General features: G+C 63.5%; 84 protein-coding genes and 1 pseudogene. 43 read left to right on the top strand and 42 right to left on the bottom strand.

Annotated elements, in window-relative coordinates; translation table 11 throughout:
- Position 1: 1 nt before the first annotated feature.
- Complete coding sequence (locus tag ACNFH5_RS29280; protein WP_416752238.1) at positions 2-1,306, top strand: ATP-binding protein; 1,305 nt, start codon at positions 2-4, stop codon at positions 1,304-1,306.
- 177 nt (positions 1,307-1,483) lie between these two features.
- The gene (locus ACNFH5_RS29275) at positions 1,484-1,858 is read left to right on the top strand and encodes a hypothetical protein (protein ID WP_416752236.1); all 375 of its coding nucleotides are present in this window, start codon (positions 1,484-1,486) and stop codon (positions 1,856-1,858) included.
- A 176-nt stretch (positions 1,859-2,034) separates the two neighbouring features.
- Here ACNFH5_RS29275 and ACNFH5_RS29270 read toward each other — a convergent pair whose 3' ends face one another.
- On the bottom strand, positions 2,035-2,694 hold the full coding sequence (locus ACNFH5_RS29270) for a hypothetical protein (RefSeq protein ID WP_416752235.1): 660 nt from the start codon (positions 2,692-2,694) through the stop codon (positions 2,035-2,037).
- A gap of 971 nt (positions 2,695-3,665) precedes the next feature.
- On the opposite strand from ACNFH5_RS29270, the gene ACNFH5_RS29265 reads away from it, so the two are divergent.
- Positions 3,666-4,247: an MliC family protein gene (locus tag ACNFH5_RS29265; RefSeq protein WP_416752233.1), complete on the top strand. Its 582-nt coding sequence runs from the start codon at positions 3,666-3,668 to the stop codon at positions 4,245-4,247.
- 351 nt (positions 4,248-4,598) lie between these two features.
- On the opposite strand, the gene ACNFH5_RS29260 is transcribed toward ACNFH5_RS29265, so the two are convergent.
- The 3 genes from ACNFH5_RS29260 to ACNFH5_RS29250 all read right to left on the bottom strand — a co-directional run bounded on the left by ACNFH5_RS29260 (position 4,599) and on the right by ACNFH5_RS29250 (position 9,624).
- Positions 4,599-6,158 (bottom strand): diguanylate cyclase, encoded by a 1,560-nt coding sequence (locus ACNFH5_RS29260; RefSeq protein WP_416752231.1) that lies wholly within the window; start codon positions 6,156-6,158, stop codon positions 4,599-4,601.
- Between the two features lie 33 nt (positions 6,159-6,191).
- Positions 6,192-6,599: a hypothetical protein gene (locus ACNFH5_RS29255; protein WP_416752229.1), complete on the bottom strand. Its 408-nt coding sequence runs from the start codon at positions 6,597-6,599 to the stop codon at positions 6,192-6,194.
- Positions 6,600-6,753: 154 nt separating this feature from the next.
- Positions 6,754-9,624 (bottom strand): autotransporter outer membrane beta-barrel domain-containing protein, encoded by a 2,871-nt coding sequence (locus ACNFH5_RS29250; protein ID WP_416752227.1) that lies wholly within the window; start codon positions 9,622-9,624, stop codon positions 6,754-6,756.
- A gap of 148 nt (positions 9,625-9,772) precedes the next feature.
- Here ACNFH5_RS29250 and ACNFH5_RS29245 point away from each other — a divergent pair, with 148 nt between their 5' ends.
- A complete protein-coding gene (locus ACNFH5_RS29245) occupies positions 9,773-11,506 on the top strand; it encodes a response regulator (protein ID WP_416752225.1) in 1,734 nt (577 codons plus the stop codon).
- A 197-nt stretch (positions 11,507-11,703) separates the two neighbouring features.
- Here the strand turns inward: ACNFH5_RS29245 and ACNFH5_RS29240 are convergent, their stop codons facing one another.
- Positions 11,704-15,507, bottom strand: a complete 3,804-nt coding sequence (locus ACNFH5_RS29240) for an autotransporter outer membrane beta-barrel domain-containing protein (RefSeq protein ID WP_416752224.1) — start codon at positions 15,505-15,507, stop codon at positions 11,704-11,706.
- A 449-nt stretch (positions 15,508-15,956) separates the two neighbouring features.
- On the opposite strand from ACNFH5_RS29240, the gene ACNFH5_RS29235 reads away from it, so the two are divergent.
- From ACNFH5_RS29235 to ACNFH5_RS29220, 4 genes are all read left to right on the top strand, one after another.
- Complete coding sequence (locus tag ACNFH5_RS29235; protein ID WP_416752222.1) at positions 15,957-16,151, top strand: hypothetical protein; 195 nt, start codon at positions 15,957-15,959, stop codon at positions 16,149-16,151.
- Complete coding sequence (locus tag ACNFH5_RS29230; RefSeq protein ID WP_416752220.1) at positions 16,148-16,474, top strand: low molecular weight protein tyrosine phosphatase family protein; 327 nt, start codon at positions 16,148-16,150, stop codon at positions 16,472-16,474. The genes ACNFH5_RS29235 and ACNFH5_RS29230 overlap by 4 nt, the downstream gene beginning before the upstream one ends.
- Before the next feature lie 301 nt (positions 16,475-16,775).
- A complete protein-coding gene (locus ACNFH5_RS29225) occupies positions 16,776-17,339 on the top strand; it encodes a hypothetical protein (protein ID WP_416752218.1) in 564 nt (187 codons plus the stop codon).
- A complete protein-coding gene (locus ACNFH5_RS29220; RefSeq protein ID WP_416752217.1) occupies positions 17,339-18,295 on the top strand; it encodes an acyl-CoA desaturase in 957 nt (318 codons plus the stop codon). Before ACNFH5_RS29225 ends, ACNFH5_RS29220 begins: the two co-directional genes overlap by 1 nt.
- A gap of 122 nt (positions 18,296-18,417) precedes the next feature.
- On the opposite strand, the gene alaE is transcribed toward ACNFH5_RS29220, so the two are convergent.
- From alaE to ACNFH5_RS29190, 6 genes are all read right to left on the bottom strand, one after another.
- A complete protein-coding gene (gene alaE, locus ACNFH5_RS29215; RefSeq protein WP_416752215.1) occupies positions 18,418-18,879 on the bottom strand; it encodes an L-alanine exporter AlaE in 462 nt (153 codons plus the stop codon).
- Between the two features lie 367 nt (positions 18,880-19,246).
- Entirely contained in the window at positions 19,247-20,020 is a 774-nt protein-coding gene (locus ACNFH5_RS29210) for an alpha/beta fold hydrolase (RefSeq protein WP_416752244.1), read from the bottom strand.
- A 117-nt stretch (positions 20,021-20,137) separates the two neighbouring features.
- Complete coding sequence (locus tag ACNFH5_RS29205) at positions 20,138-20,983, bottom strand: oxidoreductase (protein WP_416752213.1); 846 nt, start codon at positions 20,981-20,983, stop codon at positions 20,138-20,140.
- Between the two features lie 59 nt (positions 20,984-21,042).
- Positions 21,043-21,543, bottom strand: a complete 501-nt coding sequence (locus tag ACNFH5_RS29200; protein WP_416752211.1) for a cytochrome P460 family protein — start codon at positions 21,541-21,543, stop codon at positions 21,043-21,045.
- Between the two features lie 14 nt (positions 21,544-21,557).
- Positions 21,558-22,565: an alpha/beta fold hydrolase gene (locus ACNFH5_RS29195; RefSeq protein WP_416752209.1), complete on the bottom strand. Its 1,008-nt coding sequence runs from the start codon at positions 22,563-22,565 to the stop codon at positions 21,558-21,560.
- 58 nt (positions 22,566-22,623) lie between these two features.
- Positions 22,624-23,868: an epoxide hydrolase family protein gene (locus ACNFH5_RS29190; RefSeq protein WP_416752242.1), complete on the bottom strand. Its 1,245-nt coding sequence runs from the start codon at positions 23,866-23,868 to the stop codon at positions 22,624-22,626.
- Positions 23,869-24,194: 326 nt separating this feature from the next.
- On the opposite strand from ACNFH5_RS29190, the gene ACNFH5_RS29185 reads away from it, so the two are divergent.
- Genes ACNFH5_RS29185 through ACNFH5_RS29175 form a run of 3 tightly spaced genes read left to right on the top strand, consistent with a single transcriptional unit; the run spans position 24,195 to position 28,095 of the window.
- Complete coding sequence (locus tag ACNFH5_RS29185; protein ID WP_416752207.1) at positions 24,195-27,005, top strand: PAS domain-containing protein; 2,811 nt, start codon at positions 24,195-24,197, stop codon at positions 27,003-27,005.
- Complete coding sequence (locus tag ACNFH5_RS29180) at positions 27,005-27,376, top strand: response regulator transcription factor (RefSeq protein ID WP_416752205.1); 372 nt, start codon at positions 27,005-27,007, stop codon at positions 27,374-27,376. The genes ACNFH5_RS29185 and ACNFH5_RS29180 overlap by 1 nt, the downstream gene beginning before the upstream one ends.
- Before the next feature lie 32 nt (positions 27,377-27,408).
- Positions 27,409-28,095 carry a response regulator transcription factor gene (locus ACNFH5_RS29175; protein ID WP_416752203.1) on the top strand — a complete coding sequence of 229 codons (687 nt, stop codon included), beginning with the start codon at positions 27,409-27,411 and terminating at the stop codon, positions 28,093-28,095.
- 7 nt (positions 28,096-28,102) lie between these two features.
- Here the strand turns inward: ACNFH5_RS29175 and ACNFH5_RS29170 are convergent, their stop codons facing one another.
- The 5 genes from ACNFH5_RS29170 to ACNFH5_RS29150 all read right to left on the bottom strand — a co-directional run bounded on the left by ACNFH5_RS29170 (position 28,103) and on the right by ACNFH5_RS29150 (position 34,034).
- Complete coding sequence (locus tag ACNFH5_RS29170) at positions 28,103-30,976, bottom strand: ATP-binding protein (protein ID WP_416752202.1); 2,874 nt, start codon at positions 30,974-30,976, stop codon at positions 28,103-28,105.
- Between the two features lie 140 nt (positions 30,977-31,116).
- The gene (locus ACNFH5_RS29165) at positions 31,117-31,533 is read right to left on the bottom strand and encodes an organic hydroperoxide resistance protein (RefSeq protein ID WP_416752200.1); all 417 of its coding nucleotides are present in this window, start codon (positions 31,531-31,533) and stop codon (positions 31,117-31,119) included.
- 23 nt (positions 31,534-31,556) lie between these two features.
- A complete protein-coding gene (locus tag ACNFH5_RS29160) occupies positions 31,557-31,946 on the bottom strand; it encodes a hypothetical protein (protein ID WP_416752198.1) in 390 nt (129 codons plus the stop codon).
- Positions 31,947-32,119: 173 nt separating this feature from the next.
- Positions 32,120-32,869, bottom strand: coding sequence for a creatininase family protein (locus ACNFH5_RS29155; RefSeq protein WP_416752196.1), 750 nt, complete (start codon positions 32,867-32,869; stop codon positions 32,120-32,122).
- A 277-nt stretch (positions 32,870-33,146) separates the two neighbouring features.
- Positions 33,147-34,034 carry a DMT family transporter gene (locus ACNFH5_RS29150; protein WP_416752194.1) on the bottom strand — a complete coding sequence of 296 codons (888 nt, stop codon included), beginning with the start codon at positions 34,032-34,034 and terminating at the stop codon, positions 33,147-33,149.
- A 190-nt stretch (positions 34,035-34,224) separates the two neighbouring features.
- Here ACNFH5_RS29150 and ACNFH5_RS29145 point away from each other — a divergent pair, with 190 nt between their 5' ends.
- The 5 genes from ACNFH5_RS29145 (at position 34,225) to ACNFH5_RS29125 (ending at position 39,315) form a co-directional block, all read left to right on the top strand.
- On the top strand, positions 34,225-35,136 hold the full coding sequence (locus ACNFH5_RS29145; protein ID WP_416752192.1) for a LysR family transcriptional regulator: 912 nt from the start codon (positions 34,225-34,227) through the stop codon (positions 35,134-35,136).
- Positions 35,133-36,035 carry a LysR family transcriptional regulator gene (locus ACNFH5_RS29140; protein WP_416752190.1) on the top strand — a complete coding sequence of 301 codons (903 nt, stop codon included), beginning with the start codon at positions 35,133-35,135 and terminating at the stop codon, positions 36,033-36,035. Before ACNFH5_RS29145 ends, ACNFH5_RS29140 begins: the two co-directional genes overlap by 4 nt.
- Before the next feature lie 317 nt (positions 36,036-36,352).
- On the top strand, positions 36,353-36,976 hold the full coding sequence (locus tag ACNFH5_RS29135) for a glutathione S-transferase family protein (protein ID WP_416752188.1): 624 nt from the start codon (positions 36,353-36,355) through the stop codon (positions 36,974-36,976).
- Positions 36,977-37,029: 53 nt separating this feature from the next.
- Positions 37,030-39,066, top strand: a complete 2,037-nt coding sequence (locus tag ACNFH5_RS29130) for a pyridoxamine 5'-phosphate oxidase family protein (RefSeq protein WP_416752186.1) — start codon at positions 37,030-37,032, stop codon at positions 39,064-39,066.
- A gap of 15 nt (positions 39,067-39,081) precedes the next feature.
- On the top strand, positions 39,082-39,315 hold the full coding sequence (locus tag ACNFH5_RS29125) for a hypothetical protein (RefSeq protein ID WP_416752184.1): 234 nt from the start codon (positions 39,082-39,084) through the stop codon (positions 39,313-39,315).
- A gap of 92 nt (positions 39,316-39,407) precedes the next feature.
- Here ACNFH5_RS29125 and ACNFH5_RS29120 read toward each other — a convergent pair whose 3' ends face one another.
- Positions 39,408-40,991, bottom strand: coding sequence for an amidohydrolase (locus ACNFH5_RS29120; protein WP_416752182.1), 1,584 nt, complete (start codon positions 40,989-40,991; stop codon positions 39,408-39,410).
- Between the two features lie 158 nt (positions 40,992-41,149).
- Between ACNFH5_RS29120 and ACNFH5_RS29115 the strand changes: the two genes are divergently transcribed.
- Positions 41,150-42,088, top strand: coding sequence for a LysR substrate-binding domain-containing protein (locus ACNFH5_RS29115; protein ID WP_416752180.1), 939 nt, complete (start codon positions 41,150-41,152; stop codon positions 42,086-42,088).
- Positions 42,089-42,091: 3 nt separating this feature from the next.
- Here the strand turns inward: ACNFH5_RS29115 and ACNFH5_RS29110 are convergent, their stop codons facing one another.
- From ACNFH5_RS29110 to ACNFH5_RS29075, 8 genes are all read right to left on the bottom strand, one after another.
- A complete protein-coding gene (locus ACNFH5_RS29110) occupies positions 42,092-43,153 on the bottom strand; it encodes an ornithine cyclodeaminase (protein WP_416752178.1) in 1,062 nt (353 codons plus the stop codon).
- A 295-nt stretch (positions 43,154-43,448) separates the two neighbouring features.
- A complete protein-coding gene (locus ACNFH5_RS29105) occupies positions 43,449-43,931 on the bottom strand; it encodes an Lrp/AsnC family transcriptional regulator (protein ID WP_416752176.1) in 483 nt (160 codons plus the stop codon).
- Positions 43,932-44,087: 156 nt separating this feature from the next.
- Positions 44,088-45,431 carry an APC family permease gene (locus tag ACNFH5_RS29100; RefSeq protein ID WP_416752174.1) on the bottom strand — a complete coding sequence of 448 codons (1,344 nt, stop codon included), beginning with the start codon at positions 45,429-45,431 and terminating at the stop codon, positions 44,088-44,090.
- A 106-nt stretch (positions 45,432-45,537) separates the two neighbouring features.
- The gene (locus ACNFH5_RS29095) at positions 45,538-46,290 is read right to left on the bottom strand and encodes an N-formylglutamate amidohydrolase (RefSeq protein ID WP_416752172.1); all 753 of its coding nucleotides are present in this window, start codon (positions 46,288-46,290) and stop codon (positions 45,538-45,540) included.
- Positions 46,265-47,605, bottom strand: coding sequence for a glutamine synthetase (locus ACNFH5_RS29090; RefSeq protein WP_416752170.1), 1,341 nt, complete (start codon positions 47,603-47,605; stop codon positions 46,265-46,267). Before ACNFH5_RS29090 ends, ACNFH5_RS29095 begins: the two co-directional genes overlap by 26 nt.
- Before the next feature lie 15 nt (positions 47,606-47,620).
- The gene (locus ACNFH5_RS29085; protein ID WP_416752168.1) at positions 47,621-48,262 is read right to left on the bottom strand and encodes an isochorismatase family cysteine hydrolase; all 642 of its coding nucleotides are present in this window, start codon (positions 48,260-48,262) and stop codon (positions 47,621-47,623) included.
- A gap of 2 nt (positions 48,263-48,264) precedes the next feature.
- Complete coding sequence (locus ACNFH5_RS29080; RefSeq protein ID WP_416752166.1) at positions 48,265-49,122, bottom strand: MurR/RpiR family transcriptional regulator; 858 nt, start codon at positions 49,120-49,122, stop codon at positions 48,265-48,267.
- 394 nt (positions 49,123-49,516) lie between these two features.
- Entirely contained in the window at positions 49,517-51,064 is a 1,548-nt protein-coding gene (locus ACNFH5_RS29075; RefSeq protein WP_416752164.1) for an MFS transporter, read from the bottom strand.
- Between the two features lie 141 nt (positions 51,065-51,205).
- Between ACNFH5_RS29075 and ACNFH5_RS29070 the strand changes: the two genes are divergently transcribed.
- Positions 51,206-52,117 carry a LysR family transcriptional regulator gene (locus ACNFH5_RS29070; RefSeq protein ID WP_416752162.1) on the top strand — a complete coding sequence of 304 codons (912 nt, stop codon included), beginning with the start codon at positions 51,206-51,208 and terminating at the stop codon, positions 52,115-52,117.
- Between the two features lie 77 nt (positions 52,118-52,194).
- Here the strand turns inward: ACNFH5_RS29070 and fabF are convergent, their stop codons facing one another.
- Entirely contained in the window at positions 52,195-53,469 is a 1,275-nt protein-coding gene (gene fabF / locus ACNFH5_RS29065) for a beta-ketoacyl-ACP synthase II (RefSeq protein ID WP_416752160.1), read from the bottom strand.
- 107 nt (positions 53,470-53,576) lie between these two features.
- Between fabF and ACNFH5_RS29060 the strand changes: the two genes are divergently transcribed.
- Positions 53,577-54,071: a winged helix-turn-helix transcriptional regulator gene (locus ACNFH5_RS29060; protein WP_416752158.1), complete on the top strand. Its 495-nt coding sequence runs from the start codon at positions 53,577-53,579 to the stop codon at positions 54,069-54,071.
- 102 nt (positions 54,072-54,173) lie between these two features.
- Here ACNFH5_RS29060 and ACNFH5_RS29055 read toward each other — a convergent pair whose 3' ends face one another.
- Complete coding sequence (locus tag ACNFH5_RS29055) at positions 54,174-54,527, bottom strand: VOC family protein (protein ID WP_416752156.1); 354 nt, start codon at positions 54,525-54,527, stop codon at positions 54,174-54,176.
- 142 nt (positions 54,528-54,669) lie between these two features.
- On the opposite strand from ACNFH5_RS29055, the gene ACNFH5_RS29050 reads away from it, so the two are divergent.
- The 3 genes from ACNFH5_RS29050 to ACNFH5_RS29040 all read left to right on the top strand — a co-directional run bounded on the left by ACNFH5_RS29050 (position 54,670) and on the right by ACNFH5_RS29040 (position 56,457).
- On the top strand, positions 54,670-55,446 hold the full coding sequence (locus tag ACNFH5_RS29050; protein ID WP_416752154.1) for an AraC family transcriptional regulator: 777 nt from the start codon (positions 54,670-54,672) through the stop codon (positions 55,444-55,446).
- A gap of 80 nt (positions 55,447-55,526) precedes the next feature.
- Positions 55,527-56,126 (top strand): NAD(P)H-binding protein, encoded by a 600-nt coding sequence (locus tag ACNFH5_RS29045; RefSeq protein WP_416752152.1) that lies wholly within the window; start codon positions 55,527-55,529, stop codon positions 56,124-56,126.
- A gap of 4 nt (positions 56,127-56,130) precedes the next feature.
- On the top strand, positions 56,131-56,457 hold the full coding sequence (locus ACNFH5_RS29040; protein WP_416752240.1) for a hypothetical protein: 327 nt from the start codon (positions 56,131-56,133) through the stop codon (positions 56,455-56,457).
- A gap of 9 nt (positions 56,458-56,466) precedes the next feature.
- Here ACNFH5_RS29040 and ptrR read toward each other — a convergent pair whose 3' ends face one another.
- On the bottom strand, positions 56,467-57,351 hold the full coding sequence (gene ptrR / locus ACNFH5_RS29035) for a putrescine utilization regulator PtrR (protein ID WP_416752151.1): 885 nt from the start codon (positions 57,349-57,351) through the stop codon (positions 56,467-56,469).
- Between the two features lie 109 nt (positions 57,352-57,460).
- On the opposite strand from ptrR, the gene ACNFH5_RS29030 reads away from it, so the two are divergent.
- On the top strand, positions 57,461-58,849 hold the full coding sequence (locus ACNFH5_RS29030; protein WP_416752149.1) for an aldehyde dehydrogenase family protein: 1,389 nt from the start codon (positions 57,461-57,463) through the stop codon (positions 58,847-58,849).
- A gap of 58 nt (positions 58,850-58,907) precedes the next feature.
- On the opposite strand, the gene hemN is transcribed toward ACNFH5_RS29030, so the two are convergent.
- Both hemN and ACNFH5_RS29020 read right to left on the bottom strand, forming a co-directional pair.
- Positions 58,908-60,305: an oxygen-independent coproporphyrinogen III oxidase gene (gene hemN / locus ACNFH5_RS29025; RefSeq protein ID WP_416752147.1), complete on the bottom strand. Its 1,398-nt coding sequence runs from the start codon at positions 60,303-60,305 to the stop codon at positions 58,908-58,910.
- 134 nt (positions 60,306-60,439) lie between these two features.
- Positions 60,440-60,703, bottom strand: a complete 264-nt coding sequence (locus tag ACNFH5_RS29020; protein ID WP_416752145.1) for a hypothetical protein — start codon at positions 60,701-60,703, stop codon at positions 60,440-60,442.
- Between the two features lie 227 nt (positions 60,704-60,930).
- On the opposite strand from ACNFH5_RS29020, the gene ACNFH5_RS29015 reads away from it, so the two are divergent.
- Positions 60,931-62,112, top strand: a complete 1,182-nt coding sequence (locus ACNFH5_RS29015) for a GGDEF domain-containing protein (RefSeq protein ID WP_416752143.1) — start codon at positions 60,931-60,933, stop codon at positions 62,110-62,112.
- Between the two features lie 51 nt (positions 62,113-62,163).
- On the opposite strand, the gene aguA is transcribed toward ACNFH5_RS29015, so the two are convergent.
- Both aguA and ACNFH5_RS29005 read right to left on the bottom strand, forming a co-directional pair.
- Entirely contained in the window at positions 62,164-63,279 is a 1,116-nt protein-coding gene (aguA, locus tag ACNFH5_RS29010; RefSeq protein ID WP_416752141.1) for an agmatine deiminase, read from the bottom strand.
- Positions 63,280-63,538: 259 nt separating this feature from the next.
- Positions 63,539-64,426, bottom strand: coding sequence for a LysR substrate-binding domain-containing protein (locus tag ACNFH5_RS29005; protein ID WP_416752139.1), 888 nt, complete (start codon positions 64,424-64,426; stop codon positions 63,539-63,541).
- 411 nt (positions 64,427-64,837) lie between these two features.
- Here ACNFH5_RS29005 and ACNFH5_RS29000 point away from each other — a divergent pair, with 411 nt between their 5' ends.
- The 3 genes from ACNFH5_RS29000 (at position 64,838) to ACNFH5_RS28990 (ending at position 68,820) form a co-directional block, all read left to right on the top strand.
- Entirely contained in the window at positions 64,838-66,139 is a 1,302-nt protein-coding gene (locus tag ACNFH5_RS29000) for an OmpP1/FadL family transporter (RefSeq protein WP_416752137.1), read from the top strand.
- A 72-nt stretch (positions 66,140-66,211) separates the two neighbouring features.
- Positions 66,212-66,883 carry a DUF3313 domain-containing protein gene (locus ACNFH5_RS28995; protein ID WP_416752135.1) on the top strand — a complete coding sequence of 224 codons (672 nt, stop codon included), beginning with the start codon at positions 66,212-66,214 and terminating at the stop codon, positions 66,881-66,883.
- Between the two features lie 467 nt (positions 66,884-67,350).
- The gene (locus tag ACNFH5_RS28990) at positions 67,351-68,820 is read left to right on the top strand and encodes a diguanylate cyclase domain-containing protein (protein ID WP_416752133.1); all 1,470 of its coding nucleotides are present in this window, start codon (positions 67,351-67,353) and stop codon (positions 68,818-68,820) included.
- Positions 68,821-68,825: 5 nt separating this feature from the next.
- Here the strand turns inward: ACNFH5_RS28990 and ACNFH5_RS28985 are convergent, their stop codons facing one another.
- A complete protein-coding gene (locus tag ACNFH5_RS28985) occupies positions 68,826-69,440 on the bottom strand; it encodes a methylthioribulose 1-phosphate dehydratase (protein WP_416752131.1) in 615 nt (204 codons plus the stop codon).
- A gap of 286 nt (positions 69,441-69,726) precedes the next feature.
- Between ACNFH5_RS28985 and ACNFH5_RS28980 the strand changes: the two genes are divergently transcribed.
- From ACNFH5_RS28980 to ACNFH5_RS28920, 13 genes are all read left to right on the top strand, one after another.
- The gene (locus ACNFH5_RS28980; RefSeq protein WP_416752129.1) at positions 69,727-70,647 is read left to right on the top strand and encodes an ABC transporter substrate-binding protein; all 921 of its coding nucleotides are present in this window, start codon (positions 69,727-69,729) and stop codon (positions 70,645-70,647) included.
- Positions 70,644-71,789, top strand: coding sequence for a phosphotransferase enzyme family protein (locus ACNFH5_RS28975; RefSeq protein WP_416752127.1), 1,146 nt, complete (start codon positions 70,644-70,646; stop codon positions 71,787-71,789). Before ACNFH5_RS28980 ends, ACNFH5_RS28975 begins: the two co-directional genes overlap by 4 nt.
- 1 nt (position 71,790) lies before the next feature.
- The gene (locus ACNFH5_RS28970) at positions 71,791-72,666 is read left to right on the top strand and encodes a sulfurtransferase (RefSeq protein ID WP_416752125.1); all 876 of its coding nucleotides are present in this window, start codon (positions 71,791-71,793) and stop codon (positions 72,664-72,666) included.
- 112 nt (positions 72,667-72,778) lie between these two features.
- The gene (locus tag ACNFH5_RS28965) at positions 72,779-74,950 is read left to right on the top strand and encodes a TonB-dependent siderophore receptor (protein ID WP_416752123.1); all 2,172 of its coding nucleotides are present in this window, start codon (positions 72,779-72,781) and stop codon (positions 74,948-74,950) included.
- A 12-nt stretch (positions 74,951-74,962) separates the two neighbouring features.
- Positions 74,963-75,556 (top strand): nicotinamide riboside transporter PnuC, encoded by a 594-nt coding sequence (pnuC, locus tag ACNFH5_RS28960; RefSeq protein ID WP_416752121.1) that lies wholly within the window; start codon positions 74,963-74,965, stop codon positions 75,554-75,556.
- Between the two features lie 8 nt (positions 75,557-75,564).
- Positions 75,565-76,302, top strand: coding sequence for a UTRA domain-containing protein (locus ACNFH5_RS28955; protein WP_416752119.1), 738 nt, complete (start codon positions 75,565-75,567; stop codon positions 76,300-76,302).
- A gap of 114 nt (positions 76,303-76,416) precedes the next feature.
- Entirely contained in the window at positions 76,417-76,578 is a 162-nt protein-coding gene (locus ACNFH5_RS28950; RefSeq protein ID WP_017519129.1) for a hypothetical protein, read from the top strand.
- A gap of 3 nt (positions 76,579-76,581) precedes the next feature.
- Positions 76,582-77,211 (top strand): helix-turn-helix domain-containing protein, encoded by a 630-nt coding sequence (locus tag ACNFH5_RS28945; RefSeq protein ID WP_416752116.1) that lies wholly within the window; start codon positions 76,582-76,584, stop codon positions 77,209-77,211.
- A gap of 113 nt (positions 77,212-77,324) precedes the next feature.
- Complete coding sequence (locus ACNFH5_RS28940; RefSeq protein WP_416752114.1) at positions 77,325-79,697, top strand: type VI secretion system Vgr family protein; 2,373 nt, start codon at positions 77,325-77,327, stop codon at positions 79,695-79,697.
- A 22-nt stretch (positions 79,698-79,719) separates the two neighbouring features.
- Entirely contained in the window at positions 79,720-82,194 is a 2,475-nt protein-coding gene (locus ACNFH5_RS28935; RefSeq protein ID WP_416752112.1) for a M23 family metallopeptidase, read from the top strand.
- Positions 82,191-82,904: a hypothetical protein gene (locus ACNFH5_RS28930; protein ID WP_416752110.1), complete on the top strand. Its 714-nt coding sequence runs from the start codon at positions 82,191-82,193 to the stop codon at positions 82,902-82,904. The genes ACNFH5_RS28935 and ACNFH5_RS28930 overlap by 4 nt, the downstream gene beginning before the upstream one ends.
- Before the next feature lie 96 nt (positions 82,905-83,000).
- A complete protein-coding gene (locus ACNFH5_RS28925; protein ID WP_416752108.1) occupies positions 83,001-83,552 on the top strand; it encodes an FG-GAP repeat protein in 552 nt (183 codons plus the stop codon).
- A gap of 722 nt (positions 83,553-84,274) precedes the next feature.
- A complete protein-coding gene (locus ACNFH5_RS28920) occupies positions 84,275-84,718 on the top strand; it encodes an XAC2610-related protein (protein WP_416752106.1) in 444 nt (147 codons plus the stop codon).
- Between the two features lie 148 nt (positions 84,719-84,866).
- On the opposite strand, the gene ACNFH5_RS28915 is transcribed toward ACNFH5_RS28920, so the two are convergent.
- Entirely contained in the window at positions 84,867-85,382 is a 516-nt protein-coding gene (locus tag ACNFH5_RS28915) for a hypothetical protein (RefSeq protein WP_416752104.1), read from the bottom strand.
- 438 nt (positions 85,383-85,820) lie between these two features.
- On the opposite strand from ACNFH5_RS28915, the gene ACNFH5_RS28910 reads away from it, so the two are divergent.
- Complete coding sequence (locus tag ACNFH5_RS28910; RefSeq protein WP_054908546.1) at positions 85,821-86,279, top strand: DUF3574 domain-containing protein; 459 nt, start codon at positions 85,821-85,823, stop codon at positions 86,277-86,279.
- A complete protein-coding gene (gene speE / locus ACNFH5_RS28905; RefSeq protein WP_416752101.1) occupies positions 86,279-87,145 on the top strand; it encodes a polyamine aminopropyltransferase in 867 nt (288 codons plus the stop codon). Before ACNFH5_RS28910 ends, speE begins: the two co-directional genes overlap by 1 nt.
- On the opposite strand, the gene ACNFH5_RS28900 is transcribed toward speE, so the two are convergent.
- From ACNFH5_RS28900 to ACNFH5_RS28870, 7 genes are all read right to left on the bottom strand, one after another.
- Positions 87,130-87,582, bottom strand: coding sequence for a DUF3574 domain-containing protein (locus ACNFH5_RS28900; protein WP_416752099.1), 453 nt, complete (start codon positions 87,580-87,582; stop codon positions 87,130-87,132). The two genes, speE and ACNFH5_RS28900, sit on opposite strands and share 16 nt — an antisense overlap.
- A complete protein-coding gene (locus ACNFH5_RS28895; RefSeq protein ID WP_416752097.1) occupies positions 87,582-88,958 on the bottom strand; it encodes an APC family permease in 1,377 nt (458 codons plus the stop codon). The genes ACNFH5_RS28900 and ACNFH5_RS28895 overlap by 1 nt, the downstream gene beginning before the upstream one ends.
- 63 nt (positions 88,959-89,021) lie before the next feature.
- Positions 89,022-91,403 carry a TonB-dependent receptor plug domain-containing protein gene (locus ACNFH5_RS28890; RefSeq protein WP_416752095.1) on the bottom strand — a complete coding sequence of 794 codons (2,382 nt, stop codon included), beginning with the start codon at positions 91,401-91,403 and terminating at the stop codon, positions 89,022-89,024.
- A gap of 370 nt (positions 91,404-91,773) precedes the next feature.
- Positions 91,774-92,457: a molybdopterin-dependent oxidoreductase gene (locus ACNFH5_RS28885; RefSeq protein ID WP_416752092.1), complete on the bottom strand. Its 684-nt coding sequence runs from the start codon at positions 92,455-92,457 to the stop codon at positions 91,774-91,776.
- Positions 92,458-92,476: 19 nt separating this feature from the next.
- Positions 92,477-93,532: a substrate-binding domain-containing protein gene (locus tag ACNFH5_RS28880; protein WP_416752090.1), complete on the bottom strand. Its 1,056-nt coding sequence runs from the start codon at positions 93,530-93,532 to the stop codon at positions 92,477-92,479.
- A gap of 27 nt (positions 93,533-93,559) precedes the next feature.
- The gene (locus ACNFH5_RS28875) at positions 93,560-94,582 is read right to left on the bottom strand and encodes an ABC transporter permease (RefSeq protein ID WP_416752088.1); all 1,023 of its coding nucleotides are present in this window, start codon (positions 94,580-94,582) and stop codon (positions 93,560-93,562) included.
- Entirely contained in the window at positions 94,575-96,128 is a 1,554-nt protein-coding gene (locus ACNFH5_RS28870; RefSeq protein ID WP_416752086.1) for a sugar ABC transporter ATP-binding protein, read from the bottom strand. The genes ACNFH5_RS28875 and ACNFH5_RS28870 overlap by 8 nt, the downstream gene beginning before the upstream one ends.
- A 254-nt stretch (positions 96,129-96,382) precedes the next feature.
- Here ACNFH5_RS28870 and yghU point away from each other — a divergent pair, with 254 nt between their 5' ends.
- Positions 96,383-97,219, top strand: a complete 837-nt coding sequence (gene yghU, locus ACNFH5_RS28865) for a glutathione-dependent disulfide-bond oxidoreductase (protein ID WP_416752084.1) — start codon at positions 96,383-96,385, stop codon at positions 97,217-97,219.
- 665 nt (positions 97,220-97,884) lie between these two features.
- Here yghU and ACNFH5_RS28860 read toward each other — a convergent pair.
- A pseudogene (locus ACNFH5_RS28860) lies at positions 97,885-98,092 on the bottom strand (hydrolase); the annotation flags it as partial.

The raw sequence follows: 98,092 nt of genomic DNA, 5'->3' as shown, positions 1-98,092 counted from the left end.
CCTGCTTGCGCTCTACAACTATCACGACAGCAGCCACGAGATCGACGAGATCTACGACGCCCATCTGGCGCAGAACGCGCGCCTCCTGCAAGGCGTCATGAGCATGCCGCTGGACGACAAGGATCGCCATGCGTTGTACCTGGCATTCAATGAAGCACTGAGTCAGGCGGGCAAGCATCGCATCGGTCACCCCTACGAAAGCAAACTCGCCTTCCAGGTGTGGCGCATCAACGGTGAAGTCTTGGTACATACGGCCAGTGCCCCGAGCTTCACTCGCCCGCTGACCAAGCCCGGCTTTTCAAACATCATGGTGGGCGAGCAGCAATGGCGCAGCTTCGTGCTTCCCGTGCCAGAGCGCCAGTTGGTGATCTGGGTTGGTGAACGCAACGATGTGCGCAACGACCTGATCGGTCGCATCGTCCGCCACACCTTATTTCCCTTCTTGATCGGCAGTCTCGCGTTGGCGCTGCTGGTATGGCTGGCCATCGGCTGGGGGCTGCAACCGCTGCAGAACATGGCACGCGTCATCCGAGCGCGGCATGCAGAGTCACTGGAGCCACTGCAACTCGTGCCTCTACCTCGGGAGCTGGAACCTATGCAGGCGGCGCTCAACCGGCTGCTGGGGCAGATTGATGAGCTGCTGCGCCGTGAACATCGATTTATCGCCGACGCCGCCCATGAGATGCGTACGCCCCTGGCAATCCTTCGGCTGCATGCGCAGAACGCGCTTGAGGCCAGGAGCGATGTTGAGCGAGATAAAGCCTTGGAGTTTCTGGTTGGTGGTGTGGATCGTCTCAGTCGAGTGGTAAACCAGCTACTGACCATGGCGAGAATCGAGCCGCGACTCGGGCAACGCAACTGGGTGGCAGTGGATGTCGCTGCAGTGGCGACAGAGACATTGGCGGAGATGACACCCTGGATTTTGGATCAAGGCCAGGAACCGTCTCTGGAAATCACCAAGGGCGACTATCAGCTTCAAAGTGATGCAGGGGCTTTGGGCATTGCTCTGCAGAACCTGGTCGCGAACGCAGTAAATCACTCTCCAGTTGGCGGTCGAGTCAACGTCACGCTGCACCGTGAAGGCAACGTGATCGTACTCAACGTGGAGGATCAGGGGCCTGGCATTGAGGAGGAAGAACTAGGGCGTGTCTTCGAACGCTTCTACAGCAAAGGTTCTGAGAACGGCGCCGGACTGGGCCTGTCCATTGTGGCGATGATCATGGAGCGGCTTGGAGGCAGCGTACAGTTGAGCAATCTACCCTCCGGCGGACTTCGCGCAACGCTGAGGGTCATTCCTGCTTCCTGAGCACTGATGTCCGCTACGGATCGGTAGCGGCCTCTCGCCAGGGGCAGCAACCGGCCAGAAGCAGACGCTCAAAACTTCGAGAGAAGCGGGCAGGGTTCACCACCCTCTCATTAAGTAGCTAACGTAATCGGTAAACATCGGAATCCGTTTTCGCTGAAATAACACCAGGAGAGAAAAATGATCGCACATCGTTATCTTTTTGCGCTTTCCGTATTGTTACTCATACCCAACGGACAGGCATTCGCACAATCGAACGCAGAATCCCGGGTGGGAAAGCTTGAGGAAACCGTTCGCATCCTAGAGCGTCGCGTAGCCACACTTGAGGATCAACTGCATCAGCGAAATGCTGCTGCCGCTACCCAATCAGACAAAGCTAAATGGAGAAGACTTCAACAAGGGCTGTCGGAGGCGGACGTGGAAAGGTTGCTCGGTAGCCCGACAAGGGTAGACGCGAATTCCGTATTCACGGTTTGGTACTATGACGACCCGGACGGTGGAGAGGTGCATTTCAACTCCGAGAGCCGCAAAGTCGATGGCTGGGAAGAACCGTGACTTGAATTGCAAAGGTCTAACCTTCATTCAACGGGACGTCTATTGGACAGTCACGCCACCTGCAAATGATTGCAACACAAAGCTACCCTTAGAGGTAGTACCGATAGCAGAACACCATATACCATGCAAACCTTTCCCATGCTGGCTATTACCTAGCGACCACAAGAAAATAAGCATCATGGCTTGCCAATGATTTTCTCAGCGGACTTTAGTTGTTTATCAAGAAGCTCCTGGTAACAACCAAAGAATGAGTTAATCATTTCATCAGAATTAGCTCTCACATAGCCTCGATCATTTGTGATTATGGTATTTTTTACCGTCAAATCTATTGGCACGACAACATCCATTCCATCTTTTTTTAGGTTGTATCCGATAGAGATGGATTTTTCAGAAACCATCGAATTAACAAATTCCATAATTTGCAAATTTTCGAACAGCGGGAAAACTGAGATTTTAAATTTGTTTTCGCCAGTGGCGCTATTTCCTTTGAATCTGGCCGTTGAATAATTCTTAGTCTTTGCAAAAATAAAATACGGCTCTTCTGTTTTTATTTTCGAATCAAGCTTGGCGGTCCCTGCCTTTAAAACCAAGGCGAGGCTGTCTCTAATGAAGTAAACCCCAATGAAACCACTAACAATGTAGGCTCTTCCGTGATGATATGCCTGATCATTGTATGTTGCGATATATTCCAGCATGCACCCGTCAAGTTCTCCCTGGGTGCTATTTGGCTTGAAGCTAACTTCATATGTTCCCTCATCATAACTAGCTTGCGAATAAGCGCAGGTGCTCGCTATCATTGAAAATATATATATTGAAATTGCTATCAGCATCTTCATTGTCATAATCTCTTTGTTTTTTGAGGATTAATTTTCCATGTATCCCACATGTTCTTCGAAAGACCTAAATCTAGATCCATCAAAGATAATTAGTCCCGATGTCGTATATAGAAATACATATGACTTATCTCCGGAATATCCTCCAAAACTATTTTTCGCATTTATCGTGCATGGAGTAACCCAGCCAAATTCTGGTGAGCTGTCCCTATACTGCCGCGCCCATCCTTTTCGAGTCGGCGTGCACTCCATCCTTAACGACTCAGGGTCCTTGAGCACTCGAATTAGATACTTTCGAATCATAGAGTCGGTTTCTTGCGCCGAGGGTTCCTCAGGGAATTTAGCGCTATTCATGTCGGAACTATTTACAGGCATGGTGCAGCCAGAAATTAGCCACGTAATCGTGAAAAAAATGCCGTAAATCTTCATCGAAATTATCATCCTATCAATGCAGTAGCGTGAAACTTTCATCGCCCGACCGGTTATTTTGAGAATGGTTGCCATGCCAATAAATGACCCTTGTATTTCACAAGGTTTGTATTTAACAAGTTTATCTTGTTATGATCGAAAAAGAATTCATCCATCGAGGCTGGCGATATCTAAATGAGCATGGATCGTCGAAAAAACTTGATGTCGCATTATACAAAACAGCATATATCTACCGGCTTTTCATTAGGCGACAGTTTCTTTCCATTTCATGGCAATCTATAGCCGTTGATCCGATTTTTTCAAAGCGTTTCTTGAGCGAACTTTTCGTAATAGTTATAAGAGATCGGCGCGGCATAGCCTTACAGGCTGAGGCATGACTCTCAACGTGCTTTAGTAATGTCTGCTATGGGTCGGTTACAGCCTCTCGCCAGGGCAGCAACCGGCCAATAGCAGCCATCGCCCGTCGTCAACAACTAGACAACTCTCCACTCCATAAAGCGCGGAGCTAGACTAACCCAGTGTTCTGAATCGCTAATGGTGCCCTCATGAAGCATTGGTTCCCCCTGCTGCTCACCCTGCCCCTGTCGAACCTTCAGGCGGCCGGTCCCTCCTTCGATTGCAGCCAGGTGGAGAATGGCAGCATTGAGCAGCAGATCTGCCAGAGCGAGTCGCTCTCGGCGATGGATCGCCAAATGGCCGAAGTCTACAAAGCCGCGCAGCAGAAAGCCGGTAATGAACATCCCCCGGTACTAAAAGCCGAACAGAGGGGTTGGATCAAGGGCCGCAAAGACTGCTGGAAAAGCGAGGATCAGCCCAGTTGCATCGCCGACAGCTACCGCTTGCGCATCGCCGAATTGCAGGCGCGCTACCGGCTGATCGAGCCCACCGGCCCGATGTTCTACCAGTGTGACGGCAACCCGGCGAAGCAAGTGGTCGCCAGCTTCTTCCCCACCGAGCCCCCCACCGCCATGGTCGAGTTCGGCGACCGTAGTTCGCTGATGTACCTGCAACAGACCGCCAGCGGCGCGCGCTACCAGGGGCAAAACGAGAGTTTCTGGGAGCATCATGGCGAGGCCACCGTGATCTGGGGCTATCAAGCCCCGGAAATGCACTGCACGGCGCGCTGAAGGCCAACGGGAGCTAGCCTAAACACAGACTTCTATCGCTCATACCGCTGACTAGCAGCCTGTTGCTAACGCACACTACGCAGGCCGCTATCAATACCGGGACGGAGCTATGTCGACTACAGGATGAAGCCCGAAATAACCTTCGGAGCCAGTTGGAACCTCATTCGGTTGACCTTGCCAACTGGAACGCCTCCTACTACCAATACCTCCTTCCGGCCAGAAGCACACCTTCGCTTCGGCGCTCATTCCAGATATCAGAAATGAAATGGCCGCCCAAAGGACGGCTCGATCGTGGAAAAATCTTAGCGGAGATTCAACCGGCAACCTAACAGGTCAGTTCTCGACAGAGGACTAAGCCATGACCTTGTTTCGCCCTGACTCCTTCGCTTTATACAGACGCTCATCAGCTCGCTTAAGCACGTCTTCCGCCGTCTCGGAGCTCCCTGATCTGGAAGCAACACCAATCGATATTGTCAGCCTACCAACCCTCGGGATATCGCTGTTCTCGACCGTTTCCCTGATTCGCTCCCCAAGGCCACGAGCGGTGTCCAAAGAGACTTCTGGCATCACTAAGGTGAACTCCTCGCCGCCAGCGCGACATGCCAGGTCGCCTGTACGAGAATTGCTTTTGAGAATGTCCGCCACATGCTTGAGCGCCACATCTCCGGCATCGTGACCAAAGCTGTCGTTGACCCTTTTGAAGTGATCAATGTCCAGCGCCAGGACGGCGTAACCCAAATTGGTCTCCTCAAGCATTTTAAGGACACTTGCCATTGCCCTGCGGTTCGCTAGCCCCGTCAGTGGGTCGCTCTGAGCCTCGTGACTAAGTTTGCCCAGTTTCTGCTGGAGTAGCCTTACCCCGGTAAGCATCGCCTGCCGGATGTTCGAGGCATCCTTGTACCAGGCCTGGACGCCTAATAGGCGTAACTCGGTATCCTCTGCGGCTAACTGGTCAGCAGCCTTGGATAACTGGTGCAACGGATGAGCGATCAGTGCTGTTCCTGCCAGAATCAGAGCAATGCCCACCAAACCGGCAGGTATCAGGCCCAGTATCATCTCTATCATCAGGGGCTTCAGGGCAACCAGTGCACGCTCCCTCGGCTGCTGGGCGACGACCGCCCAATGGGCGCCCTGGACTGGTGCGTAGCCAGCAAGCATGGGGATATTCCGGTAATTTGGAACCTCCATCTTGCCGCTTTCTCCGCGCAGGGCGACGTCGACTGTTTTGCTCCAACCGAGTACCTCGCCAATGCGGGCCTGATTGGGGTGATAGAGCAGTCGTCGATTGCTGTCGGCCACGAAGGCAAAAGTCCCTTCGTGATGAAAATGGCTGCTGATGACAGTGTGAAGTGCGCTTTGCTTACGCAGGTAGACTGAACCACCAATAGCGCCCAGGTACTCCCCATCAGGTGACGTAATAGGGTGAGAAACGAACACCACCAGATTTCCCGCGACCGACAGGTATGCTGAGCTGACTGTCGGCTTCCTTTGCGCCAATGCTTGCTGGACACCTTCTGAGCGCAGCATTTTCCCGTCGATCTGCAGCGAATCGGGAAAAGCGTGGAGCACCACACCATTGGCATCCACTATGGCTATCGAGTTGAAATCATCATCCTGTGCTTGCAGGCGTAGAGCCTCCGCGCGCAACGCATCTGGGTCATTCCAATGATGAGAGAGGACAGCAGCGCTGTACTTCAGACGACGCTGAGCGGAGCGCAAAAACTCGCCGATGCTCGACGCAACTTTCGCAGCATAGGCGGCATTTGCCTCCAAGGCTGAATGCACCAGAGCATCCCGCTGCACACGATACGACACTACGAGGCTGTTGCAGAGCGTGGCAAAAACAGAGATTAGGACGAAAAACAGTATCAGGCCGCGTAGATCAATCGGTAGAGGCCAGCGACGCTTCATGTCAGCTCCATGTGCTCCGTTGAATACGGTCGTCTATTGCACTTGGAAGTAAATGGAGTAGGCCACCTCTGTTCCACGCCGCGCCGTTGCTCGAGGTTGATAGACCTGCACGGTGTAGCGGCCAGTTTCAGATAGAGCCCCACTCCAGTCGCCCCCTACATAGCCACTCCCCAAGGCCGCGGAAGATCCGGGAGTCTGGCCGGGAGCGAAAATATTGAAATTTGCATTGCGACCTCCCGTGATACGTATCGTCATCTTCTGGCCAGCTCTCACTACGAGGGTGTGCAAGACACTACCGTAGCCTTTGAAGCTGCCTTGCAAGGTTGAACTAGACGAACCCTTTTCGAAGTTCACAGGAACAGTGATGCTCTCGTCCTTGCCATAACAGGCATTTGCCAGTGTGGCTACAAGTGTCAACGAAATCAAAAGTGTAGATTTCATGATGAAGTACTCCAGTTCCGCGATGAGAGCTAATTAACTCCGCCAACGCATGGGGTCCTAGCATGCTCAGTAATCTTGTACTCGGCGAGATAGGGTCATTGATTCATACCTTACGGAATGTCGCGTACTGCGTGCGTCCAAGCGGCGTCAACGATTACCAGAGGTAGCGATAGCCAAGAGTCAGTGCGACGGGTTGTTCGATCTCATGACCATTGGCGTAGTGAACCTCGACCATCAGTTTCTGGTGAGCACTCACCAGCAGCGAGCCCCCAGCACCCAGCTCCGTACGAGACCCCGGCAGTTGATTATCCAGTGAGTGACCGTTCACCTTGACCGCTCCGTCACCAGCCAGCTCGTCGATCCACGAGGCGCTGAGGTAGCCGCTTATTTGCATACCGGAGTCCAGCTGCCAGTTACGCCCTGCGCGACCGCCGGTCCGAGCCTGGACGGAGTCCGTTGCGTCGCCATCCACGTTCAAATTGTTGCTGCTGATGTACTTCGGGCCTTGCAGGTGCACACCAGCCAGTTGCACCTGCGGCTCGACAAACCAGCCCTGCCCCAGTTGAATTGTTCGCCCCAACTCAATGCTGGCACCGTAAGCGTCGGCGTCGTAGTGGCCGCGGACCTGACTGCCCAGATTAGAGGGCGTCTTCACCTTGCCCCGCAGGTGGTCGTATTTCAGCACTGAGTCGAGATACCAGCCGTCCTCTCGGACATAGGTGGCATACAGGGCGACGCTTCGGCTGTCGATAGCGCCAGAGCTGTGCTCACCAAAGTTCTGATTGGAGCGACCCATACCGATTACTCCGCCGAGATAGAGAGTGGCGTCGCTTTGCTCCAGTGAGCGGTCAGCGCCGATCTGCGCACCACTCAGGTTCTGTTCAAAGGCGCGGCTGTCGCCGCTATCGACGTTCATCCGGCCGCCCATGGCGCGAGTCCAGAGACCGCCCTGGTCATGACCTTCGCGCAGCTCGCCGAGCCTACGTGTGAGAGTACCCAGCTCGCTCTGCCAGAGATTCGCCGCGGCGGTTTGCATGCCTAGGGCTGCATTCGCGCCCTTGGACAACCGCTGCGCCTGTCCCAATTTACCCAATGCTGGATTCTGTGCAGTCATGGGGATGGTTGTTACCTGCGAAGAAACCAACTGCGGCTGCGCCGCCGGAGTCAGCGCCGCCATGGGCAAGCGGGTGTTTGGGCCCACCTGCTGCTGTGGCTGCTGGGACGGCGTCAGCGCGGTCGTTGGAACAGTACCGCCCTGAGCTGATGGCGTACGCTGCGCCGGTCGAGAAGGAGCCAAGACCTGGATGGGCGCTAGGCGAGCGGTTTCAACGAGATACCAATCATTTCCTTGGTGCTCCAGACCATACCGGAAGGCACCGGCATCCACATGTCCCCCAACCAGCCTGAACTGTCCTGAGCCACCTCCACTTGCGACTAATTTAAGCGGGTCTCCTTGGGCGTCGCGGCCGCTGTCTGCCACTAGGATTTCATGATCGCCTTCCGCCTGGCCTTGCACTACCAGCAGATCGCCTTGGGAGCTGGCAAGGTCGGTCTTCATCAGGAAGCGGCCGTGGCCGATGAGATCCCCATTCACCGTTAAAACCTGATACCCCTTACCGGCAAATAACAGACCGGCATCCCGTAGCTCCAGATTGCTGACCGAGGAATTGCCTTCGAAGCTCCAATTACTGGTGTTCAGCTGCATATCCAGGCGACCGCGACTGCTGTCGTGCAAAAGGGTGTTGCCCTTAAGTGAACTTCCACTGGCTAACAGCTGTAGTTGGCCGTCGTCGATGACCTCGGCGAGCGTCGGAGAGTCAACCCGGCTGTTGCGAAGCGACGCTTGGAGGATGCTGTCAGACTGTATGCTGAAGGCTTCGCCCACAGTGGTTATTAGATGGCTTCCTTGGGCGATGACGTTGCCCAGGCTGCCCTGCTCGCTTTCAACTACCGCGAGGGGGCCGCTCAACTGCGAGTTGCTCAGTGTCAGCTGGCCCGGCCCTTGTCCGGCGATGAAGCGTGCAGTGCTGCCATCAGCATTACTCAGCTGGCTGTCTTGAGCGCTAACCTGACTGCCACCCTCGATACTCAGCGCCGGGGCCATGGTCCCGATACTCAGTCCCTGCACATTCTGCAGGCTGATGCTGCTTGCACCACTGACTAGCACCGCCGCTGATCGCGGCCCCTCGCTGAAAAGGGTCCCATCGTTCATTTGGATGCTTGAACCGGTACGAGCGCCGAGTGCCTCGGCGTTGTATCCGTGTGTATGCACCGTACTGCCCTGGCTCAGAATCGCCTGGCTACCCCATCGCGCCGCGACTCCTGCAGCTGCGTCGGCCTCGGTGAGTATCTGAGTATTGGCCAAAGCTATCGGGCCACTGTTATTGAGACTGACGCCGTCACTTTCTGCCTGGTGGGTGTAAATCCGCGAATCACTGACGACGCCGGGCACACCGTTATCGTCGCTCTGGATGCCGGCACTGCTCATGTCGAAAGTTTCGATACTCGATCGCTCTACTTGCAGGAGCGACTGACTGCTCAGTCTGATTCCTGGACTGGTAATCCCATGGGTCACCAAGCTGGTATCGCTCAGATGTAACTCACCGCCATCAACCAGTGCGGTGGGACTTCCATTGCCCAGAGTGGTCAGCACGCTGCCCTTTGCCAGCCTTACCACTCCCCGATCATGCACTGACAGTGCCGGAGCTCCGTTCGATTGGGTAGAACCATCGATTGCCTGTGCGTCCAGATGTGCGCTATCAGAGACGAGCAGTGCCGCTCCGGAACCAGCGTTGCTGACAAACACGCTTTGCAGGGTTAGATCCGTGTGCAGAATGCTGAGTGCGGGATCACTACTGTTGACCTTGATGCGTGACTGCGTCAGCACTTGGGGCTGCGTATTAGCCGCGGTAAAGATTTGAGAAGTGTTGAAATCCGCTGCCAGACCTGGGGTACTGATGAGCATGGCGACGATGATGGCGAGCGGTGTTTTGGGGAGGCTTGTGTGGCATGTGAGCGATTCCATGGCGAGTCACCTTGAGGGGAAGGGTTGACGCCATTCTTTGCGCACCGCCTCAATGTGAGGATGCGAAAACCAGTCACGATTTGTAGGAAAACGACTACACGCGAGCCATCAGCTTGTCCTAGAGTGAAGATCGACGAAGGGGGAAAAGATGGCGCGAATCCTGATTGCGGACGAACACCCGATGACCCGTTATGCCGTTCGCACGCTATTACAGGAAGAGCGGCATACGGTAGTCGGCGAAGCTCGCAACGGCCTCGAAGCGCTGAGTCTAACGACGCGCCTTTCGCCGGACCTGCTGATTATCGACATTGATCTGTCGCAAATTACCGGGCTGGACGTCATCTCGCGCCTGCGCGCTCGCGGACTTACGTTGCCAATCTTGGGTTACAGCACTCAAGATTCGGAACACTACGTCGGACGCTTCCTGCAGGTAGGAGCGTCGGGCTTTGTCAGCAAGCATCAGGAAGTCGAGCAACTCAAGGAAGCCCTAGCGGTAGTCTTGCGGGGCCACAGCTATTTCCCAGCCGAAACGCTCGGCAGCGTGCATCTCGGCAGCCTGCAAGAGAACGACGCCGAGCGCGTGGCCTCGTTGTCCAACCGTGAGTTAAGCGTGCTCAGTCTGCTTGCCAGCGGCTACAGCAACCAGGAGATAGCCCGTGAACTGACCATCAGCGAGAAATCGGTCAGTACGTACCGGGCCCGCATGCGCAGTAAGCTCAACCTTACCAGCATGCTCGATCTAATCGACTTTGCCCGGCGCAACCGTCTTGCCGCCCCTGCCGGCTTGGCAGCAAGCGAGCGAGATAGTGAAGGCGAAGCGCCCATGTGGCGCTCGATGGTCGAAAGCCTGCCGGCCGCCTTTTATGTTCGCGACACTGAGGCGCGTCTGGTTTACGCCAACCCTGCGCATTTGAAGCTTTACCATGCGGCGCTGGACGACGTTCTTGGTACCCGTACTACCGAAGTGGACTGGTATCCGCCAGATGACGCAAGCAACATGCTGCGTTTTTTGCAGCGGGCCATTGCCCAGGAACAGCCTTTCAGCAAAGACATAGAAATCACCATCCATGGAGAACGTCGTGTTCTGCACCACTGGGGCACGCCCTACAGGGATCACGATGGCAATCTAGTCGGAATGATCTGCTGCAGCACCGATATCACCGAGCGCTATGACCAACTCAATGAGCTGCGAACCCGCGCCGAGGCCAATGAGCTGGCACACCAGCAACTGACCGACTTGTTTACCAGCGCGACCACTCATCTCAACGAACGCCTAGAGGCACTCGCCGGTACCCTAGCGCAGCCCGATGCCACTGCACTCAGGGAGGCCCACACGATCCTGGAGGAGTTGCTAGTGCACGGCGCCTCGCTCAAGCGCGCGCTGATTGCCCAAGAAGAGGTTCCTCTGCTGCCCACGTACCTGGACGAGCTTGCCGCTGAGGTTCTCAATGTGTTGCACGTCCAGGCCGACCAGAAACAGTTGCCCCTGAAGCTGGAGGCCAGCGCCCGCTCGCGGAAAGCTCTGCTGGTCGATGCACGATCATTACGCGAAGCCTTGCGGCACCTGGGCTTGTACGTGATAGACCTGACCGACGACGGTAGCGTCCGGCTGCATATCGTCGCCAGCCCGAAACAGCAGCAGATGGGTGTACGCATAACGCTCGAAGGTCTGCCAGCCGACGAGCGCCGTGAAATGCGCGCCTACTCCCTCTCGGAACTGACCCGCGGCTACCCCGTGCGCAAACAGGCACGCAACAGCCTCAGCCTGAACATCGCCCAGCACCTGATCAACAGCATCGGCGGCGAGTTGCAGGTATCACACTTGCCTGGACAAGGGTGTTGCGCCACCGTGCACTTGTTGCTTTCAACGCCATCAGAGTAACGGCCAGTTGAGTCTGGCATTTGAGCGAACTGCCAACGATGTAGCAATCTTGGGGCGCTACGATCCTATTACCCGATGTCCGCTATGGGTCGGTAACTGCCTCTCGCCAGGGCAACAATCGGCCGGAAGCCGAGATTGGATAGTCAGGGTTAAGAGGGTAGTCGCCAAACCAGTGGATTGACGGCTACCGCCCCTCTCTAGAACAGATACTTGAATCCGACCATCGCGTCGTAACCGTGGCTGTCGCCATCGAAGGCTTCTCGATAGCCGGCGGAGACGGTGAAGGTCACCTTCTCGCTGGCTTGGTGGTCAACCCCCAGATTCACTTCACCCCAGGTGCCATCGATGTCTGCCTCGAAGGGTACATAGCCAGACTGCGACGAGAACTCGGTCTTGGGCTGGCCCTTGAATTCATGCCAGACGCTGGGACGAACCCAACCTTGGGTACGACGGCGGGTCTTGTCGCTGCCTTCTGTCTCCCAATCCTTGGCAAAGCGCACTCCTAGTCGACCGATCAGCGACTCGACATCGCGAAAGCGCACATCGGCAGCGATGTCATCACTGTCGTCGAGGTCAACGTAGCTGTAGATCACCTGGGCTTGAGGCTCGATCCACAGATCCTTGTCTGCCTCGAACGGATAACCGCCTTCCAGCGAACCGGTGTAGCCCCATCCCCTGGTCTTCAGCTTGCCGAGTTCATTGGGGCGCGCTTCGATGTCATACCGGCTGACTTGCAGCACGCCATCCAGATACCAGCCCTCCGGGCCGAAGTGCGTCCAGTACCCTCCCAGGCTATAGGCTCGCAACGTGTCATCACCGGCATTACGACCGGTGTAGTGGCTGACGCCGGCCTCCATGCTGCCAACGGCCAGGGAGAACCCAGCCTGGTCGTGGCTGCCATCGGCTCGCTCTTTTCGGTAGAGGTCGGCTCCGACCTGGAAGGCCGTCAGGTCGTAGTTGTATTCGGGGGTATCGCCAACGGCGTCCTTTCGCTCACCGTCCTGCTCGCCGCTGCGGTATATGACTCGCCCCCAACCCAGGGATGGGCCCCAGTTCGCTTCATTTTCTTTCGGCGGTTCCTGCCAAGCGGTTGGGCGTTCCTCACCTACTCGTTCGTGCAGGGTATCGATGATCGTGCGGTTGTAGACCAGGGCCAGTGCCGGCAACGCTCCGTACAACGACACCTCGGGGCGGAAGTTCGGTGTACGCGGCTCCGGCGGCGTCGGCGGAATCGGAGGCACCGGAGGCACCGGCGGAGTGGGAGGGTCAGGAGGCGTCGGCTCGATATCCGAGCGCAGATACCAGGTCTGCGTGCCCGTGCCATCCACTGCGCCACGGTAGAGCTGGTACTCGTACGGGCCAGCCACCACACGCCTGGCGAGGCTGAAGGCGTTGGCATCGCTCGCAGCAATAGCGGTATCCAGCAGGTTTACCACGGCGATGCCGTTGCCCTCTGTGAGCGCACCTCTACCGCCGACGTTGTTCACCAGTAACCCGGTAGAGCCACCGCTGCCCGTAGCCGTGGAGTCCACGACCAGCATGTCGGATCGGCTGTTCGCGCCACCTTCGTTGAGTTCGCTGTTGAGCAGCAGACGGCCGCCATTGGAGACAAACACGCCACCGCCATCGTTGCCGGGCACCTGCGCGTTGCTGATGAGCAACACGTTGCCGACCGCCTCACCGCCACCGGTGAGATCGATCAGCCCACTGTTGGTAAAGGTGCCGACACCGAGCAGTTGGGCCTGCACCGCCCCGCCTTGCACCGGGGTGTTGGCGGTTTGTCCAAGCGGCAAGTAGGTGCCCGTCGTGTCGAAGGTTTGAATGCCACTGCCCGGCTGTGCGGCGAGCGTGAGCGTACCGCTGTTGTCGATGCTGTTGCCGCTGGCGGTACCCAGATTGCTGACGGCCACACCCCAGGTGTCACGAACGCCATCGCCGTTGCTGTCGACGAAGTTGCGCAATGTCCAGTCGCCCTGGTTGGCGATGCTGACCTGAGAAGTGCCTGCATTGATCGACCCGACAATCGCCCCAGCGTTGAGAATGCTCACGATGGCATCAGGGCCGCTGGCGTCGCCGAGGACGGCGCGGTCACTCAATGCGCCGATGGTACCGGTGTTGCTCAGCGTCTGCGTTTCGCCAGCCAGAGAAACGCCCGTACTCTCCCCCCAGCCACCCAGGATCTTCGCGGTGTTGCTGACACTCACGGTGCCGCCGACCGTCAGCGCGTCGATACCCGAGGCGATGCTGCCATGGGTCGTGATATCGCCACTGTTCTGCACGGTGATCCTGGCTGCACCGGAAGCCTGCGCCAGGATCCCCTGGCTGTTGGTATCGCCCTGGGTGGTAATCGCCCCACGGTTGATGATCGTCTGGTCGCCCGTCACCGTCAGGGCTCGAATCCCCCGTTGCCTATCGCCCCTGGCGATCAGTTCGCCGCTGTTGTCGATCGTTACCTGACCTGCACCCGTACCTGACTTGTAAGTGGTATTGCCGAGAATGGCCGCACCGGAGCCATTCACATCGATGCGCGGGCCCGTGTAAGTGATGCTGGCATCCTGCCCGCCGGTCTCGGCTCGCAGCCCGTAGGCATCGATCCCCGTCCCTTCCCCACCCGTGCCTTCGGAATGCGTGGTGATGGTTCCGCTGGAGTTGATCGTCGCTTTTCCCAGCAGCGCCGTTACGTAAATGCCGTGGGCTTGGGTGCTGAGGGTTTGCAGTTTGTTGCCGGTGTAGTTCACCGTCGCATCGCCACCGCTAGAGTCAAGGCGAATGGCGCCCGCTCCCGGCCCGCTCGTGACGATGTCACCGCTGTAGTCCACCGTTCCGTTCTGCGCAGCAGTGATGGTGATGCCGTTGGCCCGAGTCGAATTCGGCCCGTTGTTAACCGTGATATTGCCGCTGCCGGTCAAGCTGAAATTGCCGGTTCCGCGCTTGATGACGTAGATCCCACGCGAGCCAACCAGATCGGTTGAATTGCCGACCACCAGGTCGCCGTCGTTCTGGATGCTGATATCGCCGGTCGCCCCGACGTTATCGTTGACGTAGATGGCGTGACCGTTGTCGCCGGTCGTCGTGATGTCGCCGCTGTTGACGATATGGATGCTGCCGGTAGTTGAGAGAGAGCGGATACCGAAGCCGTTCCTTCCGTCAGTCGTGATACTGCCGGTATTGCTGAGGTTGGTAGTGCCTGTACCACCCTCGGTGAAGATGCCAAAAGCGTTGAGTCCCATTCCGCGAATGGTGGCGGCGGTGCTCAGCGACGTGTTGCCGTTGATGGCTCGAGTGTGCAGACCTGCATGGTTGCCCGTCCCTGCCTGGGGGTCGTTCTCATCGTCTATGTTGGGATCGCCACCGGAGAGCGGGTCGTTATTGTCGACAGTCAGGTTGACCCCGGCACCAACGGTTGCGTTTATGTTGCCGCTGCCCGCAGCCTTCAGCCAGACGTTGTTGCCGCCATAGGTGAGGATGGATCCCGAACCCGTATGCTGAAAACGGATATCTCCGCCCCCTGAGGCATTGATATCAACGCCATCGTGTTCAGTACCTGGCACCCGGTTTTCGATGTTCACTACAGCGCCATCGCTCACCACCAGGGATGATGTCCCCTGATTGGTATTAGTGATGGCGACAGCGTCGAGGCCGCTACCGGCCAAGCTGATGCTATTGGTTCCGCTCTGGAAATTGATCAGCGCCTGCCCTAGCCCGAGATTACCGCCCAGGATCTGAGCCTGGATCGCACTGGCAGACGTCGCGGGGGCACTTTGAATACGGGTGCCGTTGAGCAGAATGGTGGATGCGGCATTGGTCGATCGGCTTAGCAACGAATTGCCCGCAGTTGTAATCAGCTCAGTACCCGGCAGCGTCGAAATTTCCGCTGCAGTTCCACTGGCTGGAGTACATGTCTGGGTGGTCGTATAAGTACCGCTCTGTGGGCCGCAAACCGCTTGAGCTGTTTCGGGAAGCAGAGCTAAGAGGACGACATTTGTAATGGCTGCGCTCAAGGCAGTTTTAATAAGCGCAGAGTCAGGTCGGTGTGACGTTGGCGGGAGCATAGGGAACCTCCGTGTTGCGTTAACCTCCGTGGCAGCCGCAGATGATTGGCAAAGGCGCGCGCCGTACTTCCTGTCTCGTCGCACAAGCCATCCGGCTGGCACTTGTACGCAAACGGTAGTTCATGGTTTCAGAAACGCTACAAATGATTGTGTACTGTCGAAGGGCCAGATACAGAAATTGCAGCTTCCGGGTACCCGCGGTAGGTCACGTCATGAACAGCATGCGGCGAAGAGCGGACTGGGGCAGCAGATAAACAAACGATTACCTGATCGCTATGCGCACCGCGTGTAGCAACGGCTACTCTCGCACCCCTGGCCTGCACCTGCATTCTCACCTACCATACGTCCACCTCGTATTGCCGCGGCTGCTGAACCCGGTATTCACGAGGAACATGACCATGGAAAGAACCCGCGCCTGGAGACGCTGCCAGGCCCATAAGCATTCGCCCGAAAAAGCGATACGTCTGATGCGGTTCCGCCCGGAGAAGAACTGGAAACTGATGTACACCCGAGCTGATAAGCTGTTCAGAGCCCGCCAGCTTGGTATGAGTTATCCGATTCGTAGCGTCCGCCAACTGCTGGATCAAGAGTGACCAACCTCCTTTTCATCTGCAGCCGAAATCAATGGCGTAGTCCTACCGCAGAGGCTATTTGGCGCCGCCGGCCTGGCTTTGACGCTCGTTCAGCCGGAACCAGTCCCAATGCTCGAAAACCAATCGGCCCAGCGGATATCCGTTGGGCCGATGTTATTTTCGTTATGGAGCGCAAGCACTTGCATCGTCTGCAGGCGGAGTACCCCCGCTTGCTGGAGCACAAACGGCTTCACGTACTAGACATTCCTGATGACTACCGCTTCATGGACCCTGAGTTGGTGGACATGCTCAATGACTTGGTAGCGTCCTGCCTTACGGCGTAAAGGAGGCAAGTACCGCATCGCCATATTCAGAACCCGGAATGAGTCAGTACACTCAACTCGCTGGATAATCCGCTTTCGCTTCTGAGCAATGTAGAACGCCAGCAGCAAGTCTCCGCTAAGGGCCGGAAGCTAGCTCCGAGCATCCAAAATCTCAAGGCTCATTCAAATCGTCCATACTCCGGCTGCCTCGTTGCACAAAGTGGCGCAGCCAGGGGATGCCAGCTTCACATCCAAGCTCGCCCGCGCCGTCAGACCTGTGTGGCATGCAAGGACATCGCGAACCTGAAAGGAGTCAGGCGACATGGACGTCGATCCGGATGTTTCACTCAAAGACGCCGTTGCGCAGTTCTACAGTCAGCATGGATTCCCGGGCGACGGGGGAATCGACGCCAAACGCTGGTCACCCGTGGGGTGCCGCGACTTGAAGGTCTACCTGCCGAATTTCGAGTGGCGCCGCCGGGCCCTACCCTTCCATGACATCCACCATGTCCTCACCGGCTACCCGTTTCGCCCAACGGGCGAGTTCGAAATGGCTGCGTGGGAGTTTGCTGCCGGCCGGTACCCCAACCCGTTCAGCACGCTGTTTTGTCTTCCGCTCGTCAGCTTGGGCACCTGCACCATTCCCAGGCGCAGCTTCTCGGCCTTTGTGCGCGGCAAGTACAGCCAAACGCTGTACCGCGGCTACTCCTATGCGGAACTGCTTGAACGGAGAGTGGCGGAGGTCCGCGCCGAGATACTGCCGCCCGGCCCTGTCATTGCGACTCCCAGACATTACTTCGAGTACCTGGCCCTTGTTGTCTGTTCGGCAAGCGTGATCGCGCTGCCGCTGATCGCCCTCATCCTTGCCCTGGCGGAGACCTTCTGATGTCCAGCCACGCAGGAGCCGCCTCCGGCGCATACAAAGTCAATTCGCTGGTGCTGGACAATGGGGCCAGCCCGTTGACCGGAACCATTGTCTGGGACAGGTGGCGCTCGCTCTGGAACAATTTCATCTTCACCAGCGCGCTGTTCCTGGCCCCCGTCTACTTCAGTTGGGGCGCGTTCCTGGTCTTCCTCACGCTCAGTGCGGCCACCCTGTGCGCCGGCCATTCCGTGGGCTTTCATCGGCGCCTGATTCACCGCAGCTTCAAGTGCTCGAAATCCACCGAACGGGTACTGGTGTGGATGGGGACGATCGTCGGTATCGGCGGCCCACTATGGACCATCCGCACGCATGACACTCGCGACTGGTCGCAGCGCCAGCCCGCGTGCCACGACTTCCTTGCCCACCGCCAGGGCTTGCTCAAGGACGCCTGGTACAACCTGCACTGCAAGCTCGTGCTCGACCACCCGCCGGGCTTCAATCCGGGTCCGGATATCGCCAATGACCGCTTCTACCGGTTCCTCGAAAGAACCTGGATGCTCCAGCAGCTTCCCATCGCGATCGTCCTGTACCTGATCGGCGGCATGCCCTGGCTCGTATGGGGCGTGTCGGTCCGCGTGGCGGCCTGCACAACCATGCACTGGTTCATCTCCTACTTCGCGCATACCCGAGGTCCTCAGACCTGGCAGGTAGATGGCGCCGGGGTGCAGGCCCATGACGTGCCAATTGCCGCCATTCCGACCTTTGGCGAAAGCTGGCACAACAATCACCACGCGTTTCCTGCCTCGGCCCGCCACGGGCTTTACCCCGGCCAGATCGACCTGGGCTGGCACTTCATCCAGGTCCTACAGCGTCTGGGCCTCGCCTGGGATGTCAATGTGCCGAGCAACCTGCCGCCCCGAGAAGGGATCACCGCCATGAAAGCGGGCGCTGAATGCGTCCTGTGCCGCGAGGATTGAGCGGCGCTTGCGCCAGGGGGCTGGGTAAGTTCGTCCGGCTACCACCGACCAGCGCAACGGCAGGCCAATGTCACGCTAGAAGGGTATGCCTCGGCGATAACGGCCGAGCGGATAACAGCCGCTCAACTGTTCAGTGACATGGGTTTATCACCACCGGCAGGCAGCCCGAAGAGCTTGCGTATCCAGTTGAGAAAGGCGCCATACGGTCTGCCCAGAACGAGCATCATCGCCGCAGCGCCGAGCGTACCGCGCACCAGGCCTTCTCCGGATGCCCCGCTGCTGGCAATGATCGCCGCGTAGATGGGCACCTGGAAACTCAGGAGAGCAATACTGTCCCATAGCAATCTGGACATCCGACGTTGAGTGGCCCGCTTCATCACCCAATCCCGCCATAGACCGTATGGCCTGGCGACTGGAACCATCAGCACAGCGCCCAGAAGTCGCGCATGGAGCACCTGGTCCCAGGCCATGCCAGCAAGAAAGCGCTCGTTGATTATCCCGGTCGTGGTGAAGAACAGGATCAGCGCGGTCGTGTCGGCAAGGAATGCAGTCCGACGCGTATTGGGGGGCGAGCGTTGAGGCAAATCACATCTCCTGTGCAGGCTCCACCAGGAAGCCAGAACCTGTCGGGCCAATAGCGCCTTGGGCAACCGTGCGTCGTCGCTGTGAGCCATGGCCGGCTGAACGACCCTGATGGGCGACATGGAAGTGAGAGTCCGCCAGAGGCCGAAAGCTCCCGCTTTTGCATCGGGATGCGCGATTGATGGCCTGGGAAGGCCGCCCGGCAAGGCAGCGGCCTGGCGAGTCCAGGTGGCGCCACGCATGACTCTGGCCATGCCCAGCGCACAGCAGATGACGCCACTGGCACGGCAGGGACATTGCGCTCGCTATCGCTGGCGGTGCAGGCCCGTTGGATCGTCAGCCCCCGGCGCACAACCCACTCTTCGCCGATCAATACCCCGTGGCGGCCTGCTCGATGGAACGTGCGACCGCCTCGGGGTGCGAGACCATGACGACATGGGAAGCGCCACCGACCACCTCGACTCCCTTCGCGTGGGCGCGCTGCGCCATGAAAGCCATGGCCTGCGGCGGTATGTTGCGGTCCTGATCGCCATAGACGAACCACGAGGGAATGGCCGTCCAGGCTGCCGCGCCAGCCTTCTCGTTCAGCGCAGCCTCGGTGACCGGCCGCTGCGCAGCCGCCATCAGCGCGGCTTCGCCGGCGGGGACATCAGCGGCGAACTGGTCATGGAACTTGTCCTGCAGGATGTACAGGTCCTTGCCGCCATCGGCCAGCGCTACCGGCGCGGCCAGGGTCGGGCCGAGGGTGCTGCCGGGGAACTTGCCGGCCAGCTCCGCGGCGCTCTCGCCCTTCTGCGGGGCGAAGGCGGCGACATAGACCAATGCCTTGACGTTGGGCCGATCGCTGGCTGCGGCACTGATCACGTTGCCGCCGTAGGAATGGCCCACGAGCACCACCGGCCCCTTGACACTGCCGACGATGTTGCCGATGTAGGCGCCGTCGCTGGCCACGCCGCGCAGTGGGTTGGCGGCGGCGATCACCTTGTAGCCGTCCTTTTCCAGGATACGGGTCACGCCGTTCCAGCTGGACGCATCGGCGAAGGCGCCGTGCACCAGCACCACCGTCGGTTTCACCGGAGCCGCGAAAGCGCTGCCGGCCAGCAGGCCGCTGGCGAGCGCCAGGGCGGTGAGGGTTTTGTTCATCATGGTTCTCCTGAGTCGGGGGGTGGAGCTGGTATTGCTCTTGTAGGAGCGAGCTTGCTCGCGAACACATACCACCGGGCGTTCCGGCGCGAAGCGGGTTCGCGAGCAAGCTCGCTCCTACAGGGCTGTCGGGGTGCGGGGAAAATCGCTGGACTCGCTCAACTCGCGCCACAGGCGCAGCTCTGCCAGGCGCGCCTTGTCGGCGTTCTCGATGGCCAGCAGCGCATCGCTGCCCAGGGCCAGGCGCAACGGCGGACGATCCATCCAGGCCACCGCAAGGATCGCCTGCGCGGCACGCTGCGGATCGCCCGGCTGGCTGCCGTCGTAGGCCCGCTGCCGGCGCGCCACGGCACCCACCACGGCGTCGTACTCGAAACGCCCTTCGGAGAGCCTCGTCGAGGCGCCGGCGAAGTCGGTGCGCAACCCGCCGGGCTCGATGATGGTCACCCGCACACCGACTTGCGCCATTTCCCGCGCGAGCACTTCGGAGAAGCCTTCCACGCCCCACTTCGCCGCCGAATAGGGTGCGCGCCCCGGCGCGCCGATGCGCCCGCCTACCGACGACAGCTGGATGATGTGCCCGCTACGCTGACGGCGCAGGAGCGGAATCGCCGCCTTGGTGACGATGATGGTGCCGAACAGATTGGTCTCGATCTGCCGGCGGAACTCCTCCAGCGGCGTGTCTTCCACCGAATTGACGTTGCCGTATCCGGCGTTGTTGACCAGCACGTCGAGCCCGCCGAACTCCTCCACCATCTGCGCCACGGCGTCCTGCGCCGCTGCCGGGTCGGTGACGTCCAGGGGCGCCAGGCGCAATGTCTGCGGGTAGAGCCGGGCGAGGTCCGCCAGAGCGTCCGGGTCGCGTGCGGTGGCGAGCAGGCGGTGCCCGGCCTGCAGCACCACTTCGGCGAGCGCACGGCCCAGCCCGCGGGAGCAACCGGTGATCAGCCATCGTTGGTTCATGGGAACCTCCACTTCTCTCAAGGTGTAGCGCTCAAGGTGTAGCGCTCAAAGTGCAGCTCTCAGGGTGCGTAGCGGGTGAAGACCAGGTCGTGATCCTTCACCCGCGCCTGGTGGCAGGCCAGGCAGGTCTGGTGTTGTGCTTCATCGGCGGGCTTGCCGTCGATGAAGCGGGCGAAACCCCAGCCGCCGGTGGCCGCGTACTTCTTCGAGTCCTTGACCATGAACTGCACGGTGGTAGCGGCGCCGGGAATCGACGCCGGTTCGAACTCCGGCGACTGCACGTGCTTCCAGGCGAGCTTGGCCAGCACGCTGCCATCGGGGAACGGCAAGGTGCCCGCCCGATAGGCCTTCATGGCGATGTCATTGCCCAGCACCGCGCGCAGTTCATTCAGCGGCGCCGCCTCCTGGGCGGGCGCCACCAGTTGCCAGTTGCGGTACCCCTCAGGCATGCGCACACCGTAGATCGGCGAGGCATCCCCTTCGGCCCTGGCGCCCGCCGTCACCAGCAAGGCGAAGCCGGCCAGGGCAATGCGATGGAACGCTTTTCCTGCGAGGGTCATGGCGGCTCTCCGGCTCACAGATGATCGGCGTCGATCACGGCCTTGACGAAGGCGTCCGGCGCCTCCTGCGGCAGGTTGTGGCCGATGCCGCCGCTGATCAGGCGGTACTCGTACTTGCCGCTGAAGCGCTTGGCGTAGGCATCTGCCGGCGGGTGCGGCGCGCCGTTGGCGTCGCCTTCGAGGGTGATGGTCGGCACCTTGATGGTCGGGAATGCGGCCAGCTTCTTCTCCAGCTCCGCGTAGCGCGCCTCGCCTTCGGCCAGGTTCAGGCGCCAGCGGTAGTTGTGAATGGCGATCGGCCCCTGGTCGGGGTTGTCCAGGGCCTGCGCGCTGCGTTCGAAGGTGGCGTCGTCGAACTTCCACTGCGGCGAAGCCAGTTGCCAGATCAGCTTGGCGAACTCATGGCGGTACTTGTCGTAGCCGGCCTTGCCGCGCTCGGTGGCGAAGTAGAACTGGTACCACCACTGCAGCTCGGCGGCCGGCGGCAGCGGCGCCTTGCCCGCTTCCTGGCTGCCGATCAGGTAGCCGCTGACCGACACCAGCGCCTTCACCCGTTCCGGCCAGAGCGCCGCGACGATGTCCGCCGAGCGCGCGCCCCAGTCGTAGCCGGCAAGCACCGCGCTCTTGATCTTCAGCGCGTCCATGAAGTCGATGACATCCACCGCCAGCGCGGCCGGCTCGCCATTGCGCTTCGTGGAAGCGGAGAGGAAGCGCGTCTCGCCGTAGCCGCGGGCGTAGGGAATCAGCACGTGGTAGCCCTTGGCGGCCAACTGCGGCGCCACTTCGCTGTAGCTGTGGATGTCGTACGGCCAGCCGTGCAGCAGGATCACCGCCGGGCCATCTGCCGGGCCGGCTTCGGCGTAAGCGACGTTGAGCAGGCCGGCGTTGACATGCTTGAGCGGGCCGAAGGACGGGTCAGACGCCGGCGCCGTGGCGGCTTGCGCCAGCGAGCAGGCGGTAAATTGCGCAACAACGATGGCCAGCGCCGAGGCGCTGAGGAGCGAGTGCTTGAACAGAGTCATCACGGTTCTCCATGGCAGGCCCCTGGCCTGCCCGGTGGGTGCCGGCAGCCGGCGGGGTTCAGGGGGTGTTCAATTGGGTTCGCAGCGGGCGAAACGCTTCGCGCAGTTCCTCGCTGAACAATTGCGGCTGTTCCCAGGCGGCGAAGTGGCCGCCCTTGTCCACCGCATGGAAGTAGTCCAGCGACGGATAGGCACGTTGCGCCCAGCTCTTCGGCGCGCGGTAGATCTCGCCGGGGAACACCGTGATGGCCACTGGTACCTTGATCTGCGCGGTCTTCTGCGCGGCGGCGCTGAAGTTGTTGTTGTTGTTTTCCCAGTAGAAGCGCGAGGAGGAAGCGCCAGTATTGGTCAGCCAGTAGAGCGAGATATCGTCGAGCATCTCGTCGCGGCTCAGCACGCGCTCGGGCTCGCCGCCGCTGTCGGTCCAGGCGGCGAACTTCTCGTACATCCAGGCGGCCATGCCGGCGGGCGAATCAGCCAGCGAGTAGCCGATGGTCTGCGGGCGGGTCACCATCATCGCGCCGTAGGCGGCGTTGCGACCGAAGAAAGTGCTCAGCGCGTCGAACGCGCGGCGCTCCTCGACGCCCAGCCCGGCGGGCGCCGGAGCGCCGCTGTTGATCGGTCCGACCAGCTCCGGCGGCACCGTCGCCGGCATGTTCAGATGGATGCCCAGCAGGCCGGCCGGGGCCAGTCGGCCAAGGGCATCGGAAATCACCGAGCCATGGTCGCCGCCCTGGGACACATAGTGGCTGTAGCCCAGCCGCTTCATCAGCACGTCCCACGCACGGGCCACCCGGTCCGGACCCCAGCCGGTGGCGGTCGGCTTGCCGGAGAAACCGTGGCCGGGAATGGCCGGGATCACCACGTCGAAGGCGTCTTCCGCGCGCCCACCGTAGGCCACCGGATCGGTCAGCGGGCCGATGGTCTTGAGGAACTCCAGCGGCGAGCCGGGCCAGCCGTGGGTGAGGATCAGCGGCATGGCGTGCGGCTCTTTCGAACGCACGTGGATGAACTGGATATCCACGCCATCGATGCGGGTGACGAACTGCGGCAGCGCATTGAGTCTTGCCTCGGCACGGCGCCAGTCGTAGTCCTTGCCCCAGTAGTCCACCAGCGCGCGGACCTTCTCCAACTGGATGCCCTGGGAGGCATCGTTCACCGTCTCGCGGTCCGGCCAGCGCGTCGCGGCGATGCGCCGACGCAGATCGTCCAGTTGCTCCTGCGGCATCTGGATGCGGAACGGCCGCACGCTCTCATCGGCCGGCGCAGTATTGCTGGCAGTGGCAGCGAACGTTTGCTGCATCAGATGGTGCTGGCCATCACCGAGCAGGAACAGGCCCACGGCGGTAGCCATGAGCGAACGGCTGAAGCGGCGACGAAGGTGAGGCGCTAACGGGACAGCTGGCATGGTCGATCTCCCTGATTCACTGGCCGACGGATCGGCGACCTGCAGCGATCTCAACAAAGCGCGGGAGGTGCCGCGATTGCACCATGGTGTCGGTCGATACCTTGGTATCAGCCGTGCTCGCTCACATACCTGCAGTGCCGCAGCCGACACCTAGGTATCATTGGCAGCCCCGCCAACCAGGCGCATGCTCGCCCCACGGCTAGCGCCGGGAGAAGACCGGTATGCACAACGATGTCGTCGACAAGCTGCCCGACATGGCCTGGACCGCCAGCGCCCAAGGTCGCCTGGAAAGTGTCAACCAGGCCTGGCGTATCTATGCCGGGCGCGGCCTCGACGCCCTGGGCGAGCATGCCTGGCAGGCGCTGGTGCATCCCGACGACCTGTCGGCGTTGCAGCAAGGCTGGAGCGTCATTCGCGAGTCGGGCATTCCCCATGACCTGCAAGCGCGCCTGCGCCGGCATGACGGCACATACCGGCGCTTCCTGCTGCGCGCCCGCCCGCTCACCGACAACGTCGGCGAACCCGCCGGCTGGTGCGGGCAGAACATCGATATCGAGGACCTGCTGGCGCCGCCGCCCACGAGCGTGACGCGCGAGACGCAGGATCTGATCGACAGCATTCCCGCGCTGATCTCGCTGATGACGCCGGCGGGCGAACTGGAATGCGTCAACCGGCACAACAGCGACTACCTGGGCGCCAGCTTCGAGGAGCTGCGTCACTGGACCAGTTCCGACACCATCCACCCCGACGACCTGCCCTGCGCGCTGGCCGCCTGGAAGCACTCGGTGGCCAGCGGCGATCCCTACAACTTCCAGCAAAGGGTGCGCGGCGCAGACGGCATCTATCGCTGGTTCCACGTGCGCGCCCTGCCCCATCGCGACAACGCAGGACGCATCCAGCGCTGGTTCGTGCTGAAGGTGGACATCGACGAGCAGCGGCGAGACCAGGTATTGATCGCTCAGGCGCAGAAGTCGCTGGCCAGTGCACTGGAAGAAGTCAGCGTTTCCGAAGACCGCCTGCGCACGCTGATCGACGCCGTACCGGGCTTCGTCTGGCGCACCGATCCCGATGGCAGCGTGGAATTCCTCAACCAGCGCTGGTTCGACTACACCGGCATGACGCCCGAAAACGCCGCCGGCACCGGCTGGATGACCGCCCTGCATCCCGACGACGCACCGGCGCTGGGCGTCTACTGGCAAGGCCTGCTGGAAGCGGGCAGCGCCGGCGAGTTCGAGGCGCGGCTGCGACGCTTCGACGGCAGCTACCGCTGGTTCCTCATCCGCGCGGTGCCGCAGCTCGACGCAGCCGGCCGCGTGCTCAAGTGGTACGGCGGCAACACCGATATCCACGTGCGCAAGCGCGCCGAGCTGCTGCTGGCCGGCGAGAAGCGCCTGCTCGGCCTGATGGCCGGCGGCTGCGCCCTGTCGCAGGTGCTGGAAACCTTGTGCGAGCTGGTGGAAGCCAACCTCGAGGACAGCCGCTGCGCCATCACCCTGGTCGCGCCACGCCATGGCCGCTTGCCGGAAGCAACGCTGCGCCTGCAGGCCGGCGCCGCACCCCACCTGCCGGCTTCGTTGCATGGCGGTGCCGATGGCCAGCCAGTGGACGCACTGAACAGCCCGCAAGCGCGAGCCGCATTGGACAACATCACGCTGCAGATCGACGACCTGGCCGGCGAGACACGCTGGCCCGCCTGGCGACAACGGGCGCAGGGCTGCGGCCTGCACGCGCTGGCCGCTACACCGGTGGTGTCCACTGACGGCGACGTGAGCGGCATCCTCTCGGTGTATTTCACCCGGCCCGAGGCGATCGACGACAACCAGCGCGCGCTGATCGCGCAATTCACCCACCTCGCCAGCATCGCCATCGAACGTGCCCGCAGCGAGGCGGCGCTGCGCCAGAGCGAAGCGTTCCTGGCCAAGGCCCAGCGCATCAGCCTGACCGGCACCTTCTCCTGGCGCGTGGACAACGACGAGATCGCCTGGTCGGAGGAAATCTACCGGCTGCTCGACCTTGCGCCCGGCCTGACGCCGAGCTTCGAGCTGATCTTCTCGCGCATCCATCCCGACGACCGCGCCACAGTGGAAGAGATGCTCAAACACCAGCGCCGCGCCGGCCGCGACTTCGAACACGAACACCGGCTGTTGCTTCCCAGCGGCGCCGTGCGCCACGTGCACCTGGTCGCCCAGGCCACTCGCGTGGCTGACGGCGCGCTGCTGTACATCGCCACCGCGCAGGACGTTACCCAGCGCCGCCTCGCCGAGGAAACCCTGCACCGGACCCGCGCCGAGCTGGCTCACGTCGCCCGCGTCGCCAGCCTGGGCGCGCTGACGGCTTCGATCGCCCACGAGGTCAACCAGCCGCTGGCGGGCATCATCACCAACGCCAGCACCTGCCTGCGCATGCTCGGGGCGCAGACACCGAACCTGGAAGGCGCGCGCGAAACCGCGCGGCGCACCATCCGCGACGGCAACCGCGCGGCGGATGTGATCAAGCGACTGCGCGCCCTGTTCGCCCGCCACGAAGCGGTAAGCGAAGAGGTCGACCTCAACGAAGCCGCGCGGGAAGTGATTGCCATGCTGCACAACGAACTGCAGCGCCACGGCGTGACCGTCGTGCCGACGCTGCAGGATGAACTGCCCACCGTGAGCGGCGACCGCGTGCAACTGCAACAGGTGATCCTCAACCTCATCCTCAACGCCATCGATACGCTGGGCGAAGTGCAGGACCGCCCCCGCCAGCTGCGCATCAGCACCGGCCATGATCTGGATGCAAGCATCTTCCTGGCGGTGCGCGACAACGGCGCGGGCTTCGCGCCGGAGGACGCGGGCCGCCTGTTCGATGCCTTCTTCAGCACCAAGCGATCAGGCATGGGCATCGGCCTGTGGGTCAGCCGCTCGATCATCGAGCACCACGCCGGCCGGATCTGGGCCACCACCCACGATGGGCCGGGCTCCACCTTCATCTTCGCGCTGCCGCAGGCGCTCTCGCCGGCGCTATCCAACCACGACCAACCGACGGAGATCTGCTGATGGCCACGCCCCTGCTCGTGTCGGTGGTTGATGACGACGAATCGGTGCGCGAATCCCTGCCGGACCTGCTGCGCGAGTTCGGCTTCGAGGTCAGCGCATTCTCCTCGGCGGAGGATTTCCTCGCCTCGGACGCGCTGCTGCTCACCCGCTGCCTGATCCTCGACGTATCGATGCCGGGCATGAGCGGGCCGCAACTGCAGAAGGAACTGGCCCTGCGCGCGATTCCCGTGCCGATCATCTTCATCACCGCCTACAGCGACGCGACCACCTGCCCGCGCCTGATCGCCCAGGGAGCGGTGGCCTGCCTGCTCAAGCCGTTCAGCGAAGCGGAACTGCTCAAGGCGCTCAGCGCCGCCCTGCCGGTCGGCTGACAGCCCGGTCGACGCCACTCGGAGGACATGGCATGTTGCATCACCATCCGGCCCATACCGGCCAAGCCCCGCGAACGGAAGCCCTGCCGATGCCTGAGGCGACACCCATCGTCTACGTGGTCGACGACGACATCTCGGTGCGCGAGTCACTGGAGCTGCTGATCCGCTCAGCCGGCTGGCGGCCCGTGCTGTTCGACGCCGCCAGCGCCTTCCTCGACGAGCCCCCGAGCCCAGCGCCCAGCTGCCTGGTGCTGGACGTCAACCTGCCGGACCTCAATGGCCTCGACCTGCAGCGCAGCGTGGCCGGCAAGCGCCCGGCGATGCCGATCATCTTCATCACCGGCTACGGTGACGTGCCGCTCACCGTCCGCGCGATGAAAGCCGGCGCGGTGGAATTCCTCACCAAGCCGTTCGACAGCGACACGCTATTGCAGGCCATCGCCGACGCCCTGGAACACAGTCGCGCCGCGCTCGGCCAGCAGTCACGCCTGGACGTCCTGCGCCAGGCCTATGCCCTGCTCACCAGTCGCGAGCGGGAAGTGCTGGAGATGGTGGTGGCCGGCCGCCTGAACAAGCAGGTAGCGGCCGACCTGGGCATCAGCGAGATCACCGTGAAAGCGCACCGCGGCCGGGTCATGCGCAAGATGCAGGCGCGCACGCTGCCGGACCTGGTGAACATGGCGGCAACGCTCGCCATCACACCGCCCGAGAGCCGCTGAGTTCGGCTCAGGCGCTCTCGCCCAGTGTCCGCCGCAGTACTTCCAGCTGGCGAACATCCAGCGTGTCGACACCTTCTTCGGGTTGGCAGGCCTCCAGCAGCGCCAGCGCTTCTGCCCTGTCGCCCTGCTTCACCCGCAGCCGCGCGAGGTCCAGACTCGAACGCAACACCCAGGCGCGGGCGTTCTGTTCGCGCGCCATGGCCAGCGAGCCCTGCAGCATACGTTCAACGGCCTGATCACCCTCCTCGCCCAGCGCACCGATGACCTGCGCTTCGATACGCATCAACTCCGGCAACGCATAGGCATCGCCGCTGCTGCGGCAATGCGCGATGCAGCGCCGCGCCACACCCAGCGCACGGCGATATTCGCCGGCGAGGACAAGGCCCTCGGCCAGGGCGATCTCGAACGACGTGGTCAGCAATTCGTAGCGCATGCCGTGCAGGCGCGTGAGGCTTTCTTCCAGCTGCCGCACGGCATCACCGGGTTGCTCGCGGCGAATCGCGATGGCCGCACGCAACCCTGGCGTCGCGGCCTGATAAGGCGCAAAGGCGTTGGCCTCGGCAATGCGGCTGAAAGTCGCCAGGCTACGCTCGGCCTTGTCCAGCTCACCGGTCCAGATATGGATGCACAGCGTCCACACCAGGGCGATGCAATGGGTGGCCGGATGATTGAGCTCCGCCGCCTCGGCCTCCACCTGGTCCGCCCAGCGCCGCGACTGGTCGGCGCAACCGAGCAGCCAGAGCGTCCGCGCCAGGGCCAGCCCGGTGCGGTTGTGGTGGTCGAAGCCATAGTGCAGCGTGCGGCTGCGCTCCGAGGGCAGGCTGTTGCGCAGGGACTTTTCCAGTTCCTCGCGCGCCCGCTCCTGGTCACCCAGCAGGTGATGGGAAATGCCGGCGAGCGAGGCAGCCACCGCCACCGCTTCCGGCTCGCCGAGGATATCGCCCACCAGCACCGCACGGTCCGCCCACGCCAGTGACGAGGCGAAGTCGCCGATGCGTTCGTAGAAGATCTGCAAGCGCCCCAACACCCGCAGCTCGGCCCAGTGATCGCCCAGCGCCACCGCGATCTCCAAGGCCCGCAGCAGAGCCTTGCCGGCCGCCTCGCTGTTGCCGCGGGTGAACATCAGCACCAGCCCGAGGGCCGCCTGCAGCTCCATTTCGGTGGGCGTGCCGAAATAGCCCAGCTCCAGCAACTGGGTGGCGCGCGCACACCAGGTACGGCACTCCACCTGCAGCGAATAGTGCAGGAACAACGGCGCGCTGGCCGCCGCCAGCGGCAGCGCCAGGCCGGGGTCACCCTGCGGGCCGAAGCTCCATTCCAGCGCGCTGCGCACGTTGCCCAGCTGGCTGGCCAGGCGTACGCAACCCTCGTAGATCACCTCGGGTTCGCTACCCAGTTGCTGCAGCAGCCACAGGTAATAGGCAGCGTGACGGAAGGCCAGCGCGTGGGCCTCTTCGTGGCCGTGGGAGGCTGCCTTTTCGCGGGCGAACGCGCGGGTCATTTCCAGCAGACGATAGGCCGCGCCGGACTCGCTGCGGTCCACTGCCAGCAGACCCTTCGACGTCAGGTCATCGAGGATCGCCGCTGCCTCCAACGCATCGATCCGGCCGTCGGCGACGACCTGCGCGGCCGCCTCCTGGGAAAAGGGCCCGACGAAGACCGAAAGGCGGTCGAACACCAACCGCTCGCTCTCGGACAGCAGGCCGTAGCTCCAGTCCAGCATCGCGCGCAACGTCTGGTGGCGCGGCTGCGCGGTGCGCCGGCCGGACCAGCCCAGGGAAAACCGCTCTCCCAGCAGCGCATGGGTCGCCTTCACCCCATGGACCGCCACCCGTACCGCCGCCAGTTCGATGGGCAACGCCATGCCCCCCAGGCGCCGGCACATGTCGGCAATCAGGCCGGGGTCGCCGTCCTGCAGTTGCAGCGAGGCACTGGCGGCCTCCGCGCGCTCGACAAACAGCCGTACGGCCGGGAACTCCAGCAAGGCTTCGACCGGCAAGTCCTGAGGGTCTTCCGGGAAATCCAGCGGGCCCAGCCAATGTGCTTCTTCGTCCCGGGCACGCAGTGGCTCGCGACTGGTGGCAAGCAGGCCGACGCCGGGAGCGGCGTCGCGAATGCGCTCGGCCAGCGCGGACACCACGTCGACCACGTGCTCGCAGTTGTCGACGATCAACAGCAGATCCTGGCCCCTGAGATGAGCCAGCAGCACTGCCAACGGGTCCTCGGCCTGCACCGGCACGCCCACCGAGGCGGCCAGCGCCGAAGCTACCAGTTGCTCATCCTCGACCTGCGCCAGGTCGATGAAGCGCACCGCCTGCCGGCGCTCTGCGGCCAGGCGATGGCCTACCTCGTTGGCCAGGCTGGTCTTGCCGACGCCACCGGTGCCGACGATGGTGAAGAGCCGAGGTTCGCGCAGGCGCTGCAGGATCATCTGCACATCGGTTTCGCGTCCGATCAGCTTCACCCGCGGCGGCAAACTGCCGACGCCTTCGCTCATGCTCGCCACGGGCAGCACCGCCGGCGCCGCATCGCTTGCATGGCTCACCGGTGCGACAAAGGCATAGCCGACGCCCACCTGGGTGGCGATGTAGCGCGCGCCGTCTTCGCCGTCGCCCAGGGCGCGGCGCAGGCCGGTCATGTGGAAGCGCAGGCTGCCCTCTTCCACCACCATGTCGGGCCACACGCGCTTGAGCAGCTCACGCTTGGAGAGCACGCGGCCGGGCTTTTCCAGCAGGGCGAGCAGCAGGTCGAAGGCACGCCCGCCGATGTCCATCGGCTGCGCATCACGGGTGAGCAGGCGCTTGCCGGGGACGACCCGGAACGGGCCGAATTCGATCGGCGCTTTCAGTGAGGAGGACTGATCGTCCGCTGCGGACTCCACGGGGCGTCTCTTCCGACTAAGGGAGTGGGCGCGAGACTGGCCCGCAAGTCCTAGCAGGATAGGAGTTTCGAGCGCGCGATCAAGCCTTGGGCGTGACCTTTTATGAGGGCTGTCACGCTATATGGCCAGCGGAGGCTACTTCAGCGCAGGCTCAGGGTTACCGCGACGTTGCCCCGCAACGCTTTCGAGTAGGGGCAGCTCTGCTGCGCGGCATCCACCAGCCGCTGCGCCAGCTCGGGGTCCAGGCCCGGCAACTGGATGACCAGGTGTGCGCGCAGGAAGAAACCGTTCTCGCCGTGCATCAGCTCAACTTCCGCATCCACCGTCGTCTCCACCGGAAACTCCAGCTTGCGCGCGTTGGCGGCATGGCGCAGTGCACCGATGAAACAGGCCGACCAGCCAGCGGCGAACAGTTGCTCGGGATTGCTGCCCTCTCCCGGCGCCCCCGGCGGCGTCAACCGAACGTGCAACCGGCCATCATCACTGCGCGCTTCGCCATCACGGCCGCCACGGGTATGCACGCGGGCGGTGTAGAGAACCTTCTCGATCGACTGCATCGGGACTTCCTGAAAACGTGGGTTCAGTGGGCTGCGGCGGTACGCCTGCGCCGCGCCGGCTTTTTTGTCTCTCGCTCGGCAGAGGCCACGACCTGCGCCACATTGCGGTGGGCACTCAGCTCGTGCCGGGCCAGCTCCAGCAGCCATGCGCGAAAGGGAACGAGGGGATCGTAGCCGGCGCGCTGCCGATCCACCTGGCGCAAGGTGGCGCGCAGCAGCTCGCCCACATCCTGCTGGCCGATTCGACCGGCCTGCGCCTGCCCCTCGAAGAAGGCAATGAGCAGGGGCAATACGGCCATGTAAAGCTGACGCAATGCCGCCTCGCCGAGCTCACCGGAACCGAGGATCAGCGCGCCGAACTCCGCATTGCTGCGCCGCCCCGCCAGATTCATGCAGCCATCATGCTGGGTCATGGAGGCCTCCCTGATTAGCCAATGACACTTGGCTGCCAGCGTGGCAAGGCCGGCGCAATCAGGCGAGTTATCTGCTGTTAGCTCTTGTTAGCTGGCCGCGCCTTGCACCCGCCAAAAGCAGAAACCCGAGCGAGGCTCGGGTTTCCGGTGGGGCGGATGACGGTCGATGATGCTCAGTAAGGCGAGGGCTCGGCGCTGAAAGCCTCGACCGCCTGCACCAGTCCCTGGGCCGCCAGCATCACCAGCTCACGACCTTTCTCAGGCGAGGCCAGGCCCGGATCGGAGCCCATGCGCCCGTCGGGATGGCGCGCGCGGAAATCCGCGGCCTCGCGGATCGGGCCCCAGTTGGCGATTGGCGGCGAGTACTCGGCGGACTTGATGTGCTGCGGATAGGCCCACTGGGTGACGGCGATCTCCGAAGGCGTCGCGTGGATGCCATGGCCCTTGGGGAACTGCCGGTTGGCCAGCTCGCCGACACCTTCCAGGTCCCACCAGTTGCACAGCTTCAGGGCGAACCCCGCCGGGCGTCGGGCGAAGCTGGCCTGGGCGTAGAGTTCGGAGAATGCCGCCTCGATGGAAGCGACGTTGCCGCCGTGGCCATTGAGGAAGAGGATCTTCTCGAAGCCATGGGCGGCCAGGGAACTAACCCAGTCGCAGATGGCGGCGATAAAGGTCGAGGGGCGCAGCGTGATGGTGCCGGGGAAGCCCAGGTGGTGCTGCGCCATGCCGATGTTGAAGGTCGGCGCAATCAGGATATCCGCCGACTTCTGCGCCTCATGGGCGATGATTTCCGGGCACATCCAATCGGTCCCCAGCAGGCCGATGGGACCGTGCTGCTCGTTGGAGCCGATGGGAATGACGATGGTCCGGCTGCGGCCAAGGAACTGCTCGATTTCGGACCAGGTGCACAGGGGTAGGAGCATGGAGACCTCGCGATTCGACGGATTCACCTGGGTGGTTGAGCGTGCTGTGGCCTGGCCGCGCACGCTCAGGCTGAGGGACTCCCGGACGGCTGGCCGGGTTACCCGTGACAGGAATGACACCATGAGCGTCGCCGTGGCGGACATTGCACCATGGTGTCTATCGGCGGCTCGGGATGAGCGAGCCGGCCGAGCCGGAACTCCAGGCGAGCGTAGGAGCGGACTCCGTCCGCGATGATGTCCGGCGCACTGCGAAGCCAATCGCGGACAGAGTCCGCTCCTACAGGGATTTGGGCTTGATCGAATACAACCCCGCCAGCAGGATCAGCAGCGCGCCAGAAACCGTCCACGCCGTCGGCGCTTCGCCAAAGACAAACAGGCCGATCAGCGTGGCGAAGGCCAGCAGCGAGTAGTTGAACGGCTGCAGCGTCGAGGCCTGGGCATACTTCAGCGCCTGGATCAGCAGCAACTGGGCGATCACCCCGGAGACGGCGACGATGGACATCAGCAGCGCCTCGTGAGGCGTCGGCGTGACCCAGGCGGGAAGCCCGGCGGAGGTGGCCGCCACGGCGCCGACAACCGCCATGTACAACGTGGTGGTGGCGAAGGAGTCGGTGTGGCTGATGCGTCGCGAAAGGATGTTGAAGAAGGCGAAGGTCAGCGCCGCCGCCAGCGGAATCAGCGCCGCGAGTTCGAACACGCCCATACCCGGGCGCAGGATCAACAGCGTGCCGCCGAAACCCACCACCGCCGCCAGCCATTGCCTGGCCACCATCCGCTCACCGAGGAACACCCGAGCCAGGCCCAGTGTCATCAACGGGAAGACTGCGTAGAGCGCGTGGGTCTCGGCCAGTCCGAGGTAACGCAGCGCCAGCCCGAAGATGGCGATCTCGCCCACGCCCAGCAGCGCGCGCACCACCTGTTGCCAGGGGCTGGCACTGCGGCAGGCGGCGCGAATACCGCCCTGGGCACGGCAGACGATAAGCGCGAACAGCACGAATACCCAGTAGCGCACCATCACCAGCTCGGCCACCGGCAAGTGGCGGACCAGCACCTTGGTGATGCCGTCCTGGCAGGCAAAGATGAGCATCGACAGCAGGCACAGGGCGATGCCCAGGCGCGGATTGCTGGTAGCGGCCAGCGCGGCGGCCGCAGTCTTGCTGGTCATGGTGGAAGGCTCGCGGGCAAGTGGCGGCCTCGCTTGGGCGCCTCCAGCGCTTGTGCCGCAGTGGCCGGGGGCGGTCAAGCCACACGGCGCTGGCAAGCACGCCGATGTCGCCTGCAAGCCGCCGGCACTTCAATCCTGCGCCGCTTCCCTCTACAGTCTGGCGACCCGCACAAGGCCACAACGGTGATCCATGGACAGGTTTCAGGAAATGACGGTGCTGCTGGCCGTGGCCGAAGCCGGCAACTTTGCCGCAGGCGCCAAGCAGCTGGGCCTGTCGCCACCCAGCGTGACCCGCGCCATCGCTGCGCTGGAGCAGCGCCTGGGCACCCTGCTGCTGGCCCGCAGCACCCGCAGCGTGCGCCTGACCGATGCTGGCCAGCGTTACGTCGAGGACTGCCGACGCATCCTGCAGGAGCTGGAGGAAGCCGAGGAACTGGCCTCCGGCAGCGCCCTGCGCCCGCGCGGCAACCTGACGGTGACGGCCCCGGTGCTGTTCGGCGAGCTGTACCTGATTCCGCTGATCGCCAGCTACCTGGACGCCCACGCCGAGGTGACGGTCAACGCGCTGCTGGTCGACCGCGTGGTGAATATGCTCGACGAGGGCATCGACGTCGCCGTGCGTATCGGCCAGTTGCCAGAGAGCAGCCTGAGCGCATTGCGCGTCGGCGAAATCCGCCCGGTAGTCTGCGCGTCCCCTGCCTTCCTCGACCGCCACGGTCGCCCGCAGCACCCCAATGACCTGCTCGACGCGCCGGTGGTGATGGCCGCTACCAGTGTGCTGCTCACGGACTGGCAGTTCGTCACATCTGACGGACCGCTGACCCTGCGCCCGCCGTCGCGCTTCGTGGTCAGCTCGAACAACGCGGCGATCCATGCCGCGCGCCTGGGCGGTGGCTATACCCGCGTGCTCTCGTACCAGGCCGCCGAAGCCGTGGCTCGCGGCGAGTTGGAGATTGTCCTGGACGAATTCTCCACGGCGCCGCTACCCATTCACCTGCTCTACCAGGATGGCACGCGGCTGCCGGCGAAGGTCCGCAGCTTCGTCAATCATTGCGCGGAGCGCCTGCGCGCCGACCCGGCCCTGCAGGCCGCGCAGCCGTGAGCCGCTACCGGGAGATGCAGGCGTTCGATGCCGTGGCGCGCTCCGGCAGCCTTGCCGCAGGCGCACGGCAGCTGGAACTGTCCACCGCCACGGTGATGCGCCTGGTCGCCGCACTGGAGTCGCGCCTGCGCTGCGAGCTGTTGCTGCGCGGCCCGCGCGGAGTCGAGTTGAACGACAGCGGCTTAACCTTCGCCGCCAGCTGCCGGCAGATTCTCCAGGGCATCGATGAGGCGGAAGGCTCGCTCGGCGGCTTGCAGGCGCACCCGGCCGGGCCTCTGAGCCTGTCCCTGCCGCTGCTGATGGCCGACCGTATCTTCGCACCCATCGCCCTGGATTACCTGGCCGCCTTTCCCGATGTGCGTCTGCTCAGTCGGCACCGGGAAGACTTGCCGCGCCTGCTGGAGGATGGCATCGACGTCGCCCTGGTGATTGGCGCCCTGCCCGATTCATCCGGCTTCGCCCTGCCGGTGGGCACGGTACAGCCGGTGATCTGTGCGTCGCCTGCCTACCTCGCGCGCCATGGCGTGCCGCGGGCGCCGGAGGACCTCAAGGCGCATCGCATCATCGTCGCCGGCAGCCAGGGTGCGATCAGCGAGTGGCGCTTCCGCCATCAGGACGCACCACGATCGGTGCGCCTGACTCCACGTCTGACGTGCAGCACCACCCACGCGGCGATCCGCGCCGCCAGCCTGGGGCTCGGCCTGACCCGTTGCATGAGCCACGAGGCCCATGCCGAGCTGAGCGACGGGCGACTTCAGGTGGTATTGCCGGATTACGCCGCACCCGGCCTGCCGGTGCAGCTGATCTACCGCGAAGGCCGTCGCGCCGCGGCGCGGGTGCGGACCTTCCTCGATTTCGTGGTGCCGCGTCTGCGGGCGCATCCGGCGTTGCGCGGCTGACGCGCGCGCTGTCCAGAAGCGCACTTTCACCCTTCTGCGCTCTGGGCGGTTCGCGAGCAAGCTCGCTCCTACAAGGAAACACCGGAGTTGACCTGTAGGAGCGAGCTTGCTCGCGAACATCGCCACTACGGGGCCTGAAATGAGGCGTGCCATCAGGCAGCTCTCGCCCCCATTCTTCCGCATTCTGAAACGCTGGATTGCCAGCCCTGGCGATTCTGCGCAGCCCGCATCGAGCGCAGCATTCACCCATCAGCTCGAGCAACCCACCACGGCCCGACTCGCGCTGCATCCCCACTCAAGTCAACGGAGTCATCGTCATGTCCCACACCATCAAGCTCTACCGCCACCCGCTGTCCGGCCACGCTCATCGCATCGAGCTGATGCTCTCGCTGCTGCAACTGCCCACCGAGCTGATCTCGGTGGACCTCGCCAAGGGCGCGCACAAGCACCCTGACTTCCTCGCCCTGAATCCCTTCGGCCAGGTGCCGGTGATCGATGACGAAGGCGTCATCGTCGCCGACTCCAACGCCATCCTCGTCTACCTGGCGAAAAAATACGGTAACGGTCGCTGGCTGCCGGAAGACCCGCTCGGCGCCGCCCGCGTCCAGCGCTGGCTGTCGGTGGCCGCTGGGCAGGTCGCCTTCGGTCCCGCTGCCGCACGGCTGGTCACCGTGTTCGGCGCGGCCTTCAACGCACAGGAAGTCATCACCCGTGCCCACACACTGTTCCAGGTGATGGAACGCGAGCTGGCCAGGACGCCCTTCCTGGCCGGCACCGAGGCGACCATCGCCGACGTGTCCAACTACGCCTACATTTCCCATGCACCGGAGGGCAACGTCTCCCTGCAGGACTACCCCAACCTGCGCGCCTGGCTGGCCCGCGTGGAGGCCCTGCCGCACTTCGTGCCGATGCAGCGCACCGCTATCGGCCTGCAAGCCTGATGCAACCCTTGCCGCCGGGATGAACCGGCGGCACCTTCTGCGAGGTGCTTGTCATGTTCCAGTTGCCCAAACACCGTACCTCCCCCTGGCACGCCGGCGAGAAGGCAATCCAGGAGCGTGTCGGCGTCGCCGAGCGCATGGAAGTCCATGGCCAGAGAGTCATTCGCGACTACATGCCCGACCAGCACCGCGAGTTCTACCACCAGTTGCCCTTCATCATCGCCGGTGCCGTGGATGACCAGGGCCGGCCCTGGGCGACCCTGCTCGAAGGCGCGGAAGGCTTTGTCACCTCGCCCGACCCCAAAAGCCTGCTGCTCGACAGCGTACCTGACAGCCAGGACCCCGCCGCCAGCGGCCTGCGGGCCGGCCAGGCCATCGGCCTGCTGGGCATCGAACTGCACACCCGCCGGCGCAACCGCATGAATGGTGTCCTCCGCGAGGTCGACGGCGGCCTGCTGACGGTGGCCGTCGAGCACTCCTTCGGCAACTGCCCGCAGTACATCCAGAAACGCGAATGGAGCCGCGACGAGCAGCGCTACAGCCAACGCGCCCCGCGCGAGGACTTCAGCGCGCTGAACGATGAACTGGCCGCGATCATCCGCGACGCCGACACCTTCTTCGTCGCCAGTTACGTGCGGCACGAAGACGGTGATCGCTCGGTGGACGTTTCCCACCGCGGCGGCCGCCCCGGCTTCGTCAAGGTAGACGGCAACCGCCTGGTCATTCCGGACTATGCCGGCAATTTGCACTTCAACACCCTGGGCAACCTGCAGGCCAACCCGCAGGCCGGGTTGCTCTTCGTCGACTTCGCCAGCGGCGACGTGCTGCAGGTCCATGGCCGCACCGAAATCCTCTTCGACAGCCCGCTGCTGACCGCCTTCGAAGGTGCCGAACGTCTATGGACCCTGGAGGTGCAGCATGTCGTGCTGCGCCGGAGTGCCCTGGCGCTGCGCTGGAGCTTCCGCGAGTACTCGCCGACCAGCCTGATGACCGGCACCTGGGCCGAAGCCGACGCAAAACTGCAGGAGCGCGAACAACGCCAGCAATGGCAGGACTGGCCGGTGCTGCGCGTGGAGCAGGAAAGCGACGACATCCGCTCGTTCTACCTGCAAGCGCCGGCCGGCATTGCCGTGAGCTTTGCGCCGGGGCAGCACCTGCCCGTGCGCCTGGCGGTCGGCGAGCAGACGCTGATCCGCACCTACAGCCTTTCCAGCGCGCCGTCGGACAACGAACTGCGCATCAGCGTGAAAGCCCAGGGACCGGCTTCCCGCCACCTGCACGAGCAGGTTCGGGCGGGCGGCCGCCTGCAGGTCCGCGCGCCCATGGGCAGCTTCACCCTCAAGGGCGACAGCGGGCGGCCGGTCGTGTTGATCGGCGCAGGTGTGGGCATCACCCCGCTGCTGTCGATGCTGCGCGAACTGGTGGCGGGCCCTGCGCGGCGCGTCCACCTGTTCCAGTCCGCGCGGACGCTGGGCCAATTGCCGTTCCAGCAGGAAATCGCCGAGCTGCGCCAGCGCGCGCCGCAACTGCAGGTCCATCGCGCGCTCAGTCGTCCCGAAGCGGACGCCAATCTGGGCCGTGATTTCGAACTGGTCGGGCGCCTGGATATCGAGGCGATCAAGGCACGGCTGCCGTTCGATGATTACGACTTCTACCTGTGCGGCCCCGGCGAATTCACCCAGGCGATCTATGACGGCCTGCGTGACCTGAACATCGCCGATACGCGCATCCACGCCGAAACCTTCGGCCCGTCGACACTCAAGCGTCATGGTGACGGTGGCAAACCAACGCTGGTGCAGCCGCCCGCTGCCACCGAGCCGGTGCCGGTGTACTTCGCCGGCTCCGCCAAGGAGGCGCGCTGGAAACCCGACAGCGGCAGCCTTCTGGAACTGGCCGAAGCCCGCGGGCTGACGCCCGACTTCAGTTGCCGCGGCGGCTCATGCGGCACCTGCCGGACGAAAATCGTCAGCGGCCAGGTGCACTACCCCAACCCGCCGGCAGAAATGCCCGAAGCCGGCAGCGCACTGATCTGCTGCGCCATCCCGGCGCAGGACGACGGCGGCGTGCAACCGCTGGTGCTGGACCTCTAGGGAGGCGAGTCGATCATGAACGCACTGCATTCCTTCGAAAGCGCAAACGGACGCTTCCCACGGTGGGACGAGGAGTTCGTCGAGTCGGCCGAAACCCGGTTCTGCGGGCCGAACGAGGCGGAAGTGGGTTTCCTGCTGCCGCAACTGCTGTCGACGCCCGGTTGCCCTTCGCGGTCGCGTACCGTGGAGTTCGGTGTGGCGCTGGTGCACTGGTTCAAACGCGCTCATTCCTGGGCGAAGTCCCTGTAGGAGCGAGCTTGCTCGCGAACAACCTGGCGCGCACACCGACGCTTGGGTGGAATGCGGTTCGCGAGCAAGCTCGCTCCTACAAAAAGCCAGCGTCACTCGTCTTCCCGCGCCGGAATCCACCACTCCTCGCCGCGCACCGTGCGGATGTACTCCGGCCAGCGGAAGCGGTGCGGAACCTTGAAGTCCTTCGGCAGCAGCGGTGCCTGCCAGTGTTCGCCGCCAATGCCGCCGCCAGTGCGCTCATTGAACTCGCGGGTCGCCGCGGCCAGCAGATCGGCATCGGTGAACAGCTCGATCAAGGTGCTGCCGATGGTCTTCGACGCCACGTCGATCATCGGGTCGATGGTCTCGCGGATACCGCCCAGGGCGTTGGATACCCAGTCCGGGTAGGTGAAGCCGGCTGGCGCGCTGAGCATCGGCCGGGCCACGTAGAGGCGCACGGTCGGGCAGTGCCAGGTGTACTCGGGGTAGTCGTCGGAGGTCAGGTACTTCTGCCAGGCCGGCATCTGCAGGCGCATCTGCCGCTCGCATTCCTGGGGTTCGATCAGCGCCTGGGTGGCCGGCAGGAAGGGCTCATCCATCGCATCCAGCCCCAGATTGGCCTGGATTTCCCGCGCCACGGCGATGGCTTTTTCGCCCCAGGTCGGCGCGCCGATGGCGGCGAGGTTGTCGTAGCAGGCCTGCGCCAGCGCGTGGTTGGCCAGCCCGCCACGGGACTTGCAGACCCAGGTCTTCTTCCACTGGCAGCCGGTAGCCATGGCCGCGGCGGCGGCGTTGTTGTCCATCACCGTGGAAATGGTCTCGGCCTGCTCGATGGAGTCGCAGCGCAGCAGGTACTGGATCTGCGAGATGTGCGGCGGCAGATTGTCGGCAGTAGCCTGCCCGGCGGTGAGGATGGCTTCGTTGAAACTCCACAGCCCGGTGAACGGCAGTGTCGAGCGGCGAAGGCTTTCGTTCAGCGTGTAGAAGTGCACCAGCGCATCGTTGGCCCCTGGCGCGCGGGCGGCCAAATGGTTCTGCGGGATCGGGCTGTAGCGGTCGGCGGCGATCCAGTTCTGCGGGTCTTCGCAGGTGAAGGTGTAGATGTACGAGTAGGCGATGCCGCAGTGCGTGTCCCAGGTGGTGGTGTTGTTCAGCGGCAACATGTAGGTGGGGTGGAAGCTGACGGCGGCGTCGAGGTCGTCGTAGTAGCCCTTGGCGGCGTGCACGGGCTTGGAGGCCCGCAGCTTTTCCGCCGGCTCGCCGAAGAACTTGATCGTCCCCGCAATACCGAACTCCAGCATCGCCGCCTTGGCCGCCAGCACGCCGCCCAGGGCGCTGATGCCCAGCGCCGAATGGGGATCGGTATGGCCGGGCGCGTACTTCGACAGCCCCTCGCGCGGCATCGGTCTGGTCGCCGCCGCCTGGCAGTTGCCCGGCACCGCATCGTATTCGGCGTAAGTGGCGAGGATCGGCCCTTCGCCGTTGCTGAAGGTGGCGACGAAAGCGGTGGGCATGCCGCCGCTGCCCTCTTCCACCGTGAAGCCTTCGCGGCGCAGCAGTTCCACGTACCAGGCGCAGGACTTGTACTCGCGGAACGCCGGCTCGGCGAAATGCCAGATCACCTGGTGCCAGTCGGACAACTGCTGGCGGTGCTCGTCGATCCACTGCTGGACGTAGGCCTTGAATTTCGACATGACGGCTTCCTCATCGTTGCCTGTTGTTGTTGTCGTGTGGCCTAGTATTGGTGAAGCAAAATTTGCAACAAGCGCAGGATTTCGCCACCCCATGTCCGGTTAGTTTCACCAATACAATTTCACCAATAGAGTTTCACCAATCGAGAATTGGACCGCCCATGCACTTTCCTTCGATGACCGCCCTGCGCGCGCTGGATGCCGTGGCCCGGCTGGGCAGCGTGTCCGCCGCTGCCCAGGAGCTGAACCTCACCCGCAGCGCGGTCAGCCACCGCCTCGCCACGCTGGAGGAGCGTCTGGGCTTTGCCCTGACCGAGCGCACCGGGCGCGGCATTCGTCTGACCTATCGGGGAGAAAGGTATGCGCGCGACGTGCAGCGCATCCTCGCGGAGGTGCAGCTGGCCGGCAGCAGCTTCGACGAGCAGCAGGTCAGCGGGCCGCTGTGCGTGAGTTGCAACCCCGGCTTCGCTACCTACTGGCTGTGCCAGCACCTGGGGGATTTCCTCGCGCAGTACCCGCAGGTGCAATTGCACGTAGTGACGCCGCGCGTGCCGCAGGACACCAGCGCCAGCGATGCCGACCTGTTCATCGCCTACGGCAGCGGCGACTGGCCGAACCAGACAGTGGAGCAACTGGTGGCGCTGCACTTCTTCCCGGTCTGCAGCCCGCGCCTGATCCACTCGCGCGGTGGCTTGCAGCAACCGGCAGACCTGGCCCACTACACGCTGCTGCACATGAACGACTTCGCCGACTGGCGCCTGTGGTTGGGCGCCGTGGGCGCCAGCGCCATCGATCACCGCTCCGGCGTGCTGTTCGCCGACGCGCCCTGCACCATCGCCGCCTGCATCGCTGCCCAGGGCGTGGCCATCGGCGACAACCTGCTCAGCGGCGATGCCCTGGCCCGTGGCTTGCTGGTGCGCCCGTTCGACATCACCATCCAGTCCAGCCGGGGCTATTTCCTGGTGACTGACCCGGTGAAGGCCGAGCGCCCAGTGGTGAAGGCCTTCAGCCAGTGGCTCAAGGCCCGTGTCGCCGCCACCACGCAGAGCGCCAGCGACCTCAGCCGGCCGCCACTGGCGATTCCCGACGAGGCGCGCTGAACGTCAGGCGATGCGCCGCAGCCCTTTGCGCGCCTTGGCGGAACGGGTGTAGCGGAACAGGTCCTTGGGATCGTTGTCCTCGTCCTCGCTCCAGGGCACCAGGTCGATGCGCTCGCCGAGGCCCAGGCGGCTGGCCTGTTCGTTCACGTAGCGCAGCGCCGAGTAGTCCTCGAGGGCGAAGCCGACCGAGTCGAAGATGGTGACCTGTTCGGCGCTGTCACGCCCGGCAAGCTGGCCGGCCAGCACGCGCCACAGGTCGGTTACCGGGAAGTCCGCCGGCATCTGCTGGATTTCGCCCTCGACGCGCGACTGCGGTTCGTACTCGACGAACACCTTGCCGGCGCGCAGTACGTCGGCGTGCAGTTCGGTCTTGCCCGGGCAATCGCCGCCCACGCCGTTGATGTGCATGCCCGGCTCGATCATCTCCGGGGTAAGGATGGTCGCGTAGGCCTTGTCGGCGGTCACCGTGGTCACGATGTCGGCGCCGCGCACCGCTTCGGCGGTGGATCCGGCGCGGATGATCTTCAGGCTGGGGAACTCCGACAGGTTGCGGATCAGCTTTTCAGTGGCCTGCGGGTCGATGTCGTAGACAGCGATTTCCTCGATGCCCAGGTGGTGATGGAAGGCCAGCGCCTGGAACTCGCTCTGCGCGCCGTTGCCGATCAGCGCCATGCGTCGGGAGTTCGGTCGAGCCAGTGCGCGAGCGGCCATCAGCGACGTAGCGCAGGTACGCAGCGCGGTGGCCACGGTCAGCTCGGAGAGCAACACCGGATAGCCCGTCTCGACATCGGCCAGCACGCCGAAGGCCATCACGGTGAACAGGCCGCGCTGGGTGTTCTGCGGGTGGCCGTTGACGTACTTGAAGGCATAGCGGGCGGTGTCGGACACCGGCATCAGCTCGATGACACCGATCTCGGAATGGTTGGCGACGCGGGCGGATTTGTCGAAGGACTCCCAGCGCACGAAGTCCTGAGCGATGGCGTCGGCGAGTTCGCCGATGAAGCGGGCGACACCGATCTGCTGAACCAGTTGGGACATCGTGGGGACGTCGACGAAGCGGGTCATGGTGGGACCTCCGATTGTTGTGATTGGACTTTTCTATCGGTGTTTTCAAACTGCACCGCCCCCGAACAGCGGGCACAACAACGTCGCAGAGGCCCTGGAACAGGTCTGCACTTCAGGAGAGGGGCGTTACGATTTTCCCACCGCCCCCGCTGAAAACCCGGCTGTAATGCGGGTCTGTGCCGGCCGATCCGGCTGTATTGGGGAGTCCTGACAGCCGATTCGGCTGTGCACGGAGCGGTCGTCTGCGAGCCTGCAGCGTGGTCGGAAAAGGGACGGAAACGACGATGCCAACGCGCTAGCTGGCCGACTCCTTGATGGTCGTCAGCTCGGGGTGCGCGACCAGCTTGTCGATGTGCAGGCTCTCGTCGTTGAGCCAGGTTTCGGTCAGCGCGCGGTAGTGCTCCATGTCCCGGCAGCGCATGCGCACGCTGTAGTCGAAGGTGCCACTGATCAGTTGGCAGTGCAGCACTTCCGCGCAGGCGATGATGCGGGCTTCGAAGGCCTTCTGCGCGCTGCGGCCACTCTGGTTGGACAGAGCGACCAACACCAGCAACGAGAGCCCGGCGGAAATCTTCTGCTCGTCGATGAGCGCGCCGTAGCCACGGATGATGCCGTGTCGCTCCAGCTTGCGGACGCGCTCCTGGCACGGACGCGGGGTGAGATGGACCAGGGCGGAGAGCTTGCCGTAGGTGATGCGCCCCTGGTGACGGAGGATGCGGATGATCTCCTCGTCGATGCGGTCCAGGGTGAAGGGGCTGTCCTGATCGTTCCTGCTCATGATGCTTCGCGATGATTCGTCAGTCATGCCGGCTTCCCTGCCCCGGCGAAAGCAGTCGGTGGAAACACTGTCCGCCACCGACCCGGATCTTTATGGGGCACACCCCGCCTTCTGTCAAAGCGCGCCGTGCCGTCTGCGACAGCACGGCGCACCCCATCAGATTTCCCTCGCCAGCTCGCTGCCGTTGCCGCGCCGGCTCAGTACCGCGAGGTATACCAGGCCGATGGCGATCCAGCCCGCGCCCAGTTCCTGCGCCTCGCGGCTCATGCTGAACAGCACATAGGCGATGATCACCAGGCCGATCAGCGGGAACACCAGGTGACGCAGCACCTGGCCACTCTTCTGGCGGATGAAGTAGTGATTGATCACCGCCAGGTGCAGCAGGCAAAAGCCGGTCAGCGCGCCGAAGTTGACCAGCGAGGTGAGCACGTCGGGCGAGTCGAGGAAGTAGATACCGATGCCCAGCGACAGCACGCCGACCAGATACAGGCTGATGTGCGGGGTCTGGTATTTCGGATGCACCTTGGCCAGTACGCGCGGCAGCTTGCCGTCGCGGGCCATGGAGTACAGCAGGCGCGAAACGGCGGCCTGCGAGGTGATCGACACGGTCACGCCCCAGGCCAGCGCGGTAGACACCGCCGTCAGCGTGGAGAGCCAACTGCCGCCAGCCGCTTCGGCGATCTCGTAGAAGGCGGTGTCCGCCGACTTGAAGGTCATACCCGCGGCAAGGTCAGTGGCCAGCCAGGTCTGCACGATGAAGATGGCGCCCATGACGAACAGCGCGATCAGCGAGGCGCGGCCGATCTGCTTGGCCGGGTCGCCCTTGACCTCCTCCGCAAGGGTGGAGATCGCATCGAAGCCGAGGAACGACAACACCGCGATGGACACCGCCTTCATCACCAGGCCGAGGTTGAAGTGATCCGGTTGCAGCAGCGGTTCCAGGGTGAGGCGGCCATTACCGAGCCCGCCATCCAACGCGTGGTAACCCACCGCCAGGAAGATCGCCAGCACCGCCAGCTCGGCAATCAGGAACAGCAGATTGAAGCGCGCCGCCAGGGTGATGCCACGCAGGTTGATGAGCGTGGCGGACACCAGGAAGATCAGCATGAACACAAGCTTGGGGATTGCCGGGAACAGGTGATTCAGCGCCAGCGCGCTGAACACGTAGAGCAGCGGCGGGATCAGCAGGTAGTCCAGCAGCAGGACCCAACCGGCGATGAAACCGACGTTGGGATGGATGCCGCGCTGGGCATAGGAGTACACCGAGCCGGCGATGGGAAACGCGCGGGACATTGCGCCGTAACTCAGCGCAGTGAAGAGCATCGCCACCATGCCCACCAGGTAGGCCATCGGCACCATGCCGTGGGCGTCGGCGTGAACCCAGCCGTACACGCCGAAGGGAGCGATCGGGATCATGAAGATCATCCCGTAGATCACCAGGTCGCCGAGCGTCAGGCTGCGGCGCAGTTGTTGCTTGTATCCGAACTGTTCGATAGCCACGGGGCACTTCCTCTGGGAACGGCAGCTTTTAGAGTTCGGCGCTCATGCGCTGAATTGTTGTTGTCTCCTGCCCGGCCACTTCAGCACACCGGTCGGGCTTGGGTCCTCAGAGCCAGGGAGCCAGGCGTTCTGCCCAGGCTTCCACCCCTTGCGGGGTCCGCAGTCCGTCATTGCGGATTTCGATCAGCACGGCGTCCACGCCGCGTTCGTCGCCATGCACCGGGACGGTCATGTCCTCCAGCGGGTCGATCACATAGGGCTGGTTGGCGCCGATCTCCTCCCCGCTCTCCCGCAGCCCCGCCACCATGCGCTGGGCATAGGCCTCGGCCTTGGCATAGAGCACTCCGGCAACCCACGGGCGCATCTCGCCGCGATAGCTCGGAGTGAAGCTGTGTACGCCGACCAGCCGGGTTGGCCGGGCGGCAGCCAGGCGTTCGTCGAGCAGCGCGGCCAGTTGCCGGTGGAAGGGTTCGAACAGGCTCGCCACCCTCTCCTGCCGGGCTGCCGCGCTCAGGTTGCGGTTGCCGGGGATCGGGTAGATCTCGCTGTGCTCGGGAATCGCATCCGGGGCCGACAGCGGGCGGTTGAGGTCGATCAGCAGGCGCGAGTAGTTGGCCACCAGCAACGTGGCGTCCAGGCGCGCCGACAGTTCGCGGGCCAGGTCCAGCGCACCGATGTCCCAGGCGATGTGTTCGGCCGCTGCCGCATCGTCCAGGCCCAGCTGCGCCAGCTCCTCGGGGATGTAGCGGCTGGCATGCTCGCAGACCAGCAGCACCGGGCTCCTGCCCTGCGGGTTGACGATCTCGAACGGCGGGCGCCGGTACAGACCGGCCTCAGTAGAACTTTGCGTAGGATTCACAGAGTTGCTCTTCGCTGAGTTCACGGGTCAGGGCCTGCTCCTGGCGCTTCATGGAGACATAGGTCTGCAGTAGCGCCGGCGGTAGCTGGGCGCACAGTTCGGTATCAGCCAGCAGCAGGCGCTGGGCCTCCTCCAGCGAACCGGGCAGGGACTTGATGCCAAGTTCCTCGCGCTGCGCATTGCTGAGGCTGTGCGGGTCGACATCGGTGACCGCCGACAGCGGCAGTTCCTGCTGCATGCCCAGCCGCCCGGCGATCAACACGGCGGCCATGGCCAGGTGCGGGCTGGCGGTGGCGTCCATCGGGCGGAATTCCAGGTTGAACTGGCGCGCCTTGGGTTTGCCGCCGATCTCCACCACCGGGCAGATGCGCAGCGCCGCTTCGCGGTTGCGCAGGCCCAGGCAGGCGTAGGCGGCGCTCCAGTGGTGCGGCTTCAGCCGCAGGTAGGAAACCGCCGTCGGCGCGGTGAGCGCACACAGCGCCGGCAGATGGCGCAGCACGCCAGCGGCCCAGTGCTCGGCGAGTGTCGACAGGTTGGTTGACGTGGCCTCGTCATAGAACACCGGGGTGCCATCCCGCCGTTGCAGGCTCAGGTGCAGGTGCACGCCGTTGGTCACGGCGCCGGGTGCCAGCAGCGGCGTGAAGCTGCTGCGCCAGCCGAACTGCCGTGCGATCTCGCGGGTGACTTCACGGACATTCACCGCACGGTCGGCAGCGGCAACGCCCTGGGTCGGCCGGCAGGTGACTTCGTACTGGTCGCGCCCGTATTCGGGCAGGAACATTTCCGGCTCGGCGCCGATCTGCTCCAGCGCGCTCATCAGCCAGCCGCCGAAGTTGCCGGTCTGCCGCTGCGCCTGCAGGGAGAAGGCGGCGGCGTGCTCGTCCGGCAGGCCGAGCAGGTTGAATTCGTGTTCGAAGGCGGCGGTGACCTGCAGGTCCAGCTCGCGGTAGCGGGCGATCTCCTCGCGCAGCAGCGTGCGCGGGCAAACCGGCCAGGGCGCACCGGTGGTGGTCACCAGGTCGCCGTGCAGGTAATCCAGCGGCGCGGCCTGGGAGTCGGGGCCGTTTTCCAGGCGCACCCGGCTGCTCGGGTCGGGCAGCAGGCGCAGGTCGCCGTGGCTGCCCCAGGGGTTGTCGTCGGCGATGATGTCCTGGGGCGTCAGCGCGCTGTTGGCGGGCACCCAGCCGCAGCCGGTGGCCAGTTGCTCGGCGACGTCCGACTCGGGAAGCGAGCGGCCGCGGGTGATGCCGCAGAGGTCGGTGGTGACGAAGCTGGTCAGGCGCATCGGAGCGGCATTGTTATTGTTCTGACTCATGGCGTTCTCCCGGCCTCAGGCCAGCGCGGCGATGCGGGCCAGCACCGTGTCGGTGTCGGCGATCCAGCAGTAGCCCTTGATCGCTTCCAGGCAGGCCTGGTGGCGTTCGGCGGTGTGGGTGGCGCAGGCGTCTTCCACCAGGGTGACGAGGTAGCCCCGGTCGGCGGCGTCGCGCACGGCCATGTCCACGCACTGGTCGGTGACCACGCCGCAGATGATCAGGTGGCGGGTGTTCAGGTTGCGCAGCACGTAGTCGATGGCGGTGGAGTTGAAGACCCCCGAGGAAGTCTTCGGCAGCACGATCTCGTTCTCGCGCGGTTCCAGCTCGTAGATCACTTGGGCATCCGGGCTGCCCTTGGGCAGGTGCATGTCGGAGAGCTTGTGGTCAAGCGAGCGATCACGGCCGTCAGCGGTGAGGCTCTCGATGATGGTGTGCAGCACCTCGCCGCCGACCTCGCGCATCGCCGCCAGCAGGCGTTGCTGGTTGGGTATCACGCTCGACTCGACGCGCTCGTAGAAGTAGCGGTGGGCTAACGGGTCGATGTGGGCATCGCGGCCGGGAATGACCCAGGCGTTCTGCATATCGACGAACAGGATGGCAGTCTGGCCGGGGGTGAACGGAAGGTCGCGGGGCGATTGATGCGGCAGGGTGAGCACAGTCATTCCTCGAGGATGTGGCTGCCGAAGGCAGCTCTCAGGTGGTCGATGCCTTCCAGGCGTTCGTCGAGCTGGCCATCCATGCGCGCTACCAGGCTGGCGATCAGCGCCTCGACCTGGGCCATGGTCGGCACCAGGGTGTCGAAGGGCGACGGGGACTCCACCGGGGCGCTGATGATCAGGTCGGCGAACTCGCGCAGCGGCGAGTCGTAGATGTCGGTGAACAGCACCACGCGTGCGCCACGGGCCTTGGCCGCGCGGGCCACGCCCAGTGCCTGGGCCTGGTAGCGGCGGTAGTCGAACACCACCACCAGCGTCTGACGGTCGATGTCGCCCAACTGGTCGGGCAGCGCGGCGCCGTCGTCCAGCAGCAGGCAGCCGCTGCGCAGCATGCGCAGGTGCGCCACCAGGTAGCCGGCGACGAAGCGGCTGAAACGACCGCCGTGGCAGAGCACGCGCAGCTTGGGGTCGAGCAGCCAGTCGCCAAGCAGGCGCACGTCGTCGGCCTGGGTCAGCGCCAGGGTGCGCTGGATGCCTTCGCTGGCGTCGCTCAGGTAGTTGGACCAGACGTCATCGCGACTCATGCCTTCGCGGCGCCCGGCAAGCAGGGTACGCGGCGAGCGCAGGCGGTCGTCCACCTCGGCCAACAGTGCGTTCTGGAAGTCGCTGTAGCCGCTGAAACCGAGCTTCTTCACCAGCCGCAGGATGCTGGGATCGCTGACCCCGGCCTGGCGCGCGAGGCGCGACATCGGCCCGAGGCCGGCGCGCGGGTAGTCATCGAGCAAGGCACGCAGGACTTTGCGCTCGGCCTTGGTGAGCTCGACTTCCGGGGTGTTCAGGCGATCTTTGAGTGTGAGCATGGGGCGCCTCTTGTTGTGGCTAATTTGTATAATGCGCTCCATAAACTTTCAATATGTATTTTTTGTAGTATTCACTACAACTCACAGGCACACGAATTCAACCTGGCGACGTAGACGTCCGCCTGCGCTTTTTCAGTGAAGAGACTCGACTTGCTGGCAGGCGCGTCGAACGGCGCCGGCAATCAGGCTGAATGAGCGAAGAGGGAAAAGCCGGCGCTGGAATGCACTACGGCTCGCATGCGCTTTTCCCCCCTTGGCCACGTATGACCCGTTCTGCTCTGGATGACGGCTATGAGGCGCGCAACGCGCACTCCTCCTGATTCCTGACCCGGCCGGGCAAGCGACAGTTCCGGCAACCACCACCGCCCCGCAGGGCAGCGGACAAACGGCCGTTTCAGGCCGGCACCGGCTCGTGGACCGGCATCGGCCTGCCGAGCAGCGTGCCCACCAACACGGCGAACACCAGGGCCGCGACGCCCGCCACCAGCAACACCCCTTCGAAACCACCGATGAAGGCTTGCCGAACAGCGGGCGCCAGCGCATCCCGCAACCCTGGATCGGCCAGCGACAGCGCCGCCGTGAAGTCACCCGCCGCTGCGCGGGTTGCCATCTCGGCGGCCTTGTCCAGTTGCGCAGGTGCAAGCTCTGCCAGCGCACCACGCAGCAATCGGGCACTGCGCGCAGCCAGCACACCGCCGAGAATGCCGATGGCCAGCACGATGGCGGCGAAGCGCGTGGTGGTGCTCAGCCCCGAGGCCATACCGGTGCGCTCACGAGGTACGCAGGCCATGATGTTCTTCTGCGTGTCGCCGTTGAGCAGCCCGGCGCCGGCGCCCAGTACCAGGCTGGCGAGGGCAAAGGCCGGGTAACCGCCCTGCCCGGCCGCCAGCGCGCAAAGCAGGTTGCCCACGCCGACGAGCACCAGCCCCAGGGCGAAAACCCTGGCTGGACTGAATCGCCCGCTCAGACGCAAACCCACCCGTGGCGCCAGCAACATCGCCAGGGCAAACGGCAGCATCCCCGCGCCCGCTGCAACCGCCGACAGCTGCAAACCGTTCTGCAGGTAGAGCGGCAGCAGCGTCATCATCACCTGGGCACAGGCGGCGTAGGCGAACATGCCGAGCAAGGCGCCGATGAAACGGCCACTGCGCATCAACCGCAGATCGATCATCGGCCGCGCCTGGCTGCGCTCCACCAGCACGAACAAACCCAGCAGGCCAGCGCTGACCAGCAGCCGCCCGAGGGTCTGCGGGCTGTCCCAACCGACGCGGTTACCATCGATGAGCGCCCAGATCAGGTAGCCAAGGCCGCCGGCGAAGGTCAGGCTGCCTAGCGGGTCGAGTCGTGCCGAAGCACTGTCGCGGGACTCCTCGATGCTGCGCAGCGCCATCGCTCCCAGCAACACCACCAGGGGCAGGTTGAGGTAGAAGATCCAGCGCCACCCCAGCGTGGCGGAAATCACCCCGCCCAGCAGCGGTGCGAAGGTGATGGTGGCACCCATGCACGCACCCCAGAAAGCCCAGGCGCGCAGACGCTCCTCGGGCTCATGGAAGCGATGGCCGATGGCGGCGAGCGCGGAAGTCAGCAACAGCGCGGCGCCAACGCCCTTGGCGGCACGGGCGATATCAAGGAACAGCAGGCTCGGCGCCGCACCGCACGCCAGCGAGGCCGCACCGAACAGCAGCAGCCCGAGCAGCAGCATGCGCCGCCGGCCGAAACGGTCGGCCAGGCTGCCGGCGGGCAGCAGGCAGGCGGCGAAAGCCAGCAGGTAGGCGCTGACCACCCACTCGATATCAGTGAAGGAACCGGACAGGTCGCGAGCGATGCTCGGCAGCGAAACGGCGACGATGTTGGTATCGAGGATGATCAGCGCACACACCGCCGAGGCGGTCAGCAGGGTGAAACGGGCGGAAGGTCGTTCGCAAACGGCAGAGTCGGACATGGCAAGGCTTCCAGCGCTGGCCGACGCACCGGGTTTTGCCCTCGCCGCGCCAGCCTTGTAGTGTTGCCTCCACGGTAACGCCCGCGTGCGCCGGGCTTGTTAGCCACGGCGGCCTTCGTCATTAGCCTGCGACTAACGAACATGGAAATCCGTCATTTCCGCTACTTTCTCAGCGTCGCCCACCACGGCCACTTCACCCGCGCGGCCGAGCAGCTGGGCATCGCGCCGCCGACCCTGAGCCGGCAGATCCAGGACATGGAGAAGGAACTCGGCGTACTGCTGTTCCAGCGCACCCAACGCGAGGTGCGTCTGACCGCTGCCGGCGAAGCCCTGCTGACGGAAGCCGAACTCGCGGTGCGCCAGTTCGACGCCGCGCAACTGGGCGCGCAGCGCGCCGGCCGGGGCGAAACCGGGCATCTGCGTCTGGGCTACGTGGCCTCGGCGGCCTATTCCGGCGTGCTGCAGCAGCATGTCGAGCAGTTCACCCGCGCCCTGCCGGCGGTGGACCTGGACATCAGCGAAGCACCCATGGCGCAACTGCCGGCGCAGGTGCGCGACGGCGCGCTCGACCTCGCCTACGTACGCTCGCCAATGAACCTGCCGGAGGAGCTGGAAGCCATCGCGCTGCAGGAGGAAGGCTTCGTTCTCGCCCTCCCCGCCGCCTCGCGCCTCAACGAACTGCCGGAGATTCGCGCCGCCAGGCTGAGCGGGGAAACCTTCATCCTTCCAGAGCAGATCTCCGGCACGCTGGAAGTCGCCAGCGCCGGCGGCTTTTCCCCGAACCTGGGCCAGCAGCCGGGCAGCCTCGTCGCGGTGATCGCCCTGGTGTCCCTGGGCCGTGGCATTGCGATCGTTCCGGAATCGGTGGTCCGCCGGGTACAGCTGCCGCAGGTGAACTACCGTCCGCTCGCCGACTGCAGGCCGCGATCCTGGCTGTCACTGCTGCACCGGCGCTTCGAGAAATCACCGGTGGTGCGACGCTACATAGAACAGGTCAAGGGGCAGTCCGCCGACCACACCGCCAGCTCTCAGCCTTCCGGGTCGATGAAGTAGCACCAAAGTCAGCTGGGGAGCTCGAGGATCAAGGCGGCCAACAGCAGTGATCTGCTTGCTGTTCGGCCGCCCAGGAATCACTCGTTCGACCAGCGGCGGAACAGCACACTGGCATTGACGCCGCCAAATCCAAAGCCATTGGAGAGTGCGTAGTCGGTATGCAGCGTTTGTGGGCTGGTGGTTGCCAGGCGAAGCCCTGCAGCCAATGGGTCAGGGGTATGCAGGTTGAGCGTCGCCGGTGCCAATTGGTCCCGCAGCGCCAGCACGGTGAAAATCGCCTCGATCCCACCCGCCGCTCCCAGCAAATGCCCCGTGGAAGACTTGGTGGCACTGATGATCGGCGACGCTGCCCCCTGGAAGACCGCTTTGATGGCCGCCAGCTCGGCCTTGTCGCCAACCGGAGTCGAGGTTGCATGGGCATTCAGGTGGCCTATCTGGCCTGGTGCTACGCCGGCCTGTTGCAGGGCTTTTCTCATTGCCCGCTGAGCCCCATCGCCGTCCTCGGGGCCGGAGGTGATGTGGTAGGCATCGGCACTCGTGCCATAACCCACTAGCTCGGCCAAGGGTTTGGCCCCGCGCGCCAAGGCGTGCTCAAGCTCTTCGATGACCAGCAGGCCGGCCCCCTCACTCATCACGAAGCCGTCGCGCGCCTCATCGAAGGGGCGCGAGGCCGTCTCCGGACTTTCATTGAAATCGCTGGCCAAGGTCCGCGCAGCCGCAAAACCGGCCAGGCTGACGCGATGGATGGCCGCCTCCGCCCCGCCACACAGCGCCACATCCACCTCACCGGCCAGGATCATGCGGGCTGCATCGCCGATGGCTTGGACGCCTGCCGCGCAGGCAGTGACCGGCGCCCCCAACGGCCCCTTCAGAGCATGGCGAATGGAAACCTGGCCGGCTGCCAGGTTGCTCAGAAACGAGGGAATAGTGAACGGCGACAGGCGACGCGGCCCCTTGCTGTCGGTCGTCCGCACCGCATCGGCGATCGCCGGGAAACCACCGATACCCGACGCGATGATGGTTGCGGTGCGCTCCTGGTCCTGCGCTGTGGCGGGCTTCCATCCCGCTTGCGCCAGCGCCTCCTCCGCCGCCGCCAGCGCAAAGAGGATGAAGCGATCCACCTTGCGCTGATCCTTAGCGGACAGCACCAGGTCCGGGTCGAACCCGCCCTCCGAATCCTCTTCAGGAGTCGGCACCTGGCCACCGATTCGCACCGAAAGGTCACCGATCAGCGACTCCGGAAGCTGGCGAATGCCCGACCTGCCCGCCAACAGGCGCTCCCATACCAGCTCCACGCCACAACCCAGCGGTGTAACGGCGCCCATTCCTGTCACAACGATACGTTTGCTCATCGAGGCCACTCCTTCGCGGCTGCTACCCTGTTGTACTGATGACGTCACTATCATAATGAAAGTAACATCCAATACGACAATCCCGACCACGAGCGCGAAGAATCGCCATGCAACGCAAGACAATGAAAGATGCAGAGTGCCCTGTGGCGCTCAGTCTCGAACACGTGGGCGAGTGGTGGAGCCTGCTGATCATGCGCGATGCCCTGCACGGCTTGACGCGCTTCGATGAATTCTCCAGAAGCCTGGAGATCGCACCGAACATGCTTACCCGCCGGCTCAATGCATTGGTGGAGGCGGGATTACTGGAAAAGCGCGCCTACAACACAAGGCCCTTGCGCTACGAGTACATCCCGACGGAGTGCGGGCGGGACCTGAAGGCCGTGCTCTTCGCACTCATCGCCTGGGGCAACAAGCACTTTGCCGAGGAAGCACCCAGCGTCCAGGTAGTGGAAAAGGCAACAGGCGAGGTGTTGCAACCCATGATGGTCAATCCCGAATCGGGGCAGATCGTGCCATGGGAAGACTGCGCACTGAGCCATGGGCCCGGCGCCAGCCAAGGCATGCAGGAACGACTCCGGCATATCCGCAACGACTGGAAATGAGACGGGCAGACAGGCGCTGGCGCCCCGGAGGCCGAGGCTGCCCCGGCTTAGCCTTGGGTCTTCGGCTGCCCCGCAGATACGGCGGTATCTCGCGCAGACGACTCAGTCCGCCGACCACACCGCCAGCTCATAGCCATCCGGGTCGATGAAGTGAAAGCGCCGGCCGCCGGGGAAGGCGAAAGTTGCGCGACTGAGGGTCGCGCCGGCGGCTTGCACGCGGGCCTGGGTCTGTTCCAGGTCGTCGGCATAGAGGATCACCAGCGGGCCACCGGGACGCACCGGCTCGCCGGTGGTGAAGCCGCCAGTGAGGCGGCCGTCGCTGAATTCAGTGTAAGTGGGGCCGTAGTCGGTGAAGGTCCAGCCGAAAGCACTGCCGTAGAAGGCTTTACTGCGCGCGATATCGTTGACGTTGAACTCGATGTTGTCGATCTGACGGTCGTTTCCTCGGGTACCCATAGTCGCCTCCTGGCAAGTCATGTCGGCCTGATCCTACGGCAAATTGTCCACACAAAGCCTTCCGTATAGGTCAGCGGCATCGCTGTTGGCCATTTCGGGATGATTGAAGAATAATCATCGCGACTCAGCCAGATTCGCCGCCATGCTCAACATCCCCCTCGCCAGCGTCGATGATGTCGACCGAGACGTCCTCGCCATCGGCACCGACTATCCGCTCGGCACGCTGCTCAAGCCCCACGCCCATCGCCGCGCGCAGTTCCTCTATGGCATGAGCGGGCTGATGGAGGTGGAGACCGAAGACGGCGCCTGGGTGATTCCGCCTTATAGCGGTGTGTGGATTCCCGCCGGCAAGCAGCATCGCGTACTGATGCGCGGCGTGAGCACGCGCAGCCTTTACATCGACCCGCGCGTGCCGGTGCGTGACACCCTGCTGTGCCAGGCGCTGACCGTCTCGCCATTGCTGCATCACCTGCTGCTGGCCAGCGTCGAGGTGCCGGCGCTGCACGACGAAAGCGGCCGCGACGGCGACCTGATCCGCCTGCTGCTCCACGAACTGCGCCAGGCCCCCAGCCTGCCGCTGTTCGCGCCGCTGCCGGCGCACCCGCAGTTGGCGGAGCTCTGCCGGAACTTCCTGCGAGCGCCGGATATCGGTGTCATTGCGGACCATTGGGCCGCCGACCTGCATTGCAGCACCCGCACCTTCAGTCGGCTGTTCCGCCAGCAGACCGGCCTGTCCTTCGGCGCCTGGCGCCAGCAGGCCTGCCTGCTCGCCGCCGTCACCCGTCTCGCAGCAGGCAACCCGGTCACCCGCGTGGCGCTGGAGTTGGGCTACGACAGCCCGAGCGCTTTTACCAGCATGTTCCGCCGCAGCCTGGGCGTGGTGCCCAGCTCCTACCAGGCAACGACGATTAGCCCGTAACGCCATTGGCGCAATTGGACGGAACCCTTGCCCGCCACCTCCTTCGATATGCATAGGTCGCATCCGTCGAAGGAGTCCACATGCACAACCTGGAAACCCCGACCCTGAAGCTTGGGCTGTTCAACCCCACGGGCAGCTTCAGCCAGGCGCTGATCGCCGGCGCCCTGCAGCGTCAGCACGAGGTAACCGTGCTGCTCGACGACCTCAACCGCCTGCGCGCCCGCCCCGGCCTGCGCTGCAAGCTGGGTAGCCTGGAGTCATCAGTTGTGGTCAGCGAAGCCGTAGCGGGGCTGGCTGCCGTATTCGCCTTCCTCGACGACCAGCCCGCAGAGGCCCTCCCGGCGCAGTGCGGCGCGCTGATCGACGGATGCTTGCGCGCGGAAGTACCGCGCTTGCTGCTGGTCGGCCACTGGAGCTGGCTGGTGGAACCCGCCGATGCGCAGCAGGAACAGCTCGGCGCCGGTCTGGCCCGCAGCCTGGAGGTAAGCGGCCTGGACTGGACGCTGGTGGAAGCCCCGCCAATGCCCGGAGGCCTACGCATAGACGACTTCAGCCGTGCCGGCGGCGATTCCTCCCAGGACTCCGCCCTGGCGCTCTCCTACGCCGAGGCGCTGCTGGACGAGATGCGGCTGGGCCTGCACAGCGGCCAGTGCCTGCGCCTGCGCAGCGGCGAGGGCTAAGATGATGTCCGGGCCCGATGCACTCAGCCAGTTCCTCGGCGTCCTGCTCCTGGCGCTGGTCTTCAGTGCATTCATCCTGTTCGTGCGCGGCTACCGCCCGGCCGGCGTCAGCGGCCTCTGGTACGACCTGGTGCTGTTCTTCGTCGGCCTCTGGCTGGCGCTTTGGCCGGAACTGGGCAACTACCTGCAGTCCATGAGCGTCGCCAGCGCCATGGGTCTGCTGGCGGAGCTGCTTGCCACGCTGATGGGCGGGATTCTCGGCGCAGGAGTGGCCTACGCGCTACGTCGAAAAATGCGCGAGAGCCGCAAGGACGGACCTCAAAAGCGCTGATCAGGCAACTCAGCCCCCGGCCATATCCAGCGCCGCCGCCTGCTCCTCCACCAACTGACGGAACAGCTCCAGCGAGCGCGAACGTGAATCGCTGCGCCAGATCAGCCAGGTGTTCAGCCGGGCAAAGTCGCCAACCATCGGCCAGGCACTGACCGAGGCGCTGCCGGGCATGTTGCTCAGCATGCTGCGCGGCATCACCGCCAGGCCACCGCCGGCGCTCACACAAGCGAGCATGCTGTGGTAGGACTCCAGCTCGCGGATCGCGCCGGGCGCCGCGCCGTCGGCGGCGAACCAGCGCTCGAAGTGATGGCGGTAGGAGCAGTTGTCGCGGAACACGTAGATCATCTCGCCGTCCGCATCGCTCCCACGATGAATAGCGGCGTGATGCGAGGGCGCAACTACCAGCATTTCCTCATCGAACACCGGCACGCCGTCCAATGCCGGGTGCTTGATCGGCCCGTCGACGAAGGCGGCGATCAACTCGCCAGCGATTACCCCATCGATCATGTCGCCCGAAGGCCCGGTGGAGAGGTCCAGCTCCACCTTCGGATACTGCTGGTGGTAGCGCGCCAGCAGGCGCGGGATGCGCACCGCCGCCGTACTCTCCAGCGAGCCGATGGGGAAGCGGCCGGTGGGCTCCTTACCGGACACTACTACCCGCGCCTCTTCCACCAGGCCCAGGATGCGCGAGGCATAGACAAGGAAGTCGTGCCCGGCCAGGGACAGGCGCAGGCGGTTGTTCTCGCGGATGAACAGGTCGGCGCCAAGGTCCGCCTCCAGTTGCTTGATCCGCGTGGTCAGGTTGGAGGGCACACGGTGCATGGCCTGGGCGGCCGCGGCGATGCTCTTGTGGGCCGCCACGGCGCAGAAGATTTCCAGCTGGACCAGGTCCATTTCATTCTCCATACGAGAGCGTAATCATCATTATTATTCAGTTTTCATAAGCATGATTCAACGCGAAACTGGCGTCACTCCCCTTCCACCCACCTTCCAGGAGCGAGCCATGAGCATTTCCCCGCAGACCCACGCGATCTCCCGCAACCCCGCCACTGGCGAGGTGATCGCCAGCTACGCCTTCGAATCCGTCGAGGCGCTGGAGCAATCCCTGGCCCGCGCGGCCCAGGGCTACGCCACCTGGAAGCGCACCCCGCTGGAACAGCGCGCTGCGGCCCTGGTGCGCCTCGGCCAAGCCCTGCGCGCCAATGCCGATGTGCTCGCCGCCAGCATCACCGCCGAGATGGGTAAACCCATCACCCAGGCCCGTGGCGAAGTGGAGAAGTGCGCCGGCCTGTGCGACTGGTACGCAGCCAACGGCCCGCAGATGCTCGCCCCGGAGCCGACCAGCGTTGAGCATGAGCGCGCCTGGATCGAGTACCGCCCGCTGGGCCCGATCCTCGCGGTGATGCCGTGGAACTTCCCGATCTGGCAGGTGCTGCGCGGGGCGGTGCCGGCGCTGCTGGCGGGCAATACCTATGTGCTCAAGCACGCGCCCAACGTCATGGGCAGTGCCTACCTGATGCAGCAGGCGTTCCAGCAGGCGGACTTCCCGGCCGGCACCTTCGAGGTGATCAACGTCGGCAATGACCTGGTGTCCCAGGCCATCCGCGATGACCGCATCGCCGCGGTGACCGTTACCGGCAGCGTGCGCGCCGGCTCCGCCATCGGCTCCCAGGCGGGTGCTGCGCTGAAGAAGTGCGTGCTGGAACTGGGCGGCTCGGACGCCTTCATCGTGCTCGCCGACGCCGACCTCGAGGTGGCCGTGAAGGCCGCCGTCGCCGGGCGCTTCCAGAACTCCGGACAGGTCTGCGCCGCGGCCAAGCGCTTCATCATCGAGGACAGCATCGCCGACGTTTTCACCGAACGCTTCGTCGCGGCAACCCGCGAACTGGCGATGGGCGACCCGACCCAGGCGCAGACCTACATCGGCCCCATGGCTCGCTTCGACCTACGCGACGAACTGGATGACCAGGTGCAGCGCACCCTGGCTGAAGGCGCCACCCTGCTGCTTGGCGGCGGCAAGGCCGACGGTGCGGGCAACTTCTACCAGCCGACCGTGCTGGCCGATGTCACCCCGGACATGACCTCGTTCCGCGAGGAGCTGTTCGGCCCGGTGGCTTCCATCATCCGCGCCAAGGATGCCCGCCACGCGTTGGAGCTGGCCAACGACAGTGACTTCGGCCTGACCGCCACGGTGTTCACCGCGGATCTCGCCCGCGCCCGGCAGATGACCGCCGAGCTGGATGTCGGTGGCGTGTTCATCAATGGCTACAGCGCCAGCGATCCCCGCGTCGGCTTCGGTGGTGTGAAGAAGAGCGGCTTCGGTCGCGAACTGTCGCACTTCGGCGTGCGCGAGTTCTGCAACGCACAGACCGTCTGGGTCGACCGCCGCTAAGCGGTGAAAACACAACGGCCAGCCTCGATGGCGGGCCGTTGTGCATTCGGCAGCCGCGTCAGATGGTCCGCGAAAAGCGCTCCTGCTGCCCGCCACCCAGGTAGGCATCGAAGGCCATGGCCACGCTGCGCATCATCAACTGGCCCTGGGGCAGCAGCACCAGCGCGTCGTCATGCAGCTCGATCAGGCCGTCGCCGACCTGCTCCCGCAACTGCTGCAGCGAATCCTCGAAGTACTCGCCGAAACGAATGCCGTGGCGCTCTTCCAGTGGGGCGTAATCCACTCGGCCATGGCACATCAGCGCGCTGATCACGTCGCGGCGCAGGCGGTCGTCTTCGGTCAGGCGATAGCCCTTGTGCACCGGCAACAGGCCTTCATTGATCCGCGCGTAGTACTGCGAGAGCTCCTTCACGTTCTGCCCGTAGGTATCGCCGACCTTGCTGATGGACGACACGCCCAGGGCGATCAGGTCGCAATCGGCATGGGTCGAGTAACCCTGGAAGTTGCGCTGCAGAGTGCCGTTGCTGCGGGCCACGGTGAGCTCGTCATCCGGCAGGGCGAAGTGGTCCATGCCGATGTAGACGTAGCCCGCCTCGGTCAGGCGCTGGATGGTCAGTTCCAGCAATTCGAGCTTGCGCTCCGGTGGCGGCATGTCTTCACGACGGATCAGCCGCTGCGCGCGTACCCGTTCGGGCAGGTGGGCGTAGCTGTAGGCGGCGATGCGGTCGGGGCGCAGGGCGATGATCTTGGATAGCGTGGTATCGAAGCTCGCCACGGTCTGCAGCGGCAGGCCGTAGATCAGGTCTACCGAGACCGACTTGAACTTCGCCTCGCGGGCCGCCTGCACCAGGTCGAAAACCTGCTGCTCGCTCTGCACGCGGTTGACCGCTTGCTGCACCTGCTCGTCGAAATCCTGCACGCCGAAGCTCAGCCGGTTGAAGCCCTGGGCGCGCAGTTCAGCAATGCGCTCGCGGCTGATGGTGCGCGGGTCGACTTCGATTGAGAACTCATGGGCATCGCTCTCATCCAGGTTGAAGTGCTGGCGCAGGCTGTCCATCACCTCGCCCAGCTGCTCGCTGGTGAGGTAAGTCGGCGTGCCACCGCCCAGGTGCAGCTGGGTGAGCTTGCGAGTGCCGTCGAACAGCACCGCCTGCATGGCGATTTCACGCTTGAGGTAATCCAGATACTCCACGGCGCGGTGGGTCTTCTGGGTGATGATCTTGTTGCAGGCGCAGTAGTAGCAGAGGCTCTTGCAGAACGGGATGTGGATGTACACCGACAGCGGCTTGGCCGCGCTCCCGTTGCCAGGGTGGTTGCTGCGCTGGGCGGCCGCGCGATAGTCGTCGGCGGCGAAGGCAGCATGGAACTGCGGCGCGGTGGGATAGGAGGTATAGCGCGGGCCGGGACGGTCGTACTTCTCCACCAGCGCGCGGTTGAAATTCATCGATTCGGGCATGACACGGGCTCCTGAGGCGCTGGCAGTCTGTCGCTGCGAGTCGCCGCCGCACGATACACCGCCCAGGCTACGCGCCTCCTGCGCGGGATCAAGAAGTTACATCGTGTTCCCGGCGCTCGGCAGCTCCCGGCGCGTCAGGATCCGTCCCGACGGATTGTCGAGATGAAGCTCGTGGGAATCGACATCAGCAGGATGTAGGCCGATACCGTCAGCATCAGGCCGCCGCTGCCCAGCAACAGGTAGCGGCGCTCCTTCACCACGGTCATGTCCAGTCCACCGGAGAAGAGAATCCAGCCAAGCCCCGCCAGGGCCACGGTGAACAGGATGGCAATCAGGTAACTGGCGACTACGATCAGGAACCAGAGTGGGCTCCAGCGCCGGCGCGACGGCTTTTCCATGGTGTCGGGCCTCCCAGCCCCACTGCAAACACTCGCAAACCTGCGCAGTGTGCTGGCCAATGGCCTCACTGGCAATGCGACCAAAGCGGGTGTCGGGCTCGCCAGCGGCGCCAAAGCCCGTAGCAGGCGGCCTGAAACCGACCGGATGAAGTCGCTCGGCGTACCGGAAAGCCACCAAGGGCGCTTACAATCACGGTTTTTCACCGCAAGTGCAGTACGGTTAGAAAATGGCGCTCGACCCACCCACCATGTTGACCATCACGGTCGCCCTCGCTGCGGCCGCAGCGCTGTACCTGGCCATCGAATGGCGCAGCGTGCGCGAACGCTCCCTGCTGTTCTGGAGCGCAGGCTTTGCCACCATCACCATCGGCTCCACCCTCGCCCTGCTGCGCATGAGCGGCTACCTGCTGGTGGGCATCTGGTTCGCCAACGGCCTGCTGGTGCTGGCGCACTGGTTCTTCCTCAGCGGCGTGGCGAAGTTCACCGAAGCGCGGCTGTCGCGGGGCTGGCTGCTCGTACCTCTCGTATGGGCGGCACTGCTGGCGCTGCCCGAAGGCGGCCCGCTGTGGTCCAAGCTGATGCTGCTGGCCAACTCCTGGCTGGTCGCCCTGCTCTCCCTGCGCGCCAGCTACCTGCTGCGACCCCACGGAAAATCCCTGAGCGTGGGCGCGGTACAGCTGCGCTACGTGATGCTGGTGCACGGCGCCTTCTATCTGGCCAAGGGCGCGACGGTAATCATCCCCGGCACGCTGATCGACCTGGCCGCCTTCCGTGGCGAAATCATCCAGATTTCCCTGGTGGAAGGCGCGATGGCGGTGATGCTGATTGCCCTATCGATGACCGGCAGCGAGCGCTACCGCCGCGAGAAGCGCATCGCACGTCTTGCCGCGCGGGACCCGCTGACCGCCCTGTACAACCGCCGTGCGCTGGAAGTCCGAGCGCCTCGCGTGTTCGAGGACATCTCCCCGGAGCGCCCCGGCGCACTGTTGCTGATCGATATCGACAACTTCAAGCAGGTCAACGACCTGCACGGCCACACCGCCGGCGACCGCCTGCTGGTGGCGCTCAGCGAGATGATCCGAGCCTTGCTGCCCGAGCGCGCGGTGGCGGCACGTCTGGGCGGTGACGAGTTCGTCATCCTGCTGAGCAATGTCGCCGGTGCGCAGGTCATGGAGTTGGCCGACAAGCTGCGCGAGCAGTTCCACGTCACCGCCACGCAGAACTTCCCCACGCCCCAGGCGGTGACCCTGAGCATCGGCGCCAACCTGTTCGACCAGCCGCCGGCCAGCCTGGCCGCGCTGATCGAGCAAGGCGACGCCGCGCTCTACGAATCCAAGCGTGGCGGCCGCGACAGCATCCGCCTGATGGATCGCACGGTTGCCGGTGGCGACCCGCTGCGGCTGGGCTGATTCACGCTGATGTGAGCAACGCGGCCGCACCGGGCACGCCGTGGGGTAACTTCAGCCGCGGCGCACCGGCGCCGCGTACTGGGGCATGGTGATGCAGCCGATGTTGCCGCCGCCCAGGAGGATCTCCCGCGAGTTATCGATGCCGATCACGCGCTTGCCCGGGAACAGTTCGGCCAGCACGCCCTGGGCGATGCGGTCGTTCGGGTCGTTGAAGAACGGCATGACGATGGCCGAATTGCCGGTGTAGAAGTTGATATAGGAGGCGCAGATTTTCGTGCCCTCCTGGCGGTCGAAGCTACCATCGACCTGGTCCAGGCCCTCGGCTTCGGCGGCGGTCCACTCCAGCACCTGCGGCTGCGGAAGCTTGTGCACCTCCAGCGCATTGCCACGGGCGTCGCGGGCGCTGCGCAGCACGTCGTAGGCCTCCTGGTAGATTTCCCACTGAGGGTCACTGCGGTCGTCCGTCCACTGCATCACCACCACGCCCGGCCGCACGAAGCACGCCAGGTCGTCGACGTGGCCGTCGGTCTCGTCGAACTTGCAGCCGCGCGGCAACCAGATGACGTGCTCGGCGCCCAGGTAGTCGCAGAGCCTGCGGGTCACTTCCGCCTTGCCCAGGTGAGCGTTGCGATTAGGGTTGAGCAGGCATTGCTCGGTGGTCAGCAGAGTGCCCTGGCCGTCGCTGCGGATGCTCCCCATCTCGGCGATGATCGACGCGCGATAGCGATCGAATCCTTCTATCTCAAGGATTTTCTGCGCGATCTGATCATCCTTGTCCCAGGGATAGTAGAGACCGCCATCGAGGCCGCCGTAGGCGTTGAACTGGAAGTCCACGCCGCGCATCTCGCCCGTTTCACCATTGACCAGGAAGGCCGGGCCGCTGTCGCGGAACCAGGTGTCGTTGCAGGTCATTTCCACCACGCGCACGTGTTCGGGGAGCATGCGCCGGGCATTGGCGTATTGCGCGGCGGAAGCGCAGACGGTGACCGGCTCGCTGCTGGCGATCGCACTCACGACTTCTACCCAGACTTTCTGCGCCGGCTTGCCGCCATTGCGCCAGACATCCGGCCGCTCCGGCCAGCCCAGCCAGCAGCGGGCCTTGGGTTCGAATTCGCCGGGCAGGCGGAAGCCGTCGGCCTTGGGCATTGTCGAGTGAGTGCGGGACATTGGGGTTCTCCGGATTCAGGGGTGGAATGGCCCCAGGTTGCCGGCCCGCCGTGGCGGAAACCAATGATGAATTTCGCGGAATACCTGAATTGAACTCATCATTTCACAGGAAAAATGATGAGCCATCAACGATAGAAAAATACCCGCAGCCTTGACCTGTAGGAGCGAGCTTGCTCGCGAACGGCTCTTCTCCTGGGCAATGGCGTCAAGCGGGTTCGCGAGCAAGCTCGCTCCTACAAAAGAAGCTCCGGCGGCGTACTCACATGTCGTTGAGCTGGTCGGTAAACCATTCGATGAAATCCGCCACCGCCGGCTTCTCCAGGCGCAGGCGCTCGCAGACCAGGGCGTATTGCCCCAGCGAGGTGATCTGCGCGGCGAAGGGCCGAACCAGCCGGCCGCTGGCCAGGTCCTCGGCGCTGGTGAGGTTGTCGCCGATGGCCACACCTTGCCCGCGCACTGCTGCCTCCATGGTCAGCCCGGCATGGCCGAGGTAGACATGGCGGTTGGGGCGGATGTCACTGGCGTGGGTAGTCAGCCAGGCGGTCCAGGACTTACCGTCCTGATCGTCGTGCAGCAGGCAATGGCGGGCAAGGTCGCGCGGGTGCTTGAGCGGCGACTGGTTGAACAGGCCGGGGCTGCACACCGGGAAGAACTGCAGGGTCGGCAGCGGCCGCACGAAATAGCTGCTGGCATCCGCCGGGCCGGTGCCATAGATGATCGCCAGGTCCATCTCGGCAGCCGGGCCTGGCGCCTCCAGCGGCTGCTCATGCAGATGCAGGATGATTTCCGGGTACCGCTCGGCAAAGTCCGCCAGCCGGCCAACCAACCATTTCTGCGCCAGCTCTACCGTCACCGCAATGTGCAGTTGCGCCTGGGAGCCGGGGTCGCGCAGCTCATCGCACGCCGTGCCGATCAGCTCGAAAGCCTGCTGCAGGCTGCGCAGCAAGCGCCGCGCCTGGGCGGTGGGCTGCACCTGGCGGCCCTGGCGCTCGAACAGCGTCACCCCCAACTGCTCTTCCAGTTGGCGAATCTGGTGGCTGACCGCGCTGTCGGTGACGCACAGCTCGGCAGCGGCGCGGCCGAAATGCGCGTGGCGGGCGGCGGACTCAAAGGTGCGCAGGGCGGTGAGTGAAGGCAGGCGGCGCATGAGCGGTCAGTCTTTTCGAAAAGTGGCGGCCGGCATGCTGACCGACGCGCAGCCCCCAGCGCAAGGCGCACACCACAGAACCAACCCTTCGCAGGCATGGGTCCTTTCTCGCCAGGCGCCGCTCTGCCAGAACCGCCATGAAGCCTGGCGGCGAGGCCTCAATAGCGAGCAATCGAGGGCAGCGGACTGGAGGGCTACTCGTCACGCGCATTTTTGTGTCGTGGACCACGTATTAATCGCGTGTTGAAGCAAAACCCAGGTTGCATATCCCGACTCGTTATCTAGGCTCATCGCTACGACCGAATCCCCCAGGGATTGCGAGCTCGACGTCTCCAGACCGCATTCGGAGCGAGTGCCTTTCACGGGCTGCAACGCCGTGCACGCCAGCCAGGGATCAGCAGGGGATGCTCGATGACAAAAGAACGACCAGGTACTAACAAGGCCTGCCGCGCCCTCGTTGCGACATCGCTTTGCGTGCTGTTTTCCAGCTCCGCCTCTGCCGGCGGCATCATGATCTACGAAGCCGGGCAGGAAGGCATGGGCCTGGCCAACGCAGGGGCAGCTGCACTGGCCACCGATCCGAGTGTGCTGATGAGCAACCCGGCCGGCATCGCGCAGCTCAAGGGCACACAGGTCAGCGCCAATGCCCAGGTCATCCTTGGCGACTTGCGTTTCTCGCGCGACGGCAACAACCAGTTCGACGGCAACGAAGGCGGCAATGCCCTTGAGTGGCTGCCGGGCGCAAGCCTGTTCATCAGTCACCAGATCGACGACCGCTCGGCCGTCGGCTTCGGCATGTACGGCAACTTCGGCCTGGCACTGAATTACGACGACGACTGGGCAGGCCGCTATTTCAGTCAGGAAACGGCCATCATCGGCGTGTCGTTCCAACCGACCATCGCGCACAAGTTCACCGATGACCTCACCATCGGCATCGGCCCGCGCATCGTCTACGGCTACTACCGCACCGAGATGGCCATCAACAACAACCTGCTCGGCCTGCGCGACAACCCCGACGGCCAACTGGAGTTCAAGGACACCGACGTCGGCGTCGGGGCCAACCTCGGCCTGCTCTACAGCCTCAGCGAAAGCACCCAGATCGGCCTTGCCTACACCAGCAAGGTAAAACTGGAGTTCGAGGACAGCCCGGACGTGCGCAAGGTCAGCAACCCGATCATCAATGCCGCATTGAACCGCTTGGACGTGAGCTCGCTGGAGCTCGACGTGAATATCCCGCAGACGGCGACCCTGAGCATCGCCCACCAGCTGGACCCGCAGTGGAAGCTGCTGGGCAGCCTGGGCTGGCAGGATTGGAGCGAGTTCGGCGAGATCGGCGTGGACGTGGACGCCAACGCAGGTGGGGTGGATCGCACCGTCGACCGTCAATACAAGGACACCTGGCACGCCTCCATCGGAGCCCAGTACCAGGCCAACCCGCGGCTGCGCTGGAGCATGGGCCTGGGCTACGACAGCTCGGCAGTGGACGACAAGGACCGCACCGTCGACAACCCGATGGGTGAGGCCTGGCGCGTGGCGACCGGGGTCAACTACCAGCTCGAAGAAGGGCTGGACCTGCACCTTGCCTACACCCTGGTCTGGATGGGCGACATGGATGTCGAGCAAACCAAATCGCGCTCCGGCGAAACGCTTTCCGGCACTTACCGCAACGCTGCCCTGCACATCATTGGAGGCGGTGCGACCTGGCGATTCTGAGCAAGAGCAACGCGCCGGCAAGAGCGCGGCCCCGACACTATCGATGCAGTACCGCCCAAAAGGAGCAATGCAATGAACTGGAAACTCCTGGCCATGCCGCTGTGCGTGGCCACCCTGACCCTCACCGGTTGCGCCAGCAAGTACGTGGAGCCGGAGAACTATTCCGGCTTCCTCAAAGACTACAAAGTGCTCAAGGAAGAGAAATCTCCCTCCGGCGCGCCGGTGATGCGCTGGATCAAACCTGGCATCGACGTCAGCCAGTTCACCAGTGTGTACGTCGAGCCGAGCCAGCTCTATCCGCAACCACAACCCAGCGAGAAGATCCCGCAGAGCACCCTGGAAGGCATCACCAAGTACTATGACCAGGCGCTGCAGACGCAATTCTCCAAGGCCCTGCCCCTGGCCAGCGGCCCCGGCCCGGGCGTGCTGATCGTGCGGCCGGCGATCACCGCCGTCAGTGCTTCAACCAAGGGCCTGCAGCCCTACGAGGTGATTCCGATTGCGCTGATCGCCGCCGGCGTCAGCACCGCTACCGGTATCCGCGACCAGGACACCAGCATCGCCACCGAAGCCGCTTTCCTCGACGGCAGCAACGGCACGGTGGTCGCCCAGGTGGTGCGCAAGGGCGCCGGCACCGAGCTGGAAAACTCCTCCCAGGTCATGACCGCCAACGACGCTAAGGCCCTGCTCGATGGCTGGGCGCGGGACATGGTCAAGTCCTACGAGCAGTTGAAGCACAAGTAACCCGATGCCCCGGCATGGCCTGCCCCACTGCAGGTCATGCCGTGCAAGCCAAGGTCCAGGGCGATGCGGGCAAGCTCGATGAACTGATGAGTTACATCGACAACGTCGACTTCTGCTTCAGCATCGTAAGGCGCAAACCCGAAACACTGGAGGCCCTGACTACCAGGCGGTCGGCACCTCGACCTACGGCAACGTCTACGGCGCCCCGCGCAACTTCATGCTGAGCGTGCGCGCAACGTACCGAGGAACGCACCTTCATCAAAGCTTAATCTCGCGCCAGCAAACTGAACCCAGTCACCAATGGTGCGTGACCCATGAATGCTGCCTGTTCCAGGCAGCATTTTTTTTGCCCGAAAAATGCTGCCACCCTGCTCTGGCTTCCGGACAACCCGGCAGATTGCTGCTATATGCCTTGAGGCACGCGCCTGCGCGCAGCCCTCCACTTGCGCTTTCGTATGGATACCGGCATGCCGATCCACCGCTCCAGTACCCTCCTGGCCAGCAGCCTGGGCCTGACCGCCGCCATCAGCGCCCTGTCACTCTGGGCCATCCTGGAAATGCGCCACGACGCCCTGGAAGTCGCCAGCGCCAACGGCCACAACATTGCTTTGCTGGTGCAGCGCGACATTCAGCGCAACCTCGACCTCTACGACATGACCCTGATGGCCGTGGTGCACGCCCATGCCCAGCCCGAAGTGCGCGCACTCTCCGGCGAGGTGCGCGAGTCTCTGCTCAAGGACTACACCGCCCCGACCCATGGCATGGGCTCGGTATTCATCACCAATGCCCAGGGCGTGGCCACGTTCAACTTCGGCAAGGAAATCCCCGCGCGTATCGATCTCTCCGAGCGCGAGTATTTCCAGGCCCAGCGCGAGGCCAGCGGCAACCAACTGTTCATCGGCCACCCCTACATTCCCTACTCCAGCAACGCCCGCAGCAGCATCGCCCTGAGCCGACGCCTGGAACGCGAAGACGGCAGTTTTGCCGGCGTGGTTGGCGCCAACCTGGAATTGAACTACTTCCGCGAGCTCTTCAGCGGCCTGAACCTTGGGGAAGGTGGCACGGTCAGCCTGCACATGCGCGATGGCACGCTGCTCGCGCGCTGGCCCGATTCGCCGCCCGCCGGCACCCTGGCCAGCGCCTTCGAGCGCTACCTCGCCAGCGGAGAGGAGACCTTCTTCGACATCGGCAGCGATGGCGAAAAGCGCTGGCATGACTTCCGCCCGGTGGAAGGCTACCCGCTGGTGTTCAGCGTGGCCCTGCCCTCGACGGAGATCTACGAGGACTGGTACTGGCGCGGCGGATTGATCGCCCTGTTGGGCCTCGCCCTGGATGGCACGGTGCTCGGCCTGGCGCTGATTGCCCTGCGCCATATGCGTGAGCGCGACCGCCAGGAGGCCGAATTGCGGCTGGCCGCCAGCACCGACCCGCTGACCGGCCTGAACAACCGCCGCGCCTTCGACCTGCGTGCCGGCCACGAGTGGTCGCGCTACCAGCGCAGTGGCGCGGCGCTGTCGGTGATGCTGATGGATATCGACAAGTTCAAGGCCTACAACGACCACTATGGCCACCCCGCCGGCGACGCCGCACTGAAGACGGTGGCGCAGGTGATCGCCGAATGGACCCGGCGCCCGGCCGATTGCGCGGCGCGCTTCGGCGGCGAGGAATTCGTCGTGCTCCTGGGCGACAGCGAGGAGGCCGACGCCCTGGAGCTGGCCGAACACATCCGCGCCGGCCTGCAGGCCCTCGCCGTGCCTCACGAACACGGCCCGCTGGGCGTCATCACGCTGAGCATCGGTGTGGCCAGCACCTCGCGGTTCAGCCCGACCGGCTGGGCCGAGCTGCTGCAATCGGCCGACAGCGCGCTGTACCAGGCCAAGAACGGCGGGCGCAATCGCGTGGTCGCTTTCCGTTCCGAGCCGGTCGAAGCGACTTAGGCGGTTCAGCGCAGGCTCAGCACCTTCAGCTCGCACTCGAAGAGAAACTCGAACGCCTCCACCTGGCGCAGCGCATCGCTCATGCGCGCTCCCCAGGTGTACAGGCCGTGGCCACGAATCAGGTAGCCGGGGCAGTCCGGATGTGCATCGAGCCAGGGCTGCACCTGCGTCGCCAGACGGGCAATGTCCTGGTCGTTATCGAAGATCGGCACGGTCACGCGGCCTTCATGGGTGCTGACGCCGGCAAAGGCTTTCTGCAGCTCGTAGTCCTCCAGCTCGAGGCGATCCCCCCGCGTCAGGCGCGACAGCACGGTGGCATTCACCGAATGCGTGTGCAGCACCGCACCGATCTCCGCGCGCCAGGCATAGAGCTGGGTGTGCAGCAGGGTTTCCGCCGAAGGCCTCTTGCCCGGCTCCAGGCTGTTGCCGGCCAGATCGGTTTCCAGCACATCGTCTTCGCCAAGCTGGCCCTTGTGCTTGCCCGAAACGGTAAGCAGCGCGCGGTCGGCGGCCAAGCGCGCCGAGTAGTTGCTACTGGTGGCCGGCGACCAGCCCCTGCCGTAGAGGAAGCGGCCGGCTTCGATGATCTGCCGGGTGAGTTGCGAGCGGGAGTCAGTCATGGAGAGGCCGGGCAGTGAAAAACAGGTCGACACTCTAGCGACGGCCACTCATCGCTCTAAATACCTTTATCGCATGAGGTCATAACTCCCGGACTCCCACGCCAGAGCGATGCGTGCGGATACTCGGAGTTGAAATCGTGCAGTGGACTCTTAGTCCGCCATGAGGATTTTTATACTTTAAAATTATAAAAACCAGTGAAAATCATATTGGTATATACCAAATCATCTGCCGTGGAATACGCCCCATCGCAGTCATCGGCCGCTGGCCGTTTCGGAGAAAGGTTCCATGTTTGCCTTGCGGGTCATGCTCGAATACTTCCACCCCTGGCCCAACTCGGCCGGTTTCTACCTCGCCCGTGAACGCGGCTGGTACCGCGAGGCCGGGCTGGACGTGGAGCTGGTGGTGCACGATCCCTACCACGGCGACACCCTGGAGCACCTGGCGCGCGGCGCCGCCGCGTTCGGCGTATTCCCCAGCAACCGACTGCTGGTGCGCCGCGAGCTGGGCCAGCCGCTGCTGGGCGTGGCGGCGATCAACCATCGCGGCCTGGAGTCGATCCAGACCCTCACGGATAGCGGCATCCGCCGCCCCCGCGACCTGCAGGGCAAGCGCCTGGCGCTCAACCCCACGCCGCGCGGCCTGGCGATGGTGCGCCATCTGGTAAGCCAGGACGGCGGCGATCCCGATGCAGTGGAGCTGGTGGATGCCGGCTTCCGCGAGCTGCGCCTCGAAGACCTGGCCGCCGGCCTCGCCGATGCCAGCTTCGGCGGCTACTGGGCCTGGGAGGCGCTGTTGCCCAGCCCCATCGCCAATGAGCGCCGCGTAGTGCTGCCGGTGGACGAGATCGGCGCCCCGCCCTACCACAGCTACCTGCTCGGCGCGCGGGAAGACTGGCTCGACGCCAACGCCGACATCGCACGGCGTTTCCTCGCGGTCACCGCGCGCGGATTCCTCGCGGCAGCGGCCGAGCCGGAAGCCGCACTACCAGTCTACGAACGTACCATTCCCTACTTTCCCCGCGAGATGCTGGCAGAATCGCTGCGGCGCATCGCGCCCAGCTGGCTGCATCAGGGCCGCTGGGGCGAACAGCGCGAAGAGCTGCTGCAGCCCTACGCCCAGTGGCTGCATGAATACGGTGTGCTGCGCGACCCGGAAATCTGGCGCGGCGCCACCAACAATGCCTGGCAAGTGGAGACCCCAACATGACGAAACGCCTGAGCCACGGCATGGGCCTGGAGCCGGTGGAAGCCGACTGGCCGGCGCTGACCGAAGCGGAAGTCCGCGCGTTGCTCGCTGACTTTCCGGGAGCCGGCGACGGGGCACGCCTGACCTGGCACAGCCCCCGGCCCTTCTCCGCCGCCGCGCTGGTGGAGTCCGCCAGCGGCACGCTGTTCGTCAAACGCCACTCGCCCCGCGTGCGCACGGCGGCATGGCTGGCGGAGGAACACGCCTTCCTCGATCACCTGGCCCGACGCGGCGCATCCGTGGCGCAGGTACTGCGTGATCGGCAAGGCCACAGCGCCATCGAACACGACGGCTGGACCTACGAAGTCCACGAGAAAGCCCAAGGCCTGGACCTGTATCGCGATGCGCTGTCCTGGACGCCGTTCCAGCACAACGCTCATGCCTTCGCTGCCGGCGCCGCGCTGGCGAAACTGCACCGCGCCGCCGAAGGTTTCGACGCACCCTCGCGCACTGCCGGCGTGCTGCTGAGCAACCTGAAACTGTTCGGCGCGCCGGACCCGCTGGCCGCCATCGAAGCAACCTTCGAGCGGGCGCCCGCCCTCGCCGAGTACCTGCAGGCACGTCCCTGGAAGGAGACGCTCAGCGAGGTGCATCTGCCGCTGCAACGCGAACTGTTGCCCTACCTGCAACGCCAGCCGGCGCTGTGGACCCACAACGACTGGCATGCCTCCAACCTGCTATGGAGCGAGGACGGCCCGCAGGCGCAGGTGGTCTCGGTGCTGGACTTCGGCCTGAGCGACCGCAGCTTCGCGCTGTTCGACCTGGCCACCGCCATCGAGCGCAATCTGGTGCCCTGGCTGGAGCTGGACCAGGGCCGCGCCGCCGTCGCCGACCTCGATGCACTGGACGCCCTGCTGCAAGGCTATGCCAGCGTACGCCCGCTGAGCCGCGACGACCTGCTCGCCCTGGCGGCGCTGCTGCCGCTGGTGCACGCGGATTTCGCGCTATCCGAAGTCATCTACTTCCACGGCATCCTCGGCTCGGCCGAGAGCGCCTCGCTGGCCTACGACAACTACCTGATCGGCCACACCCGCTGGTTCCTCGAAGCCGAAGGCCAGCGCTTGCTGAATCACCTTCGCCAACTGGCCGCCAGGGTGAACTGAGATGAACCAGCCCCTCGTCACCGTCGATTGGCTGGCCGCCAGCCTGGACGACCCGCGCCTGTGCCTGCTGGATGCCAGCGTGGAGCTGGCCGCACCCGAGTCCGACGGCGACTACCGCGTCGAGAGCGGCCACGCAGGCTGGCTCGCCGGGCACATTCGCGACGCACGCCATGCCGATCTGCTCAACGACCTGGCCGATCCGCAAGCGTCCTTCAGTTTCGCCCTGCCTGACCCGCAACGGGCGAAGGATGCCCTGCGGAAACTGGGCATTCACGACGATTCGCTCATCGTGATCTACGACCGCAGCGACGGCTTCTGGGCGGCGCGCCTGTGGTGGATGTTGCGCAGTCTGGGCATCGACGCGGCTGTGCTGGATGGCGGGCTGCGCGCCTGGATCGCTGCCGGTTTTTCGCTGCAACAAGGCGAATCTGTCGAGGTGGAAAGCGGCACTTTATCGAGCCCGGCGAAGTACCGGGAGGGCTTCTGGATCGACCGCCACGACGTTGAGCAAGTCGTGGCTGGCAAAGCTGACGGCACGCTGGTCTGCGCCCTGTCCGCCGCCCTGTTCGACGGCAGCGCCGTCACCCGTTACGCCCGCCGTGGGCACATTCCCGGCAGCCGCAACCTGCCGGCGCGCACCCTGTTCGACGACCACGGCCACTACCGGCGCGGCGCGGCACTGGATGAGGCCCTCGCCGGGCTGCACCGGGCCGACCCGCCGCTGTTGCTGTACTGCGGTGGCGGGATCTCCGCCGCCGCCCTCGCCCTGGCGCTGACTCTGGCCGGGGAGACGCGGGTCGCGATCTACGACGGCTCGCTGCAGGAATGGGCCGCAGAGCCCAACCTGCCATTGACCACCGGAGCATCTCCGGCCTGACAGCCCCTCCACGGGCCAACCCGTTTCACATCCAAGGCCATCCGTTTCGCGCGGGAGGGGCTCGGCCCCGTGCATTCCCGGCGCACGCCCCGGCGATTTTCAGGAGCGTTCCATGCAGTACCTGCCGCGCCCCGCGCGCACGAGATTCTCCCTCAGCCTGCTGACCCTGGCCGTGCTGCTGGCCAGCGGTCCCGGCCACGCCGAAGACGTCACGACCCTGGATACTGTCACGGTGATCGGCCACGACACCGAGAGTTACGCCAGCAATCGCGCCTCGGTCGGCGGCTTCGGCGAAGCCCCGCTGCTGGACACGCCAGCGTCCATCTCGGTGTTCAACCAGGCCCTGCTCAAGGACCAGCAGGCGCGCCTGCTCAGCGACGTGCTGAAGAACGACGCCTCCACCGGCGAGGCCTACGCACCGGTGGGCTACTACGAGAACTTCGAGATCCGCGGCTACTCGCTCAACGCCGCCAGCAGCTACAAGATCAATGGCCGCACCATCACCGGCGAGCAGAACGTGGCGCTGGAGAACAAGGAGCAGGTCGAGGTGCTAAAGGGATTGTCCGGCCTGCAGAGCGGCGTATCCGAACCCGGCGGGGTGATCAACTACGTCACCAAGCGACCGCAGGACGTGCGCTCGGTGACCCTCGGCACCGACGACGAAGGCGGCCGCTATGTCGCTACCGATGTCGGCGCCTGGCTCGGCAGCGAACAGACCGTCGGCGTACGGGTGAACCTGGCCCACGAGGACCTGCGCTCCTACATCGACCACACCGATGGCAATCGTGACTTCGCCTCCCTGGCCCTGGACTGGAACCTCTCGCCCAACGCCCTCTGGCAGTTCGACGCTGAATACCAGAACCGTCGCCAGCCCTCGGCACCCGGCTACCAGTTGCTCGGCGGCACGCAGCTGCCCCACGGCATCGACCCGCACGACCGCCTCGGCTACCAGAGCTGGGCCGACCCGGTGCGCATCGAATCGCTGAACCTCAACACGCGCTTCGAGTACCGCTTCGACGATGCCTGGACCGGCACCCTCAGCGCCTCGCGCAGCAAGGTGGTGATCGACGACTACAGCGCCTTCCCGTGGGGCTGCTACGGCGCGGCCAGCTGCGCCGATTCCGCCGTGCCGAACTACTTCAGCCCGGAGGGCGACTACGACCTCTACGACTTCCGCAGCCCTGACGACACCCGCCGCAACGACGAGCTGGAAGCCGCCCTGCACGGTCAGTTCGCCACCGGCTGGCTACGCCACGAGCTGACTGTCGGCACCTCGGCCTTCCGCCGTGTGCTGGACAGCCGCCCAGAGCTCAACGAATGGGTCGGCACCGGCAACATCTACACCGGCATCGGCGCGGTGGAGCCCTTCGACGGCGAGCCCGGCCACAGCTATCGCCACCTCGACAGCCGCCAGTACGGCCTGTTCGCCAGCGACCGCATCTCCTTCAATGACCAATGGCAGGTCGTGCTGGGCGGGCGCCAGGTGCGCCTGGACGAACGCACCTTCGACAGCGACGGCGACACCACCCGGCATACCCGCCGCACGGAGTTCCTGCCCAACGGCGCGGTGATCTTCAAACCGCGCGCGGACATCTCGATTTACGGCAGCTACAGCAAGGGCCTGTCGCTGGGCGGCGAAGCGCCGTGGTTTGCCAGCAATGCCGGCGATACCCTGGCGCCCACCTCCTCGCGCCAGGTCGAGTTCGGCATCAAGCAGGAACTGCCCGGCTTCGACTGGAGCGCCGCGCTGTTCCAGATCCACCAGGCGTACCAGTTCGCCCGGCCCAACGGCGACGGCACTTTCACCTACGTGCAGCAGGGCCAGCAGAAGAACAGCGGGCTGGAGTTGTCCGCCAGTGGCCGGGTAACCTCCGCGCTGCAATTGAGCGGCAGCGTCGCGGCGATCCGCTCGCGGGTGGTCAACAGCGGTACCGACGACTACGAAGGGCACCAGGCGATCAACGTCCCGCGCCTGCGCGCCAGCCTGCAGGCGGACTATGCGCTGGCCGGCGTGCCGGGGCTTTCGCTGCTCGGCGCGGCGCGCTACAGCGGTGCCAAGTACGCCGACCGCGATGGCGCGGTGGAGGTCGGCGGCTACACCGTCTATGACGCCGGGGCACGCTTCAGCACGCGCATCGGCGACTACCCGACCGTGCTGCGGCTGAGCGTCGACAACCTGTTCGACAAGCGCTACTGGCGCGATGTCGGTGAATATTTCGGCGACGGCTACCTGTTCCAGGGTGCGCCGCGCACGGCTCGCCTGACGGCGAGCGTCAACTTCTGAGGTAAGCGCAAGATGTCTGCTCTGGAAATCATCGCGGTGATCGTCAACGTGCTCGGCGTCTGGCTTACCGCCCGGCGCATCCGCTGGTGCTGGCCGGTGAACGTGGTGGCAGTGCTGCTCTACGCGTGGATATTCTTCAGCGTGAAGCTCTACTCCGACATGCTCCTGCAGCTGGTCTTCGTGGTGCTGCAGTTCTACGGCTGGTGGCAATGGAGCAAGGGCGGCAGCGACCACGGCAAGGTGCGTGTCGAACGCCTGCCCCTCTCCACCGCTATCACCAGTTGCCTGGCCGGTGCGCTGGGCGCCTTCGCCCTGGGCTGGGCGATGCACACCCACACCGACGCCGCCCTGCCCTGGATGGACGCCGCGCTGACCGCCTTCAGCCTGGTGGCGAGCTTCTGGGCGGCGCGCAAATACGTCGCCAGCTGGTGGCTGTGGATCATCCTCGACGTTCTCTACACCGGGGTATTCCTCTACAAGGCGCTCTACCTCACCGCCGGGCTCTACGCCGGCTTCGTGGTGCTGGCGATCTACGGCCTGCTGGCCTGGCAGCGCGAACTGCATGACCAACCGCCCAGCGCTCCGGCACTGGCCGGCAACTCCTGAGGACCGCCATGCTCTACCAGGCCATCCCGCCGCACTACGCGCGTATCCGCGACCAGTTGGCTGCGGACATCGCCCAGGGGCGCTTCCTCGCCGGGCAGAAGCTGCCGCCCGAGCGCGACCTCGCCGAGCGTTTCGAGTGCACCCGCGTGACCCTGCGCCAGGCCCTGCAGCAGCTGGAAACCGAGGGCCTGATCTACCGCGAGAACCGCCGCGGCTGGTACCTCAGCCCGCCGCGCATCGACTACGACCCGACGCGGCTGGTCAGCTTCATGGACTACGTTCGCCGGCAAGGCCGCGAGCCGCTGACCGAATTGCTGAGCGCCGAACGCCGTCGCGCCGGTGCCTGGCTGGCCGCGCGCATGGGCCTGCCCTCGCCGGACGAACCGGTGTTCCGCCTGCACCGCCGCCGGCTGATCGACGGCCGCCCGGTGCTGGTGGAGATCAACACCCTGCTCGCCAGCTGGTGCCCGGACCTGCTCGACGCGCGCCTGGACCGTTCGCTGACCACCGTACTGCGCGAGCGCTTCGGCAAGGTGCAGACGCGCTGCACGCTGAACCTGCGCCTGGGCACCGTCAACGACGACCAGGCCGAGCTGCTGCAACTGGCCTCGGGCGCCAGCAACCTGGTGCTGGAACGGCTGAACTACGCAGAAGACGGCCTGCTGGTGGAGTTCGACCAGGAATTCTGGCGGCCGGACGCCGTGTCGGTGGCCGTGCAGGCGGATTTCCCGTCGCGACCGTTATAGCTGAATAAGTAATTACCAAATGCTAATTCAGTATTTCTGGTTCTAACAGAATCGCGGCTAGGCTAGCTCCAACTTCACCGCCACCGGCTTGTCTGCAAGCCTTCTGGAGCCGCCATGGACCGCACCGACAACATCATCGACCTCGCCCGCCACCGCACGCGCCGTCAGGCACGCCGCCAGGCCGAGCTGATGTGGATGCTGTACGCACAGCGCGCCGGCTACGACGCCTTCCAGATCGTCCAGCAAAGCCGCGACAGCGGCCGCCGCGAGGCCTGAGCCATGGGCCTGCCGCTCGCCACGGAGCTGCCCGCCGTGGCGTTTGACGCCGAGCCCGGCACGCCCGAAGACCCTATCGGCGAGCGCGTGGCCAGCAACCTGCTGCGCCTGCGTGCCAAGCGCAACCTCTCCCTCGACGGCCTCGCCCGCCTCTGCGGCGTGAGCCGTACCATGCTCGCGCAGATCGAGTCCGGGCGCAGCGTCCCGTCGATCAAGGTGCTGTGCAAGATCGCCCAGGGCCTGAAGGTCTCGGTCGCCGCCTTCCTCGACGACCGCGCCTTCGAAGGCGTGGCCGTACTGCCCGCGCGCGACAGCAAGCGCCTGGTCAGCGGCGACGGCGCCTTCGTCAGCCGCGCACTGTTCCCCTTCGACGTCTCGCGCCAGGTGGAATTCTACGAACTGCGCCTGAAGGGCCTGGCCACCGAACACTCCACCGGCCACGCACCGGGCACCCAGGAAAACCTCGTAGTCGCCCAGGGCGTGCTGGAAATCAGCGTCAACGAAGAACGCTTCCTCCTCGGCACCGGCGACTCCATCCTGTTCTACGCCGACCAACTGCACAGCTACCGCAACCCGGCGGATAGCGAGGCGGTGGCGTATCTCGTCACGACTTACGCCGAACGCTTGGATTAACCTCAAAGCGCATAATTCTGGCGAACAATCACACAATTATTTAAGACCCATCTGAATGGCTAGTCGGCGACCGAGCTGGTGGGATGGGCGTCCCTCCGGAACGGACGCCCGCAATGCTCAACGAAACCGGCAATTTCTTCGACCATAGTCGCCACCAACTTAGCATCCGCGACCTTTCCGCCAACCTGGATGTACTCTGCTTCGAAGGCCAGGAAGCACTGAGCCAGCCCTTCCTCTACCGCATTCAATTCACGTCTAGCGAGCTGAACATCGCCGCCGAGCAAGTCCTGCTCAAGAACGCCAGCTTCAGCCTCTACCCGCCACCGGAGCCCGCCCCCTTCATCGGCATGCAAATGCCTCCGGCCAAACCTTTGCGGACCCTGTATGGCGTCATCACCCACCTCCGGCGCTTTGGCGGCTCGCGGGACGAGGGCCATTACGAAGTTACGCTTCAGCCGCGCCTGGCCCTGTTTCGTATGGGCAAACAGGCGCGCATCTTTCAGCAACAGTCAGTGCCCGAAATCACCGAAGCGGTGTTGCGCGAGCACGGTCTGGCCGGCCAGGACTTCAATTTCCAGAAGCTCACCCGCGAATATCCACGCCGGGAGCAGGTCATGCAGTTCGGCGAGTCCGACCTCGCTTTCATCACCCGCCTGCTGGCCGATGTCGGCATCTGGTTCACCTTCCGCACTGACGAGCGACTGAACCTTGAGCTGATCGAGTTCAACGATGACCAGCGCGGTTATCGCCGCAATATCAACCTCCCGCTGCGTCACCAGTCCGGCAACCAGAGCAGCGGCCAGGACAGCGTCTGGACCCTGCGCAGCCACCATCAGGTGGTGGAGCAGCACGTCAACATCCGTTCCTACCACCACGCCGATGCGGGCGCTCTTCTCGATGGTGGCGTCGACCAGACGCGAGGAGCAAAAGGGCTGTATGGCGAGGCCTATCACTACGCCGAGCCCTATCGTGTTCTGGGCGATCCGTTCCAGCAGGACGAAGACCTACAGAGCGAGTCAGGTTTCTTCTATGCGCGGCTGCGCCACGAACTTTACCTCAACGGTCGTACCCGACTCAGCGGCCATACCAGCAGCGCCACCCTGGCACCGGGCGATTTTCTCAAAGTCAGCGACGGCGCTCCCGAGGCCTTCGAGTCTGGCGCAGTCATCACCCAACTGACCGCCCGCGCTGCCCGTGACCGCAGTTTCGAAGCCGAATTCGACGCGATTCCTTACGCCGAACACATCTGCTTCCGCCCGCCACTGCAACCAAAACCGCGCATCGCCGGCACCCTGCCAGCGCGGGTGGCCAGCCCCGAAACCAACCCCACCTATGCCGAGATCGACAAGGACGGGAAATATAAAGTCAGCTTCCTGTTCGACCGTACGCCCTGGAAGAAAGGCCAAAGCAGCGCCTGGCTTCGCCTGGCGCGGCCCTATGCCGGCGACACCTATGGTCTTCATCTCCCGTTGCTGGCCGACACCGAGGTGGGCGTGGCCTTTGAAGAGGGCGACATCGACCGCCCGTACATCGCACACAGCTTTCACGACAGCCTGCACCCCGACCACGTCACCCTGAAGAACTACAAGCGCAACGTCCTGCGCACGCCGGCCAACAACAAGCTGCGGCTGGACGACACGCGCGGCCAGGAGCACATCAAGCTTTCCACCGAGCACAGCGGTAAGAGCCAGCTCAACCTCGGCCACCTGGTGGACGCGCAGAAACAGAAACGCGGCGAAGGCTTCGAGTTGCGGAGCGACGGCTGGGGTGCGGTGCGTGCGGGCAAGGGCCTGTTCATCAGTGCCGACGCCCAACCCGGCGCCCAGGGCCAGGCCCTGGATATGCAGGCGGCCCTGTTGAAGTTGCAGGAGTCCTTCGAACAACTGCGCAACATGGCGCGCGACGCCGCCCTCGCCATCGTCGAAGCGCCCGACCTGTATGCCCCCGAACAACTCAAGGGGGCCCTCGACCTGCTCCAGCAACCCGGCATCCTCGCCAGCGCCCCGGACGGCGTCGCCCTCACCAGCGGCCAGCACCTGCAGATAGCCGCCGCGCAGAACCTGATCGCCACCGCCAGCGGCAGCATGGACGTCAGCGTGGTCAGGCGCTTCACCGCCGCCGTCGGGGAAAACATCAGCCTCTTCGTGCGTAAGCTCGGCATGAAGCTCTTCGCCAACCAAGGGGCCGTGCAGATCCAGGCACAGAACGACCGCCTGGAGCTGCTCGCCCGCAAGGCCGTGGACATCGTCAGCACCGAAAGCGAAATCCACCTTACCGCCAAGAAACGCATCGTCATCAACGCGGGTGGCAGCTACATCCGCCTGGACGCCTGCGGCATCGAATACGGCACCCAGGGAGACCACCTGATCAAGTCGGCGCATTTCGATATGCAGGGGCCAGCCAAGCTGCATCCGGACGTCCCCTGGCTACCCCGTGAACTGAACGACGAAGCCAAGCCGAAAAGCGGCTACCCCCTCTCGCTGTAAGCGATGCACAAGGACGTTTTCGATGATCATCAGCCCTCCCTTCATTCCCGCCCCGATAGCGGGTGAAACCGACGAAGCCTTCGTCGAGCGCGCCATGCCTGGCGGCCAACCCGGTGATGGTGCCTTCCCGCTGAGCTTCGACCTCAACTGGCATGGCGGCATGCACCTCACCGCCCCCCAGGAAAACGGCCAGCCGCTGCCGGTACGCGCCATCGCGGACGGCAAGCTGGTTTACTTCCGCGCCCCCACCGCCAAGACCAACGACGAACATCACGAGCTCAAGTATCGAATCGCACAAAGCGTCGACGACGGTTGGACCGACAACGGCTGCATCGTCCTGCGTCATGAAACCGAGATCGGTGAAGGCGAACGCGGGCAGGTGGTGTTCTTCTCGATCTACATGCACCTGTCGAAAATCAACATCCCCCATCCGCAGCTCCAGCAGCGCATCTACCGCAAGGACAGCATCGGCGAAGCCGGGCAGATCTACGGCAGTGCCGGCAAGATTCACTTCGAGATCATTGCCGACGACAGCCAGATCGCCCACCTCACCGGCCGCCAGCAACGCGACCTCGACTACCAGGCCCAGGATGGCCGCACCGACAGTTGCTGGGGAGACATGTATTTCTTCATCCCCAACACCCTCCAGGGATATGCCTCACCGCCAACGAACCTCGCGCAACCCACCAACTCCTCGGAAGAGGCCTACAGCAGCCCGCAACTGACCGGAGGCTGGAGTAGCGAAAGCGGCTTTGCGGGGAGTGAAGGCTACAGCCCGACAGTCGTCGAAAAACTTAGCCAGGGCCTCATCGTCCGTATGACTTACGACAGGGGCCAATGCCGGCTGACCACCTACTGCGTCAACGGCGAACAGATCGGCATCCAGCAGGAAGAGGCGGACTTCGAATACAACCTCTACACCACCGCCACCCGCCGCTACCCCGCCTGCCCCAGCGCCGGCTACGAACTGCTGCGCTTCGGCCGCGTGCTGGGGCCAGATGCACTGCAACCAGCCAACGCCGCGCATTGGCGGAAAATCTGCTTGTTACCCCGCACCGAGGCCGGCGAAACAGAACGCAGCGCCTGGTTCAACCTCAACGCTCCCGGCGTTACCAAATTCAGCGACGCCGACTTCCCGCACTGGATGGGCTGGCGCCTGATCAGCGATGACGACGACTTCGACAGTCACTGCCAGTCCGACTACATCCGAGACCTGCTCGAACCGCCCAGCCTCTACGCCGTGCAGTTGCCCCGTCGCGAAGATGCCGTCAGCCGAGCCCAATCCGACGCCTACGACTCGATGCCTGAGGGGGACAAGCGAAGGCTCTCGGAGCAGTACATGGACGACCGGCTACGCAACACTACCTATCTCGTGGATGCAACCGCCAAGGGCACGCTCAAGCGCCTGATCTGCAAATTCCCTACCGAGTGGTCGAGCAACGATTTCAAAGCGCGCTATGGCTGGGTAACGAAGGTCGCAGAGGGTGGGCCTATGTCGGAGGATGACTTCAAGGAGCTTAAGGAGCATCAGAAGGCGTTAGCGTTTTGGGAGGAGGCTGGCTTAGAGGAGATAGAAAGTAGGCATTGGCATTTCCCGCCAAGAGAAACGATCGAGACATTTAAAAAGTGCACATGGCTAAGCAGGAATGAAATTCTTCAAACACTACCTGCCAATTCGCTGAGAAGAGCTGGACAGCAGTGGATATGGGAGAGCATCTCACTAAATGGCGCAGATGGGCTTCTTGGCTCAAGTAATGAAAATGCGAAGGCAAGAAGAATAGAGCTAAACAAATCACTACGGAAATTCTTAGTCGTAGATAAAGTTAGACTGGCGTGTTTCTTCGGAAACGCAACTCAAGAAACCCAGTGGTATCAAAAGTTTCACGAAGCAAGTAGTTACTGGTATGCGCCTTGGGATGGCAGGGGATTCCTTCAACTAACACACGCGACAAACTACATCGAATACTGGAAATTTCAAGGTCGACCTATAGACAATATTACCAAATCAACCTTAGAGACCCATACCACTCAAGCCAACAACAATCGCCCGATAATTCAAGGACAGAAATCCATGAACGATCCAACTCACAGCCTGAGCGATACATCGACAGGAATTTCAAATGAGATCATAACTCGAAGAGATAATACTAAAAATTCATATGAAGCGGCACATAGTGCTGGTGCATATTGGGCATGGTCAAAATCGGGAATGCAAGCGGACTCCTATCAAACCGACTCCAGCAGCACTCTAAAAACAGTCCAAACAACTCAGGGTAGTAAGCGATACTACGAAAATCTAGCTTTCGGCAAGGTGGCAGCGACGGTAAACATCGGCCACCCAGCAACAAACTATGCTTTGATCTGGGGAATTCAGGCTCGCTTCATGGCATTTACTAATGCGCAGCTTGTTCTATTAGACAATGTTCAATTCAAGAAAGATGACGGAAGCGTGAGCTTCTTACCACAGGACTTCTCCAGGCGAGAAATACAGCCATGATCCAGCGACTGTCATTCAAATTTTTTTTTGTTTCTTTAATCATCAACCCACTTCTTTGCCACGCCCAAACACCAGTACTCGGAGATGAGTCTGGAGAGGAAAAATCATTAAACTTCGCGGGCCCTCTAGAGATAAGACAGGGCGAATGCCGTTACACTGCGACGCTAGACAAAAATCAGACCATAATTCACAACACCCCAGATATAGTTATTCATGAAATAGTATCAACTAGAGACCAAAAGCCAACACCCTATTTGTGGCAGCCAGAAACTTATTCAGGGTATGAATGGAATTTCAAAAACCCAGGCCGTAGAAACCTGAGGTGGTTCGGATTGATATGTGAATCTGCAGAAAACCTCCCCTTTCTTAAAGAAGACAAGCTCGCAGCAGGACTTGGAAACAATGAAGTAATTGAATCAAACAAGCTAAAATGTCCAGCCGAGCTTGTTAACGGAAAATTCACACTCCCAAAAAAACTTACTTCAGACAAAAATTACACAATAGAGCGAATTACTAAAAGCACCTGGACAGGCTTTCTTGTTCTTCATAAATCAAAATCCAGGAACATATACGATCAAATGCGATTCTGCCTCTTGCACAATGACGTAGTCTTGATTGGCACTACTGAAAACATGCAGCCTGCGCCGATGCTTGATGAAAAATTCCGAAAAATGGTTATTGAATTCATAAATTCAATAACATTTCAATGATAAAAAATAATTAGCGAATTTATTTTCACATGCCAGACCTGAACAAAACCAACCTTCTAGAGAAAAATAAATTCTCTCCCTTTCGCACAAAACGCCATGAAACACCTAATAATTCTCGCCATCACAATAGCGCCCCCACAAACTGCACTGGCATTAGAGTGCAAAGAAAAACATAACTCCTATCAAGTCCAGAAGTGTGACAATCAAAAGCTATGCATTACCAATAATGATGAAAAACGCATATTAAATCAAGAAGTTTCAGACGATGACAGAATTTCTTGCGCCGATGTTAATTTTGACGGATATCAGGATATTATCGTAACTCACCCACCTTCAGGACAGACTCAGGCATCGTCAGTTTTTGTATACGACAAAAAAGATCATAATTTCAGAAAGAACGAAGAATTAAGCAAACTGCCGTGCTTAAAAATAGACTCAATTAAGCAGCGAGTATCTGGAACCTGTTTTTCATCAAGCAACTGTGACAAATGGATAGAAAAATATAAATTCAGGCCTGATGGACAATTGCAGATCACGCAAATTGAAGGGACGTACTGCGACCCAACTAACGGAAATACATTTAGCTACACCGAAATCTATAAAAATAGTCGAATATTCAGCAAGCATGTTAAAAAGCTGAGTGATTAGCAGAGAGAAAGAATAAATCAGGCAGACTTACCTTTCACGCTCCAGCCCTTATTATCATAATTATCTCTATAGTAGAAAAATAAATTCGCCAACTCCCCACACACAAACAAAGACTATGAAGCCACTCATAATTGTTTCACCACTAACAATTACTCCTTCTCTAACGCATGCGGGAACATGCGAAGAGAACAAGGAATCGATCGCCAGAGACACTTATTACGATGAAGAATTCCACAACTTCATCTGCGGATGATTCAGATTGCTCACAAGATAACTTCCTAGAAAGAATCGACATATATGAAAAACAACTGGGAGAGAAAATATTAGGATGTTTCGTGACTCCGACCAAAAATCCGATAACTACTACACCAGTCTATATCTAATAATAAACCACAACCACAACCACAACCACAACCACAATTTATATTCTTTTGATCATTTCTATGTAGGACAAAAAATCATCAACAATCTCTATGTACTATATGGAGAAGAGCGCACAGACGCTGGCAGCAAAGAAAGATACGCATTCTCCTGGAAATATAATAACTACATCTCAATCTCAACACGCGCCCTCTTGGCCAAAATCCTAAAATGCTGGTAGTTGAGGAGCAAAAAAAGGTGGCAGATTTATTTCTCGCACTATCCTTTGGCTCATCGATCAGATACAGATCAGAAAATAAATCCATCCACTCCCGCAAACTAATAAACATGCAGACATCGAAATGAATATAAAACCAAACCTATTGGCAATTTCTATTCTTGCCTTTTTTATTTGCGCCCCCGCCAGAGCAGAGATTATTGACTTCTTCCCTTCAAGCAATAGCAAAGCCACGATAAAAATCAAAAACAACGAAGTTAAAATACTTAACGGCGACATCTTGAAAGAGAAAATAGCATTTGACACCGAAAAGCCATTGAACATCGAAATTGCTGATTATAATTTTGACGAAATCCTAGACTTTTCCATATGGTATTCCGACGATGGAATGGGGACGCACCACATATACAGAATATTTCTATACAACAAAAAAACCAAAACTTTCTCTGAAGCACAATCCAAGTGCGGAGACGAGTTCATAAACATCAGAACAGACAAAAAAACAAAGACAATCGCAAGCACCATATTTGAAGACAACATCCCAAAGCTCTGCCACACAAAACTATAAAAACTTGGGAATACACTGGCTTACTACCACCCTGCTCCAACACCTACCGTACCTATGGCAAAACCGCGTCCACCTTTTTTCAGCCCCCAAGAATACAAAAGGCCCGGCGGATTTCCCCACCGGGCCTTTTCACTTCAGCGCCCCGCGATCAGCAGGTGCAGCACATCATCGGCATGCCGTTGCAGCTCATCATCATGGGCATGCCGCAGTCCATCATCTTGTTCATCAGCATGCAGCAGTTCTTCAGCATGTCCATGCTCATGCCCTGCATCGGCATCATCTTGCACAGCATCATGTCGCCCTGCATGGAGCACTCCATCATGCACTTCATGGCGGGCATGCCCATGTTCATGCCCATCATGGGCATCTGCATCATCGGGTTCATCATGCCCATCATCGGCATCATGGCCATGGCGGACTGGGACATGCCCATCATCATCAGGTTGCCGCAGTGCATCATCATCGGCATGCCGCAGTTCATCATCATCGCCATCATCTCGGCGCTGTTGCGGAACATGGCCATTTCCATGCCCATGGCCGGCTTCATCTTGCACATCATGCCGTCGTCGAGCATTTCGCATTCCATGGTCGCCATCATCATCGGCATGCCCATCATCGGCATCATGGCGTTGGTGTTCATCGGCATCTGCATGGCGTTCATCATGGTGGAGCTCCCTGAATCGATTGGAATGAAGTGCTGCGAATGGGGCCGATTCTAGGAAGGCGCGGCGGCGGGACAAGATGGCGGGGGAACGGCGGTTTCTGTCGCGTCTTCTCGCGATTCTGGCTCGATGGTGACGTTGTTGTTCGCGATGGTTTTAGTTACGACGCTAAAACGAATTCCAGCGAATTCTTGAAGCGAATTTCAGCAACATGGATATCCCATCCAGTGCTTAGCAAAGAACCGTAGTGAATATTGAATCTAACCAGCTCGCAAAAACTTCGTTTCCGGCGGAGAGCCACGTCCTAGAGGGCTTCAACACCATCCACAGAGACGCAAAATCAGGCATATGGGAATGCGTTTTTAATATTTAAGGAAATAACAGACGAGCTTCTATAGTGGCGGTTTGGTCCAACTGTCATCTCATCGCAAGGAAGTCCCATGCTCCGCCACCTGCTCGCCGCCAGCCTCGCCCTGGCGCTGTTCGGCTGCGCCACCCCGCCCGCTCCCTCCGTCCATACCACCAACCCTTCCACCTCCACACTGCAGGGCGACCCCACGCGGCCGGCGCAGGCGCAGTGGCTGCGCACCGAGTTGTATTTCGCGCTGGGCCAGGAGGACGGCAAGGAGAAGATCAGCGAGCAGCGCTGGCGGCAGTTCCTCGACCAGGAGGTGACGCCGCGCTTCCCCGACGGCTTCACCGCCTACGATGCCTACGGCCAGTGGCGTGACCATGGGGCGCCGGCGCCGGAGCGGTTGAGCACCAAGGTGATCGTGATCCTGCATGAGGACAGCGCCGCGCGCGGCCAGGACATCGAGGCGATCCGCCTGGCGTGGAAGCGCATCACCGGCGACCTCTCCGTGCTGCGCCTGTCGCAACCGGCGCAGGTTTCCTTCTGATGAGCGAATTCCGCGAAACGCTGTACGCGGGTTACGCCCAGGCGCTGACCATCGATGAGCCGATCTACGAGGGCAACACCGGCCAGCAGGCCGTGCAGGTGTTCCGCAACCGGCGCTTCGGCCGTGTGCTGACGCTGGATGGCGTGGTGCAGACCACCGAGGCGGACGAGTTCGTCTACCACGAGATGCTCGCCCACGTGCCGATTCTCGCCCATGGCGCGGTGCGCCGCGTGCTGGTGATCGGCGTCGGCGACGGCGGCATCCTGCGGGAGATCGTGCGGCATGCGGGCATCGAGGAGATTGTCGCGGTGGAGATCGACCCGCAGGTGGTCGAACTGTGCCGCGAGCTGTTGCCGAATCATTCGGCCGGCGCGCTGGACGATCCACGTCTGCGGCTGGTCTACGCCGATGGCCTGGAGTACCTCGCGCAGAGCCGCGAAAGCTTCGACCTGATCCTCTGCGATTCGACCGATCCGGGCGGCCCGGCAGCGAGCCTGTTCACCACCGCCTTCTACCGCAACTGCCAGCAGCGCCTGGGCGCCAGCGGCATCCTCGCCACGCAGAACGGCGTGCCCTTCCTCCAGCCGGAGGAACTGGGCGGCACGGCGCGGCGGTTGGCGGACAGCTTCGCCGACTGGGGTTTCTTCCATGCGGCGGTGCCGACCTACATCGGCGGCAGCATGGCCTTCGGCTGGGCGTCGAACAGCGAGAAGGTGCGCCGCACCGACCTGGAAACCCTGCGCCAGCGCTTCGCCAGAAGCGGCCTGGTAACCCGTTACTACACACCCGAGGTGCACCAGGCGGCGTTTGCCCTGCCGCGCTACATGCTCGACCTGATCGAGGCCGGGCTTCAGCGCGACAGCTGAGGGTTGTCCAGGCGCTGCGGCGTCCAGTCCGGATCGCGAGCGCGAACCGGGCTGCTGACCTGCAGCACCGCGGTGCCGAAACGCTGCTTGAAGTCCGCGCCGATCTGCGCCAGCGCCTGGCGGGTGTAAGGGTTGTCGGCGTGGATGAGGATCAGCAGCCGCGAGGGCAGCTTCTCCGGCCCGCCGCTGGGGCCGCGCCACTGGCCGTGCAGGTCGAGCCAGCTCAAACCATCGGGGAAGCGCGGCGTCACCTCACGGGCGAGGAAGTCCTCCCACTGCGACAGTTCCACCGCTTCCAGGTAGAGCTCGGTGCGCAGCATGCGCCGGCCGCTGGCTTCGCCACTGGCATTGGCAGCGGGTTCGTTTAGCCACAGGCCGACCAATGCCGCCAGCAGGACGGCCACGGCGCCATTGCGCCAGAGTGCTTTCGCGCGCATCACACGCCCTCCCCCGACCAGCTTTGCGCCTGCTCCGTTCGCGGGCGCAGGACGAGTTGAAGTACGGCGCCCAGCGCCAGTACAGCGACGCCGAGCAAGGCACCCCAGCCGACATAGGCGACGCTGGAATACAGCATGTACAGGCACACCGCGAGGAAGCCCAGCGGCAGCCACGGGTAGAGCGGCACGCGGATCGGCCGGGGCACTTCCGGGTGGCGGCGGCGCAGGACGATCAGCGCCACGCTGCTGAGGCTCAGGAACAGCCAGTACACCGGGGTCATGTACTCCACCATGGTGTTGAAGCCGTGGCCGCTCCAGCCGCCGACCGCGATCAGCAGCAGCGCCACCAGCCCCTCGGCCAGCAGTGCCGCGCGCGGTACGCCGTGGCGCACGTCCCAGCGGCCGAGCACGCGCAGCGCCGGCACGTCGCTGGCGGCGGCGTAGGTGGTGCGGCTGCCGACGATCAGCGTGGAGTTGATGCTGGCGACGGCGGAGACCACCACCACCGCCATGATCAGCCCGATGCCCGGCGCTCCAAACGCCAGTCCAAGCAGTTCCAGTGCCGGCGCACCGCTGGCGGCCAGGCCGTCGAAGCCCAGGCCGCGAATGAACGCCCAGTTCAGCGCCAGGTAGATCAACAGCAAGGCCGCCAGTGCGCCGAGCATGGCAGTGAAGATGCCCCGGCGGTTGTCGCGCAGCTCCGCCGACAGCGTGGCTGCGTCGCTCCAGCCACCGAAGGCGAGGAAGACGTAGATCAGCGCGGCGGAGAACCCGGCGACACCGACCTGCTCGGGCTCCACCGGCGGTGCTACGGGCGGGACGAAGCCACGCCACTCCAGCCACAGGCCGGCGCCGACGATACCCAGGAAGCCTGCCGCCACCAGCACCACCAGGCCGGCCTGGGTGCCGAAACTGGTACGCCAGCCGATGAGGTTGAGCACCACCAGCGCGGCGACCAACCCGCCCGCCAGCAGCACATTGCCCAGTTGGCCGAGACCGAGCAAAGCACTGAAGTGATCGGCGAAGAGGAACGCCATCAGCGCGATCCACCCGGTGTGCAGGATGGCAAAGCGCGACCAGGCGAACAGGAAGCCCACCCGCTGGCCGTAGGCGCGTTCGAGGAAGTGGTAATCGCCACCGGGATGGGCGAAGGCCGAGGCCATCTCCACGTAACACAGCGCGCCGACCATCGACAGCACTCCGCCGAGCACCCACACCAGGTAGAAGTACTCCTGGCCGACGTTGAGCGCCACAGTGGGTGCGGTCTTGAGGATGTCGCTGGTGATCACCATGCCCAGCGTCAGCAGCAGCGCGTGGACGGCGCCCAGGTGCCGGCGCGGGCCGGCCGGCGTGTCAGCGGCGAAGTTGTCAGCCATGAGTCGGCTCCGCAAAAGTAGTCGGGGCCGCAGTGCGGCCCCTTTGATTTTCAGAAGAGCGGATCAGAACGAATAGCTCGCGCGGGCGTAGTAGTACGCACCGTTGGAGCCGATCGGCGAGAGCACGTCGTACGGCAGGTTGCCGCCGTAGTTGATCTCCGAGCTGGAGCGTTCCGGGTAGTTGTCGGTGAGGTTGTTGCCGCCCACCGCCAGGCTGAACTGCGGGGTGAACTTGTAGGCCACCTCGGCATCCAGCTGCCAAACCGCGCCATAGGTCTGCTCCGGGTGGTAGCCATCACCGAAGTCGAACACGCGGGTGGTTTCGCCCTGCCGGGTCAGGCGGCCGAGCAGGTTCCACTGCGCATCGCTCCAGGTGGTGGTGAGGATGAAGCGGTCCTTGGGCGCAGCGTCGGTGAGCGTGTTGCGCTCCTCCACACCGACCAGCGCGTCGTCGCCGATGCCCAGGTTGCTGAGCTGTTGCGGGGTCGCCTTGGTGCTGCGCACCTTGGTGTGGTTGTAGGTATACGCGGTGGTCACGCCCAGCTGGCCGCCGACGAAGGGCTGGTGGTAGTTGAGCACCAGCTCGGCGCCATCGGTGCGGGTGTCGGCGGCGTTGGTGAAGAAGTTCACGTCATGCACGCCGGCCACGCCGAAGTTGTCCTGGATGAACTGTTCCATGGCGTCGCTGCCGATGCGCTGGGACAACGTAATGCGGTCATCGACGTCGATGCGGAAGACGTCGAAGGACAGGTCGAAGCGATCATTGAGCTGCGCAGTCAGGCCCAGGCTGAAGTTCTTCGAGGTCTCCGGGTCGAGCTTCTCGGCGCCCAGCGCGCGGGCGATCGGGTCGTTCACCGAGAGCACGCGGATATCGGTCAGGGTGCCGCCGTCGCCGAAGTTGCTGGTGGTGCTCTGGTAGCCGACCTGGGCCAGCGACGGCGCGCGGAAGTTGGTGGATGCCGCGCCGCGCAGGGCCAATACCGGGGTCAGCTGATAGCGCCCGCTGAGCTTGCCGGTGAGCTTGCTGCCGGCATCGTCGTAGCGTTCCCAGCGTGCAGCGGCATCGACGAATAACTCGTCGGTGAGGTCCCCCGACAGATCGATGTAGGTGCCGAAGACATTGCGATCGATATCCGACTCTTCGCTGGGGCGCAGGCCGTTGGCGCCGTCCGCGCCGACGCCGTAGTACGAGGCCGCGTCGCCGGCAGTGGTGATGTAGTTTTCGTAGCGGTACTCGCCGCCGAACGCGAGCACGAAGGGCCGCCCGGCAAGGCTCAGTTCACGGCTCAGGTCGAGGTTGGCAACGCTCTGGCGCAGCTCGTAATCACCGGTGTCGAACTTGGTCGGCGTGTCTTCGCCCAGGGAGGCGTTGAGGGTGCGCCGGGTCGAGGATTCGAAGCGGTTGCGGCCATGGGTGACGCTGGCGTCGTAGTCCCAGGTGTCGGCGATCAGCCCCTTGTAGCCGAGCGTGCCGGAGAGGTCGAGGTTGTCGCCCAGGGACTGCGGCAGGTAGCCATTGGGATAGATCTCCGGGTGCTCATCCGGGTAGCGGTAGAACTCCGCGCCAGTGGTATGACGCTCGTTGTACAGGCCGAAGGAATAGAGCTTGCCGCTGCCGAGGGCAACGTCGCCGTTGAACCAGGCGTTGACGTCCCGTGCCACACCATCGCCCATCACGTAATTGCGCTGCCCGGGGGTATCGGCGAAGCCGTCGTAGCCCGCGCGATTGGTCGGTTCGCGGTTGATGAACTCGGCACCGCCGCGGACGAAGCCATCCTCACCCAGACGCGTACCGGCCTTGGCCGCGGTATAGGAGTTCTGGCCGTCGGTGGTGGTCTTGCCGATGGCGTCCTGGTGCGTGTGGTACGCGCCGTAGCTGGTGGTCACCTCGCCGCCCTCGGGAGCGTCATCGAGGATAATGTTGATCACCCCGGCGATGGCGTCGGAGCCGTACTGCGCACCGGCGCCGTCGCGCAGCACTTCGATGCGCTTGATGGCGCTGATGGGGATCGAGTTGAAGTCCACCGGCGCGGTGCCGCGGCCGATCTTCGACGAGTCGTTGACCAGCGCCGAGGTGTGCTGGCGCTTGCCATTGATCAGCACCAGCACCTGGTCCGGGCTCATGCCGCGCAATTGCGCGGCGCGCACATGGTCGGCGCCACCGGAGTTGGACTGACGCGGGAAGTTGAAGGACGGCAGCAGCGTCGCCAGGGCCTGGCCCAGTTCGCCGCCGACGGCGCCGGTGGATTGCAGGTCCTGCGCGGTCAGCACGTCCACCGGTACGGGGGAATCGAGCAGGGTGCGGTTGTTTCCGCGGGTGCCGGTGACCAGTACGGTTTCAAGCTTGGTGGTGGCCTCGGGGGTCGACGAGCTTTCGTCGGCGTGCGCGGAGGCCTGGGCGATGACCGAGGCCACCGCAACGGCAATAAGGGAACGGGATAACACGCGAAATACTCCTGTCTCGCTTAAAGAGCGCCACTCGCCGTTGGCGGCGAGTCCGGAACTCCGCTTTTTTGGGTTCTTTTGACTTGAGCGGTTGGTGTCGGAAGTCCGGAAACCGCGAGCGACTGTCCTCCTCAGGGTGGAGAAAACAGTGCTCGGGAAAACGCTCCAGGTGTCACGGCCGGTCACGTTTCGTGATGAGCGAAAGGGCGCGGCTCTCGGTATCGCGGGTCATCCCTGACCCGATGGGGAAGGCGTCATCCTAGCTAGTGGCAGAATGCTTTCAAACGAATAAAAAATGCTTTGTTTATAACCGGTTATGCTGTTCGCAGGGCAACAGTTCCGAGTGTTCGCCCGGCAACAGCGGTGCGCTTCAATCGAAGGCTTTGCGCTCCCACTCATCCTCGGGAATATCCAGCGCCTCGCCGGAAAAACGCTGCTCACGGAACGGGTCGGCGTCGTTGTGAAAGCCATTGCGTTCCCAGAATCCGAGACGATCGCTGTCGCTGAACTCCAGCTCGCGCAGCCACTTCGCGCTCTTCCAGAAATAGCGCCCGGCAATCACCAGCCGCAGCGGCCAACCATGCACCGGGGTGAGTGGTTCGCCGGCGTAATGCGTGGCGAGCAGGCTGTCCGGGCGCAGCAGGTGTTCCAATGGCAGGTTGGTCTCGTAGTCATGATCGGCATAGGCCATGACGAACTGCCCGGCTGGCTCCACACCGTAGTGCGCAAGCAGATCGGCCAGGTGCACGCCGCGCCAGGCGGTGTCGAACTTCGACCAGCGCGTGACGCAATGGATATCGCAGACCAGTTCGCGCTGCGGCAGCGCCAGCAGGTCATCGAGGCTCAGCTCCAGCGATTGCGCCCCCGGATTTTGCCAAGACAACGCACCGGACAGGCGCAGGCGCCAGGTTTCCCGTGCGTACTCCGGCACCTCACCTTCATGGAGGATCGGAAAGCGCTCGGTCAGCACCTGCCCCGGCGGCAGGCGCGCGCCGTAACGCGGGTCGCCCTTGGGCGAGCGCGCCTTCTTCAGGCGCCCGGCCTTGTCGTGCATCGTCTAATCCTCAGAATCCTCAGTTCGCCAGCGGGATCCACGGCGCTTGCGCCACTTTCTGCGCCTCGCCGAAGGCCGGTACCTTGCGCGCCAGGTCGCGCACGTTCTTCACGTCCAGGTCCAACAGTTGCTGGCGGGTAATCAGGGTCGGCGGTACCAGCACCTGCTCGCCCGGATTCTCCCCGGCAATGCGCAGCGCCAGGCTGCGTACGCTGATGGCGCCGGCGACTTCCGGATTGACCGCGGCGGTGGCGCTCCAGGCGCTCCCCTCCTCCTTCATGATCTGGATGTCGGCGGTAGAAATGTCGGCGCTGTAGATCTTCACCTGCTTGCCCAGGCCGGCTTCGTCCACGGCGATCTTCACACCCTTGGCGAACTCGTCGAACGGCGCGAAGAACACGCTGATGCCAGGGTTGGCCCGCAGCACTGCGCTGGCCTGATCGGCCACCGAGTTGGCAATAGGTGCATTCAGCGTACCGAAGCGCGCCTTCTCGACGATGCCGGGGTTCTCGGCCTTCACCTGGCGCCAGATTTCGTCGCGGCGCTCCATGGGGGTGAAGCCGTCGATGTACACGTAGCCGGCCTCGAAGGCGTTGCCGTTGTCCTGCAGCACCTGCTTGAGTGCCAGGCGCGCCAGCTCGCGGTGGTCCTGCTCGACGCGGGTGATACGCGGGTCGTTCACGTCGACGTCGAAGGTCACCACCTTGATGCCCTTGGCCAGCGCCTTGTCGATGGAATCCTTGAGGGTTTCCGCCAGGCCGAGCTGGACGATGATGCCGTCCACGCCCAGGTCGATGGCCTGCTCCAGCATCTCGCGCTGGGTAGCCGCCTGCTGACGGGCATCGAACACGCGCAGCTTCACGTCCAGCGCATCGGCCTGCTTCTCCACGCCGCGCAGATAGGCCTCGGGGAAGTCGCCGGAGAACAGATAGCCGACCAGGGCAATCTGCACGCCGCCCTTGTCGAAAGGTGCTGGTGCGCCGGGCAAGCCAGCCGCTACCGCGCTGGCTGCGCCGGACAACAACAGGCCGGCGGCGAACAGCGCGCGCAGGGATTTGCCGGGGGTGAATTTCATCCGTTGAATCTCCGAAAAAGAATGCGATCAGCGCCCGCGCCGGGCCAGACCGAAAGTGAACATGAGGGCCGAAACCAGCACGGCGCCCTTGACGAAATCCTGTGCGTAGTAAGGTGCGTTGAGCATGGTCAAACCATTGAGCAGAGTCGCCACCAGCACCGCTCCCACCAGCGTTCCGAAGGCGTTGGGCTTCTGCGCGCCGAGCACGGCAAAGCCGATCAGCGCGGCGCCGAGGGCATCGAGCACCAGCCCGTTGCCGGAACTGACGTCGCCACGCCCCAGGCGCGCTGCCAGCAGCAATCCACCCAGCGAAGCGAGCAGCGCCGAGAGCACGTAGGCGAGCAGCTTGTAGCGCTCCACCGGCGCACCGGCGAGGCGCGCCGCCTGCTCGTTGCCGCCGATGGCGTAGAACAATCGGCCAGGCCGCGTACGTTCGAGGAACAGCCAGACCAGTAGCGCGCAGCCGAGCATGATCACCACCGGCACCGGCACGCGGTCCCACAGCTGGGCGCGGCCCAGAGCGAGGAACCAGCTGGCGAAGGCGCCCGGTGCTTCGTCGCCGCTGGGCAAGGTCATGCCCACGGCGATGGAGCGGCCGCCGGTGGGAATCAGTTGCACGCCCACCACCAGGAACATGCTGCCGAGAGTGGCGAGGATGTCCGGCACACGCATGCGCACGATCAGCCAGCCATTGAGCAGCCCGACCAGGGTGCCGAGGCCGAGGCTGATGAGGATTGCCGCCAGCGGCCCCCAGTCCAGCACCACCATCACGTAGCTGGCGGTCATCAGGCTCAGCGCGGCGACCGCGCCGATGGACAGGTCCAGCCCGCCCACGGCCATGCTCAGGGTCACGCCCAGGGCGAGCAGCGCGACGATGGATACCGACTGCAGCACCAGGAACAGGTTGCCGACCCGCAGGAAGGCCGGCTCCAGCAGCGCGAACACCAACACCAGCAGGGCCAGCAGCAGGAGCAGCGCGTAATGGATGAGAAAATCGAGCAGGCGCGCGACGGACGACGTCGCCGGGCTGCCCACGGCAGTTCTAGACACGCGCGACTCCTTGGCGTGAAGAGTGGGTTTGGCTGGGCGCCAGGTGGGCGACGATTTCGCTGCGTTGCAGATCGTGCCGGGGCAGTTCGGCGACCACCGCGCCGTCGCGCACGACGAGGATGCGGTCGGCAATTTCCAGGGCTTCGTCCGGGTCGCTGCAGATCACCAGCGTGGCGCGGCCCGTGGCGCTGGCGCGGATGCGCTGGCCGATATCGCGGCGGGCGCGCACGTCGACGCCCTGGAAGGGTTCGTCGAGGATCAGCACGCGGCCCTGCCCCAGCAGCCAGCGGGCGAGAATGACCTTCTGCTGGTTGCCGCCGGAGAGCAGTTCCAGCGCGGCTTCGATGCAATCTCCCTGGATAGCAGGCCCCTTGATGCCGAGCGCTTGAATCTGCTCGGCAACTTTGGCGCGCTCGGCGCGGCGGTCGATGAAGCCGAAGCGCGTGAAGTTGCGCAGGAACGGCAAGGTCATGCTGGCGCGCACCGAGAAGCCCGGCACCCGCGAATTGCTTGCGCGGTCCTCGGCGGCGAAGAACACCCCGGCGGCGATGGCTTCGCGCGGCGTGCGCGGCAGCCAGTCGTGCCCATCGAGGCGGATCGACCCGACGTGGTGCCGGCGCAGGCCGAACAGCACTTCGGCGATCTCGCTCTTGCCAGCGCCAAGCAGGCCGGTCAGGGCGACCACTTCCCCCTCGTGCAGGTCCAGGTCGAACGCGGCACTCTGCGCATCGAGCTGCCAATCGCGCAGGGCAAGCACGGTTTCGCCGCGCTCCAGAGGCTGCAACTGCACCTCGCCCAGCGCGGCGCCGAGCATGGATTCTACGGCGGCGCCCAGGTCCAGCGGTGCATTGAATTCACCGACCAGACGCCCGTCACGCAGCACCAGCGCGCGGTCCGCCACGCGTTGCAGATCGGACAGTCGATGGGAGATGTAGAGGATCGCCACGCCGCGCTCGCGCAGGCGGTCAATGAGATGGAACAGACGCTCGGCCTCGACGGTCGACAGCGATGCGGTGGGCTCGTCGAGGATCAACAGACGCGGTTTCAGCGCCAGCGCGCGGGACAGGATCACCAATTGCCGCTCGGCGGTGCCCAGGTATTCGATGGGCGCTTGAAGTGGCAGATGCAGCTCCAGGCCGGCGGCGATTTCAGCCGCGCGCTTGAGTGCTTCTCCCGGACGGAAAAACAGGGAGCCGGGGGCGCCGCAGAGTTCATCCAGCAGGAGGTTTTCGGCGACGCTCAGGCCAGGCACTACGCCCTGCTCCACCTGCTGGTGCACGGCGACTATGCCGTGCCGGCGTGCGTCGTGGGGCGAGGCGAAACGGGCTTGCTCGCCGTCGATCAACAACCGGCCGGAATCGTGGGCATGGGAACCGGCGAGAATCCTCACCAGCGTCGACTTGCCCGCGCCATTGGCGCCGAGCAGGGCGAGCACCTCGCCGGGGCGGATTTCAAGGTCCACATCGACCAGCACGCGGTTTTCGGCAAAAGACTTGCCGACGCCTTCGAGGCGGAGGAATGCAGTGGAAGCGGACTGGGCAGGCATGGGGCTCTCGATACGACGCAAAAGAGCGAGAGCGTCGTTTCAGAGCTTCGCCATTGGACTGAGTGGCGATTCTTTTATAATCTCAAATCATGCATCAACTAATTTTTAATATCGTTTATGCATATGCTAACAACCACCCGAGCAAGGCGACGCGCACTGTTTGCCCAGCAACAGCAGCCGGCGAAAAAGGCTGACGCGGCGCGGATCGGGCGGGTAGCATCCACGGCATTCAACCCACAAGGTGAGCACTCGAGATGGCGAACGATACCTACACTCCACCCCGCGTCTGGACATGGGACAAGAGCAACGGCGGCGCCTTCGCCAGCATCAACCGGCCCATCGCCGGCCCCACCCACGACAAGCAGCTGCCACGCGGCAAGCATCCGTTGCAGCTGTATTCGCTGGCCACACCCAATGGCGTGAAGGTCACCATCCTGCTGGAGGAACTGCTGGAGCTGGGCGTGACCGAAGCCGAGTACGACGCCTGGCTGATCAAGATCGGCGACGGCGACCAGTTCGGCAGCGGCTTCGTCGAGATCAACCCGAACTCGAAGATCCCGGCCCTGCTGGACACCAGTGTCACACCGGAGCAGCGCGTCTTCGAATCCGGCTCGATCCTGGTGTACCTCGCGGAAAAATTCGGCCACTTCCTGCCCAAGGACCTGGCCAAGCGCACCGAGACGCTGAACTGGCTGTTCTGGCAGATGGGCAGTGCGCCCTTCCTCGGCGGCGGCTTCGGCCACTTCTACGCCTACGCGCCGGAGAAGTACGAATACCCGATCAACCGCTACGCCATGGAGGTCAAGCGCCAGCTCGACGTGCTCGACCGCCAGCTCGCCGAAAACCGCTACATCGCCGGCGACGAGTACAGCATCGCCGACATGGCCATCTGGCCCTGGTACGGCGCGCTGCTGAACAACCAGGTGTATGAAGCAGCGGAATTCCTCGACGTGGAGAGCTACACCCATGTGCGCCGCTGGACCGACGAAATCGCCGCACGCCCGGCGGTGCAACGTGGCCGGCGGGTAAACCGCACCTGGGGCGATGATGCATTGCCGGAGCGGCACAGCGCGGAGGATTTCAAGAGGTGATGCGTTTGAGCCTGTAGGAGCGAGCTTGCTCGCGAACCCACCCAGCGCCTAGGAGCGAGCTTGCTCGCGAACCCACCCAGCGCCGGAATCGTCCACTCCTACTGGTTCGGGTCTTTCTCTGCTGAATGAGGGCGAACGCGGACGGATTCCGCACCCGCGTAGCCTGATGCTTTGTAAGCGGACCTTGTCCGCGATTGACCAGCCAGCACACTCGGCTCAAAGGTTCGCGAGCAAGCTCGCTCCTACAGGTAAGGGCGACTTCTGTTTGCTTGTGAAGTTTTCCAGAGCGACTTCCGAGCACTCCGGACTGCCCCGTTCAGGAGGCCGCGTTACCTGGGGCGATGATGCATTGCCGGAGCGGCACAGTGCGGAGGATTTCAAGAAGTGATGCGTTTGAGCCTGTAGGAGCGAGCTTGCTCGCGAACCCACCCAGCGCCGGAATCGTCCACTCCTCCTGGTTCAGGCCCTTCTCTGCTTAGTGATGGCGAACGCGGACGGATTCCGCACCCACGTAGCCTGATGCTTTGTAAGCGAACCTTGTCCGCGATTGGCCTGCCACAGAGCCCGGCTCGAACGGTTCGCGAGCAAGCTCGCTCCTACAAAAAAGCAAAAAAGCAAAAAACCGGAGCCTCACGGGAGGCTCCGATTTTCATTTCAGCGGGCGGTTACTTGCCGGCAGTCAGCGTGCTGTAGGCAGTGATCAGGTTGCGGTAATCCGGAATGTGGTTGGAGCACAGCGCCGCCAGCCCTTCGATGTCGTTGCGCCAGTCGCGGTGCAGCTCACAGGCCACGCCGAACCAGGTCATCAGCTGCGCACCGGCCGCTTCCATCCGGCGCCAGGCGGCGTCGCGGGTCATCTCGTTGAAGGTGCCG

Source organism: Pseudomonas sp. NY15435, assembly GCF_048068295.1.
Classification (GTDB): Bacteria; Pseudomonadota; Gammaproteobacteria; order Pseudomonadales; family Pseudomonadaceae; genus Pseudomonas.
This window is presented reverse-complemented; position numbering and strand designations above follow the sequence as displayed.

Excerpts from the sequence above, each read along its gene's own strand:
- ACNFH5_RS28990 (WP_416752133.1), top strand. The coding sequence starts at position 67,351 with ATGCCGATCCACCGCTCCAGTACCCTCCTGGCCAGCAGCCTGGGCCTG.
- ACNFH5_RS29005 (WP_416752139.1), bottom strand. The coding sequence starts at position 64,426 with ATGCGCCGCCTGCCTTCACTCACCGCCCTGCGCACCTTTGAGTCCGCC.
- ACNFH5_RS29235 (WP_416752222.1), top strand. The coding sequence starts at position 15,957 with ATGGAAAGAACCCGCGCCTGGAGACGCTGCCAGGCCCATAAGCATTCG.
- ACNFH5_RS28925 (WP_416752108.1), top strand. The coding sequence starts at position 83,001 with ATGAAACACCTAATAATTCTCGCCATCACAATAGCGCCCCCACAAACT.
- ACNFH5_RS29250 (WP_416752227.1), bottom strand. The coding sequence starts at position 9,624 with ATGGAATCGCTCACATGCCACACAAGCCTCCCCAAAACACCGCTCGCC.
- ACNFH5_RS28985 (WP_416752131.1), bottom strand. The coding sequence starts at position 69,440 with ATGACTGACTCCCGCTCGCAACTCACCCGGCAGATCATCGAAGCCGGC.
- ACNFH5_RS28955 (WP_416752119.1), top strand. The coding sequence starts at position 75,565 with ATGCTCTACCAGGCCATCCCGCCGCACTACGCGCGTATCCGCGACCAG.
- ACNFH5_RS28965 (WP_416752123.1), top strand. The coding sequence starts at position 72,779 with ATGCAGTACCTGCCGCGCCCCGCGCGCACGAGATTCTCCCTCAGCCTG.
- ACNFH5_RS29200 (WP_416752211.1), bottom strand. The coding sequence starts at position 21,543 with ATGACCCTCGCAGGAAAAGCGTTCCATCGCATTGCCCTGGCCGGCTTC.
- ACNFH5_RS28995 (WP_416752135.1), top strand. The coding sequence starts at position 66,212 with ATGAACTGGAAACTCCTGGCCATGCCGCTGTGCGTGGCCACCCTGACC.
- ACNFH5_RS28945 (WP_416752116.1), top strand. The coding sequence starts at position 76,582 with ATGGGCCTGCCGCTCGCCACGGAGCTGCCCGCCGTGGCGTTTGACGCC.
- ACNFH5_RS29135 (WP_416752188.1), top strand. The coding sequence starts at position 36,353 with ATGTCCCACACCATCAAGCTCTACCGCCACCCGCTGTCCGGCCACGCT.
- ACNFH5_RS29210 (WP_416752244.1), bottom strand. The coding sequence starts at position 20,020 with ATGAACAAAACCCTCACCGCCCTGGCGCTCGCCAGCGGCCTGCTGGCC.
- ACNFH5_RS29175 (WP_416752203.1), top strand. The coding sequence starts at position 27,409 with ATGTTGCATCACCATCCGGCCCATACCGGCCAAGCCCCGCGAACGGAA.
- ACNFH5_RS29125 (WP_416752184.1), top strand. The coding sequence starts at position 39,082 with ATGAACGCACTGCATTCCTTCGAAAGCGCAAACGGACGCTTCCCACGG.
- ACNFH5_RS29145 (WP_416752192.1), top strand. The coding sequence starts at position 34,225 with ATGGACAGGTTTCAGGAAATGACGGTGCTGCTGGCCGTGGCCGAAGCC.
- ACNFH5_RS29070 (WP_416752162.1), top strand. The coding sequence starts at position 51,206 with ATGGAAATCCGTCATTTCCGCTACTTTCTCAGCGTCGCCCACCACGGC.
- ACNFH5_RS29160 (WP_416752198.1), bottom strand. The coding sequence starts at position 31,946 with ATGACCCAGCATGATGGCTGCATGAATCTGGCGGGGCGGCGCAGCAAT.
- hemN (WP_416752147.1), bottom strand. The coding sequence starts at position 60,305 with ATGCCCGAATCGATGAATTTCAACCGCGCGCTGGTGGAGAAGTACGAC.
- ACNFH5_RS29225 (WP_416752218.1), top strand. The coding sequence starts at position 16,776 with ATGGACGTCGATCCGGATGTTTCACTCAAAGACGCCGTTGCGCAGTTC.
- ACNFH5_RS29150 (WP_416752194.1), bottom strand. The coding sequence starts at position 34,034 with ATGACCAGCAAGACTGCGGCCGCCGCGCTGGCCGCTACCAGCAATCCG.
- ACNFH5_RS29030 (WP_416752149.1), top strand. The coding sequence starts at position 57,461 with ATGAGCATTTCCCCGCAGACCCACGCGATCTCCCGCAACCCCGCCACT.
- ACNFH5_RS29045 (WP_416752152.1), top strand. The coding sequence starts at position 55,527 with ATGCACAACCTGGAAACCCCGACCCTGAAGCTTGGGCTGTTCAACCCC.
- ACNFH5_RS28940 (WP_416752114.1), top strand. The coding sequence starts at position 77,325 with ATGCTCAACGAAACCGGCAATTTCTTCGACCATAGTCGCCACCAACTT.
- ACNFH5_RS29130 (WP_416752186.1), top strand. The coding sequence starts at position 37,030 with ATGTTCCAGTTGCCCAAACACCGTACCTCCCCCTGGCACGCCGGCGAG.
- ACNFH5_RS28930 (WP_416752110.1), top strand. The coding sequence starts at position 82,191 with ATGATCCAGCGACTGTCATTCAAATTTTTTTTTGTTTCTTTAATCATC.
- ACNFH5_RS29055 (WP_416752156.1), bottom strand. The coding sequence starts at position 54,527 with ATGGGTACCCGAGGAAACGACCGTCAGATCGACAACATCGAGTTCAAC.
- fabF (WP_416752160.1), bottom strand. The coding sequence starts at position 53,469 with ATGAGCAAACGTATCGTTGTGACAGGAATGGGCGCCGTTACACCGCTG.
- ACNFH5_RS28980 (WP_416752129.1), top strand. The coding sequence starts at position 69,727 with ATGTTTGCCTTGCGGGTCATGCTCGAATACTTCCACCCCTGGCCCAAC.
- aguA (WP_416752141.1), bottom strand. The coding sequence starts at position 63,279 with ATGTCCCGCACTCACTCGACAATGCCCAAGGCCGACGGCTTCCGCCTG.
- ACNFH5_RS29060 (WP_416752158.1), top strand. The coding sequence starts at position 53,577 with ATGCAACGCAAGACAATGAAAGATGCAGAGTGCCCTGTGGCGCTCAGT.
- ACNFH5_RS29050 (WP_416752154.1), top strand. The coding sequence starts at position 54,670 with ATGCTCAACATCCCCCTCGCCAGCGTCGATGATGTCGACCGAGACGTC.
- ACNFH5_RS29180 (WP_416752205.1), top strand. The coding sequence starts at position 27,005 with ATGGCCACGCCCCTGCTCGTGTCGGTGGTTGATGACGACGAATCGGTG.
- ACNFH5_RS29105 (WP_416752176.1), bottom strand. The coding sequence starts at position 43,931 with ATGAGCAGGAACGATCAGGACAGCCCCTTCACCCTGGACCGCATCGAC.
- ACNFH5_RS28895 (WP_416752097.1), bottom strand. The coding sequence starts at position 88,958 with ATGGCTGACAACTTCGCCGCTGACACGCCGGCCGGCCCGCGCCGGCAC.
- pnuC (WP_416752121.1), top strand. The coding sequence starts at position 74,963 with ATGTCTGCTCTGGAAATCATCGCGGTGATCGTCAACGTGCTCGGCGTC.
- ACNFH5_RS29255 (WP_416752229.1), bottom strand. The coding sequence starts at position 6,599 with ATGAAATCTACACTTTTGATTTCGTTGACACTTGTAGCCACACTGGCA.
- ACNFH5_RS28950 (WP_017519129.1), top strand. The coding sequence starts at position 76,417 with ATGGACCGCACCGACAACATCATCGACCTCGCCCGCCACCGCACGCGC.
- ACNFH5_RS29220 (WP_416752217.1), top strand. The coding sequence starts at position 17,339 with ATGTCCAGCCACGCAGGAGCCGCCTCCGGCGCATACAAAGTCAATTCG.
- ACNFH5_RS29015 (WP_416752143.1), top strand. The coding sequence starts at position 60,931 with ATGGCGCTCGACCCACCCACCATGTTGACCATCACGGTCGCCCTCGCT.
- ACNFH5_RS29245 (WP_416752225.1), top strand. The coding sequence starts at position 9,773 with ATGGCGCGAATCCTGATTGCGGACGAACACCCGATGACCCGTTATGCC.
- ACNFH5_RS28885 (WP_416752092.1), bottom strand. The coding sequence starts at position 92,457 with ATGCACGACAAGGCCGGGCGCCTGAAGAAGGCGCGCTCGCCCAAGGGC.
- ACNFH5_RS29165 (WP_416752200.1), bottom strand. The coding sequence starts at position 31,533 with ATGCAGTCGATCGAGAAGGTTCTCTACACCGCCCGCGTGCATACCCGT.
- ACNFH5_RS29275 (WP_416752236.1), top strand. The coding sequence starts at position 1,484 with ATGATCGCACATCGTTATCTTTTTGCGCTTTCCGTATTGTTACTCATA.
- ACNFH5_RS28975 (WP_416752127.1), top strand. The coding sequence starts at position 70,644 with ATGACGAAACGCCTGAGCCACGGCATGGGCCTGGAGCCGGTGGAAGCC.
- ACNFH5_RS29270 (WP_416752235.1), bottom strand. The coding sequence starts at position 2,694 with ATGAAGATGCTGATAGCAATTTCAATATATATATTTTCAATGATAGCG.
- ACNFH5_RS28880 (WP_416752090.1), bottom strand. The coding sequence starts at position 93,532 with ATGAAATTCACCCCCGGCAAATCCCTGCGCGCGCTGTTCGCCGCCGGC.
- ACNFH5_RS28900 (WP_416752099.1), bottom strand. The coding sequence starts at position 87,582 with ATGCGCGCGAAAGCACTCTGGCGCAATGGCGCCGTGGCCGTCCTGCTG.
- ACNFH5_RS28915 (WP_416752104.1), bottom strand. The coding sequence starts at position 85,382 with ATGATGAACGCCATGCAGATGCCGATGAACACCAACGCCATGATGCCG.
- ACNFH5_RS29020 (WP_416752145.1), bottom strand. The coding sequence starts at position 60,703 with ATGGAAAAGCCGTCGCGCCGGCGCTGGAGCCCACTCTGGTTCCTGATC.
- ACNFH5_RS29195 (WP_416752209.1), bottom strand. The coding sequence starts at position 22,565 with ATGACTCTGTTCAAGCACTCGCTCCTCAGCGCCTCGGCGCTGGCCATC.
- yghU (WP_416752084.1), top strand. The coding sequence starts at position 96,383 with ATGGCGAACGATACCTACACTCCACCCCGCGTCTGGACATGGGACAAG.
- ACNFH5_RS28920 (WP_416752106.1), top strand. The coding sequence starts at position 84,275 with ATGAATATAAAACCAAACCTATTGGCAATTTCTATTCTTGCCTTTTTT.
- ACNFH5_RS29265 (WP_416752233.1), top strand. The coding sequence starts at position 3,666 with ATGAAGCATTGGTTCCCCCTGCTGCTCACCCTGCCCCTGTCGAACCTT.
- ACNFH5_RS29205 (WP_416752213.1), bottom strand. The coding sequence starts at position 20,983 with ATGAACCAACGATGGCTGATCACCGGTTGCTCCCGCGGGCTGGGCCGT.
- ACNFH5_RS28970 (WP_416752125.1), top strand. The coding sequence starts at position 71,791 with ATGAACCAGCCCCTCGTCACCGTCGATTGGCTGGCCGCCAGCCTGGAC.
- ACNFH5_RS28870 (WP_416752086.1), bottom strand. The coding sequence starts at position 96,128 with ATGCCTGCCCAGTCCGCTTCCACTGCATTCCTCCGCCTCGAAGGCGTC.
- ACNFH5_RS29080 (WP_416752166.1), bottom strand. The coding sequence starts at position 49,122 with ATGCTCACACTCAAAGATCGCCTGAACACCCCGGAAGTCGAGCTCACC.
- ACNFH5_RS29260 (WP_416752231.1), bottom strand. The coding sequence starts at position 6,158 with ATGAAGCGTCGCTGGCCTCTACCGATTGATCTACGCGGCCTGATACTG.
- ACNFH5_RS29090 (WP_416752170.1), bottom strand. The coding sequence starts at position 47,605 with ATGAGTCAGAACAATAACAATGCCGCTCCGATGCGCCTGACCAGCTTC.
- ACNFH5_RS29155 (WP_416752196.1), bottom strand. The coding sequence starts at position 32,869 with ATGCTCCTACCCCTGTGCACCTGGTCCGAAATCGAGCAGTTCCTTGGC.
- ACNFH5_RS28935 (WP_416752112.1), top strand. The coding sequence starts at position 79,720 with ATGATCATCAGCCCTCCCTTCATTCCCGCCCCGATAGCGGGTGAAACC.
- ACNFH5_RS29115 (WP_416752180.1), top strand. The coding sequence starts at position 41,150 with ATGCACTTTCCTTCGATGACCGCCCTGCGCGCGCTGGATGCCGTGGCC.
- ptrR (WP_416752151.1), bottom strand. The coding sequence starts at position 57,351 with ATGGACCTGGTCCAGCTGGAAATCTTCTGCGCCGTGGCGGCCCACAAG.
- ACNFH5_RS29110 (WP_416752178.1), bottom strand. The coding sequence starts at position 43,153 with ATGACCCGCTTCGTCGACGTCCCCACGATGTCCCAACTGGTTCAGCAG.
- ACNFH5_RS29120 (WP_416752182.1), bottom strand. The coding sequence starts at position 40,991 with ATGTCGAAATTCAAGGCCTACGTCCAGCAGTGGATCGACGAGCACCGC.
- ACNFH5_RS29075 (WP_416752164.1), bottom strand. The coding sequence starts at position 51,064 with ATGTCCGACTCTGCCGTTTGCGAACGACCTTCCGCCCGTTTCACCCTG.
- speE (WP_416752101.1), top strand. The coding sequence starts at position 86,279 with ATGAGCGAATTCCGCGAAACGCTGTACGCGGGTTACGCCCAGGCGCTG.
- ACNFH5_RS29190 (WP_416752242.1), bottom strand. The coding sequence starts at position 23,868 with ATGCAGCAAACGTTCGCTGCCACTGCCAGCAATACTGCGCCGGCCGAT.
- ACNFH5_RS29185 (WP_416752207.1), top strand. The coding sequence starts at position 24,195 with ATGCACAACGATGTCGTCGACAAGCTGCCCGACATGGCCTGGACCGCC.
- ACNFH5_RS29000 (WP_416752137.1), top strand. The coding sequence starts at position 64,838 with ATGACAAAAGAACGACCAGGTACTAACAAGGCCTGCCGCGCCCTCGTT.
- ACNFH5_RS28910 (WP_054908546.1), top strand. The coding sequence starts at position 85,821 with ATGCTCCGCCACCTGCTCGCCGCCAGCCTCGCCCTGGCGCTGTTCGGC.
- ACNFH5_RS29040 (WP_416752240.1), top strand. The coding sequence starts at position 56,131 with ATGTCCGGGCCCGATGCACTCAGCCAGTTCCTCGGCGTCCTGCTCCTG.